Raw genomic sequence first — 112,237 nt, forward strand, 5'->3', positions numbered from 1 at the left:
CGGCTGCTGGGCGATGCCGAGCGCCTGCTGTTGCGATGGCTCGGCGTGTTCCGCGACGGTTTCTCGATCGAGGCCGTGCGCGCGGTGGTCGGCCCGAACGGGCTGGCCGGCGCGGGTCTGCTCGATACGATCGCGGGCCTCGTGTCGAAATCGCTGCTGATCCTCGAGACCGCGCACGGCGCGCCGCGTTACCGATTGCTGACGACCACGCGCGCTTACGCGCAGCAGCAGCTCGACGCGCACGGCGACGGCGCGGCGGCCGCGCGTGCGCACGCCGGCTATTTCCTCGCGTTGTTCCGGCAAGCGGCGCATGGCGGTGGCGCGCGGGGCAGCGAGCACGGCGGCCCCACGCGGCTCGATGCGGTGCGGCGTGAGCTCGGCAACCTGCGTGCCGCGCTCGACTGGGCGTTCTCGGCGAACGGCGATGCGGCGCTCGGCATCGCGCTCGCGGCCGTCGCGGTGCCTTGCCTGTTTGACCTGTCGCTCGTCGACGAATGCCGCGAACGGGCGCGCGTGGCGCTCGATGCGATGCGCGACGCCGACACCACGGCGGAGGCCGCCGATGCGCGTGTGCGCTTGCTCGCCGCGTATGCGGCGGCGCTCGCGCATACGGCCGGATCGACGCAGGCGGTGCATGACGCGTGGTCGGAAGTGCACGCGCTCGGCTTCGATGCGGCCGAGGTGGAGCTGCCGGCGCGCGAGGGCTGACGGCGGATGGGCGGTGTGCCTTCCGCGCTTCAGAACGTTTCAGCGCGGCTCAAGGACACGGGCACGCGGCACGCGTAGATTGCGTGCGTAAGGCGCGGCCATTCCGGCACGCTTGCGTGGCGATCGTGTGCGCGCGCCGAGATATCGCGACGCCATTCGCCACGCGGGCGTCGCGACGCGTGCGGCGCCGCCTGCGCCGCCGCGTACCCGCCCAACCGGACGAACCGCCGCATGAAACTTCCCGAATCCGACCTTTCCCGCCACGCGGCCGACCTCGGCCTGCTGTTCCTGCGCGTCACCGCCAGCGTGCTGCTGCTCGTGGTTCACGGCTTGCCCAAAGTCCTGCACTACACGTCGGAAGCCGCCGCCATCGAGGATCCGTTCCATCTCGGCCGCACGCTGTCGATCCTGTTTGCGATCTTCGCGGAAGTCGTGTGCCCGGTATTCATGATCGTCGGCGTATGGCCGCGCCTCGCCGCGCTGCCGGTGATGATCATCACGCTCGTCGCGCTGGTGTTCGTCCATCCCGACTGGTCGCTGCGCGATGCGCAGTTCGCGTGGATGCTGCTGATCCTGTTCGGCACGATCGCGATCGCGGGCGCCGGCCGCTATGCGTTGCCGAGCGTGGTGCGCCGGCGCCAGTAACGTGGCCGCGGGCGTCGCCCGCGCCCCTCATCCCGTCGCAGCGGTGACGGTCCGACCGTCACGCTGCCGTCGCCATCGTTGCGTTCCGATATGCTGAATCTCTCCGATACCGCGCTGTACGGCACGCCGATTGTGCTGGCCGATCTCGTCGCATGGCGTCTGTTCGGGCGCGGTCGCGGCGCGATGCGGGCCGTCTGGCGCTGCGCGGCGTTCGCCGCACTGACCGCCGTGCTGTTCACGCACGGCGTGAGCCCGCTCGCCGTTCCCGCGTCGGCCACGGGCCTCGACCGCGTCGCGCTCCAGGCCGTCTGCATCGTCTGGTGGCTGCAATGCGCGATCGTCTTCAGCCTGCTGCTCGATCATCTGCTGTTGCCGCCCGCGTGGCGCAGCCAGCGGCTCTTTCACGACATCGCCGCGGGCGTCGTGTTCGGTGCGGCGGCGGTCGCCGCGTTGGGCTACGTGCTCGGGCTGCCGTTGAGCGGCGTCGTCGCGACGTCCGGCGCCGTGGCGGTGATCCTCGGTCTCGCACTGCAGAACACGCTGAACGACGTGTTCTCCGGGCTCGTGCTGAACACCACGCAGCCGTTTCGCCTGAACGACACCGTGTCGATCGGCGAGATCGAAGGGCGGATCGTCGAGAGCAACTGGCGGGCGACGAAGCTGATCGACAGCCTCGGCAACCTGGTCGTCGTGCCGAACAGCGCCGCGGCCCGCGCAACGATCGTGAACCTCAGCGAACCGTCCGGCCTGCACGGCGTGACGCTCGCGCTCGACGTCGATCCCGCGATGCGGCCGGCGGTCGTCGTCGGCGCGCTCGAGCGGGCAGCGGCCAGTTCGCTCGACGTACTCGCGCGCCCCGCGCCCGTTGCCGTCGTGAAGGCATTCGGCACCAACGCGATCCGCTACGAGCTCCTCTGTTACGTCGACGCGCTGCAGAAGACGACGGCCGTGCGCAACGCACTGTACGATCTCGCGCATCGGCATCTGGCCGCGGCAGGCACCGCGTGGCGGCCGCTCTCGAGCACCGCGCCGTCAGCGGCGGCGGACGGGCGCGACCGGCACGACCGGCATGACCGGCATGACGTATCGCGCCGGTTGCTGCTGTTGCGTGCGGTGGACCTGTTCGCGCGCGTCGACGACGACGATCTCGCTGCGCTGGCCGATGCGCTGGTAACGCGTTCGTTCGGCCAGGGCGACGTGATCTATGCGTCGAATTCAGATACGCGCGTGCTGACGATCGTCGAATCCGGCGTCGCGGCCGTATTCGTGCCGGGCCCGTCGGGCGACGTCGAGGTGCGGCGCATGGCGCCCGGCGATGCGATCGGGCAATCGGTCGTGCTGGCCGGCACGCGCCTGCATGCGACCGTGCATGCGGTGACAGCGATGACCGTCCTGCAGCTGCGCAGCGAGGACCTGTCGGCGCTGATCCGCAGGAAGCCGGAGCTCGGCAGGCTGATGTGTGAATCGGTCACCGAACATATCGCGACCGAGGAACGGCTGATGATCCCGCCGGTCGAGAAGGCGCACGCGTCATTCAGCCTGATCGCGTGGCTCGAGAAGGAAATGAAGCGCGTGCACGATTCGATCGTCTGACGCGCGGCGCGCCGCGGTCAGTGACCTTCGCTGGCGCCGAAGCACGCGCGCGGGCAAGCGCAGCGGCCAAGGGCCGGCGCGCTGCAAGCGTTCAGGTGAGTCGGGTCGTTCAGGCGGGAAGGCGAGAAGGCAGACAACACGTTTGCGCGCGGCGCACGGACGGCGCGATCACGCGAGCTGCAAAAGCCGATCGACGAGATCGGGGCGATCGAGTTGCTCGACCCACCACAGGAGTGCGCGGCCGGCCTCGTCGCTGCGCCAGGCGAGATAGCAATGCGTGGTGTCGCGCATGCCGGTCACCCTGCGGGCGACGAGCTTGCCGTCGGCGATCGCGCGCGCGGCGATGCATTCCGGCAGCGTGCCCACCGCGAGCCCTTCGCATTGCGCATCGAGCTTGGCCGCGAGCGTCGGCACCGCGAGCGTCGGCTGGCCCGCGTCGATCGCCACCGACTGCGGCGGCAACTCGCGCGACGTATCGCTGATCACCGCGCCGCGATACTGGACGACCGCCGCCATCGACAGCGGCTCGGGGAGCGCGGCGAGCGGATGGGTCGGCGCAACGGCGAACACGTGTTTCAGCGCGCCGATCGGGCGCGCGATGATGTTCGGCAGTTCGGGCGGCGCTCCGGCGGCGCCGACGACGAGATCCGCGCGGCGCGAGATCAGCGCGTCCCAGGTGCCGCCGAGCACTTCGGTCGACAGCCGCAGCCGCGTATCCATCCCGAGTGCATAGAACCGGTGCACGAATGGCCACATCGCGTCGAACGGCAGGATCTCGTCGATACAGATGCGGACCTCGGTTTCCCAGCCTGCCTGCGCGCGCTGCGCCTTCATCTCCAGCTGTTCGGCCGCATGCAGGAGCCGCCGGCCTTCCTCGACGACGATGCGGCCCGCGTGCGTGAGCTTCGCGCGCCGGCCGCTGCGGTCGAACAGCATGACGCCGAGATCGCTCTCGAGTTTCTGCACCAGGTAGGTCAGGGCGGACGGCACGCGATGCAGCAGTTCCGCGGCTTCGGCGAACGTTCCGGTACGGTCGATCGCATCGAGGGCTTCGAGCGCTTCGAATGACAGCTTCATCGCGAGTTCCGGTAGGGGCGGCTGGCGCATCATACCAGCGCGTGCCGCACGAAGGGCAGCGCGCGTCATGGTGGTTTGCTAGACTGATGCGCGTCGTCATTCACATGCTTGTCTCCACTCATGACTGCACGTCAGGCGGACAACGCTTCTTCCGATTTCATCCCGGCCGACGTCCGGCAGACCGTCGTCGCGCAGGCGCTGCCGAAGGGACAGGTCAGCATCGTCCGGCTGCAGTCGCTGCGCCGCAACAGCGGGCTCACCGCGCCCTATCAACTGGAGAATTCGGATCTCATCGTGTTGCAGTTGCGTCCGTTCGGCGAACAGGATCTGTGGCTCGACGGCCGCCGCGCACCGTTCGTGCCGTACGGCGCGGGCACGGTCACGGTTTACGATCTCGATCGCGACTGGGTAGCCGATCTGAAGGGCGCGTTCGACTGCATGCATTTCCACATGCCGCGCCCGCTGCTCGAGGAAACGGTGGACGACCTCGGCGGCCGGCAGCGGCCGCGGCTTTACCTGCCGCCTCACCTGAGCGCGCACGATCCGATCATCCACTCGCTCGGCCAGTCGCTGCTGCCCGCGCTCGCGCGGCCCGACCAGGCGTCGCAGATGTTCATCGATCACGTCGGCCTCGCGTTTCAGGCGCACGTGGCCCACCGTTACGGCGGCGTCAGCGAGCGGCGGGAAAAGACGTACGGGAAACTCACGCCGTCGCAGGAGCGCCGTGCGAAGGAGCTCCTGCTCGAGCATCTCGACGGCAACCTCGGGCTGGCCGACGTGGCGAGCGCATGCGGGCTGTCTCGCAGCTATTTCGTGAAGGCGTTTCATCAGACGACCGGGCTGCCGCCGCATCGCTGGCTCATCGTGCAGCGCGTCGAACGGGCGAAGGAATGGATGCGCAATCCGAGCCTGCCGTTGAGCATGATCGCCGCCGCATGCGGTTTTGCCGATCAGAGCCACTTCTCGCGGACCTTCACGCGCTTGACCGGCGTCAGCCCTCGCCGCTGGCGCGCCGACCATACCTGATCGTCGTGATGCGGGGCCGGGTAGGCGAGGTTCGCCTCGTCATCCGGTATCGGAACGTGGGCATCCTGCGCGGCTCGATTCGGCCGGGTGCGGGGCGGGCGCAGTAGCGGCGATCGCACGTGCGGCGCGCGGCTTGCGCCACGCCGGCCAGATAAGCGCGCGCCTGTAGCGGTGTGCGCAGGGGGCTTATGCGTAGAAGCCGATCAGCATGTCGAGATTGCGTTGCGCGTGCTGCTCGAGCGGCGCGAATTCCGCCGATCGAAACAACGGGGCCTGCGCGCGCAGACGCTCGAGCGCCTGCTTGCGGCCGGCGCGGAAGCCTGCCGACGGTGCATCGGGATCCTGCGCCCACTCGCGCGCGATTGCGCGGTCGTACTCGCGCAGCCGTTCGGGTGCGGCCGCGAGGATTGCGAGATCGGCGTCGAGGAAAATTTGCGCGGCGCGCTGCAATTCCGGATCGACGGCGAATCCGTCAGGCAGCCGGTGCGACTTCGTCGCCAGCACCAGGTCGCGGGCAACGGACACGTGCGATGCATGCGCGTGCAACCAGGCTGCGTCGCAACGCGAGTGCGTGACCTGCGCGAGCCATTGCGCGCTGAGCGCTTCGTTATCCGCATGATCCGGCAGTGTCGTCGCGTAGACGATGTCGTGTGCCCACACGGCCAGCTCGATGGCCGGCCACAGCGGGTCCGCGCGATAGGGCGCGAGGTGCGCGAACAATTCCGCCAGATGGGAGAGCGTGTGGTAGAAGCGCTGCGGCTCGCCGTACGCGCGTTCGACGAGCGGCCACACGGCCGTCGTGCCGAAGCAGGCGTCGCAGGCGGCGCGCAGCGTGCGCGCGATATCGGGATCGAGGGCGTTCATGGCGGCGATCGGCTCGGGCAGGCGGATGCGCGAAGCATAGCAAACGTGGCCGCGAGCAGGCACGCCGCTTGCGCATGCGCACGGATCGCACCGTATCGGAGGTTGCCATGAAACGCATCTGGCCGCGATGCCCGCTGCTCGCGATCTGCGCGGTCGGGGTGTTCGCGCTGCACGCAGGGCCCGCATCGGCGGCGCCCGACGTATCGATCAGCCGCGCGGATTACGGGACGACCGCGACCGGGCAGGCGGTGAGCCAGTACACGCTCGCGAACCGGCACGGCGTGACGCTGCAAGTCATCACGTATGGCGGCATCGTGACCGCACTGAACGTGCCGGACCGGGCCGGCCACGTTGCCGACATCGCGCTCGGCTTCGATTCGCTGCACGACTACGAAGCGCACAACGGCAACATCCATTTCGGCGCACTGATCGGCCGGTATGCGAACCGCATTGCCGGCGGGCGGTTCCCGCTCGATGGCCGGACGTGGACGCTGCCGGTCAACGACGGGCCGAACACACTGCATGGCGGCCCCGGCAGTTTCGACGCGAAGGTATGGACGGTCACCGGTACGCACGGCGACGCGAACGGTTCGAGCGTCACGCTGCGCTACGTGAGCCCTGACGGCGAGAACGGCTTTCCCGGCACGTTGACGACGGACGTCACCTACACGCTGACGCGCGATAGCCAGATCCGCATCGACTATCGCGCGACGACCGACAAGGATACGGTCGTCAACCTGACCAACCACAGCTATTTCAATCTGGCCGGGCAGGCGGGTGGCAGCGTCGAGCGGCAGCTGATCGAGATCGCCGCCTCGCGCTTCACGCCGACCGACGATACGTCGATTCCGACCGGGCAACTGGCGAGCGTGGCGGGCACGCCGATGGATCTGCGCCAGTTGACACCGATCGGTGCGCATCTGCGCGACGCATATCCGCAGCTCGTCATCGCGCATGGGTACGACCAGAACTGGGTGCTCGACCAGGGCGGCCAGCCGGCGCCGGCGTTTGCCGCGCGCGTTTACGACCCGGCGTCGGGGCGTTTCCTCGAGGTGTACACGACACAGCCGGGGCTGCAGTTCTATACGGCCAACGGGCTGAACGGCAGCGTCGCGGGCAAGGGCGGGACGGTCTATCGGCCAACCGATGCGTTCGCGCTGGAGGCCGAACATTTTCCCGATTCGCCGAATCATCCGGCATTCCCGACGACGCTGCTCAAGCCCGGCGAGACGCTGCACGAAGTGACGGTGTGGCGGGTGGGGGCGCGGTGAACCGGGGCGCGGGCCGGATCGTCTCCGCTACAGGTTGATCACGCCACGCCCGAGTTCGATCACGCGCCCGCCGACGCCGATTTCACCGCTCGCACTGACCGACAACCGCAACCGGCAAGGCCGGCCAATAGCGTCACCCTGTTCGACCTGAAACGCGGCCGGCAGGTCGCGATTCATCGCAAGCAGCCACCCGCCCAGATTCGCACAGGCCGACCCCGTGCCCGGGTCTTCCGAGACGCTGCCTTGCTTCACGAAGAAGTAGCGCGACACCACCGTCCCCGGCCGCTCGGCATCGAACGCGAATACGTAGGCGGTCTTGCGGCCGAGGCTGCTGGTCGGCCAGATATCGAGGCAGGCACTGTCGGGCTGCGCGCGACGCACGGCGGCGGGGTCCTTGAGCGCGACCAGCAACTGGTCGGCGCCGGTGTCGATCCAGATCGGCGGTGCGAGCAGATCGTCTTCCGTGAGCCCCAGCAATGCCGCCATTCGGGCATCGGACAATTCACATGGCGCCGTCTTCGGCATGCCTGCGTGCGGCGCGGTGAACGTCCACACGTCGTCGCGCGCGCTGACCTCGACCACCCCGGCCTTGAACTCGAGCGCGAGCTCGTTGCCCGCACCCTGCAAGTCACGCACGACATGCGCGGTGCCGAGCGTCGGATGGCCCGCAAAAGCCATCTCATGACCCGGCGTAAAGATGCGAACCCGCGCATGGGCGTGCTCCGACGGCAGCACGAAGGTCGTTTCGGACAGGTTGAATTGCACGGCGAGTGCCCGCATGGTCGCGTCGTCCATGCCGCGCGCATCGTCGAATACGCAAAGCGGGTTGCCGCCGAAAGTCGATTCGGCGAATACGTTCAGCAGGCGGAAGGCGTAGGAAGGCATTAGACGCTCGCGTGAGAGGGGGAATGACCGTACCTGGGTGAGGTGCGCGCGGCTCGATGCACCGGCGGCCGCGCGACGTCGCATAGGTCAGCTCGGCTTGTCGAGCGGCGCAAGCATCGCCTGCATGTCGGGGTGCTTCAGGATCTTCTTGTACTCCGCCGGACTCATCGCGTCGATCAACACGCGCCCGCTCACGTCCGCCTTGATGTACTCGACCGCGAGCAGTGCGATGACCGGATTGGTCGTCAAGGTGGCGTGATCGGGGGAATGATCGCCGAATTCCGCCACCACTGCCTCGGTGTTGTCCGCCACCGCGACGGCGAGCCGGCGGCCGGACAGCCGGAGCCTCGCGCTGGCGCCGCATTTGGCCATGTCGTAATGGCGCGGCCCATTGAGCGTGCGCGTGCCGTAAATCGCCACGTGCGTGTCGACGCCCCGCGCCGCGGCCGCCTCGAGCAGCGGCCCGAGATCGTCGATCTCTTCGTCCCAGACGCCTGCGAAGATCTGCGTTTTCGCACCGACGATGACGCGCGCGAAGGCGCTGGCGATCGCTTCCCGCCCGCTCAACGACCAGACGAGCCCCGGCTCCTGCTGGACCGGCAGCCGATCGAGCGCGCCCGCGGCCAGTTCGAGATCCGCATTGAAGCGCGTGCGCAGATCCTCGAGCAACGACCGGTGGGGCACGGCCGCATAGCGGACGGGCTCCGACCGGTTGACGAGCACCGCGCCGCGCGTTTCCAGGCGACCCAGCGTTTCGTAGATCTTCGAGGGCGGCATGCCGGCGCGCCGGCCGACTTCCGCGCCCGTCAGCGCGGCCTGCCCGACGAGGGCCGCGTAGGCCTGCGCCTCGTACTGGGTGAATCCAAGCCGGATCAACGACGTGATCAGCTCCGTGTTCTCGCTCATGTGTATCGGCTCCTGCTCCCACGACGACTTGCGTGAGGTTTCTTGATTAACTACCGGAGTAGTATACAATCGCATTAACTTACTACCCAAGTAGTAGGCGTTGTATCTCAACCTGACTGGAGGGATCTTCAAGATGCGAAAACGGATCAGTACCGGCTCCCCGTGGGAGCCCAAGGTCGGCTACTCGCGCGCCGTGGTCGTCGACGACACCATCTACATTTCGGGAACCGCCGGCAAAGGAGCGGACGTGTACGCGCAGACACGCGATGCGCTGGCGACGATCGACCGGGTGCTGGCGGACAGCGGGTTCTCGTTGTCGGACGTCGTCCAGAGCCGCCTGGTGGTCGCGGACTTCGACAACTGGGAAGCCGCGGCGCGCGCGCATGGAGAAATCTACGGCGATATCCGGCCGGCGTTTTCGCTCGTGCATGCGCTTCCGTTCGTCGATCCGGACATCCTCGTCGAAGTCGAAGCGATCGCGGTCAGGGCCGCGGCATGACCGTCGCCGGCAACCGCGTGCCGCTTTCCCGCACCGCGACGGGCATGCTCGCACTGGCGGCCGGCGTGGCGATCGCGAACGGGTATGCGCTGCAGCCGTCGCTGTCGGCCATCGCGAGCGAGTTCGGCGTGGCGGCGTCGCGCATGGCGGCCCTCGCGTCCGTGACGATGCTCGGTTATCTGGTCGGCCTTGCGTTGCTGGTGCCGCTGGCTGACCGGTTCAGTCCGCGCGCGCTCGTCGCGACGCAGATGGGTGCGCTCGCGTTGTTGCTGGCGTGCGTGTCGGGGTCGCCCGGCCCGCTCGCGCTCGACGCGGGTTTCTTTCTGGTGGGGGCGGCAACGACGGTCGCGGCGCAATGCAGCGCCGTCGCCGGCAAACATGCGGATCCGCAACGGCGCGGCGTCGCGATGGGGGCCGTGTCGGCCGGCATGTCGGCCGGGATCCTGCTGAGCCGTTTCGTGGGCGGCGTGTTGTCGCAATGGTGCGGGTGGCGCGGCGCTTTGCTCGTGCTGGCCGGGTGCGTTGCGCTGGCCGCTATCGGCGCTGCCGCGCGGTTGCCCGGCGGCCGGCCGGAAGGGCTGCCCGGCCGGGCGAACGCGATGGGCGCCATGCCGCGGTTGCTGCGCGACAGTGCTCAGTTGAGGCGCCGTACCGGCGCCGGCATGCTCTGGTTCTTCGCGTTCAACCTGGTCTGGGTAGGGCTCGCGCTTCGCCTGGCCGAGCCGCCGTATAGCCTCGGTGCCGCGGCGATCGGTGCGTACAGTCTCGCGGGCGTGCTGGGTCTCGGCGTGACGCGCGTGGCCGGAAAACTCGCCGACCGGTTCGGCGATCGCGTGGTCATCGGGGGCGGGCTCTTCGTCGCGGCCGTGTCGGCGTTGCTGCTCGGCGTTGCGCTCGGTCATCCCGGATGGCTGGGCGCGGGGCTGGCCCTGTTCGATGCCGGGTGCTTTGCCGCGCAGGTCGCGAACCAGACGCGTGTCGTCGCGATTCAACCGGCCCAGGCCGGGGCATTGAGCGCAGCGTACCTGACGCTCTACTACGCGGCTGGTGCCGTTGGTGCGGTGGCGGCGGGATTGCTCAACGCGCGAGTGGGGTGGGGCGCGATGATGGTCGTGGCGGCTGCGGCAATCGCGGCGGCCGGGTTGATTGGTACCGCATCGGCGAGCGTCGATGCGCGGAGCGAGCCGACCTCCGCCCGTTGAGCGCAGACACGACGTGCGTGCGCGCGACCGATCCGAATTTCATTTTTCGTGCATGATCGGATTGCGCGGTCGATCGACGGCGATCCGGTTCCGGCATTCAACGATCCGCACCGCTCACGGATATTTTTGCGCTGGAACAGGCATTCACGCGCCCTCGCGTGTCATTTGCGATCGCATGCGAACACGGGCTCATCGGATTGGCCATCACGACGCCGTACCCAAGCAACACGTGTCGGGTTCAGTGTCGCTCGGCGCGTGCCGGCTGCTGCACGCAGGAGGAAGACATGGAACCAGACGGAAGCGTCCTGAATACCGGCGTCGGGTTGGCCGGCGCGCATGCGGAAACCGGCACGCCGCAAACTCTCCTGGACGCGATCATCCGTGGCGTGGAAGGCCACGGCATCCCTGCCGGCACCGATTGGCCGACCGCGATGCAAACCCTCGCGGACAACGATAGGCAGTGGAAATTCTCGGCGGTGCTGGTCGCGATCGTCGCGCGGCGCGAGCCGACGATCCTGCTGACCACGCGCGCGTCGGATCTCAGGGAATACTCGTCGCATGTGAGTTTTCCGGGCGGACGCCCGACCAAGTCCGATCGCGATATCGGCGCGACCGCGTTGCGCGAGGCGTTCGAGGAAATCCGCCTCGCGCCCGATGCGGTCCGCTTGGTCGGCAGCTTGCCGATCCACAAAACCAGAAAGCGCAATCACGCGATCTTTCCCGTGATCGGCATCGTGCCGGAAACGGCGATCTGGGAGGCGGCGCCCGCGGAAGTCGCGGAGATCTTCGAGTTTCCGTTCGCCGTGCTGCTGAATCCGGACCTGCTGCGGCAATACACGGACGGCGAACGCGCGGGCGCATGGTACTGGGCGGAGCAGGCGCAGGACATCTGGGGCGTGACGGCGCTCATCCTGAGGTCGCTCGCCGGTCTGGTCCGCGATGCCATGCGTTGACGGCATACGTGACGGTCGCCCGCCGACGCACGTCAATGCGACGACACGAATGCCGCATCCTCGAAGGCTTCCGGAATCGCGAAGCTTTCGCGCATGCGCTGCGCCTCCTTCGCCGGCGTCAGGCCGAACAGGCGCTTGAATTCACGGCTGAACTGCGACGGGCTCGTATAACCCACCGCGTAGCCGGCCGCCTCCGCCGTCAGGTCCTCGCGCACCATCAGCAGGCGCGCCTGATGCAGCCGTGTCGATTTCAGGTACTGCATCGGCGACACCTGCGTGATCGCCTTGAAGTGGCTGTGAAAGCTCGGCACGCTCATGCCGGCTTCGTCGGCCAGTTGCGACACGTCGAGCGGCTGCGCGTAATCGCCATGGATCACGCGCAGTGACCGGCCGATCCGGCCGAACTGCCCGCGCATCGCCAGCGCGCTGCGCATCGCGTTGCCTTGCGCGCCGGTGAGCACGCGGAAATACAGCTCGCGCAGCAGCGCCGGGCCGAGCACCGCGGCGTCGAGCGGCCGGTGCATCGCCTCGACGAAACGCAGCACCGACGCGTGCATCGCTTCGTCCATCGGCGTCGACATCATGCTCTTCGGCGCCTGCACGGTTTCCGCGAGGCCGGCGCGGTCGATCTGCGCGGCGAGTTCGGCGGCCAACGTGAAATCGAGGTGCAGGTACAGCGCGAGCAGCGGGCGTTCGGGCGTGGCGTCGGTTTCCATGCTGAACGGCACGGGCACGGACACCGCCAGGTAGTGATGCTCGTCGTACAGATAGCGCTCGCCGCCGAAGTAGCCGCGCTTGGAGCCCTGGCACACGATCACGATGCCCGGGTCGTACAGCACCGGCGTGCGCGACAACGCGCGGTTCGAGCGCAGGATGCGCACGCTCGGCAGCGCCGTCAGGTTGTAGCCTTCGTCGGGCGCCAGCGCGCGCAGCAGCGTCACCAGGCGTTTCCGGTCGCGCGGCGACAGCGTCGGGGATCGGGCGGGGATGGGATCGGCGCTCATAGTTTTGTGCAAGAAAATCAGCGGAATCGGGCTTATCCGGTGTGGTTCGTCAGACTAGTATGCACGCTCCAATCGACATTCGGGAGAAGCTCAAATGGCATCCGGCAAGCTCATGCTCATTACCGGCGTCAGCAGCGGCTTTGGCCGCGCGCTCGCGCAGGAGTCCCTCGCGGCGGGTTACACGGTGGTCGGCACCGTGCGAAGCGCGCAGGCGGCGCAGGATTTCGACGCGCTGTCCGCGCAGGCCTTCGCGCGGGTGCTCGACGTGACCGACTTCGATCGCATCGACGGCGTCGTGGCGGACATCGAGGCGAACGTGGGGCCCGTCGACGTCCTGGTGAACAACGCCGGCTACGGGCACGAAGGGATCATGGAAGAGGCGCCGCTCGCGGAGATGCGCCGGCAGTTCGACGTGAACGTATTCGGCGCGGTCGCGATGATGAAGGCGGTCATACCGACTATGCGCGAACGGCGGCGTGGCCACATCCTCAACATCACGTCGATGGGCGGCCACATCACGATGCCGGGCATCGCTTACTACTGCGGCAGCAAGTTCGCGCTGGAAGGTATCACCGAAACCGTCGGCAAGGAGCTGGAGCCGTTCGGCATCGCGGTGACGGCCGTGGCGCCGGGTTCGTTCCGCACCGACTGGGCCGGCCGCTCGATGGCGCGCACGCCGCGCTCGATCCCGGATTACGACGCGCTCTTCGATCCGATCCGCCACGCGCGTGAAGAGAAGAGCGGCAAGCAGTTGGGCGATCCCGTGAAGGCTGCGCGGGCGATGCTCGCGGTGATTGCCGCGGAACGTCCGCCCGCGCACCTGCTGCTCGGCAGCGATGCGCTGCGGCTGGTACGTGGAAAATTGGCTGCACTGGACGCGGAAATTCGCGCGTGGGAGGCCGTGACGGTGTCGACGGATGGTTGACGTGCGGCGCGAACGGGCACGCGAACGCCGCGTTGGGCCGCCGCTGTGCGGGTTTCGGCGCGGTTGCTCAGCCGCCGGCGCGCTACGCGTTGCCGCGATCGGCGATGGCCGTGTCTCGCAATATCAGGTAGGTGACCGACGGGTATTTGGGCGTTTCGCCACGCTGCACGACCGTGCCGCCCAGCGATTCCGCGATGCGGCGGCTGGGTTCGTTGGCTTCGGCAACCGGATAGGTGAAGCGTCGAATGCCGAGCGTCGCGCATGCCCATTCGACGACGAGACCGACCGCTTCACGGCCGATGCCTTCGCGATGGCGGTCCTCGCGAATCCAGACACCGAGTTCCGCACCGGCAATCGTGACGTGATGAAGGCCGGCCAGGCCCAGGAACATTCCGCAGTCGCGTTGGCGGACCGTGAAGACGAAGTCGCTCCCGTCCGCGATAGAAGGCAGCCACGCGCGCCAGATGCGATCGAAGCTGGCGCGGTCGGGAGGCGGCTCCCAGGCCATGAAGCGCGTCAGGGTCGGTGTGATGCACGGAAACGCCGCACCGGCGTCGCCGGCAGAAAACGGCTTGATCGAAAGTCGGTCCGATTCGATGTGAATCGGGTCAGCGCGCAGCGCCATCGTTCGCACCTCGAGGGTTCATCCACGTCGACGACATTGTCGACGGTCATTCGCAACTTGGCATCATCGTTTAACAAACCTGTCCGATAATGGCTACCGGCCACAGCGCCGAGCTCATCCACCTTACCGGAGTCCATCGAGATGCCAACCGTCACAACGAAGGATCACGTCGAGATTTTCTACAAGGATTGGGGCCCGAAGGACGCGCAGCCCATCGTCTTCCATCATGGCTGGCCGTTGTCCGCGGACGACTGGGATGCGCAGATGCTCTTCTTCGTCCAGAAGGGCTATCGCGTCGTGGCGCACGATCGGCGCGGCCACGGCCGGTCGGCGCAGGTGTCGGACGGTCATGACATGGATCATTACGCGGCGGACGCTTTCGCGGTCGTCGAAGCGCTCGACCTGCGCAATGCGGTGCACATCGGCCACTCGACCGGTGGCGGCGAAGTCGCGCGTTACGTCGCGAAGCACGGCGAGCCGGCCGGCCGCGTCGCGAAGGCGGTGCTGGTCAGCGCGGTGCCGCCGCTGATGGTGAAAACCGCATCGAACCCGGAAGGCTTGCCGATCGAAGTGTTCGACGGCTTCCGCAAAGCGCTCGCCGACAATCGCGCGCAGTTCTTCCTCGATGTGGCGAGCGGCCCGTTCTACGGGTTCAACCGCGAAGGTGCAACCGTGCATCAGGGCGTGATCCGCAACTGGTGGCGCCAGGGGATGGAAGGCAGCGCCAAGGCGCATTATGAAGGCATCAAGGCGTTTTCGGAAACGGACCAGACCGAAGACCTGAAGTCGATCTCCGTCCCGACGCTCGTGCTGCATGGCGAAGACGACCAGATCGTGCCGATCGCGGATGCCGCGCTGAAGTCGATCAAGCTGCTGAAGAACGGCACGCTGAAGACGTACCCGGGCTACTCGCACGGGATGCTGACGATCAACGCGGACGTCCTCAACGCCGACCTGCTGGCGTTCGTGCAGGCGTAACAGGGTGAGCGCCGGCCCGCTTCGGCGGGCTGCGCTGCCATTGCGGGCCGGCGGCGCGCAGTCGCGCTGTCGGCCACGCGGCCGCTGCGGTTCAGCCCGGGCCGTTGAAGCGGATGCCCGGAAACGTCAGCCGCGGCATCCGGCTCTCCAGGAACGCGAGCAGTTCGCGCACCTGGGCAGCCTTGGCGGAGTCTTCCGGCCAGACGAGGTAGTACGCGTCCCCCGTATTGACGGCCGTCTTGAACGGCAGCACGAGCTGCTTCTCGTCGATGGCGGTCGCACACAGCGCGAGATCGCCGATCGAAATGCCGTGGCCGGCAATCGCCGCCGCGATCCCCTGTTCGAGCATGTCGAACACCTGCCCGCGCGTGATGTCCACCTCGAGATCATGGCCGCTGCCCTTGAGCCAGCGGCGCCAGTCGCGCCGGTCGGGCGACGGGTGGATCAGCTCGCACGCCGCCGGATTCGTGCGTGCGACCGTCGCGGTCGCCCGCGAGCACACCGGAATCAGCCATTCGTCGAACAGCTTCACGCACTGCGTGGCCTCGCCGAACCTGCCTGTGCCGAGCAGGATCGCGCAATCGTAGGATTCGCTGAAGAAATCGACGGTATCGACGTCCATCCACACGCTCGCGATCTGCACCTCGAACGCGGGCCGCGTGTCGCGAAACGCGGCCAGTGCGTCGAGCAGCCAGCGCATCGTGAGCGTGGACGGCGCCTTGAGCCGCAGCACGTCGCGTTGCGACTGGAACAGCACGCACGCTTCCTCGATCTGCCGGAAGCCGCGCCGCAGGCCCGACGCGAAGATGTGCGCTTCCGCCGTCACGGTCATTCTGGGGCCGTGCCGGACGAACAGTTTCCGGCCGAAGTACGCCTCGAGCGTCTTCACGTGCTTGCTCACCGCGCTTTGCGTGAGGCTCAGTTCCTCGGCGGCCAGCGTAAACGAGCCGGTGCGCGCGGCGCTTTCGAACGCGCGCAGCGCGTAGACAGGGGGGAGCGGTTTGGCCTTCACGGGTTTTGAGTGTGAATAAAACTCATGTCATCCGGCAGAATTTTCCGTTTTTCAACAGCACGCCGGGTACGGAATACTTCATAAAACCGCGCAGTCCGGTGCACTGAAGCACGATGATGCCACCGTGGCGGGCACGCGCGTCAATTCACCCAACAACTTTTTGTCATGACACTTCACTACCCGCTGCTGTTTGCCTATTTCGCCGCGATCGTGCTGCTCATCGCGACGCCCGGCCCGGTCGTCATGCTCGTGGTCGGCACCGTCGCGCGGCGCGGCTTCCGTCAGGGGATGCTGACCGCGGTGGGCGCGAATGCCGCGAGCCTCGTGATGATCGCGGGGGCGATGCTGATGGTGTTCGGCGTCGTGCTCGTCAGCGAGCGCCTGTTGACCGGGTTGCACGTGGCGGGTTGCGTGTTCATCGCGGTGCTGGCCATCCGGACGCTGCTCGGTGAATGGCGTGCCGGCCGGACGCGCAACGGCAATGAGGTCGCGCAACGCGAACCGGCATCGCAGGCGCGAGGCTTGCCCGGCGTCGTGCGCGGCTTTCTCGTCGGCATCGCGAATCCGAAGGACCTGCTGTTCTTCGTCGCGTTCTTTCCGCAGTTCGTCGGCATCACGCCGGATTCGCGCGTGAGCCTGGCCATCCTGGCCGCACTGTGGATCGCGGTCGATTTCACGATCCTGACCAGCTACATGGCCGCGATCAACCATCCGCTGATTCAGCGCAAGCAGCGATGGATCACGGCGTCGTCGGCGGGCGCGCTGCTCGTGATTGCGCTCGCCGGGCTCGGCAGCACGATCGCGGGTGCCGCGTAAGCCCGCCGGCGATCCGCGTCACGCTTCGTTTGCTCCCACTCTTTTGACCAGTTCGATCATGTCCAGCACCTCCCCGACTTTCTCCGAACACCTCTTTTCCTATGGCACGCTGCAACTCGAACCCGTACAGCTCGCGACCTTCGGCCGCAAGCTCGACGGTCGCGAGGATGCGATGCCCGGCTACGCGATGACGATGCTGAAGATCGACGATCCGGACGTGGTGGCGACGAGCGGGAAGACGCATCATCCGGTGGTGGCTTATACCGGCCAGTCCGGTGATCGTGTCACGGGCACCGTGTTCGCGATCACGCCGGAAGAACTGCAGCACGCGGACGACTACGAAGTCGACGCGTATCGCCGCGATCGCGTGGTGCTCGAATCGGGCGTGGCCGCGTGGGTATACGTGGACGCGACTTCGCCGCGGCCGGCCTGAATCCGGCGCGCGGACAGGCGCGTCGCTGTCGCGCGTTCGCCTGCTAGTCGTTGCGCAGGAACACGACGTAGCCGCGGAACCACGGATTCGTCGCGAGGTACGGCGGCGCGTCCCATTCGCCGCCCTGGATGATGCCGATGCGAAACGGCAACTGCAGCCGCGCGACGCGCGGCAGGTAGTCCGCATAGTCGGGGATCGTGCGGTGGCCCTGGTAGGTCTGCACGACCACTTCGTCGACGATCCCCCTGAGCTGGTTGACCTGGTCGGTATCGATGCGGCTGCTCCAGTCGAGCAGCCCGGTGATGCTCAGCCGGCAATCGGCGGGCAGCGTTTCGCGCAGCGACCGCAGGAATTCGAGGTAATCCTGCAGGTGACGTGTGCGCGCGTCGAAGTCGATCTGGATGCCGGTGATCGTGCGGCCCGACGCGCGCCAGCGCGTGAGCTGCGCGAGCATGATCTGCGTGACGCGCGGCGTCCAGCGCAGCGTATGCGCGCGATAGACGAGCCACACGCGCGCCTGCGGCGCGGGCGGCAGCGCCACCCCTTGCGCGATCACGCGGACCTGCGACTCGTCCCGCGGCGACGCCTCGATCTGCCCTTGCAGCACGTAGACGGCACGTGCGACGTGCACGACCGCCTGCGGCTTCACGCCTGCCCACAGCCAGAACGCGTCGTACCGCGCGGCGTCGACGGTGCCGGCCAGTGCGACGCGTCCGGCCAGCAGCAGTGCGATGCACGCCAGGCGCGCGATACGCTTCACGCGGCGCTTACCAGTAGTAGCGAAGCTTCTGCGCCCACGGGCTGCCCGCGTAGCTGGCCTTCAGCGTATCGAACCAGCGCTTGCGCACGTTCTTCGGCACGTCCTTGCCGCCGCATTCGTTGGAGCCGCCCGGTGCATAGCACTTGATCGCACGGTAGTACGCGTAGGCGCGGTCGTTCGGGTTCGCTTGCGCATCGGCCATCACCGTCACGTAGCTCGACATCCGCTCGAACGGCTTGCCCGCGAACTGCGACGGCGCGCCGCCGAGCGTCGGCGGGATGCGCGTGGCGGCCGTCGTCGACCCGTTGCGCATCCACGGCGGCACCGGATCGCTTTCGAGGCCGGGCGCGGGCGGGTGCAGGCGCACGAAATCGGCGAGACAGTTCAGCCCTTTCGCATCGGCGGGATTCTGCTGGAGCACCGTGGCGATGTCGCTCGCGGACGGGCACGTATAACCGTCTTCATTTTTGGCGCCGGCTGCGATGAACGGCTTCAGCGGATCGGCCGGCTTGCCGGACACCAGCGCGGCATCGGCGATGAACTCGGCGTAACGCGAGCGGGTGAGCTCCTTGTACAGCAGCGTGTACAGCGCGGTGTCGCGCAGCGCGCCGCCGGTCGCCTGGTTTTGCGCCTGGGCGCGCAGCAGGTCCGCATTGGCCGAGCGTTGCAGCAGCACGGCGCGGATCGCGGCGTTCTGCACGGGCGAATCGTCGGCGAACACGTCGTTGACGAGTCCGGCCTGCTCCAGGTTGATCGCGAGCGCGAGTTCCAGCGCTTCGCGCTGGAAGCGGAATTTCGCGAGCGGGATCAGGTCGCGCCACAGCTGGCGCGCCTTGTCGGACTGGCCGCTATCCTCCAGCGCGAACCCGCGCAGCGCCTGCTGGCTCAGGCCGAAGTAGTCGAGCGGCTCCGCGGGCGTCTGCGGCAGCAACGCGAGCGCGGCGTCCGGCTTGTGGCCGATCTGCACGTACCAGGTCGCGAGCAGGTAGTCGTAGAGCGCGGGCGCGTTCGCGAAGCGCGGCTTCTGCGCCTGCAGGTCGTCCAGCGTCAGCGGCTTGGCGCGGCTCGAGTCGCTGTTTTCCGACGTGCGCATGCGCAGCAGGTCGACGGTCGCGAGCACGGTCGGCGACTGGATCTGGCTCGCGTCGAATTCCGACCCGAACAGCAGCTTGCTGTCGAGTTCGTTCGCGAGCTGGATTAACGGCACGTTCGACGTCGCCGGCGACCAGCGCGCGAGCGCGTGGCCGTACAGGTCGGCCTGCTGCGTGACGTTGCCGCCAAGCCACGCGACACGCCGCAGCAGCCCGTTTGCGGAGGTCGCATAGCGGCCCTGCGGGTACACCTTCAGGTAAGTGCGAAACACCGTATTCGCGGCGTCGAGCGACACCTTCGTCACGCGGCCGCGCGTCGGCGTGGGGCTGTCGTTGTCGAACACGTTGGCCTGCGCGGCGTTCAACTGCGCGCGCCCGGCCATATAGAGCCCGGTTTCCTTCAGCCACGGGTTCGCGCTGTGCGACGCGCTCGCGAAGGCCCGGGTCGCGGTGAGGAAGTCGGCGCGGTAGAACGCGTTCGTACCGTCCAGGTACGCGGCGAACTGCTGGCCGAGCGGCGACTTGACCGGCGGTTTCGTCCAGGCGGCGCTCGCGCCGCCGGCGGCACAGGTCTTCTGCGCGATGTCGGCACGCGCCGCGCGCAGGCGCGCGGCTTCGTCGGCGGGGAGGCCGCCGGCACTGCCCAGTGCGTCGTTGAATGCGTCTGCGCCCGAGGTCATGCTGCGGCAGATGCTGCCTTCGCCGTCGGCGTACTGGTTCGACGGTGTTTCGGTCTCCGCCGCGCCGCCGGTCTTGTCGGGCGTCTTCTGCCCGATATAGATCCATCCGGAAAAGTCCATCGGAAACGGCACGATGATCTGGTTGATCCGGTCCTTCGCCGGGATCGTCTTCGGGTCGGGAAACGCCTGCGCGACCTTGGCGCTGTCGACCATCATCAGCATCGCGTTGATGCGCGTGTCGTTGGCGGGGCTCAGTATCGGCAGGTTGCCGCAGAAGTACGCATTCTGCCGGAGCGTGACCGGCGCTTCGCAGCTATCGTCCGAGCTGGCATGGGCCGCCGGAATCCAGAACAGGCTGGCCGCCAGCGCGGCGAACAGGTTTCGATGCAGCAATGGGCTTTTAGGCATTTTTTCTTGTGCCGGGTGTGGGGCCGCAGCGGCCGGGTCTCTCAGGTGAGGCGTTTCGCCCCGGCGCGTATCGTACCGCACTGGATGCACGAATTTCGCCGGTGCGGGCGGCGGCCGGGCGCATCGGCAACCGGTGTGCGCCGGACGGCTAGTCGTATCGATGGTCGGTCCGATCCGGCTCCCGCATCACGCGTACACGCTGCTGGCGACGCCGTCGTCGGCCACATCGTCGATCGCGGCCCGCAAGTCGTCGATCGCCACCATCAGCTCGCGGACCTGCCGCAACGACGGGTACTGGTGCAGCACGGCATGCCATTGCGGCAGCGTCAGCAGCGCGTGCCAGACGACACCCAGGCCGCCCGGATCGGCATCCGGCCGCTGCGCGAGCGCGCTCGCGTATTCGAGGCTCGCCTGCGCCGACAGCAGCTGCATCCGGCTGGCGGCGCCCAGCAGGCGCGGCGTCGTGTCGGCGGACGCATCGCAGCAATAGAGCACTTCCCGTGGCAGCGTCGCTTCGTCGGTCGTCAGCGCCCGCAGCGATGCGCCGTGCACGCGCACCGTGCCCTGGTGCGTATCGAACGCATAGAGCGTGTCCGGGTCGGCCTGAGCGAGCAGGTTCAGGCCGCGCAGCAGCCGCGGCAGGTCGGTCGTCGCGGCATCCGCGGACGCTTTCGCTTCGACGAGGAAGCGCACGTTCCACGCGGGCGCCGGGTCATCGCCGCGCGTGCGTTCGAGCAGGATCGCGTCCCATTCGGTTTTCGCGCGATCGTGGCGGCCCGGAATCGATGACGGCACGCGCATCGACGTCACCACCCGGTACGTGCGGCGTGCGTCGACGGCGTCGAGCCGGCGCGCCAGCGCGTCGAGCGCCTGCGCGGCCAGCGCTTCGACGGCTGCGCCGCGCTGCTGCGACGCGACGCCCTGCGCGACGGCGACGGTGCTGCCTTCGAGCGGGCCCTGGCGCACCCAGAGCGCCCGGTAGCGACGCACGTGCTCGTCCGCTGCCAGTGCGTCGACGCGCAGCATGCGTTCGAGCGCGGGGCTGTCTTTCAGCTTGATGATGTCCTGCTCGAACGCGGTGTCGGTCGCCATGTCCGGCAGCGCGAGCAGGTGCCGCAGCGTGTCGTGCAGATCGGCCCACGACGCGGCGGTGGCGGCCGCATGCAGCCGCGCGAGCCCGTCGCGTTGCCATGGGCGGGCGCTGCGCTCGAGCTTGGCCGGGTGCGCGATCGCGTTGACGGCCGAGTGCAGCGCGCGACGGTCCTGCTCGGCATGCGCGGACAACGACGCGTATTCGCGCACGCTCGGCGCATCGTGCCGCAGCACCGCGGCCTGAAAGGCGGGATCGCCGGCGTGCGTATCCATCGCATCGCGGATCATCTGCGCGAGGGCGTCGATGAAGCGCTGCCGCAGTGCCGCGTCGGGGGCCTGCCCGTCGCTTCGCATCCGGCGTGCTTCCTCGATCACGCTCGCGAGCGTGGCGGCCGGGTTCGCGGCGTCGGACGGCGACGAAGCGCTGTCGAGCGGCGGCAGCCGGTAGCGGCGCGCGACGGTGCGCAGGGTTTCGTCGAGCAGGGCGGGAAGCGGTGTCAGCGACATGGTCGGTATCGGCTTGAAGGCGATGCGCGTGCCCGGGGTGAGGGCGTGGCGGGCGCGATGATGTGCAACGTTATCACGCCGGGTCGGTCGGCACGACGGCGCAGGCGTATCTGCGCGTGCCGATCGGCGTCGGCATCAGCATGGGTGGGACTCGGATGCGTGGTCGCGGGCGTGGCTGCGATGACGCTGCCTTCGCGGCAGCGCGGGCAGCCACGCACCTGACAACGGTCACGAAACACGCCACGCATCGATCTCCGCTGTCATGCTGCGATCAGCGATCAGCGATCAGCGCAGCCGCTCCCGCGCACCAACCGCATCACGCCGTCAACGTCACCGACAGGCTGCCGAGTTCGCCGAAGCGCACCGTCAGCGCGTCGCCGAGCGGCACGTCGATCGCGCCCGCGTACGAACCGGTCGTCACGATCTGCCCGGCGCGCACGGCGTCGCCGCGCGAGGCGAGGAAATTGACGAGCCACACCAGCGGCTTCAGCGGATCACCGTCCGGATGGCGGCCGTCGATCGTGCGGTTCAGCGCGCCTTCGAACGACAGCGCCAGCGTCTCGAGCGGCACGTTCAGCCCGTCGGGCACGACCGGGCCGACACATAGCCCCTGGTTGAATTGCCCGTCGGCCAGCAGCTCGAACTTCGACGCGCGCGTGGGCTCCGCATAGCGGCAGCCGAGCACTTCGAGCACGATGCGCACTTCGCGGATCGCGTCGCGCACGTCCTGTTCGTCGTACGGCTGTTCGCGTGCAGGCAGGTCGCGATCGAGCACGAACGCGATTTCCGGTTCGATCCGCACGATCGGGCCGCCGACGACGCGGTACGGCGCGTCGGCCTCGCGGATCGTCGACGCGAAGATCGGCGCGAGGATCACGCGGTCGGGCGGCGGCAGCGCGCATTTCCAGCCGCCGACGGGTTCGCCGAGCAGGTCGGCCACGCGCTGCTGGATCGCGAGGGCGGTCTCGACGTTCTCGGGGCGCAGCGCATCGGGCAGCAGCGGGCCGGGCGAGCCGGCATGGCGGGCGGCGACGAGATGCTGGGCGGCGCCGTCCACGCGTTCGGTAGTCGTTGTCATGTCGGTTGAGCGAGTTGAAAGTGGGCCGGCAAATAAGGGCCGGACGAAAGTCGCACATTCGATGATAGCGCTTTCGGCACGATGACCGCTCGATTGCGCTGCTTCGGCTTCTGTGTCAGCCAGGTTTGCGACCTTGCCGCAAGCGAGAGGGACCGGCGTCACGTCGCGGCGCTTTGCCGCACGGACAGTGTCGGGTCGACCTTGATCGCCATCAACATTCAAACCTGCCATCCGCCGATGATGGTGACAAGGCCGCGCGATCTGACGCGTGGCAACTCACCCCAGCGAGGTTCGCATGTACGAGAAGATCATGGTGGCCGTCGACGGCAGCGCTTCGTCGAAGCAGGCGCTTGCCGAGGCAGTGAAGGTCGCGCTGGCAAGCGACGCACACGTCAGCGTCGTGTATGTGGTGGACAAGTCGGTGCTGTTCACTTACGCGGGCCGTTTCGATCCGCACGCACTGGTCGAGGAAATCCGCGACGACGGGCGCAAGGTGCTGCGCGAAGCCGAGCAGATCATCGCGCTGGCGGGCGCGAAGGGCGAGGCCGAACTCGTCGAGACCGAAAGCATCGGCGAGGACATCGCGGAGCGTCTGCAGCGTTACGTGAAGGAAGGCGGGATCGATCTCGCGGTGGTCGGCACGCACGGGCGGCGCGGGATCCGGCGCGTGCTGCTCGGCAGCGTCGCGGAGCGCTTCGTGCGCGGCTCGAAGTGCCCGGTGCTGCTGATTCGCGGCGACGATGACGACGTAGCGGCTGCCGCCGCGGCTGCTTGACGCGGCGCGCGCGATGATCCGCCGCCAGTCCCGCATCGTCGTCGCGGCGATCGCCGTGTTCGTGTCGCTCGCGGGGATGATGGCCGTCGTGTCGGGGCTGCTGTTCGACAACGCGATGGCGCTGCGCGGCGGCGCCATCGCGCTGGTCGTCGGCGTGGCCGGCTTCGTCGTGATGCTCAACCCGGGCGCGAAAGGCGAAGCGTGAGGCGGGCGGGCCCGCACGGCTGCTTGCGTCCGACCGCGGGGGAGACAGCCGGCAACCGCTGTCCGCAAGACCGGCGACAGCCGCTGCCGCGCGGCTTTTCCACTTACTCGCTGGCGGTACCCGGCGCCTTCGTGCCGTCCTGCCCGATCTGTATCGCCAGCCGCTTCAACGTTTCCGCCAGCTCGTCGTTCTTCGGCTGAATCTTCCGCGCCTGCGCGAACACCTCGCGCGCTTCATCCTGGCGGCCCAGTTTCCACAGCACTTCGCCCTTGTGCGTCAGTCCGGTCGCATGGGCTTCGCCTGCGTCATTGTTCGTGTCGCCGTCCTTCGCGAAGATCGCGATCGAGCGGTCGAACCACGTGAGCGCCTCGTCGTTGCGGCCGAGGCGATACAGCGCCCAGCCCTTGCTGTCGAGCGCATACGCATCGTCCGGCGATTCCGCGAGATGCGCGTCGATCATCGCGAGCCCGCGCTCGACTGCGACGCCGGCGTCGGCGAGCCGGTAGCCGATGTCGTTCCGGCGATCGTCGGGAATCCTGTCGAGATCGAGCGCGGCGGCCACGCGGCCCTCGTCGCGTTCGGCGATCGCGAGCGACAGCAGCTTGGCCACGATCTGCTGCCGCAATTCGCTGCTGATCCGGTCGCCGTTGGCGACCAGGCTGCCGAGGTATTGCGTGTAGAGGTCAGGCGCGCCCGGGGCGTCCGCGTTGTTCGCGATGGTCAAGCCCGGGCCCGCGCACCAGTCGGTGTCGGCCGCCCCGGCCAGCGTGCCGGCGTAAAGATTGACGTTGCGCGGCGTGCGCGATTGCGCGTAGTAGGTGTAGCCGTTCGCATCCGAATAGCCGCAGGCCAGGTATTCGTTCTCCACGTCCAGCACGTATGGGAAATGGCCGATCGGTGCCGAGCCGCCCGGCTCGACCAGCCGGAACGATTCGCCGAGATCGCCGTCGCCGACGATTGGGTTGAGCACCCATTGCTTCTCCGGATGCAGCTTCGGCAGCCGGACCCGGACGGTGCGCCCTGCCGCGTCGGTCGTGCCGAAGATCACGCTGTCACGCTGCTCCGGCTTGACGGGCAGCCCCGCGATGACCTGACCGGGCAGGTACAGCCGGTAGCGCGCACTCGGTAGCGGCTGGTGCGTGACGGGGTCGCGCAGCACGAACTGGTGAACGTAAGGCCCTTTTCCGAGCGACGCGGTCGGCGCGACGTAGGTGCGCGCGTAGGCGGCGGGCAGGGCGGTGCAGCTCAGGGCCGCGGCAACGAGCGCGGCGAGAAGGCGGGATGTCATGAAATTGCGGTTCTTGTTGGTAAAGGTTTATTGACCGACGGCCGGAATTGCACTGAGCGAACCGTGTGACCGTCGATATCCCGCTGCGGATACCGTTACGCATGGCCGAATCGTCCAGCGCAATTCAACGCGGATCTCGCCCGGCGCAACGTGATGCGAGGAAGCGGCGGACGGATGACGCGGGAATGCAGTGCGGAGCATAGCAGGCCGTGTCGAGCGTCTCGCTCGTGAAGTGACCGCGTCTCTCGCTCGAAACGCCACGCGCGACGTATCCGGTCGCGCGCGCTTCTGTCAAACTCGCGGTCATGAAACCGCGCCTCGCCTCACCGCCTTCCTCCGATTCCGCGCCTGCGCCCGCAGGCTTTCCCGACGCCGACGAACTGGCCGCGCTGCGTGCGTGGTACGCGGGCATGACCGTGCGCCAGGCTGTCGAGCGCTACCTGCCCGATCGGCTCGGCGAGGGGCGGTCGGCGCGCGGCGTGATCGGCGGCATTCGCCGCCGCCTCGTGCGCGTCGCGCGGCAGGTTGGCCGGCCCGATCTCGCGGAGCGGCTCGGTCATGCCGACGGTGAGCGTATGCAGGAGGCGAAGGCGGCCGCCGAAGCGATCGGCCTGCTGCGCCATGCGCGCGTGCCGGTCCCGCAGATCAGCGACGACGTCGGCCTGTGGCTGCCCGCGCGTGCGGTCGTCGCGCTGCGTGCGCACGGGATCGCGACGCTGGCCGATCTCACGGTGCGGATTCCGCGCCGGCGCCAGTGGTGGCGTGCGATCGCGGGCCTCGGCGTGGCCGGTGCGCGGCACATCGAGGCGTTTTTCGCCGCGCATCCGGCGCTGACCGAACGGGCGCGCGCGCTGATCGCGGCGACGCCGCGCGGCGCCATCGTGCCGTGGGAGCAACTGAAGCTGCCGCACGAGGTCGACGGCTCGGCCGGCACGTTCCGCGCGCCGCGCGCGACCAGCACGCTCGACGCGGACAACGATTACGCGGCCGTGCACGCGTGGCTGTCGCTGCACGAATCGGCCGCGACGCGGCGGGCGTACCGGAAGGAGGCCGAGCGGCTGATCCTGTGGGCGATCGTCGAGCGCGGTCGCGCGCTGTCGTCGCTGACGACCGAGGATGCGGTCGCGTATCGCGCGTTCGTGCGGCGCCCGACACCGCACGAACGCTGGGTCGGGCCCGTGCGGCCGCGCGGTGCGCCGGACTGGCGGCCGTTCTCGGGGGCGCTGTCCGCGCGCTCCGCTGCATACACGCTGTCGGTGCTCGGCGCGCTGTTCCGCTGGCTGATCGAGCAGCGCTACCTGCTCGCGAATCCGTTCGCGGGCGTCAAGGTGCGCGACACGCGCGGCCCGAACGCACTCGACACGTCGCATGCGTTCACCGAAGGCGAGTGGCTGCTCGTGCGCACGATCGCCGACGGGCTCGAGTTCCGCAAGGGTACGCCGGCCGCGCCGCAGTCGGGCTGGACGCCGGCCGCCGCGCAACGGCTGCGCTTCATTCTCGATTTCGGCTATGCGACCGGGCTGCGCGCGAGCGAGCTGGTCGGCGCGACGCTCGGCGACATCGAGACCGATGCGCACGGCGACGCGTGGCTCAAGGTGATCGGCAAGGGCAGCAAGGCCGCGCGCGTCGCGCTGCCGCCGCTCGCGCGCACGGGGCTCGACCGTTTCCTGGTCGCACGCCGGCTGCCCGTCACGCCGTCGCGCTGGCGGCCCGATACGCCGCTGATCCCGAGCCTCGCGGAAGACGGCGCGGCCGCGATCACGAGCGTGCGGCTGTGGAAGGTGATGCAGCGCTTCTTCGCGCAGACGGCCGATCAGGTCGATGCCGACAACCCCGCGCTCGCGCAGAAGCTGCGGCAGGCAAGCCCGCACTGGATGCGTCATACGCATGCGACGCATGCGCTGGCGCGCGGCGCGGAGTTGACGACCGTGCGCGACAACCTGCGGCATGCGTCGATCTCGACGACGTCGATTTACCTGCATGGCGACGACGTGAAGCGGGCGCGGCAGATGTCGAGCGCGTTCGCGGCCGACAAGTAACGGCGTCGTGCCGATCGGGCAGAAGCTGGCCGCGCGTCGTGAGCCGGAAAGACTCGCAGCCCGTGCCTGAATGCGCGTTCCGCCGACGAATGGACGACGCGCCGTCACCTCTCTTCCAATCAGGCGGAACGGTCCGCCGCACACGACGGTCATAAACTTTTTGCAAGGAGCAATGAATGGCATCGAGCCAAGGCACAGTCGATTTCATCGTCGAGCAGATGGCGGCGGCCGGTACGGTATCGGCGCGCAAGATGTTCGGCGAGTACGGCATCTATTGCGACGGCAAGATGGTCGCGCTCGTCTGCGACGATCGGCTGTTCGTCAAGCCGACGGCCGAAGGCCGCGCGTTTCTCGGCACGTGCGAAGAAGGTTCGCCGTATCCGGCCGCGAAGCCGCACCTCGTCATCGCCGGCGAGCGCTGGGACGATCGCGAATGGCTGTCGGCGCTGATCCGGATTACCGCCGCGCAGTTGCCGGTGCCGGTGAAGCGACGCCGATAAGGGTTCGTTCGCGTGCCATGTTGCGCTGCGGTGAGGCGTATTCTGTGACACATGTGCGCGACCATCGCGCATCCGGTGGGAGCACAAGAATGAAGACATCCGGACATCCGCGCGGCACGTGGCTTGCTCGCCGCGCCCGGCACGCGCTCGTCGCGGCCCTGTGCGCGGGCTGGAGCGCGCTGTCGTTCGGCGCGGACGACGCGGCGACACTGCTCGAACGTTACCGCAGCCTCGGCCCGCAACTGAAGGACAACGCGTTTCACCGGCCGCTGGTCCTCGAATCGGCGGAAGCGTCGTCGTCGCTGAAGGGCGACATCTACGCGGTGGTCGACTATCCGTACGCGGTGGTGAGCAGCCAGCTCGACGATCCCGCGCAGGGCCCCGCGAACTGGTGCGCGGTGCTGATCCTGCACCTGAACACGAAGTATTGCCACGCATCGAGCGGCAGCGACGGCCCGGTGCTCGACGTGAACCTCGGCCGCAAGATCCAGCAGAAGCTGCCGGACACCTATCGCGTGCAGTTCCGCTATCGCGTGGCGGCCGCGACGCCCGACTATTTCCAGGTCGACCTGACCGCCGACAGCGGCCCGATGGGCACGAAGGATTACCGGATCGCGCTGGAGGCCGTGCCGGTCGGCGCGTCGCGCACGTTCCTGCACCTCACGTATTCGTATGGCTTTGGCACGGTCGGCCGCATGGCGATGAAGACCTACCTCGCGACCGTCGGCAGCGACAAGGTCGGCTTCACGACCGTCAGCGGCGGATCGGCCGCGCAGCCGCAGTACATCGGCGGCGTGCGCGGGCTGCTGGAGCGCAACACGATGCGCTACTACCTCGCGATCGACACGTATCTCGCGACGCTCGACAAGCCGCTCGACCAGCGCCTCACGCGCTGGTTCGACGCGACCGAGCAGTATCCGCAGCAACTGCACGAGGTCGAGCGCGGCGCCTATATGCAGATGAAAGCGCAGGAGGTGCAGCGGCAGCAGGCGGCGCGGTGACGCCGCCTGCTGCCGACTGCTCGGCGTCGATCAGTTCGACGCGCCGCCGACCGTGCGGATGCTGTGCCACTGCCCCTGTTCGACGCGGAACAGCGTGTACGGCGGCTTGATCAGGTCGCCGCGCTCGTCGAAGGAAATCTTCCCGGTCACGCCGGTGACCGATACGCCGGGCAGGCTCGCGACGATCTTGCCGCGATCGGTCGAATCGGCCTTGCGGACCGCCGCGATCATCGCGAGCGCCGCGTCGTACGCGAACGGCGCATACAGCTCGACGTCCTGGTTGAAGCGCGCCTTGTAGCGCTGCGCGAACGCGACGGCCGACGGCAGCTTGTCGAGCGCCGGCCCCGGTTCGAGATCCTGCGTACCTTCGCCCGAGCTGCCGGCGATCTTCAGGAAGGCGTTGCTTTTCAGTGCGCCGGCGCCGAACAGCTGCGCGCGGATGCCGAGCGAGCGCATCTGCTTGACGAGCATCGCACCCTGTTCGTCGAGTCCGCCGAAGAACAGCAGGTCGATGTTGTTGCTCTTCATCGTGGTCAGGATGCCGCGAAAATCGACGGCCTTGTCGTTCGTGTATTCGCGACCGACGACGCTGCCGTGCGCGTCCTTCACGCCTTTCTCGAACGCGTCCGCGAGCCCTTGCCCGAAGGCGGTGCGATCGTCGATGATGCCGATCCGCTTCGCCTTCAACTGCTCGACCGCGAAGCGGCCGGCCACCACGCCGCCGACGCCGTCGTGCCCCATCGTGCGGAACACGTTCTTGAAACCCTGCATCGTCAACTGCGGATTGGTCGAGCCGGGCGTGATCATCGCGACGTTCGCCTGCTTGTAGACGGCCGACGCCGGAATGCTGCAGCCCGAGTTGTAGTGGCCGACCACGCCGACCACGCCGTCGTCGACGAGCTTCTGCGCGACCTGGATCGCGATGCGCGGATCGGCCTGGTCGTCCTGCACGTCGAGCACGAAGCGCACGGGCTTGCCGCCCACGGTCGGATGTTTCGCGTTTTCTTCGTCGAGCGCGAGTTGCGCGCCGTATTGCAGATCCTTGCCGACGCGCGCGACGGGCCCCGTCAGCGGGCCGGCGAAACCGATCTTGACGGTTTCCGGGTCCGCGGCCTGCGCGGATGCGGCGACCGTGCCGATCGAGCAGAGCGCCAGCCATGCCAGCCAGTTACGACGATTCATGATGCCTCCTTGCAGGGGTGGAAGTCGCGGCGCGCGTCAGAATCGCGCGGCCCGGTACGGCGTGAGGTCCAGCGGCGGCGCGCGCTGGGCGACGAGATCGGCGACGATTTGCCCGGTGATGCCGGCGAGCGTCACGCCGAGATGCTGATGACCGAATGCATGGATCACGCGCGCACTGTGCCGCGCGCGGCCGATCACGGGCACGCCGTCCGGCAGCGTCGGCCGGAAGCCGAGCCAGCTGCGCGTCGGTGTGCCGAGCGACGGCACGGCTTCGCGGGCGGAACGCGTGAGCAGTGCGACGAGCGACGGATTCATCGGCGCGTCGAAGCCGCCGAGTTCGACGGTACCGGCCGCGCGCAGCCCTTCGTCGAGCGGCGTCATGTAGAAGCCGCGCTCGGCCCAGCCGACCGGCCGCGTGACGCTCGGCTCATGCGTGCCGAACTGCACGTGATAGCCGCGCTCGGTATCGAGCGGCACCGCGTCGCCGCACGCGGCCGCGAAGGCGCGCGAGCGGGCGCCGGCGGCAATCACGACGTGATCGAACGCGCGCGCGGTGCCGCCCGCATGCACGTTCACGCTGTCGCCGGCGGGCTCGATCCGCTCGACGCGCGCGCGTTCGAGCGTCGCGCCGCCGGTGGCGAGGTGCGCGAACAGTTCGCCGAGAAAGCCGCACGGATCGGAGAAATGCCAACTGCCGACGAACAGCACGCCGCGCGTGAAGATCGGAGCGAGCGCGGGCTCGAGCTGGCGGATCGCGCCTGCGTCGAGCGTCTCGAACGGCACGCCGAGCCGGCGCCGCAGCGCGAGCGACGGCTGCGCGGCGTCGAACGACGCCTGCCGCGCATACAGGTAAAGGCATTCGCGTTGCCGCACGAACGCCGCGAGCCGCGCGGCGCCGAGCAGCGGCGCATAGGCGTCGGCGGCGCGCGCCAGCAGCGCCGCCAGCGCGGTCGCGCTGCGTGCATGGCGCGCGGGTGTCGACGCGAGCAGGAACCGCGCGAGCCACGGCGCGCCGTGCAGCAGATACGGCCAGCGGATGCGCAGCGGGCTGTCGGCGGCGAACAGGAAATGGGGCAGGTTGCGGAACACCGACGGGCCGTTCACCGGCACGCAGCCGTACGGCGCGAACGTCGCGGCATTGCCGAACGACGCGCCCTGACCGATGCCGGCCGGATCGAACAGTGTCACGCGGTGCCCGTCGCGCTGCAGCCATGCCGCCGCGCCGAGCCCGATGAAGCCTGCACCCACGATGGCGACATTCGCCATGACGCGCCCCCTCCGGTCCACATGAGTCATACAAAGTTGAGATAAAGAATCACACAGTAATTTTTTGTGTGCAATCAAAATGAGATTGTGTGGCGCCGGTGTTTACCCGATCCCAACTGACTGATTCCGCTGACATTTCAGCTGAAGTTTGACGGGGAGGGGATGTCATATACAATCGCTGGGCAGGTCAAAATGGCAGACAAACGCTTTTTGTGTGGTCACGGGCGACAAATGGCATCAGACAAACTTTTCGGCGAGCGAGATGGCAGCCTGCCGGCGCAGGCGAAGCGGCCGACTTATGTCGAGGTATCGAGCTCGATCGAGGCGGAAATCCGCAACGGCACATATCCGCCGGGCAGCCGCCTGCCGCCGCAGCGCCAGCTCGCCACCGAGCTCGGCATCAACGTGTCGACCGTATCCCGCGCGTACAAGGAATTGCAGCTGCGCGGCCTGGTGATCGGCAGCAAACGCCGCGGCTCGCTCGTCACCGGTGGCGCGATGCCGAGCATCGAGCCGGCCCGCGCGTCGCTCGCGGCCGGCAACGGCGTGATCGACCTGACCGTGAACCGCCCGGCGACGGGCGAATTTCTCGCGAGCCTCGCGCAGACGTTCGGCACGTTGCCGAACGATCCGCGCTTCGCCGCGCTGCAGGAGTACCAGCCGCCGCAGGGCCCCGACTGGGCGCGCGCCGCCGGCGCGCAGTGGCTCGCCGCGCCGGGCTTCACGCCGTCGCGCGACCAGGTGGTCGTCACGAGCGGCGCGCAGCACGGGCTGTACGCGGTGCTGAACAGCCTGATCGGCACCGACGGCGTGATCGTGGCCGATCGCCTGACGTATTACGGGCTCAAGGCGCTCGCGCCGGTGTTCCAGTTCGAGATCGTCAGCGCGCCTGCCGACGACGACGGCCTGCTGCCCGACGAGATCGAGCGGATCTGCCAGCGCATGCCGGTCAAGGCGATCTTCGTCGTGCCGAACCTGCAGAACCCGACCGTGACGACGATGAGCCTCGCCCGCCGGATGGCGCTCGTCGACATCGCGCGCCGTCATCACGTGACGATCATCGAGGACGACGTGTACGGCCCGCTCGTGCGCGACCGGCTGCCGGCAATCGCAGGGCTGTGCCCCGAGCTGACGTTCCATATCGGCGCGACGTCGAAGATCCTCGCGCCGGGGCTGCGCCTCGGCTACCTGAGCTGCCCGCGCGACAGCGTCGCCCTGTGCGCGGAGGCGGTGCGCACGACCGCGTGGATGCCGGCCCCCACGTCGATGCTGATCGCGACGGTGTGGATCGAGGACGGCACCGCCGAGCGGATCATGGGCGCGCAACTGGCGGAGATCCGCGCGCGCGTCGATCTTGCAAGGGAACTGCTGCCGGCCGGGCACCTGAAATCCGATCCGGCGTGCATGTTCGTATGGCTGCGCCTGCCGCCGCCGTGGCGCGCCGACGACTTCGCCGCGAATGCGAAGGCGCGTGGCGTGATCGTGATGCCGTCGTCGACGTTCGCGGTCGATCGCGCGGAAATCGAGCACGGCGTGCGCATCAACCTCGCGTGCCCGGCCACGCGCGACGAACTCGTCAACGGGCTGCGGATTCTCGCCGGCACGCTGAAGGACCGGCCGCGCGCGCTGTTCGGTTCGATCTGACGGCGGCCGCTCAGTCGAGCAACCCCGCGACCACATCGACGATCCGCTGCAGCAGCGCTTCGTCGTAAGGCAGCCACGGCACCGCGCGCAGCGGCGACGGCGGCGGTTCGATCGCGGATTCGACGGGTTCGCCGTCGCGCGTCACGCGCCCGGTCGCGCAATGCACCGACCACGCGCCGACGCGCACATGGCGATCGTCGATCGTCATCCGGCCTTGCTCGATCGGTTCGGCGAACACGAGCGCGAGCACCTGCTTGCGATGCCGTGCCATCGCGCCGAGCGGCAGGTCGGACAGCCGGTGCAGGCGCTGCTCGCGCTCGCTCCGCGCGGCGCGCCGGCGCACCGGGTCCGCCAGCGCGTCGGCCGCGCGCGTCGCTTCATCGTCGAGCGCGAAGGCGGCGACGCTGACGAGCAGGTCGACCGCGCGCGCCACCTCCGAGAACACGACGGGATCGATTTCACCGATCGGCGCGGCCACCCAGCGCCGCTCGTGCCTGCGTTCGACGTGCAGCCGGCCCGACGTGCCCTGGCCGTCGGTGCCGGGAAAGAGCCGCGCGGCGACGCTGAAGGTCGCGCGCACGTCGCCGAACTCGCGTGCCAGGCCGTCGTCGTACGCGCGGATCGACCAGCCTTCGCGGCGCGCGACGCCGAGCAGCGGGCGGCTCGCGAGGACATGACCTTCGAACATCGCGGAATGACTGGTCGAGACGTCTTCGTCGGCCGGCACGTAGAACTCGCGGAACGCCTGCCGAACGGGCTGCCGGATCGCACGGCCGACGATCGCGCGCTGCCACGCGAGCCGCTCGTCCGCGTCGACCAGCAGCGGATGCCAGAGCCGGATCTCGCTGTCGGCGTCGAGTTCGCACGCCGCGCCGGCGGCATCGCGCAGCACGATCTTGCCTTTCACGACGTCGGGGAGGAACGAGACCGTCGCGCCGTCGCGCGCGCGTGCCTGCCAGATCATGCGGGTCGAGAACGCGGCGCCGGCCGGCGCATCGACGAGGCGCTCGCGCCATTCGGCATGGCCCAGCGTCATCGCCTGCCAGAAACCCGCTTCCATGCAGGTGGCGAGCATCGTGAGCTGCTTCTTGTCGGGTTTCGCGTCGAGCGTCATGCGCAGCGCGGTGTGCGGCCGCTCGCCGAGCGCGCGTTCGGCGGGCTTCAGGTTGCGCGCGAGCTTCTTCTGTACGCCCGCGTGACGCACGGTGGCCAGCGCATCGCGCAGCGCACGCAGGCTCTCGGGTGTCGGGATCGTCTCGACCGCATGGCCGAGCGCGATCGCGAGCGATTGCGACGGCGCGGTTTTCGCGGCGGTCGGCGCGACGCACACGCCGGTCAGCAGCGGCCCGATCAGCGCAGGTAGCCACGGCGCGTCGCGATAGGCCGCGACGCGCGCCGCGCGCGCGACGACCTGCGCGTCGTCGGTCGTGAACGCGCGATCGGCCTGATAGGGGACTTCGCCCGCGTGAATCGCGGCGACGTGCCGCGCGGCTTCGGTCAGCGTGTCGCGCGCGAAGTCGACGTAAGCGGGCTCTTCCGCGAGCGTGACGGCCGGATCGTCGGCGTTGAACCACAGCCGCTTCGGCGCGAAATACCCGTCGTTCGTCGCGGCCAGCGCGAGCAGCGCGGCCGGCCCGAGTTCGGGCAGCACGTCGAGCTCGCGGACGCGCGCCGGTGAATCGGCATTCGACTGCGCATACTCGTCGCGCAAGGCCCTGATGTCCCGCCGGCCGGCGAACGCGTGGAGGGCATATTTCCCGTACACGGAGAGTCTTTGCAGGCCGTCGTTCTGCGGTTCGTCGAGGATGCGCACGAGTTCGGCCTGCAGGGCGGGCGCGGGCAGCGCGTCGAGACACGACAGTTCCTGTAACGCGCGCTGCCACGCGCCGGCCGGAATGTCGCGGAACAGTTCGAGCGCGGCTTCGGCGTCGACGAGCGGCGCGAGATCGAGTGCGTCGATCTGCGTGCGCAGCCAGCGCGCGAATGTGGCGCGCGGATCGTCGTACGCGTAGTCGTGCTGCGCGACGCGTTCCTCGACACGACGCAGTGCCGGCCACACCGCGCCGAGCGCGTGCGCGTCGAGCGTCGACAGATCGAGCGGCGCGCCGGTGAAGCGCGGGTGGTCGGCGGTGCCGGTCAGTCGAGCGACGAGCTGGTCGACGAGGGCGCGATCAGTCATCCGCGGCCTCCTTGCCGGACGTACCGTTCCGGCGCCATTTCTGTGCGTGCCAGGCGGCGCGGACCACGCCGCCGAGGGCAGATGCCTGTTCGATCGTGTGTTGCATTGTGTGACTCCGGCAGTGAAAACCGTGCGGACGCACAGTATTGCACCCCAATTGATGCAGGCTGGCGAAAGGCCGTGCGGCGGGCGTTCCGGGCCGATTGGGCCGCGCCGCGCAGGGCTCGCGGCCGCCCGGCGATTTCATAAGACGTACAGTTTTCTCGCGATGCGCGATGCGCGCCGAACTGTACTCTTGTTCGCGCGATCGATGTGTGTACTCGTCGCCAACTGTTCTGCTCTTAAGATTCCATCATCAAGTGCACAGTGCCGCAGATCCAGTCGTCCCGGAACCCTGTCGGCGCATCTTCAAGAGAGAGCCAGTGCGATGGAAAAGGCAAAACCGGAGGGAAAGATCAGGAATCACGACGGCCCGGCCGGCGGGCGAAACACGGGCGTGTCGGACGCAAACGGCCGGACAGCACAGCTGCGCGGGCCGGCGGGAGGCACGCGATGAAACTCTATGAAAAACTCGCGGACGACATCGAGCGCTTGATCCGCCAAGGCGTGTACCGGCACGGCGACCGGATTCCGTCGGTGCGGCAGGCGAGCCAGCAGCACCGGATCAGCATCACGACCGTGCTGCATGCGTATCTGCTGCTGGAAAGCCGCGGGCTGCTCGAAAGCCGGCCGCAGTCGGGCTATTTCGTGAACCTGCGGCGCGACGACAGCCATGCGCCGGTGCGCGAATTGCGGCCGTCGAAGCCGATCGCGATCTCGTCGTCGGTCGACGTGAGCCGGCTCGTGCTGTCGACGCTGCGCTCGATCGGCACCGACGACGCGGTGCCGCTCGGCTCGCCCTATCCGGACCCGAGCCTGTTTCCGTTCGAGAAGCTGAACCGCTATGCGTATGCGGCCGGCCGCGACAAGTCGCTGTGGGGCGTGACGGACGGTTTGCCGCCCGGCCATCCGCGGCTGATCCGGCAGATCGCACGCCGCTACCTGGAAAACGGGATGTCGGTGGACCCGAACGAGATCATCGTGACGGTCGGCGCGACGGAGGCGATGAACCTGTGCCTGCAGGCCGTTGCAAAACCGGGCGACACGATTGCAGTGGAATCGCCGACGTTCTACGCGATGCTGCACGCGATCGAGCGGATGGGGATGAAGGCGATCGAGGTGGCGACGCATCCGGAGTACGGAATCGACATCGCGGCGCTGGCCGCGATCGCGAAGTCGCAGCCGATCGCCGCATGCATGGTGATGCCGAACTTCCAGAACCCGCTCGGCTTCCAGATGCCGGACGAGCGCAAGCGCGAGCTGGTCGAGTTCGCGACGAAGACCGGGATGCCGCTGATCGAGAACGGCGTGTACAACGAGCTGTATTTCGGCGATGCGCATCCGAGTTCGCTGAAGTCGTATGACCGCAGCGGGATCGTGCTGCACTGCTCGTCGTTCTCGAAGAGCCTGACGGCCGCGTACCGGATCGGCTGGGCGCTGCCGGGCCGCTATCGTGACCAGGTCGAGAAGCTGAAATTCCTGAACACGCTCGCGACGCCGTCGCTGCCGCAACTCGCGATCGCGGAGTTTCTCGAACGCGACGGCTACGAGCATCACCTGCGGCGTCTGCGCAAGGCGTATGCGCAGCAGGCGAACCTGATGCGCGCGATGGTGTCGCGGTTCTTTCCGGAGGGCACGCGCATCTCGAGCCCGGCGGGCGGATACGTGCTGTGGGTCGAACTGCCTGCGCAGATCGATGCGATGCGGCTGTACCAGCTCGCGCTGGAGCAGGGGATCACGATCGGACCCGGCTACATGTTCTCGATCACGGACAGCTACCGGAACTTCATCCGGCTGAACTACAGCAGTCCGTGGTCGCCGGAGATCGAGCAGGCGGTGATCACGGTCGGGAAGCTGGCGGCGGCGTGCATGCGGTAGACGGGGGCATTCTTGCCTGGCGCCGTCCGGCGTAACCCGGACGGCGCCAGGCGTCAGCGATTGAGCTCCTCGAGCCGCACGCCATTGGTTCTCGGGCCGAACGCGCCGATGACGACGACCACGACGAGCATGAACACGGTGATCCCGGTGAACACGCCGGGCACGCCGAAATCCTTCAGCAGCGCGGCGATGATGAAGCCCGACATCATCGCGCCGGCGCGGCTGGCCGAATATGCGATGCCGCTCGCGCGGGAGCGCACCTCGGTCGGGAACAGCTCGCACTGGTATGCGTGATACGCGACCGAGATCGTCTGCCCGGCGAAGCTGATCAGCACGCCGAGCACGATGAGCGGCACGACGGTCCTGACCTGCGCGAACGCGAGCCCGCAGACGATCACGGCCAGCGCACCGCCGACGATCAGGTGCTTGCGCTGGATCCGGTCTGCATAGCGCATCGCGAGCAGCGGCCCGGCCGGCATCGCGAACGCGATGACGAACGCATACAGCAGGCTCTTCGTGACGGTGATGCCCTGGCCGATCAACAGTGTCGGCACCCAGTTCGCGAATCCGTAATAGCCGATGGCCTGGCAGAAGTTGAACGCGACGAGCATCAGCAGGCGGGCGCGATAGGGTGCGCGCCACAATGCCGCGAACGCCGCGCGGGGTACTGCGGGCGCTTCGCTCGCCGGTGCGGGCGGCGGCAGCGGCATGCCCGACTCGCGCTCGGCGATCGCTTCCATCCGGCTCACGATCCGCTCGCTTCGTTCGGCATCGCCGTGTGCGGCCAGCCATCGCGGGCTTTCGGGCACCGCGCGGCGGATGAACCAGACGATCACGGCGCCGGCCGAGCCGGCCAGCACCACGATGCGCCAGCCGTCGAGCCCGAACACCGTCGCGGGAACGAGCCACCACGACAGGATCGCCGCGACCGGTGCTGCGGCGAACATCACCACCTGGTTGAACGCGATCGCGCGGCCGCGCATCTGCTGCGGGACGAGTTCGGTCACGTAGGTGTCGATCGTGACGATCTCCAGCCCGACGCCGATGCCGGTGATGAAGCGCCACAGCAGCACGCCTTCGGGCGTCGTCTGGAATGCCATGATGGCCGACCCGATCGAGTACCACAGCAGCGAGTACGTGAAGACGGCGCGGCGCCCGTAGCGGTCCGGCATCCAGCCGAAGCCGAACGTGCCGACGAACAGCCCCGCGAAGGTCGCCGCGATGAAGGCGGCGATGCCGGTGAAGCCGAAGAATGCCTGCGTGGTGGTTTGCAACAGGCCGCTTTTGGCCATGCCCGGCGCGATATAGCCGGTAAAGATCAGGTCGTAGACTTCGAAGAAGCCGCCGAGGGAAATCAGCAGCACGAGCATCCACTGGTGCCGGGTGATCGGCAGCCGGTCCATGCGCGCGGAGATGTCCGCGCCGGCGCGGATGCCGGCGCATACCTGCGGCGTATCGAGCGGGGCGCCGCCCGCGGTGACGGTCTGATGCATGGGTTGTCTCCTGATCCTCTGACGGGCGGCATGCTTCTTCGAGCTGCCTGCCTTGAAAACGGTTATAGGCGAGCGCGATGTGGAGGGGGCGCCGAATTCATGGCGGCGCGCGGCCGGGCCTGCTTCGACGCCGGCCGACTGTTACCGGACCGGCATCGGCTGCCGCTTATGCGACCGCGCGGCGTTTCAGCCGTGCCAGCACTTCCTGCGTGTGCTCGCCGACGCGCGCGAGCGCCTGGCGCACGCCGGGCCGTCGTCCGCCCATCGTGATCGGCAGCAGCACGACATCGGTCGTGTGGCCGTCGTCGGTCTGCATCGGCACCAGTCCGCCGCTCGCTTTCAGGTGCGGATCGTCGAGCAGTTGTTCGGGACGGACGATCGGCGCATACGGAATGCCGGCCGCTTCGAGTTTCGGCGACAGCTCGGCGGCGCGATGGTCCTTCAGGATCGCGCCGAGCCGATCGAGCAACCGCGGCCGCACGGCGACCCGCTGCGCGTTGGTGGCGAACTCCGGTTCGGCGGCGAGCCCGGGGCACGCGAGCACGTCGCACAGCGTGACGAACTGCCGGTCGCTGACCGCGCCGATGAACAGCTGTTCGCCGTCCGCGAGCGTGAACACGTCGTAGACGCTCCATGCCGACACGCGCGCCGGCATCGGCGGCGGCGGTTCGTGCGTCATCGCGTACTGCTGCATGTGCTGCGCGCACAGAAACACGCAGTTCTCGAACAGCGCACTCTGCACTTCCTGCCCGCGGCCCGTGCGTTCGCGTTCGCGCAGCGCGGCGAGCACGCCGATCGCACCGAACATGCCGCCCATGATGTCGTTGACCGACGTGCCGGCGCGCAGCGGCCGGCCGACCGGCCCCGTCATGTACGACAACCCGCCCATCATCTGCACGACTTCGTCGAGCGCGAGGCGCCGGTCGTACGGGCCGGGCAGGAAGCCCTTGTGCGTCACGTAGACGAGCGCCGGGTAGCGGGCCGACAGCGTGTCGTAGTCGAGGCCGAGCGTCGCCATCAGGCCGGGTCGGAAATTTTCCAGCATCACGTCGCAGGTGCCGATCAGTTCGACCGCGGCCGCCTTTCCTTCGGGCGTATGGAGGTCGAGCACGACGCTCTTCTTGTTGCGGTTGAACGAACGGAAGAAGCCGATGCCGAGGCCGGGCAGGTTGCGCGTCTTGTCTCCGCCGGGCGGCTCGATCTTGATCACTTCGGCGCCGAGATCGGCGAGGATCATCCCGCACGTCGGCCCCATGACCATGTGCGTGAATTCGATGACGCGAATGCCGTCGAGTGGAAGTCGGGTGTCGTGGTTCATGATGGATTCAGACGGTGGTGGTGGCGGCGGCGTGGGTGGCCGGCAGGCCCGCGCGCCACAGCGCGCCGTGCAGCGTTTCGCCGTCCAGCCAGCGCGCGACCTTCGCGCGCAGCGTCAGCAGCGCGGCAATGTCGATGCCGGTTTCGATCCCCATGTCGGCGAGCATGAACGCGAGGTCTTCGCTCGACGCGTTGCCGCTCGCGCCGGGCGCATGCGGACAGCCGCCGATGCCGGCGAGCGTCGCGTCGAAGCGGGCGACGCCCGTTTCGAGCGCCGCGTACACATTCGCGAGCGCGAGGCCGCGGGTGTCGTGAAAGTGGCCGCACCAGAAGCGCTCGCCCGCGGCGGCGCGCGCCTTGCCGAACAGTTCGCCGACGGCGGCCGGCCCCGCGTAGCCGACCGTATCGGCGAGGCTCACGCGGTCGGCGCCGGCATCGAGCAACGCATGCAGGTAACGCAGCACCGCGGACTGCTCGACGCGGCCCTGGATCGTGCAGCCGAACGCGGTGCCGATGCCGCCTTCGATCAGCGTCTTCGAGCCGGCCGCATCGCGCGCGGCGCGGATGCGCGCCACCTCGGCGACGACTTCGTCGGGTGTCTTGCGCAGGTTCGAGATGCTATGCGCGCGGCTCGCCGAGAGCGGCACCAGCATCAGGTCGGCACCTGCGTCGATCGCGTGTTCCGCGCCCTTGAGGTTCGGCACCAGCACCGACACGCGCAGGCCGGGCAGCGTCTTCGCATACGACACGAGTTCGGCCGTATCGGCCAGTTGCGGGAGCAGGCGCGCCGGCACGAACGATCCGACCTCGATTTCGCGCTGACCGGCCGCGTACGCGTCGCCGATCCACTCGATCTTGTGTTTCGTCGGAAGAATGCGCGGGATGCTTTGCAGCCCGTCGCGCAAGCCGACTTCGCGTATGACTGCATGCTGGGGGAACGACCGCATGTCGCTTGTCTCCGTTGATTTCGCCCGTGTCGATGTACCGGCGTCGTGCTAACTTTAGACATTCCTGATGGACATTAAAGCGGTATTTCGGAACCGTCACGTTTCCGAAATGGAATGTCTGAATGCTTGATTGTCTGGAGACAGCGGATGCGCGACATCGACCTGAAAACGCTGCGGCTGCTGGTGGCCGTGTGCGATCACCGCAACATGGCGCGGGCGGCGGAGGCGGTTCATATCGAGCCGTCGGCGATCAGCAAGCGCATCGCGCAACTCGAAAGCGACCTCGGCGTGCCGCTGCTCACGCGCTCGCGGCGCGGCGTCGAGCCGACGGCCGCGGGCAATGCGTTGCTCGAGCACGCGCGCAGCGTGCTTTTCACGATGGAGCGCATCGCGAGTGATATCGTCGCGTTCGGCGGCGGGCTGAAGGGGCGCGTCAGCATCTGCGCATCGGCGTCGGCGATCGCGGAGGCACTGCTCGACGACATTTCATCGTTCATGCGCGAACCGGCCAACGAGAACATCCGGGTCGACGTGGAAGAGCGGTTGTCGTCCGAACTCGTGCGGCAGTTGCGCGAAGGCGCGGCGAGCGTGGGCGTGTGCTGGGACAACGTCGATCTTCAGGGCCTGCAGCATCGGCCATATCGGCAGGACCGGCTGGCGCTGGCCGTGCATCGCGATCATCCGCTCGCGAACGCGCCGTCGCTGAGCTTCGAGCAGACGCTGGGCTACGAGCACGTCGGCCTGCTGCCGACGACCGCCGTCCACACGCTGCTGCAGCGCGCGGCCGCCGATGCCGGCACGACCGTGTCGTATCGCGTGATCGTGTCGGGTTTCGATGCCGCGTTTCGCGTCGTCGCGGCCGGGCTCGGGATCAGTGTCGTGCCGATGGAAGTGGCCGACACGTATCGGCCGGTGTTCGGCATCAAGGTGATCCCGCTGGTCGATGCGTGGGCGAAGCGCCGGTTCGTCGTCTGCTTCAGGAGCTTCGATGCGCTGCAACCGGCCGCGCAACGGATGGTCGACTATCTGTCGAGCCGGGCCGCGATGTCAGCCGCGAGCGGCTGATACGCAACGCCAACGCGTGCGAACTGCAACCGGCGATCGATGTCATGCCGGATTCCTTCCGGCTCGTCGTGATGTCAGCCGCCCGTCACCGGCGGGAAGAACGCCACCTCGCTATCCTCCCGCACGACGAATCCCCCCGTCACCATCTCGAGATTCACGGCGGCCCGCACGGGCCGGTCCATCCGCAGCGCTTCCGCGCTGCGCGCGTCGCGTGCGGCCAGCGTGTCGCGCAGCGCGTCGACGGTGAGTTCGCGCGCATCGATCTCGACGATTTCCTCGTCGAGATCGAGTTGCTCGCGAATGCTTGCGAAGTATTTGATCGTCAGTTTCATTGCGTTGTCTTTAGAAGGAGCGGCGGAATCGGAAACACGAAGCGAACGCAATCAGCCCCAGCGCCGCATCGCCTGGTCATCCTGCGCCTTCGCCTCGACCCAGCCGGATACGCCGTCGTGGCGGATCTCCTTCTTCCAGAACGGTGCGTGGGTCTTCAGGAAGTCCATCAGGAATTCGCACGCGTCGAACGCGGCCCCGCGATGCGCGGCGGCCACCACGACCAGCACGACCGCCTGGCCGAGCGGAATGCGCCCGACGCGATGCACGATCCTGATCGTTTCGAGCTGCCAGCGCGCGCTGGCTTCCTCGACGATGCTCCATAGCGCCTGTTCGGTCATCGTCGGATAGTGCTCGACCTCGAGCGCGATCACGTCATCGACGTCGCCTTCGTTGCGCACGACGCCGAGGAAATTCACGACCGCGCCGACATTCGGATTGCGAACGATCGGCGCGAGCTCGGCGCCGGCATCGATCGACGCATACTGCACGCGCACTTCGAAGCCCGCGGCAATCGACGGTGGCGGTTCGGGATGCGGGTCGGTCGCGTTGTCGGGAGCGGTGCTGCCCGCGTGCAACGGATCGTCCGGCAGCCCGGCACGGGATTCGGTGAAGCTCGTCATGACGATTCTCCTGTAGGCGGTGCGTCCTGGGTCGCGCGGCGGCCCGTCAGCCGCCGACCAGCGACATGCGCACGGTCGGATAGGTCTTGCCCGGCGCACGGGCAGGCCGTGCGGCCCGGCGCTCGGAATAGCGGTCGTCGCGGTGCGTCCAGCGATCGCGCACGGCGGCGGCGAGGTCGGCGGTCGACGCGGCGTCGTCGAGCCACGGCCGCAGGTCGGTGCCTTGCGTCGCGAACAGGCACGTATAGAGCTGCCCGTCGGCCGACACGCGGGCGCGCGAGCAGGTGCCGCAGAACGGATGCGACACGCTCGCGATGAAGCCGACTTCGCCCGCGCCGTCGATGTGCGCGCAACGGATCGCGGTCGCGTCGTGCCCCGGTTCGCCGATGAGCACGAGCGGATAGTGTTCGTCGATCAGTTCGCGCATCCGCGCGGCCGTCACGACCTTGTCGCCGGACCAGAAGCTCGCGCCGCCGACGTCCATGTATTCGATGAAGCGCACGGCCACGCCGGAATGCCGGAAGTGCCGCACGAGCGGCAGGATCTGGTCGTCGTTCGCGCCGCGCTCGATCACCGCGTTGACCTTGACCGGCGCGAGCCCGGCCGCCTGCGCGGCTTCGATGCCGGCCAGCACGCGCGACACGGGCACGTCGGTGTCGCTCATCCGGCGGAACACCGCGTCGTCGAGCGCATCGAGGCTGACCGTCACACGCGACAGGCCCGCGTCGCGCAGCGTGCGCGCCTTCGCGGCCAGCAGCGAGCCGTTGGTCGTCAGCGCGATCTCGACGGGCTTGCCGTCGACGGTCGTCAGCGCGGCGAGGCGTTCGATCAGTGCTTCGAGGTTGCGGCGGAGCAGCGGCTCGCCGCCCGTGATGCGGATCTTTTCGACGCCGAGCGACGTGAACGCACGGGCGATCTTTTCGAGTTGCGCGAACGACAGCCGCTCGGACGACGGCATGAACGCATAGTCGGTGCCGAAGCTTTCGCGCGGCATGCAGTAGCCGCAGCGGAAATTGCATTGATCGATCACGGACAGGCGCAGGTCGCGCAGCGGGCGCCCGAGCGTGTCGGACGTGCGGGGGAAAGCGCCGGGCGATGCGCCGCCGGACAGTGCGGCAGCGGCCGGCGCGGCGGAAACGATGGCATTCACGATCGGTTCGTCGGCCTGCAAGAAGTAAGCGGTGGGGCGTCGCCGGTCGGCCGTGCGTGTGCGGATGAGCAGGCGCACGGCGCGTGACGAGCCTCATCGTGAGGATAGTCCGCCGGGTTTTCACGGCAGGGACACAATCGTGCCCGAATTGCAGGAATACAGTTCGCCGGGCGGCCGGCGTGGCCGGCGCGGCGGCGAATGCCGTGAATCGGGCGGGTGAGCGGCGTCGCGCTCATGCGAGCCAGTGCGCGAATTCGTAATACGGTACCGCGTCGCCGCATGCGATGCGCTGCCCGGCCGGCAGCCGGGCCAGCCCGCTCGCCTGCACGAGCGATTGCAGCGTGCCGGCGCCTTGCTGGCGCAGCGTGTCGAGCACGGGCGTGCCGTCGAGGCCGACGGTGCAGTGCACGCGCACGAAGCGTTCGCGCTGCGCGTCCGGTTCGAAGTCGGCGTCGATCGGCAGCGACGGCACGATCGGCACGCGTGCGTGGCGCCCCTGCAGGCGGCGGATCAGCGGCGCGACGAACAGCGCGAACGCGGTCATCGCGGCCCCCGGATTGCCGGGCAGCAACACCACCGGCTGCGTGTCGAGACGGGCAAGTGCAACCGGCTTGCCCGGCTTCATGCGCACGCCGGCGACGATGAACGACGCGCCGAGCGCGTCCAGCGCGGGGCGCAGCAGATCCTTGTCGCCGACCGACGCGCCACCGACGCAGATCACCAGGTCGCAACCCGCGTGCAGATCGCGCAGCGCGCGATCGACGGCGGCCGCGGTGTCGGCTGCATGCAGGCACATCGCGGCCTCGGCACCGGTTCCCGAGACCAGCGCGGCGAGCATCGGCGCATTGCTGTTGTAAATCTGTTGCGGCGAACGCGGCTGCCCGCACGCGACGAGCTCGTCGCCGGTCGTCAGGATGCCGACGCGCAGCGCCGGGCGCACGTCGACGTGCGCGAACCCCTGCGCGGCGGCCACGCCGACATGCATCGGGCCCATGCGCACGCCGGCCGGCACGAGCAGGTCGCCGGCGCGCACTTCCTCGCCCTGGCGGCGGATGTGCGAGCCGCTGCGCTGCGGCACGTCGAACGCGACCCAGCCGTCCTGCTCGCGTGCGTGCTCCTGCATCACGACGGTGTCCGCGCCGGGCGGAATCACGCTGCCGGTGAAGATCCGCGCGGCCGTGCGCGGGGCCAGCGGCGCCGGCGTGTCGCCCGCATAGCAGCGCTGCGCGACGTGCAGCGGCTCGCCGTGCGCGAGATCCGCGTGACGCACGGCGTAGCCGTCCATCGCGCTCTGGTCGGCCGGCGGCTGGTCGAGCACGGCGGTGAGCGGCGCGGCCAGCACGTGGCCGGCGGCTTCCGCGACCGGGAGGGACGTGGTGGTGCCGAGCGGCGCGAACGCACTGGCGAAATGCTGCTGCGCGGTATCGAAATCGGTCAGGGGTTTCATCAGGAGAGCGCCGGATGCGCTTGAGCAAGCGCCGGTTGATCGGGGTGAGAGGGCTGAGCGGCGTCGGGCGACACGTACTCGACGAAGCCGTCGTTGCGGCAGAAGCCGACCAGCCTGACGCCGGCTTCGCGGGCGACGTCGATCGCGAGCGAGGTCGGCGCCGAGATCGTCGCGATCATCGGGATACCGACCCGCGCGGCCTTGCGCACCAGTTCGTAGCTTGCGCGGCTCGACAGGAACACGAAGCCGTCGTGCCGGTCGGCGCGGCGCCGCGCGAGCCGGCCGATCAGCTTGTCGAGCGCGTTGTGGCGGCCGACGTCCTCGAACACGTCGAGCACGTCGCCGTCGCGGTTGCACCACGCGGCCGCATGGATGCCGCCCGTCTCGCGCATCAGCGTCTGGTGGGCCGGCAACGCGCGCGCGGCACGTTCGATCGCCGCCGCGCCGATACCGGCGGCCATGCCGGCGGCGGCGATGCGCGGCGGGTGCAGGTCGAGCTGCGCGATGCTTTCGATTCCGCAGACGCCGCAGCCGGTGCGGCCGGCCAGCGCGCGCCGGTGCGCCTTCATTGCCATGAACGCCTGCTGCGACACGGTCAGCCGCACTTCGGCGCTGCCGGCCCGGCATTCGCTTTCGATGTCGAAAACGTCCGATGCGCGCTCAACGATGCCTTCGCTCAGCGCGAAGCCGAGGCCGAACACGTCGAGGTCGATCGGGGTCGCCATCATGACCGTGTGCGCAATGTCGTTGAACACGAGTGCAACCGGCGTTTCCTCGACGACGCGGTCGACGGTGTCGCGCGCGTCGCCGGCACGGTGACGCGTCACATGACACGCGGTGCTGCCGGTCGGATCGTCGCGGCGGATGCAGGACTCCATGCGGTTTGCTCCAGGCGGATCGGCCGGCGGGCCGGCCGGGTCGGGCGCGGGCGCCGGACCAGGGGAATCGGGAGGCTGCCGGGCGGGCGGCCGAGAGGGCGCGCCGTCGCTTCGGGCAGGCGTTCATGGGATGTTAAGGGGGATGACAGGCACACCGGAGGCACAGCGCCGCAACGCGGAAAGCAGTACAGCTGACCATCCCGCAGGCACGAAATGTGTTTTCCGTGCACACATCTTCGGCGGCGTAAGCAGCACAGTTTCAACGCACGTTCGAACGATTGCGAGTATCGTTGCAAACGCGATATCGTCATTCACGCTTCGATGCCATGCGAGTGACCGTTTGTCCTCGCATGTGTTCTCGCCAAGCCGTCGCGCGATTTCCTGCTTCGAGCGTACGTCCTCACAACCACGAGCAAATTACGGTCATGGAAATCTTCGATGCGTTCCATCTCGCCCGATTGCAATTCGCATTCACGGTGTCGTTCCACATCGTGTTTCCCGCGATCAGCATCGGTATGGCGAGCTTCCTGGCAGTGCTGGAATGGCGCTACCTCGTCACCGGCGATGCCGCCTACAAATCCATGTTCCAGTTCTGGTCGAAGATCTTCGCGATCGGCTTCGGGATGGGCGTGGTCTCCGGCGTCGTGATGGCGTACGAGTTCGGCACCAACTGGGCCGGCTTCTCGCGCGTCGCGGGCAACATCACGGGCCCGCTCCTCACGTATGAAGTGCTGACGGCATTCTTCCTCGAAGCCGGCTTCCTCGGCGTGATGCTGTTCGGCTGGCAGCGCGTGAGCCCCCGCGCACACTTCTTCGCGACGCTGATGGTCGCGGTCGGCACGCTGATCTCGACGTTCTGGATCCTCGCGTCGAACAGCTTCATGCAGACGCCGCAGGGCTACAAGATCGAGAACGGCCTCGTCGTGCCGGTCGACTGGTTCAAGGTCGTCTTCAACCCGTCGTTCCCGTACCGGCTCGTGCACATGACGATCGCGGCGTTCATCGTCGCGGGCTTCATCGTCGCCGCGTGCGGCGCGTGGCACCTGCTCAAGGGGCGCCGCGACGAGCCGGTGAAGCGCAGCTTCTCGATGGCGCTGTGGATGCTGCTGATCCTCGCGCCGATCCAGATCGTCGTTGGCGACGCGCACGGGCTGAACACGCGCGAATACCAGCCGGCGAAGATCGCGGCGATCGAGGGGCTGTGGGAAACCGAGAAGGGCGGTACCGCGCTGAACCTCGTCGGGCTGCCCGACATGCAGGCCGAAACCACGCGCTATGCGATCCAGGTGCCGCACCTCGGCAGCCTGATCCTCACGCACAGCTGGGACGGCGAGATTCGCGGGCTGAAGGAATTCCCGCCGCAGGACCGCCCGTATTCACCGATCATCTTCTGGACGTTCCGGATCATGGCCGGCCTCGGGATGCTGATGCTGCTGACCGCCGTGCTCGGGCTGCTGCTGAGAAAGGGCGGGCGCCTGTATGAAACGCGCTGGTTCCAGTGGTTCGTCGTATGCATGGGGCCGTCGGGCATCCTCGCGCTGCTGGCCGGCTGGATCACGACCGAGGTCGGGCGTCAGCCGTGGACCGTGTACGGCGTGCTGCGCACCATCGATTCGGTTGCGCCGCTGAGCGCGCAGCAGGTCGGCGTGTCGCTGCTGGTCTTCGTGGTCGTGTACTTCCTGGTATTCGGAACGGGGATCTACTACATGTTGAAACTGATGAAGCACGGGCCGGCGGCCCAGGCCGGCTACATCGAGCTGCACCGGCATCCGGGGCTGCGCAAGAGCGCGCTGTCCACGCCGCTGAACGTCACCGAGGCGGAGTAACCATGCACATCGATCTTCCTGTCATTTGGGCCGCGATCATCGGCCTCGGCGTATTCATCTACGTGATGCTGGACGGCTTCGATCTCGGTATCGGCCTGCTGTTTCCGTTCTTCGATGCGAAGGCCGAGCGCCAGGTGATGCTCGACACCGTCGCGCCGGTGTGGGACGGCAACGAGACGTTCCTGGTGCTCGGCGGCGCGGGACTCTACGGCGCGTTCCCGGTCGTGTATTCGACGCTGCTGCCGGCGAACTACCTGCCGCTGGTGCTGATGCTGGTCGGGCTGATCTTCCGCGGTGCGGCGTTCGAGCTGCGCGCGAAAGCCACGCGCACGCAACACATGTGGGATCTCGCGTTCATCGGCGGCTCGGCGCTGGCCGCGTTCTGCCAGGGGATCGTGCTCGGTTCGCTGCTGCAGGGCATCAAGATCGAGAACAACCAGTTCGCGGGCGGGCCGTTCGACTGGCTGTCGCCGTTCAGCCTGCTGTGCGGGATCGGCGTGCTCGTCACGTATGCGGCGCTCGGCTGCGGCTGGCTGATCCTGAAGGTCGACGGCGAACTGCAGCGCAAGATGCGGTTGCTGATGAAGCCGCTCGCGGGCGTGCTGCTCGCCGTGATGGGCGTGGTCAGCCTGTGGACCGTGATCGGGCTGCCGGCCGTCGCGCATCGCTGGTTCGGCAGCGGCAACCTCGGCTGGTTCCTGCCGGTGCCGGTGCTCGTCGTCGCGTGCGTGTGGGGCATCTTCCACACGGTGAAACGCGAGCACGAGGCCACGCCGTTCCTGCTGACGCTCGCGCTCGTGTTCCTCGGCTACACGGGGCTCGTGATCAGCATCTGGCCGAACATCGTGCCGCCGTCGCTGTCGATCTGGGACGCTTCGTCGAGCCACTCGAGCCAGCTGTTCGCGCTCGTCGGCACCGTGATCGTGCTGCCGATCATCCTCGTGTACAACGCGATGCAGTACCGCGTGTTCCGAGGCAAGGTGCGCGAGGGCGATATCGGTTATCACTGAACGCCGCATGATGTGACGGGCGTGGCGGGCGCGGGCGTATCATCACGCGCAGCGCGTGGCCCGGCCCGGCCTTCACCCGACAGCGGCCCGCCACGCGCGGGCCGTTGCGCATCGGGCGCCGGCGCGCGTTTGATGCATTCCCTGCAGTCGAGAAAACACCATGATCGTCCGACCACAACAAAACTGGCTCAGGATGCTGTTCGTCTGGAACGGCTCCGTGCTGCAATCGATCATTCCGCAGCTCGTGTTCATGGCGGTCGTCAGCACGCTGGCGGTCTTCACGAACGGGCGCATCTTCGGCGAGAAGATCCCCCTCAACACCGCGCCGTTCACGCTGTTCGGGCTCGCGCTCGCGATCTTTCTCGGGTTTCGCAACAGCGCGAGCTTCGAGCGCTTCAAGGAGGCGCGGCATCTGTGGGGCAACCTGCTGATCGCGGCGCGTACGCTGACGTCGCAGTTCAATCGCTACCTGCCCGACAGCGTGAGCGACGCCGAGCGCCACCGGCTCGCCGACCTGCTGATCGCGCTCACTTATGCGCTCAAGCATCAGCTTCGTCATACCGATCCGACCGCGGACCTGCAGCGCATTCTCGGTGCGGAACGCACGGCCGAGCTGGGCGGCAAATGCTTCAAGCCCGTCGCGATCCTCGACGAGTTGCGCGGCAGCATCGTCCGCGCGCTGGGCCGTGCGCCCGGCAGCGACGCGACCTGCTGGATGTTCGAGGCGCAGCTCGACGAGGTCGGCAAATCGGTCGGTGGTTGCGAACGCATCCTGTCGACGCCGATTCCGTTCTCGTACAGCGTGCTGCTGCATCGCACCGTGTACGCCTATTGCGTGCTGCTGCCGTTCGGCCTCGTCGATTCGACGGAGTTCTTCACGCCGCTGATCTGCGTGTTCATCTCGTACACGCTGATCGCGCTCGAAGCGATCGCGAGCGAGGTGGCCGAGCCGTTCGGCCTCGCGCCGAATGCGCTGGCGCTCGATGCGATGACGCGCACGATCGAGCGGTCGGTGCTCGAACTGGGCGACCGCCCGCTGCCGGAGGAATTCGTGCCGGCGTCGACGTACCAGATCACGTAAGCAAGGGCGCGCAAGCGCGAAAGGGGGGCATCGCGTCGGGCGCTAGAATGGCGCTTGCCTGTTCTTCGGACCTGACGCGATGACCCTCGTCGACACCTATCTCGGCGGCCTGCGCGCCGCGCTTCCCGACACCGACAACGCGGCGCTTGCCGCTGCAACGGGCGCGACGCCCGCGCAGCTCGACGCGTTGCGCGCCGCGTATCCGCAGTGCCCGGCCAGCCTGCTCGAACTGCTCGGCAAGCTCGACGGGACCTACTGGCGCGACTACGGCGGCACGACGGTCCACGTGCGGGTGCTGGGCTCCGACGTCTACGAATACCCGTACTACCTGCTGTCGGCCGGGCAGATGCTCGAGGAAGCGACGAAGTACACCGACAGCATCGCGCAGATCTATGGCGACGATGCGAACGACGACGGCGAACTCGTCGACCCGCGCATCGACATCGCGCTGCCGATGAACCGGCGGCTGTGCTTCTCGCACTGCATGAACAACGGCGGCACGTCCCAGCTCTACATCGATTTCGAGCCGGCGCCGGGCGGCAACGTCGGGCAGGTCGTGCGTTTCCTGCACGATCCCGACAGCTACGCGGTGATCGCCGACGACTTCGACGGCTACCTGCGCAAGCTGATCGACGACGGTTATGCGTTTGTCATCGATTTCGACGAAGAATAGTGGCGGGGCGGTGGCTGCCGCGACAGGAGAGATTGACATGCGAATCTACGTGACGAGTATCTTCGTCGACGACCAGGACGAGGCGTTGACGTTCTATACCGACAAGCTCGGGTTCAAGCTGAAGAACAACGTGCCGGTGGGCGAGTACCGCTGGCTGACGGTGGTGTCGAAAGACCAGCCGGACGGCACCGAGCTGCTGCTCGAGCCGAGCAACCATCGCGCGGTCGGGCCTTACAAGCAGGCGCTGTACGAGGACGGCATTCCGGCGGCATCGTTCCAGGTCGACGATCTCGATGCGGAGTTTGCACGGCTCACGGATCTCGGTGTGCGCTTCACGCTGGAGCCGATGGATGCCGGGCCCGTGCGCGTCGCGATCATTGACGATACGTGCGGGAACCTGATTCAACTGATGCAGATGAAGTGACGCAACGCGCCGGTCGCAGGGCGCTCAACGCACCGCGACCGGCGGCGCATCGAGCATCCAGCTGCACCCGTCGGCGCGGACGACATCGCCCGTGACGGTGCCGGGTGTTCACGTATCGCCCACGGACGGTAGGGGGACTTCCATGAAAAATGCCGTGCTCGGGTAGACTCGTGTGCCCTTCGACGGAGGAGATGCGATGCAATTGCTTGATCACGTTTCAATCAGCGTGCCGGATATCGACCTGGCGCGCCCGTTCTACGATGCCATCATGGCCGCGCTGGGCGCAGCCAAGGTCTATGACCGGCCGACCGCGCTCGGCTATGGCGAACGCTGCAGTGCGAACGACACCGCATCGACGTTTCTGGCGGTCTATCTGGATCCCGCTGAAATCGGCGCGAGCAAGCGGCACTGGTGTTTCAAGGCCGCGAGCCGCGAGCAGGTGGAGGCGTTTTTCGAAGCCGGCCTGGCGACGGGCGGGCAGTCCGACGGCGAGCCCGGCTTGCGGCCGCAGTACCACGGCGATTACTACGGCGCGTTTCTCGTCGACCCGGCCGGCAATCGGGTCGAGGCGGTGTGCCACGTGTCCGTGCCGGTGCATGCATCGTGATGAAGGTGCGGTTCACTCGACGCTCGCTCGCGCGCGTGACGCGGTGAACGCCACGCGCCGGCCCGATACCGGCCGGCGCGCCATGCGCGTTCGCGCGCACGCTGCCTGCGTCGCTCAATCGAAGTAGTTCAGCCCCATCGCGCCCTTCACCTCGGCGAGCGTCGCGCCGGCCACGTCCCGTGCGTGCGTCGTGCCGCGCTTCAGGATCGCCATCACCTCGGCCTTGTCGGCCTCGAATTCGCGACGGCGCGCGCGGATCGGCTCGATCAACGCCTGCAGCCGCTCGTTCAGCACGCGCTTGACGACGCTGTCGCCGAGTCCGCCGCGACGGTAGTGCGCCTTCAACTCGTCGACCTTCTGCACGTCGGGCTCGAACGCATCGAGGAACGTGAACACGACGTTGCCCTCGACCTGGCCGGGATCGCTCACGCGCAGGTGGTTCGGGTCCGTGTACATGTCCTTCACGGCCTGCGTGATCTCGTCCGGTGTCGAGCCGAGCGTGATCGCGTTGCCGAGCGACTTGCTCATCTTCGCCTTGCCGTCGATCCCCGGCAGCCGCGTGACCGCCGACAGCACGGCCTCGCATTCGACCAGCACCGGCTGCTCGACGGTCGCGTTGAAGCGGCGCACGAGTTCGTTGGTCTGCTCGATCATCGGCAGTTGATCGTCGCCGACCGGCACGTGCGTCGCCTTGAACGCGGTGATGTCGGCCGCCTGGCTCACCGGGTAGGTCAGGAAGCCGGCCGGGATGTCACGCTCGAAACCGCGCAGGCGAATCTCTTCCTTGATGGTCGGATTGCGTTCGAGGCGCGCGACCGTGACGAGGTTCAGCAGGTATTGCGACAGTTCGGCGAGCTCGGGCACCTGCGACTGCACGACGATCGTCGAGATCGCCGGATCGATGCCGACCGCGAGATAGTCGAGCGCGACTTCGATCACGTTCTCGGTGACGCGCTGGCGGCGGCCCATGTTGTCGGTCAGCGCCTGCGTGTCGGCGAGCAGCAGGAACTGCTTCGCTTCGTGCTGCATCTGCACGCGGGCGCGCAGCGAGCCGATGTAGTGGCCGAGGTGCAGCGGGCCGGTCGTGCGGTCGCCGGTGAGGATGGTCGGTCGGGTCTGGGTCATGTTGGTCGTTGCTCCGGGTTATCGAAGCCGCCAGCCATGGTGTCTGCGCAGAAACGCAAATGCCGCCATCGCTGGCGGCATCACGTTTGGGACATGCAAAAGGAAACGGGCCGCCTGGGTCAGGCGCGCCACCAGCAATGCACGTTCGGCGAGGCAGGTCGGGTTTCCATTGCGTGAGTATAGCGTAGTGCGGGGAGGGGGTGCCGCGTCAGCGGATGACCGACTCCATCGCGAGGTACGCGGTTTCGGCCGACGGCCACAGCAGGTACAGCAGGCCGGCCATCAGCAGCAGTGCGCCGGCGCGCGCCAGCGACGTGCGGTCTTTCTCGCGCGGAGGGCGGGTGGACGGATTCGACTTCTTCATGCTTGCTGGCGCACGAGGCGCCACTCCAACGGTTGCTGCAACGGGTCGCGCGGGGCGACGCCGGGGTGTTGCGGGTTTCACGGGGGCTGGGGTGCGGTTCAGTGCACCGATGCGCGAGGACGGGGTGAGCCGGCCGCGCGGCATCAAAAAAAGGGACGGTTGAATGTCCGGCTGCCGTCGATACCGAGGCGACGTGCATCCTACCAAATCATCGGCACGGGCACAGTCAAGAATTATCGGGGACGGGTGTGGCGTGATCCCGACAATGTCATTCACGCACGGCGCCCGATTTCACGGACCCGTCTCCCGGTTCGTCCCTACAGCGGTCCTGCCGAACTTTCCGGCGAGGCCGTCGCACGTCCATTCCCGGGAGAACACCATGCAATATCCATTGCCGCCTGCCGGCCGGCGCGCCTCGGCGCCGCGTCCGTCCGCCCCCCGACCGCACGCACCGGCGCCGCGGGCGGACATCGAGGAGAGGTAAGCCATGAGCCACGACGCACTCGACCCGCTGCTGCGGCAGTTCGCGGAGAAGCGATTGGGGCGGCCCCTCGCGCCGGCCGAAGAACAGGTGCTGCTGGAGCAACTGCCGAGCAGGAACGGGAACCCGTCAGCGCCGGGTACCGGCACGGCCGCGCCGGCGCCTGCCGCGAACCGGCCGTTGCCGCAGTTGAAAACCCGGCAGGAGGCGCGCGAACAGGTCAAGCATTTCCTGCAGCTCAACCAGCAGAAGGCGTACGAGAAGATGCGCGGCATCCTGCAGACGATCGACGCACAGAACGAGACGACCCTCGGCATGCTGGCGTCGGAACAGCGGAAAGTGTCGGGCGTACTCGACGCGCACGAGCCGCCGGGCGACGCGCAGGCATCCGGCGCGGCCGAGATCCAGGACAGCACCCGCGAGGCGCTGGCGATGATCGGCGAACAGTTGACGGGCCTGATCCGGCAGGAAATCGACGCATGCTTTCGGCAATACGTCGATGCGCTCGCCGAACGGCTCATCGCCCGGCTCGACGCGATGGAGGCGCGGTCGCGAAATGCCGACGCCGCGCCGGTCGAATCGTCCGAACCGACGACTGTCGTCGCCACCGCCGTTCACGATCCCTCCGGCCACGCGTCCATGGAGTAGCACGCGGGGGATTCGGCAGAAAGCAAAACCGGCCGGCCCCCGATGTGCGATCTCTCAACTACGTGAACCAAGGAGCAACAAATGACTGATACGTGCCAAGTGTGCCAGGTCAATCCCGCGATTACCGATGCGGTCACACAGGTCAACGTCAAGGTGGTCGCGGAAGCGCCGGCAATGGCGATGGGCTCGCTGTACCAGGCCCAGAGCCATTCGCTCAGCATCCTGTTCGAGAACGCGGTGCAGCAGCAGTCGCAGGCCGCGATCCAGTCGCAGACGTCGACGAACGTGGGGACGATGCAGCTCTATACGATCGGGCCGGAAAGCGCGGGCGCGGCCGCCACGGAAATCGGCGCGAACGGGATCATCTCCATTCTGGCCGACGTGATCGCGATCGGGAAGGCAGTCAAGGGCTGACGCGCCATCGCAACGCCGTGGTCGAGCAGCGGCGCAAGCGGCGCGAGCCGCCGATGCCGCCGCCGCGCCACGGAGCCGCAGCATGGCCGCCGGCGCCTGGACAGCGGTGCCGCGCGGTGTTCCGGAGTAACCGACAGAACGGGCAGAGCCGATTCGATGCGGTGCCTGTTCGAGAACCTGGAGAAATATGATGGCAACTGACACAACCGACCCGACGGACCCGAAGGACCCGAAAGATCCCTGCAACTGCAAGACGTGCGCGGTGAACGCCGCGATCACCGACGCGGTCACGCAGACCAACGTCAAGGTGGTCGGCGAAGCGCCGGCGATGGCGACGGGCTCGTTGTACCAGGCCCAGAGCCATTCGCTCAGCGTGCTGTTCGAGAACGCGGTGCAGCAGCAGTCGCAGTCGGCAGTACAGCTGCCGACCTCGACGAACGTGGGCACGATGCAGCTGTACACGCTCGGGCCGGCGAGCGCGGGCGCCGCCGCGACGGAAATCGGCTCGAACGGCGTGCTGTCCGTGCTGGCCGACGTCCTCGCGATCGGCAAGGCGCTCGCCTGACGCGCAGCCTGGCGTCGACGCCGGGCGGCGGCCCCGATCGGTGGCTGCCGCCCGGCGCCCGATGCCGTGCCGGCGTTCGCGACGTATCGACGGCCCCATGCGGCGCGCGTCGCCGGCCGACCCTTTCATGCTTTCGCCGTGACTGCACCGCAGCGGCGAGCCAACCAGGAGCAACGACATGCCGGAACAGGTTTCCGCCGCGGTGACCGATGCGGTCACGCAAGCCAACGTCAAGGTGGTGGGCGAGGCGCCCGCCGTGGCCTTGGGCACGCTCATGCAATCGAACAGCCATGCATCCGCGATCCTGCTGCACAACGCGGTGCAGATGCAGGCGAACCAGGCGATGTCCAATCTCGCCGCGACGACCGTCGGCGTCATGCAGCTCTATGCCGGCTCGCCGGCCGCCGCCGCTGGCGCCGCGCGGTCTGCGAACGACAGCTTTGCATCGCAACTGGCCGCCGTCGCGCAGTTGATGAACGCGATCGGCCACTGGCGCGGCTGATTCTCTCCGCGCGCCGCCCGACGCGGCGCCCGCGATTCCCTCGCGCCGCGGCACCGCACGATGCGCGTGCGTGCCCGGCCGTCAATTGGCGTCGACGATGGTCCGGAGCTGCTCCGGCTTCTTGATCGTCACGCCGTGTTCGTGAAGCCGGATCAGCCCGTCGCGCTGCATCTTCTGCAGGCTGCTGTTCAGTCGCGGCCGGCTGACGTTGAGCATCGCTGCGAGGACGCTCTGGTTCTCCGGCAGCGGCACCTCGAGATCATTCCCTTGCATGCGGTTCAGCAGATGGCGCGCGAGCCTGGCATCGAGCCGGTACAGGCATGCCGACTCGACGAAGTCGCTCAGCTGGTGGATATGCCGGCACAGCTGCTCGTGGATGCGCCCCATGAATTCCGGGTTGGCCAGCAGCGGTGCGAAGTACTGGCGATGCAGCAGCGAAATGCGGCAGTCGGCGCTCAACTGGGCGGTGAAGGGGCGCCGGTGCGCGCGAATCAGCGTGTTCTCGCCGATGAGTTCGCCCGGCATCGAGTGGCCGAGAATGATCTCGCGCCCCCCGGGTTCGTGCAGCGTCTTGTAGACGTGTCCGCGGTGCACGAAGGCGACGAAGTCTCCCGGATCACCCTTGAAGAACAACAGGCGATTGCCGTGTTCGGGCCACGGCGTGACATGCCGCTCGATATGCGCGATCAGGCTTTCCGGAAGGTCGGTGAGTATCGGTATATTGCGCAGCGTTTGAGCATTAGCAAGGGCAGGCATGTTTTCCGCGCGAGGTTGTTTGACGATACGGCCACCTAGCGAAAAACGCTGCCTTCGGCATGACGTGAAAAATGAATGATGAAAGGTTCGAGATAATCGGCAAGCAATCCGGACAGGGCGGCATTTTGGCGGCAACGGCGCCTGGTCGATCGACATGGGGAGCTGCGTGCGGGCGCATGAACCCTTCGCGGCGGCCGTCGTTCTGTTTCATCGCAATGCCGTTATTCAGGCCCGGCGACGCACCTGAAACAACGGATCGGGCCATGCCGGAGAATTGAAATTTCCGTTCATAATAATCAAGAAAATTTACCGAACCCGATTATCGTTATAACGGTGTTACACGGGTAACAGCGCCCTTCGCGGTGTCGAATCGATTCTGTGTTTTCCATAAAAACGGGAAGGCACGGGATGACAACCTCGAACCAGCACGCTGCGCCGACGCCCGAGTCTCCGGCGCAGCAACTCGATCGCACGTGGCGGGAAATGCAGGGGAAATTGCGGCGCCGCGCTCGCCTGTTGTGCAAGGGCGATATTCACCGCGCCGACGAACTGCTTTCCGATACCGCACTCAAGGTCCACATTTACCTGCAGCGCTCGCCCGAGCGCGTTCAGAACCTGGCCGGCTTTCTCTTTCTGGTGCTGAACCACGCATTCCTCGATGGCGCACGGCGCCGGCTGCGCGAAAGCGGCATGCTCGAATTCGACCCGGGCTGGGACGACGATCACACCGTCGAGCTGGCCGGCCACGCGCCGTCGGTGGAGCAGCAAATGCTGTTTCGACAGCAGTTGCTGCGCCTCCAGCAGGCGCTGTCCACGCTGCCCCCTCAGCAGCAGATGCTGTTCACGCTCAAGTTCGAGGAGGACCGGCCCTATCTGCACATCGCGGCGACACTCGGGATCAACGAGCCGCTCGCCCGGAAGCGGGTCGAGTTGCTGCGCAAGAAGTTGCGCGAGGAACTCGCGTGAACGCGTTCACGAACGCGGGCGCGCAGCGTTCCTAACGGCATGTGCGGCGTCGCTGGCCTGCCGGCCCGTCCGTTCCTTCAATCGCATGCCGGAGCCGGGTTCCGAGGAGGCCTCGTGGCAGACAAAGTCAATGAGCAGATTACCGATGCGGTGACGCAGACCAACGTCAACGTCGTCGCGGGATCCCCGGCCCAGGCGCTGGGCACGCTTTACCAGATGTTCAGCCAGGCCGTCGGCATCTCGGCGCAGAACATGACGCAGCAGCAGGCGGCGTTGAACCAGATTTCGAACGCCGTCGTGTCGAAGGCGGTGGCCATGATCCTGTCCGTCGAAGCGTCGCCGAAGGGCGGATCGGGCGGTGGGGCCGGCGGCATGCCGCAGGTTCCGGCGGCCGGGCCGCAGACGGGCTCCACGCATTAGGACGCGATGACTCTCGGGATACCTGAATCATGAACATGAAAGGTCTTTTGGGCGGACGCGGTGACGGCACGGCGCAGACGCCGGACGATGTCGCGGACACCGCAGCCGAAGCCGAAGCCACGACGCCGGCCGATGTCGCGCCGCACGCCGCGACACCGAAAGCCGGCGCGCGCGCGTGGCCGGTGAACCGGCTGCGCCGCTTGACCGATGCACTGAAGGCACCGGACCAGGTCGCGAATCCGGCCGGGTCCGGCGGCTCGGCGCTGCAGACCGTGCAGGCGATCAACGCGGAGGCGGCGTCCTATGCGACGACGCAGATTGCCGTCGGCCCGAACATGATGATCACGCAGGCGGGCGGCATGGTCGCGCAGGCGGCGGCGAACTACTTCGAGGCGACGACGTCGCTGGCGATCGCGGGCAAGAGCGTGCTGATGAAGGACCTGGCGCAGAAGACCGTCGACGAGAACGTGCGCGGCATGGCGATGGATGCGGTGGGCCTGCTGTTGACCGATCTGTTCGTGGCGACCGCGGCGATCGTCGCGGGTGCCGCGGAAGCGATCGAAGGGGAGGCCGCCAGTGTCGCACTCGACAGGATCGACGAAAGCCTGCAGAAATACCAGGCGCTGCTGGACAAGAAGGGCGCGTAGGGTGCGCCGACGATGCAGCCGCGGGCTGCGCTTGCAGCGTCGACGACGACCCCCGCCGGCTCGCAACGGCAGGCATTGAATCGATGCAGGCGTGATCGTCCGCGTGGCGTGGAAGATCGCGCCGAGGCGGAACGTCGTGAGCCATTGCTTTGCGCACGCCCACCGACGCAGCATCAATCGACACGACCCGCCGGGCCGTCAGGCTCGATGCGGGATGTGAGCGGCGGGACCGACACACGTTCGCTTTCCCGGACACGTCGCGGCCCGCTACCGGCAGTCCTGTCAGTCAAGTGAGGAACCCATGTCCTACATCATTCACAACGTACACGGTCCCGCACCGCTCGCGGTTGGCGAGCGCACCTGGGGCGATGCGACGGAAATCGATTTCGGCGCGATGACGAGTTGCATCGCGCTCGTCGAGCAGGCACCTGCTCAGCCCACGCAGGTGCGCGGCATCCACTTGGCGATCGTCAGCGCCGACGGCACGCGGGTCTACGATCCGGCGGCGGACGTGGCCGGCCAGGTCGAGACGATCATGCAGCAGAGCGGCGATCTGCGTGCATGCCTCGGCCGCATCGACCTCTGGCAAGCCAGCGAGACGCAAGAGTTGCAGGATTTCTTCGTCGGGCTGATGCAGAGCCTCGACATGCTCAATTGGGTGCAAGTGCCGGACGGCAACCTGCGGGTGCGGATCCACGGTGGCGTGATGCAGTATCAGCATGGCAACGGGGCATGGACCAACGTGTAGCCGGCACGATTCGTTGAAGCCGGTGCCCGCTGTGCGGGCGGGCGCCGGGTCGAACGGCTGGGATGCCACCCGCTCGGGATCTCGTCGTTCAGATGTCGCGATGCAGTCTTCCTTGCCCTCCGCGAGTTTTCACCGGTTCCCGCGACGTGAACCGCATTCACCGGAGACGTGAGTTTGCGGCACCGTCACGCAGCTCGACTCACGACGCTCTCCCGGCCGGGAACGATTACACCAGCCAAGCACCTGCCGACGATCGTAAGGTAACCGTCGGCCGATTGCATTAATAAACTCCGTTGCGCACACGTGATTATATGGCGCCGGTTTTTACGATCTCGTCGCAAATGCTCGAGATTATTCATGAAAATAAAACGAGCCAATGGCTGCTTCCGCATTCGAATTTTTTTAATAATTCAGGCTGCCTTTTCCTTGCTAAAAACAGTGGCATCTGCTTTATTTACTCATACCAAATCAGGATAAAACGCTACGGGGTATCTCGGCCACTTCGCCAGGCATGCGTGCCTGGCGAATCGGCATCGATTCACCACGGCATCCCTACGATCTGAAGGCGCAGCCCCTTGTCAGGGGCCGTGCTGTGCCTGTTGCGCGTGTCCACGCCACCCATGGAGGCGATCCGGTGACCACGCGGGCCCGCCTATGGTCCGCCGGTTAATGCTTTCAAAATACCAAACGCTATTTAAATAAAACGAATTCAATTGAACGCGAGTTTGAGTGATTTATGAATTACCTGCTTACGTTCAAAACCTGGCGGTCAAACCGTAACGCTATCCACGAAGGGGACTGGGCACATCATGAATAACGCACCTGGGGTCAGAGTTCGTCCGTCGATCGAATCGTTGCAAGATGAATATCGGAAAGGCAACAAAAAGCCGCTGGAAGACGTGATGCGCGCGTGGAAAGGCATCAAGGCGTTGCCGCCCGACGATCCGAACTCGTTCTTCATGATCGGCGGCTTCCACGGCGAGCCGTTCCGCGGCGCCGGCTGGGGTTCGGCGTCTTACTGGGGCGGCTACTGCAACCACGGCAACGTGCTGTTCCCCACCTGGCACCGCGCTTACCTGCTGCGGCTGGAACAGGCGCTGCAGAGCATCCCCGGTTGCGAGGAGGTGATGCTGCCGTTCTGGGACGAAACCAGCGAAGAGTCGCTGACGAAAGGCATTCCGTGGGCGCTGACCGACCCGCATTTCGAGCTCGACGGCGAAAAGATTCCGAACCCGCTGGCGTCCTTCGCGTTCAACCGGGCGATCACCGACAACATCAACGGCGACAATCCGAACTACAGCAAGCCGCTGCCCTACGTCACGGTTCGCTACCCGTTGTCGGGGCTCGTGGGGACCGACAAGGACCGGGCCGCCACCGAGAAGCACAACGCCAAGTTCCCCCACGCCAAGGAGAACGTCGTCATACTGAACCGCAACATCGTGGACTGGCTCACGTCGTACATCGTCGTGAAGGGCGACGTGGTGCCGACCAACGTGAAGAGCAAGTTCGAGCAGTGCCTGGATGCGCCGAACTACACGGTGTTTTCCAACACGTCGTCCGCGGCCCAGTGGAACGAGAATCTTCCGGACGGCGCGATTCCCGTGGTCCCGCTCGAGTCGCCGCACAACGATATTCACCTTGCCGTCGGCGGGTTCGACGTGCCGCACGGCCCGAACAAGGGCGATTTCTCGCCGATTCCCGGCGCCAACGGCGACATGGGCGAAAACGACACGGCGGGCCTCGACCCGATCTTCTATTTCCACCACTGCTTCATCGATCGCGTGTTCTGGCTGTGGCAGAAGCGGCATGGCTTCACGCAACACCTCGACGTCATCGCCGAGTATCCGGGCACCAACTCCGTCGATGCGCAGGGGCCGACGCCGGGCATCGTCCCCAACTCGTGGCTCACGCTCGACACGCCGCTCGATCCGTTCAAGAAGAGCGAGAACGGCAAGGAGCGCGCCTACACGTCGCTCGACTGCATCAACATCGAGGAACAGCTCGGCTACACGTACGGCCCCGGTTCGCTGGAAGACCTGCCGAAACGCTCGCTCGCGGCGTCGACCGTGCCGGCCGGCAACAGCAGCAAGGTCGTGCGCGTCTCCGGGCTGAATCGTGCGCCGATTGCCGGGTCGTTCCTCGTGTCCGCGTACATCAACGTGGACGGCGAACGGCAACTGCTCGGTTCGGAGGCCGTGCTGAGCCGCTGGAGCGTGCAGTCCTGTGCGAACTGCCAGACGCACCTCGAAGTGAAGGCGTTCTTCCCGCTGAATCACTTCGCCGAAAGCGCGGTGCAGGATGCGCAGTACGACGTCGAAATCCATACGCGCGAGGGCGTACGCCTCCAGACGCAACCCGCGTCACCGCCCGCTTCGCAAGCCGTCGCCGGCGCGGCGCCGCAACCCGTACGGAAACTGTTCCGGCTCGAGGTCCGGTAGCGGCGGAGCGTGACGAACCGGCGCCGTTGCCCGGCGCCGGTTCACCTCGGGACTTCGACAACGCGGACATGACGGGGAGACGCGGGCATGAGCTACACACCCGAAACCGGCAGCCTGGTGGGGCTGTGGACCTATCGCAGTTTCCTGAACGATCCCGACCCGGCCACCGCATTCAACGACCTTGAATTCGGCCTCGGCACGATCGAGATCGCGCACGCGCCGGCGGGCATTTTCAAGGGGCGCATTTTCGGACCGGGGTGGGAGCTGCAGCTCAACGGCTGGATTACCTACGGGAATCCGGGCACGGTGCGATTCCAGGGGCGCGGCGTGGTCAGCGGCGAGGAATGGGTCTACGACTATGTCGGGTACGTGAGCGCGCCCTGGCCCAACGGCATCGATCAGCGCCCGGCGCTGACCGGTTCGATCGTCCGAACGGTGCCGCATGCGAGCGGCAACGGCGGCGTCGCCCCGGCCGGGGTGGTGTGCTCGTGGTATGCGGTCATGAGAGATCCCGCCTGAACCGTCATGACTACGCCGACTGCACCGCCGGCTGACCCGGCCAGGCGTCCGGCGACGGTGACGGACGCGATTCGCGCCTGCGTCGGGATCGGGCCTGCGCGAACGGCTGTTATTTCGCTATCCGAACGGGTGGGCGGCGCGATGGCATTCGCACTCCTCGGCTACCTGGCTTGCGACTTGCCGACCCGGCTGCACGGTGCCCCTTCCAGCTGGATATGGAACGGCGTCGGCGCAATGGTTTGCGGCATCGCCGGCTATTCGATGAAAGGCGGAGCGTCCGGCGGGTGCGCGCGCAGGGCGATGCTCCAGTGCATGGCGGCCATCTGCGCGGGATTGACGCTCGATGCGATACGGTCGCCCGTCGAAGCCATTCTCGACATCTGCGGTGGAACGCTCGATGCCGGCGCGATGTGGAACACGCTCGTGCTGCATCTCCAATGGTTCCCGATGTCGATGCTGGCCATGCTGGCGCTGTTAATCCGGCGCGAGGCCGATCGCAAGGACCGGCGCCGAAGCGGCACGGTACGCGCGCTGGTTCGGGCTCCGGCTCGGGTCGCGCTTGAATTTGCGGCGATGTTGCTCGTCATGGCGCTCGGCATGACCGCGATCAGGGCATCGGCGTTCGCTGCCGGGCTGCGTTGGGATACGAGCGGCGTGGCAGTGTCGATGATCGCCAGCATGCTGGCGTTCTACGCATTGAGCGATCGGGCGGCACGCGCAGGGCGGGCGTTGAATGGTCGATTACGAAATAAAAACAGCCATATTACTTAGGATGACAAAAATAGAAGGAGATCGTATTCGACGAAACATGATCGTGGCGTGAGTCGATTGCAATAACGAAGACCACGCGTTCGGCGGCAAGCGAATGGCGCGCAACGGTATCGGCCGGCATGCGCGGGGCGACTGCTTGCCCGCGAATCGCCGCGTTGGACGTCGGGTCGTGCGCGCAGTGGCGTTCGCGCCGGCGCCGGGCAACGTGCATGCGCCGGCAGCGAGTACACGGCTACTTTCGATGTGACGGCGTGGAAGGTCGCAGGGATGCAGTTGATCAGGCGATCATGCAACTGCGCAATAGCAAAAAAGGCGCGGCCATCTCTTGTCAGACGAGGCCGCGTTCAAGCTGATCCGGAAAAGTGTACTGGCGCGGTTTCCGCTCATTTACCGGAGCGCTTTGGCATCCGAATCCGGGTTTTAACCCGCGTCACACGGAAGTTGCGCGTACTCCAGGCGGCGGTCGTCACTATTCACGATGCTCGCCCTCGTGCTCATGCTCGCGCCACGGATCACGATCGCGCGGATGACGATGCCTCCACTCGTCGCGTTCCCAGTAGCGATGGCCGTCCCAGTAGCGGTCTCCGTGCACGCCGATCTCGACCGATACACCGGCCCCCGGGGCGGGCGCTCGCTCTTCGACCCTCGGTGGCGGTGCACCGTAGCCTTGCGCGAAGGCTGTGCTGGTCGCGGCGAGTGCGCCGCCTGCCACGAGGGTCGCCAGAATTCGACGCGTTGCAATTGTCAGGGGTTTCATCGGGCCGTCCTCCATTGAATGCCGACCACGACTCGTGCGCATGATTCGTTCCCGTATGACGCGGCAGATGCCTCGCTCGCCATTTCGACCCTGCCGCCGCGTCACCTCGCAGCCGGTGCCGACCCGGTGTCGGACCGCATGATGTCTCCGTCTGGAGGCATCAATGATCCCCCAGCTTTTTTCTCGTCAACAACGACAAAAAACATCATTTCGCCTACGCCGGGCTGTCAGCAGAATGTCTCCATTCCCACTCGCGCGACGACACGGGCATACGAGCCTCGCAGCGAGCCGCACCTCAAGGAGACAGCCGTGGCAGTCGAAACAACTTCAATCGATACGCTCATCGTCGGCGCCGGCCAGGCCGGCGTGGCCATGAGCGAGCACCTGGGCAAGCTGGGTGTACCGCATCTCGTGCTGGAGCGCAGCCGTATCGCCGAGCGCTGGCGCACGGGGCGCTGGGATTCGCTGGTCGCGAACGGCCCTGCATGGCATGACCGCTTTCCGGGCCTCGAATTCGACGGCCTCGATCCCGATGCGTTCGCAACGAAAGACCAGGTCGCCGACTACTTCGAAGCGTATGCGCGCAAGTTCAACGCGCCGATCCGTACCGGCGTCGAGGTGAAGCAGGTCGTACGCAATGCCGGCAAGCCAGGTTTCATCGTCGAGACGTCCGACGGCACGATCGAGGCGAACCGCGTGGTCGTCGCGACCGGGCCGTTCCAGCGCCCGGTGATTCCGCCGATCGCGCCGGACGACGCGCGCCTCGTGCAGATTCATTCCGCCGACTATCGCAACCCGGAGCAGCTTGCGGAAGGTGCGGTGCTGGTGGTCGGCGCGGGGTCGTCGGGCGTGCAGATCGCCGACGAACTGCAACGCGCGGGCCGGCAGGTGTACCTGTCGGTCGGCCCGCACGATCGGCCGCCGCGTGCGTATCGCGGCCGGGATTTCTGCTGGTGGCTCGGCGTACTCGGCGAATGGGACAAGGAAGTCGCGACACCCGGCCGCGAACACGTGACGATCGCGGTGAGCGGCGCGCGCGGCGGCCATACGGTGGATTTCCGCAAGCTCGCGAACCAGGGCGTGACGCTCGTCGGGCTGACGAAGTCGTTCGACGGCGGCGTGGCCGTGTTCGAACGCGACCTGGCGATCAATCTCGCACGCGGCGACGAAAACTACCTGTCGCTGCTCGACGCGGCCGACGCCTATGCGGCGCGCAACGGCCTCGACCTGCCGGAAGAGCCGGAAGCCCGCCGCATCCTGCCGAACCCCGACTGCGTCGCGCATCCGATCCTCACGCTCGACCTTGCCGGCGCGGGCGTCACGTCGATCATCTGGGCGACCGGCTACGCGGTCGACTACGGCTGGCTGAAGGTCGACGCGTTCGCCGACAACGGCAAGCCGCAGCACCAGCGCGGCGTGTCGAAGGAGCCGGGCATCTATTTCCTCGGGCTGCCGTGGCTGTCGCGGCGCGGCTCCAGCTTCATCTGGGGTGTGTGGCACGACGCGCGGCACATCGCCGATCACATCGCGATCCAGCGCACCTACCTCGACTACCACGACGCAGCGCAGCGCCGCTCGACTTCGCACGCGGAACAGGATGGCGCCGCGCTGCACGCCGTGCCGCACGACGATACGCAGCCGCTCGCCGACGCGGTGAACTGACCGAACCCATGCCGCTTGCCGCACCGCGTCTGCGGCCGGTGCGGCGGCGTGCCCCCTGACGACTGAAGGATTCCGATGAGCCAACCCACCCATACCCGTATCCGCATGTTCAACACGAAGGATACCTACCCGAACCAGACGCTCGACAACGACCTGTGCCAGGCCGTGCGGGCCGGCAACACCGTCTACGTGCGCGGCCAGGTCGGCACCGATTTCGACGGCAGGCTGATCGGCCTCGGCGATCCGCGCGCGCAGGCCGAGCAGGCGATGAAGAACGTCAAGCAGCTGCTGGAGGAAGCCGGCAGCGACCTCACGCACATCGTGAAGACGACGACCTACCTGATCGACCCGCGCTATCGCGAACCCGTGTACCAGGAAGTCGGCAAGTGGCTGAAGGGCGTGTATCCGATCTCGACGGGGCTCGTCGTGTCCGCGCTCGGCCAGCCGCAGTGGCTGATGGAGATCGACGTGATCGCCGTGATCCCGGACAACTGGCAGCCGAACCGCGCGTAGGAGGCGACATGACTTTCTCCATCGTCGGGCGTTGCCCGGAGACGGGTCAGCTCGGCATCGCGATCAGCTCGTCGAGCATCGCGGTGGGCGCGCGCTGCCCGTGGGTGCGCGCGGGCGTCGGCGCCGTCGCGACGCAGAACATCACGCTGCCGGCGCTTGGGCCCCAGATCCTCGACCTGATCGAGCACGAGCAGCTCGCGCCCGCCGCGGCGCTCGACCGCGCGCTCAGCGCGAACGGCTGGAGCCAGTACCGGCAGGTCACGGTGATCGACGGGCAGGGGCAGACGGCGTGCTTCACCGGCAAGGAAGCGCTCGGCACGCATCACGCGGTGCAGGGCGACCAATGCGTGGCGGCCGGCAACCTGCTGGCCGCGCCGGCCGTGATCGACGCGATGGCGCGCGCCTTCGAACAGGCGCCCGGCCTGCTCGCCGATCGGCTGCTGGCCGCGATGCACGCGGCAATGGCCGCCGGTGGCGAAGCAGGGCCGGTGCATTCGGCTGCGCTGAAGGTGGCCGGCGACGTGACCTGGCCGATCGTCGACCTGCGTGTCGACTGGGCCGATGCCGATCCGATCGGGCAGCTCGATGCGCTGTGGCACGCGTATCGGCCGCAGATGCAGGATTACCAGACGCGCGCGCTGAACCCCACCGCCGCGCCGAGCTACGGGGTGCCGGGCGATGAATGACACGTCGAGCCGCGCACTACTGGAACGGCTGGTCGGTTTCGCGACCGTCAGCCGCGAGTCGAACCTCGAGATGATCGGTTTCATCCGCGACTATCTCGCGGGCTTCGGCGTCGAGAGCGAACTGTTCTACAACGCGGAGCGCACGAAGGCGAGCCTGTACGCGACGATCGGGCCGCGCGATCGCGGCGGCATCGCGCTGTCGGGCCATACCGACGTGGTGCCGGTCGACGGGCAGGCGTGGACGGTCGAGCCGTTCCGGCTGACCGAGCGCGACGGCCGCTTGTACGGCCGAGGCACGGCCGACATGAAGGGCTTCATCGCGTCGGTGCTCGCGGCCGTGCCGGCGTTCGTGGCCCGGCCGCTGAGCATGCCCGTGCATCTCGCGTTCTCGTACGACGAGGAAGTCGGCTGCCTCGGCGTGCGGCCGATGCTCGACGCACTGGCCGCGCGCGAGCACCGGCCGCGCCTGTGCCTGATCGGCGAGCCGACCGAGCTGAAGCCGGTGCTCGGTCACAAGGGCAAGCTCGCGATGCGCTGCCACGTGAAAGGTGCCGCATGCCACTCGGCGTACGCGCCGTCGGGCGTCAACGCGATCGACTATGCGGCGAAGCTGATCGGTCGGCTCGGCGAGATCGGCGCGGCGCTCGCTCGGCCCGAACGGCACGACGAACGATTCGATCCGCCGTTCTCGACCGTGCAGACGGGGCTGATCAAGGGCGGCCGCGCGCTGAACATCGTGCCGGCCGAATGCGAGTTCGATTTCGAGGTGCGGGCGCTGCCGGATTTCGATGCGCACGACGTGCCGAGGACGCTGCAGGACTATGCGGAATCCGAACTGTTGCCGAGGATGCGCGCGGTGCAGGCCGATACCGACATTCAACTGCAGCCGCTGGGCGCCTATCCGGGGCTCGCGACCGCGCCCGACAGCGAGGCTGCACGCCTGCTCGCGATGCTGAGCGGCTCCGATGCTTTCGGCACGGTGGCGTTCGGCACCGAGGGCGGGCTGTTCGGGCAGGCCGGCATTCCGACCGTGGTGTGCGGGCCCGGCAGCATGGACCAGGGGCACAAGCCCGACGAGTTCGTCACGCTCGACCAGCTCCACGGCTGCGACGCGATGCTGGGGCGGCTGGCCGCCCATCTCGCCGCGGCCGCCTGACGCGGCGCGCCTTACCGACACTATCGATCCGCACGCACCGCATCCCGCGGCGCGTGCGTTCTCGTGTTCCTTCCGGTTCCTTATCGCGCCGCTTCCGCGACGATCTGCGCGAGCCGCTCGCGGCAGAAATCGACGAACGACTGCGCCTGCTTCGTAAGTTGCCCGCGCTTCAGCCGTGCGCTCACGAGCCCCGACGGGCTCACCGTTTCGCTGAGGCCGATCGTCACGACGCGCTGGCCGTCGTACGTATATTCGGAATGCGGGCGCGTGACGAGCAGCGAGAAGCCGAACCCCTGGCCGACCATCCCGCGCACCATCTCGATCGACGGCGACCCGAACACGATGTTCGGCGTGAGCCCGAGTTCGTGGAAGAGGCTGACGAAATACGTGCGGCTCGGCTGCACGTCGAGCAGGATCATCGGCTCGACGCAGAGGTCGCGCAGCGATACGTGCGTCTGGCCCGCGAACCGGTGGTTCTCCGGCAGCAACACGTACGGCTGCTGCGGCGGCATCAGCGGCTCGGTCTCGATCGTGCCGTCGAGATCATGGTCGTACATGAGCGCGAGATCGAACGTGCCGGACGTCAGCCCCTGCACGAGTTCCTGCTGGTCGCCGTCGCGCAGCCGGATGTTCACGCCCGGGTAGCGCTCGCGAAAGCCCGCGATCAGTTGCGGCAGATAGAGCGGTGCGACCGTCTCGAAGCAGCCGATGTCGATCTGCCCGGTGATCACGTCGTTGTCGGCGAGTGCGTTCTGTTCGAATTCGTGCGCGATGCGCAGCAGCTCCTGCGCTTTCCGGTAGAAGCGCGTGCCGCTCGGCGTCAGCGACACGCCCTGCGCGTGATGGCGGATGAACAGCTTCACGCCGAAGCTTTCCTCCAGGCCCTTGATCGCGCTGGAGATCGACGGCTGCGCGATGAAGAGCTGGCGCGACGCCTCGGCGACACTGCCGGATTCCACCGTCGTCACGAAGTATTTCAGTTGCCGCAAAGTGTAGTGAGCCACAAGCACCTCTGATGCACGGCCCCGGCGTGCCGCCGCGGGCGCAATCTGTCCATGGTTTGCGTAGCACCTTACCTGAAAGCCTCCCCGTGCCGAAATGTCCGCTGCAGAGCTTTTTCGTATGTCCCGGAAATATTTTTAGTATTTTCCGGTCGCGCGGGTCGTGGCGCACCATCGTCTCCAACCTGGATCAAGAAGCAAACGAAGCGGCCGCGCACGCACCGGCGGGACCTGTCATCCGTCCCCGCACGCGCATCGTCCGCCTCGTTCGACCCCGCCGCGCGTGCACGCGGCGCGTCGTCGCTCGCGTATCCGGACCCGATTGCAGGCGCGACCCCCAACGCGCGCCGGCTGACACGGCAAGCGCGCATCGCCGCGCAGGACAGGAGACATCACCATGACGAACGTGGACCGCAACGCGTCCCCGATGATAGAGAAACACACGATCGGCTACGTGCCGCCCGCGGAGCGCCACGGCAAGGTGCGCGACCTGTTCACGCTCTGGTTCGGCGGCAACATCGCGCCGTTGCCGATCGTGACCGGCGCGCTCGGCGTGCAGCTCTTCCACCTGAACCTGATGTGGGGCATCGTGGCGATCGTCGTCGGCCAGGCGGTCGGCGGCGTGCTGATGGCGCTGCATTCGGCGCAGGGGCCGCAGATGGGCATCCCGCAGATGATCCAGAGCCGCGCGCAGTTCGGTTCGTGGGGCGCGCTGCTCGTGACCGTGATCGCGGCCGTGATGTACGTCGGCTTCTTCGCGTCGAACATCGTGCTGGCCGGCAAGTCGGTGCACGGCATCGCGTCGTCGGTGCCGGTGCCCGTCGGCATCGTGATCGGCGCGGTGGGCTCGGGGCTGATCGGGATCGTCGGCTACCGGTTCATCCACATCCTGAACCGGATCGGCACGTGGGTGCTCGGCATCGGCATCCTGGTGGGCTTCTGGATGATCCTCACGCACGTGACGACCGACGATTTCCTGACGCGCGGCGGCTTCAACTTCGCCGGATGGCTCGCGACGGTGTCGCTGTCGGCGTTGTGGCAGATCGCGTTCGCGCCGTACGTGTCGGACTATTCGCGCTATCTGCCGGAAAACGTCGGCGTGGCGTCGACGTTCTGGGCGACCTATCTCGGCTGCACGATCGGCTCGACGCTGGCGTTCATCTTCGGCGCGGTCGCGGTGCTCGCGGTGCCGGCCGGCGCGGACGCGATGGATGCGGTCAAGCAGGCGACGGGCCCGCTCGGCCCGCTGATGCTCGTGCTGTTCCTGCTGAGCGTGATCAGCCACAACGCGCTGAACCTGTACGGCGCGGTGCTCGCGGTGATCACGTCGGTGCAGACGTTCGCGTACCAGTGGATTCCGACCGCGAAGGCGCGCGCGGTGGTGTCGGTCGTGATCTTCGTCGCCTGCTGCTACGCGGCGATCGGCGCGTCGACGAACTTCGTCGGCAACCTCGTGGATCTCGTGCTCGCGCTGCTCGTCGTGCTGGTGCCGTGGACGGCGATCAACCTGATCGACTTCTACGTGATCCACAAGGGCAAGTACGACATCAAGTCGATCTTCATGGTCGACGGCGGGATCTACGGCCGCTTCAACCCGCAGGCGCTGCTCGCGTATGCGATCGGCATCCTCGTGCAGATTCCGTTCATGAACACGCCGATGTATGCGGGCCCGATTCCCGCGCATCTCGGCGGCGCGGACCTGTCGTGGCTCGTGGGGCTCGTGCTGACGTCGCCGCTGTACTACTGGCTCGCGAGGCGCGACAGCGCGTATCGGCGCCGGCAGACGGGCGCGACGATGCCGCCGACGGCGGCGCGGTAACAACGGGGAAGGAAGGGGGCCATCGCATCCGTCGAGACGCGGTGGCCCGTAGAGGAGGTCGGGCCGGCTCGCGGCAGCCGGTGCGCCGCGAGCCGGCCCGTTAGTCGGTCAGACCACCGCCGAGCGCGCGACGCGCACCGGCACCGACTTGTACGACGGCGTGCCGCTTTCCTTGTCGATGTAGTCGAGCGGCACGAGCACGTTCGCTTCCGGGTAGTACGCGCCGACCGACCCCGGCGCGATGTCGTACTCGATCGCGGTGATCTTCTCGAGACGCAGCGCGCGACCGGACGCGGTGACCGTCTCGATGTCGACGAGGTCGCCGTGTTCGAGCCCGTACTTCGCGAGGTCGGCAGGGTTCATGAACAACACGTCGCGCCGGCCGAACACGCCGCGATAGCGGTCGTCAAGGCCGTAGATCGTCGTGTTGTACTGGTCGTGGCTGCGCAGCGTGATCAGCCGCAGCACCTGCTCGGCGCCGAGCACGTCCGCGTCCTCCTTCACGCCCTTGTAGACCGAGAACATCGCCTTGCCGGTCGGCGTCGGCCACACGCGCTCGGTGGGCGGCAGCGGCAGGCGGAAGCCGCCCGGCGTGCGGATGCGCTCGTTGAACGCCTCGAAGCCGGACACCGTCTTGTCGATCAGGTCGCGGATGCGGTCGTAGTCGGCGATCAGGTCGAGCCACGCGACCTTGCTGGCCGGCAGCGTCGCATGCGCGATGCCCGCGACGATCGCCGGCTCCGAGCGCAACTGGTCGGACGCCGGCTTGAGCTTGCCGGCCGACGCGTGAACCATCGACATCGAATCCTCGACGGTGATCGACTGCCGGCCGGTGGCCTGCATGTCGAGCTCGGTGCGGCCGAGCACCGGCAGGACGAAGGTTTCCTTCGCGACCAGCAGGTGCGAGCGGTTCAGCTTGGTACCGAGATGCACGCTCAGGTCGAGCTTCGCCATCGCCGGGAACGACTGTTCCGGATCGGGCAGCGCGACCGCGAAGTTGCCGCCGAGGCACAGCAGCGCCTTCGCGGTGCCGTCGATCATCGCCTGCATCGCCTGCACGGCGTCATGCCCGTGATGCGCGGGCGGCGTGAAGCCGCACACGTCCTCGATCTTCTTCAGGAACTCGGCCGACGGCTTCTCGGTGATGCCGACCGTGCGGTTGCCCTGCACGTTCGAGTGGCCGCGCAGCGGGCACACGCCGGCGCCGGGCTTGCCGATGTTGCCGCGCATCAGCAGCAGGTCGGCGATCAGGCGCACGGTTGCGGTGCCCTTGTTGTGCTGCGTGACGCCCATCCCGTACGTGACGATCGTCGCGTTCGACTTCGCATACGCGAGCGCGACCTGTTCGAGCTGCGCCTGGCTGAGCCCGCTCGCGCGCTCGATGTCGTCCCACGACGTGGCTTCGAGGTCGGCCGAGAACGCGTCGAAGCCGTTGGTGTGCTGTGCGATGAAGTCGCGGTCGAGCACGTCGCCGCGCTCGGCTTCGAGCTGCAGCAGCGCCTTCATGATGCCCTTCAGCGCGGCCGCGTCGCCGCCGGCGTCGACCTGGTAGTACGTCGATGCGATCCGCGTCGAGCCGAACGACGCCATCTCGATCATGTCCTGCGGATCCGCGAAGCGTTCGAGCGCGCGTTCGCGCAGCGGGTTGAACACGATGATCGGCACGTTGCGGCGCGAGCACTCGTGCAGCGTGCCCATCATCCGCGGGTGGTTCGTGCCGGGGTTGTGGCCGATCGAGATGATCAGCTCGCAGTGGTCGAAATCCTCCAGCGATACGGTGCCCTTGCCGATGCCGATCGACTGCGGCAGGCCGACGCTGGTCGGCTCGTGGCACATGTTCGAGCAGTCGGGGAAGTTGTTGGTGCCGAGTTCGCGCGCGAACAGCTGGTACAGGAACGCGGCTTCGTTCGACGCGCGGCCGGACGTATAGAACTCGACCTGGTCGGGCGGCAGCGCGCGCAGCACTTCGCCGATGCGCGCGAACGCGTCGTCCCATTCGATCGCGCGGAACGTGTCGGTCGCGCGATCGTAGACGAGCGGATGCGTGAGCCGGCCCATGTTCTCCAGCTCGTAGTCCGACATGCGCAGCAGCGACGACACGGTGTTCGCCGCGAAGAACTCGGGCGTCACGCGCTTGGTCGTCGCTTCCCACGTGACGGCCTTCGCGCCGTTCTCGCAGAACTGGAACGTCGATTTGTGTTCCTTGTCGGGCCACGCACAGCCGGGGCAGTCGAAGCCGTCGGGCTGGTTGGTCCGCATCAGCACGATCGGCGCCTCGATGGTTTCCATTTGCGTGCGCACCGCATCGGCTGTCGCGCGAAGCGCGCCCCAACCACCGGCGGGCCCGTCGTACTTCCTGATGCCTGGCACTTCGCGTCGATTTGTCATGTGAATCTCCATCTGCCGTTCCCGGTGCGGGCGGCTCGGTTTGCGCCGTGTCGCGGCGTGGGGCGACTCCGTCCGGTGGACGGAGCCGGTCATGCATGCCCCGTGCGTGCAGGGCAGGCGGGTTTTCAGTGCGCGTCCTTCTTCGCGCCGGACGACTTCTTGCCGGACGCCTTCGCGGCGGGCGCGGGCGGCGGTGCATCGGCGGGCGTGTCGCCCGTCTTCGCATCGTCGGGGGCCTTGGCCGCCTTGCCGTTCGGTTTCGCCTTGCCGTCGGCATCCTTCTTTGCGTCCTTGGTCTCCTTCGCTTCAGGCGCCGCGAGCTTGGTGAACTTCACTTCGTCGCTGGCCTTGTCGTAGTCGACTTCACACCGGTCGCCCGACTTCAGCCGGTCGGCGAGGATCTCCTTCGCGAGCCGGGTCTCGATGGTCTGGCGGATCTGGCGCTTCAGCTCGCGTGCGCCGAACTCCGGCTGGTAGCCGGCTTCGGTCAGGTGCTCGACGAGCGAATCGCCCATCACGAGCGTGATGTCCTGCGCGGCGGCCGTGCGCACCACGCGGTCGAGCTGGATCTGCACGATCGCGCGGATGTTCTCCTTCGACAGCGTGTGGAAGACGATCACCTCGTCGATCCGGTTCAGGAACTCGGGCCGGAAATGCCCCTTCAGCACCTGCATCAGTTCCTCGCGGATCGCCTTGTCGGTCTTGCGCGCGGCTTCCGGTTGCGTGAGGTTGTCCATGATGATCGCGGCGCCGAGGTTGCTCGTCGCGATGATGATCGTGTTGCTGAAGTCGACCACGCGGCCCTTGCCGTCGGTCAGGCGGCCGTCGTCGAACACCTGCAGCAGCACGTTGTAGACGTCCGGATGCGCCTTCTCGATCTCGTCGAGCAGGATCACGCTGTACGGGCGGCGCCGCACGCGCTCGGTGAGTTGGCCGCCTTCGTCGTAGCCGACGTAGCCGGGCGGCGCGCCGATCAGCCGCGCAACGGCATGCCGCTCCATGTACTCGGACATGTCGATGCGGATGATCGCCTGCTCGTCGCCGAACACGGTCTCGGCCAGTGCCTTCGCGAGCTCGGTCTTGCCGACGCCCGTCGGCCCGAGGAACAGGAACGTCGCGATCGGCCGGTGTGTCTGGCCGAGCCCCGCGCGCGACAGCCGCACGGCATCGCTGACGGCCACCACCGCGTCGCTCTGGCCGACCACGCGCTCGCGCAGCTGCTCTTCCATCTTCAACAGCTTCTGGCGTTCTTCCTGCGTGAGTTCGGACACGGGGATGCCGGTGAGCCGCGACACGACCTCGGCCACCGATTCGACGGTGACCTCGAGCGTCTCGGAGCCGGTCTTGCGCTGCCACGCCTCCATCATCTCGTCGACGGATTTCTGCTTCGCGTTGATCTGCTCCTCGAACTGCTTCGCTTCGTCGAAGCGCTTGCGCGACGTGGCGTAGTCCTGCTCGCGCTTCAGTTGCGCGATCTGCGCTTCGCCTTCCTGGATGTCGACCGGGCGCGACGTCGCGCCGATCCGCACGCGTGCGGCGGCCTGGTCGATCAGGTCGATCGCCTTGTCGGGCAGGAAGCGCGACGTGATGTAGCGATCGGCGAACTCCGCGGCCGCGACGAACGCGTCGTCGGCGAACGTCACCTGGTGGTGCGCCTCGAGGCTGTCGCGCAGCCCGCGCAGGATCACGATCGTCTGCTCGACGCTCGGCTCCGGCACGAACACCGGCTGGAAGCGCCGTTCGAGCGCGGCGTCCTTCTCGATGTACTTCTGGTATTCGTTGAGCGTCGTCGCGCCGATCAGGCTCAGCTCGCCGCGCGCGAGCGCGGGCTTCAGCACGTTCGCGATGTCGAGGCCGCCTTCGCCGCCGCCCTGGCCGGCACCGACTATCGTGTGCAGCTCGTCGATGAACAGGATCAGTTCGTCCTGCTTCGCAGTGACTTCGTCGATCAGCTGCTTCGCGCGCTCCTCGAACTCGCCGCGATACTTCGCGCCGGCCACCATCGAGTTGATGTTGACTTCGACGAGCCGCTTGTCGCGCAGCACCTCGGGCACGTCGCCGTTGACGATCCGCTGTGCGAGCCCTTCGACGATCGCCGTCTTGCCGACGCCCGGCTCGCCGATCAGCACCGGGTTGTTCTTCTTGCGGCGCGCGAGCACCTCGATCGTGCTCTCGATTTCCTGCGCGCGGCCGAGCACCGGGTCGAGCTTGCCCTGGCGCGCGATCGCGGTGAGGTCGCGGCCGAACTTGTCGAGGTTCGGCGTGCCGGTCGGCGCATCGACGCGGCCGTCCTCGGCGCCTTTGCCGACCACCTTCACGACCTTCTGGCGCAACGCTTCGGGCGTCACGCCGTATTTCTTCAGCAGCGTGCCGGCGACGCTGTCCGGCACCGACGCGAGCCCGATCAGCAGGTGCTCGGGGCCGATGTACGAGTGGCCGAGATCGCGCGACGCCTGGAACGCGTACTGCACGGCCTTCTTCACGCGCGGCGAGATCGACAGCTTGTCGAGCGGCGCATCGGGAGCGGCCGTGCCGGTGTGCGCATGCGCGTCGATGTACGACTTGATGTCGTCCGGCGACAGCTTCAGTTCCTTCAGCAGCGCGGCGCACACGTCGGTGTCCGCGAGCGCGTACAACAGGTGTTCGGAATCGAGCTCGCTGCGGCGCAGCTCGTGCGCCTTCTCGGCCGCGCGCTGCAGCAGTTCCAGCGTCTGCTCGCTGAACGCGTCGGTCGGGTCGACCGATTCGCGCGGAATCTCGGCGGCGAGCGGCGCGTCGTCGTCGAGCCCGCCGAACAGCGACGACGAGCCGCCGCCCAGCAGCGAATCGAACGGGTTCAGCATGCTCTGATGCCGCATCAGCTGACGGAAGTGGTAATCGCAGATCGAGATCGTCTTGCGCTCGCCGTCCTGCATCACGGTTGCGCGCGCGACGGCCGGCCGGGCGTGGCAGATATCGCAAAGTGCGGGCATGGTGGTCTGGCTCCTGTCGGTGAAAGTGGGTCGAAGGGTGAAGTCCCGATGCGGTGCGGCGCTTGGCGCCTCCGACCGCGAACGCACGACACGCGGCACGGCGGCGCGCGGGCGGCACCGGTGCTGTCACGCGGCGCGCGTCGGCGTCGTGCACGGTCGCGGTCAGGGCGGCAAGCGTGCGTGCCGGGAGGAGCCCACGGCATCGCTTCGACTGCGTTCAAAATAGCGAATCGGCGGAGGCTATCCAAGGCACAGTTCTGCACCGGCCCGGCCGTGAATTGCACCCTCGCATGCGCTCGCGCACGGGTGGCAAGGAGTACAGACGGGCGGGCGCACGGCGCCACGGGCGTGCGCGGCGTGCGCAGCGTGGGATGACAGGAAGCGGAAGCGGGCGGAACGCGAACGGATCGCGGTGCGACATCGGCGCGCAGGGCGCCGGTTATCGGGGGACGAAAGGCAGCGCGGATGGAGAGGCGCGACGCAAGCGCCGCAGGGGGCGCGTGCCGCGAGCGGTCAAGCGTCGCCACACACGCACCGGAGACGATGCGTGTGCGGCGGCCGCAGGCGAGGGCGGGTTGCACGGTCCGGGCCGGACACGGCGCAACCGTGGCGTGCCGCGGTCAGTCCGGGAGGGTCATCGCCAGCCGCTGTCGGGCGATCCGCTTCACGTCCGTTGACAGTGCCGCATCCGCCAGGCCATTGGCCCAGACGGAGAACGAATCCTCGATCAGGTTGCGCGTGTCGGGCGGCAACTCCGCCAGGACCAGCGACAAGACGGTGAACAGCACGGCGGTGTCGCCGGCCTGGCTGCTCGCGTTGGCCTCGACCGCCTGCTTCAGGTGGTCGACCGACGCCTGCAGCGCTTGCAATGCTTCATTCGACTCGCTCATCACACACTCCATGCAAGATGGGTTTGATCGGCGACGAACATGCGGCCGGCGGTGCGGCCGCTCGCGCGCGACACCCGGCGGGCATCGCGCGCAGGCAACCGCGGTCAGACCGCCGTGGTGCCCTGCGGCGCCACGGCCACCGATGCTTCGCTCGTGAGCATCAGGAACGTGAACGTTTCGCGCAGGTACAGGCGGACGACCTTGTCGGTATGACTCGTGTAGCCGATCGATACGTCTTCCCCGAGGTGCAGCTCGTAATCGCCGCCGCGCGTGGACAGCACGCAGCCGCCGCTGATCGCCGGCGCCCAGATGATCTCGCCGCTGACGATCCGCTTGATATGGCCGAGGACCGGATAGCCCTGGTCGCGCGCTTCGCTGAGCGCCGTGTACGCATCCGAGCCGAGCACGACCGAGTACGGGCCGTCGACGCCGGCAAGCCGCAATGCCTCGAGCGCGTCGCTGATCGCGTCGGGGTAGGCGGCGACGTCCGCCGGCAGTGTGAGCTTGCGGTTCGACGTGCCTTCGCGGATGCCGAGAATGCCGGCGGCCGGGTAGCCGTCGAAAATCGCGCCGTCTTCGGCGAACGCGAGCCGCTGCGCGGCGTCCTTCGCCGGTTGCCAGTCGGCATCGCGCGCGCCGCGCTCGACGCTGTCGATCGCATCGCGGCTCAACTCGAACGGCACCGTCAGCTCGACGATCGTGCGGACTTCGCGCAGCCGCGCATTCACCAGCTCGCGCGGGGCGGCGACGTCGACGAGGTGCCCGGTGCCGACGGCCGACAACTCGGGGCCTTCGGGGCCTTCGACGTCGACAACGCGGCGGCCGGCCACCGATCGTTTGAACGTGCGTGCCACTTCCTCCTCGATTTGCTCCCAGGCGGAGGACGAGATCGGGGCGAGTTCGCGGTGCAGGTTGTTCATGGGTTCTGGTTGCCTCACGTCAGCGAAAACACTTCATGGTTGGCCGATCGGCTGACGGACTGCGCCTGAGCCCGGCAAGCCGATCGCGGACGAAAATGCATATTAGCAGGCTCTATTGACACCGCTGCAGCACAAATCGAAGCGACACCCTGCTGCGGCGCAACTGTTCTGCAATTCACGTGAGGGGAGAGGGTGTGCGCGGGTGCGGAACGCCGCGACCGTCGCTCGGGCCGCGCTCGATGGTGCGCCGAACCATTTCCGGTCGCGGGCCCATCGCGTGTCGTGCATTCTTACTAACATTCATCCGGCAGGGTTTCCGGACGCCGGGGCTCGGCGGCGTTCCGTTGCCCGGACCGAGCCCGGATGAATCATAGGCGCAGTCTATTGAAGCTTCACAACGAGTGGAGGTCGTTCATGGCACGCCAACCCGTCTCGCCCGGCGCGGGGTGGGCGCGCCGGACTTTGGCGATTGGCGTTACGACGGCACGCCTTTCAGCGAGCCGATTTTCAGCGAACCGTCGCGATGCGGCGCGGACGATGCGGGCGCCGGCTCCGCGGCATCGACCGCCGGCGCCGCGCGATCGGCGAGCGCCTCGAGCAGGTCGGCGGACGGCACGAAGAACAACGAGCCGGTGACCGCGCGGCTGTAGTCGAGCAGGCGGTCGTAATTGCCGGGCGGGCGGCCGACGAACATGTTCTCGAGCATCTGCTCGATCGGCGCCGGCGAGCGCGCATAGCCGATGAAGTAGGTGCCGAATTCGCCCGCGCCCGGGCGCCCGAACGGCATGTTGTCGCGCAGGATCTTCACTTCCTTGCCGTCCTCGTCGAGCGTGGTCAGCGAGCTGTGCGAGCACGACGGCTTCACATCCGGCGCGAGTTCGATGTCGGACAGCTTGGTGCGGCCGATGATGCGCTCCTGCGTCTCGACCGCGAGCGCGTTCCAGCCGGCCATGTCGTGCAGGTACTTCTGCACGATCACGTAGCTGCCGCCCGCGAATTCCGCGTCTTCGTCGCCGATCACCGTGAAGTCGACCGCATCGCGGCCTTCCGGATTCTCGGTGCCGTCGACGAAGCCGATCATCGCGCGCTGGTCGAAATTGCGGAAGCCGTGCACCTCGTCGACCACCGTGACGGCATCGCCGAGCGCGCCGAGCAGCTGCGTCGCGAGTTCGAAGCACAGGTCCATCGCTTCCGCGCGAATGTGCAGCAGGATGTCGCCCGGCGTCGCGACCGCGACGCGCTGGCCCGCGCCGAATTCACGGAACGGATGCAGCGCGGCGGGACGCGGGTTGCCGAACAGCGCATCCCATGCGTCGGCGCCGAAGCCGCACACGCAGGTGAGGTTGCCGCCCGGCACGCGCTTGCCGACCGAGCGCACGAGCGCGGCGATGTCGCCGCACCATGAACGGATCGTATCGGCGTGGTCGGCGCCGGGATTGATCGTCGCCACGAGGAAGATCGCGCTGCGCGTGATCGTGCTGTGTACGTTTTGGGGGAGCGGGGGAGGTGTCTGCATCGTGGCTTGCCGGTCAGTCATGTCGGGACGGTAGTGCCGCGCGCGAAGGCGAACGGTTGAACTGTGTCATGCGACTGTTCTCTTTGTGTCATGCGGATGAAGGACGTTGCGCGGGCCTCGCGCAACGGGCCGCAGCGGTGGCGGCCGCGCGGGGCGCGTGACCTGCCCGCGCCGCGTCACGTCGTCGAGCAAGCAATCTAGCAGCTTCGGCCGGTCTTTGGAACACGAATTGCCAAACTGTCATGCGAATGCGTCAAACAGGGCCGGATTTTGGCCCGCGCCCGCGCAGCTGTACTCCTGGCGCATGCGGCGCTGTGCTCTTGAGCGTGCGTGCCGCGTGCAGTAGATTAGGTCCCGCTGCGCCGCCACGAGGAGCGTCATCATGAACCTGCTGGAAGCGATGCGTGCGTATGTCGCGGTGGTCGAGCATGGCGGCCTGTCCGGTGCGGCGTCCGAGTTGCAACTCGACGAAGCGCAGGTGAGCGAACGGATCGACGGCCTCGAACGGTATCTCGGTTGCCGCCTGCTGCTGTGCCGCGACCACGACGACGTCGCCTGCACCGACGCGGGTGACGCGTTCCACGTGTGCTGCCGCCGGACGCTGTCCGCGGTCGAGCAGGCGACCGGCGCGGCCGGCCCGCACGCGCCCGATATGCCGGACAGGCCCGATGCGCACGATGCCGTGCATGCCGCCGCGCGCGACGCGACTTTCCCGCCGCCGCCCGGCGCCGTTCAAGCCTCATCACAGCGACTGTCACCTTGAATACGACCACCGTTCCCTGCTCGCCCGCCGAGCGCATCCGCCGCCGCTTCGGCCATTTCCTTCACGCGGCCGAACTGGCCGGGCTGATCGTGATCGGGCTCGCGACCGCGTTCGCGATGGCGCAGGAGGCGTGGAAGGTCGTGCTCGCGGGCGAGGTGTCGCTGACCGACCTGCTGCTGATGTTCCTGTATCTGGAAGTGCTCGCGATGGACGTGCGTTACCTGCGGCTCGGCCGGTTGCCGGTGCGGTTTCCGTTGTTCATTGCGATGACGTCGCTCGCGCGTGACCTGATCCTGCGCGGCGCGACCGACAGCCCCGAACGGATGCTGATGACGACGTTCGGGATCGTGCTGCTCGCCGTCGGCGTGCTGATCCTGAGTTTCGGCCAGCACCGCTTCCCGGCCGACGTCGCCGATGTCGAGGACGATGCGCATGCGCGCAGGTAACGCGCGGGCGGCCGGCCGCATGCATGTTCGCTGTCCCTGCAAGGAGGGAGCCGGATGAGCACCCATTCCGTGGAATCGAAACGGGCGATCGAGCTGCAGCGCGCGGCGTCGGACGCCTACCGGCTGGCGCGCGACACGCGCGATGCCGATCCGGCGCTCGCACGCGCGCCGTCCGTCGCCGGGTTGCAGCGAGAGGCTGCGTACGCGTATGCCGACGCGGCGCGTGCACGCGAGGCGGCCATCGGCATCTGAGTCGCACCCCGGCGTGCCGCATCGGATGCGGCCGCTGCCCCTGACCATCCAACCGAGCGAGGTATCGCATGACCAAGCAACTGATCGTCGCCGTGTTCGGCAGCGTCGACACGGCCCGCCAGGCCGCGAACGATTTCGAGGCGCTGTCGGAGAAGGACGAAGGATTCCACATCGAGAACGGCGTCGTCGTCGAGAAGGACGCGACCGGCAAGCTCGCGGTCCTCCACGCCGAATCGCGGCCGTTCAAGGGTGGCGTGATCGGCGCGATCGCAGGCGGCTTGCTCGGCCTGCTCGCCGGGCCGCTCGGCGTGGTCACCGGCATGGCGGCCGGCGCGGGCGCCGGCATTCTCGCGGAAGCGGCCGGTAATGCGCTGCTCGACGGCACGTTCGTCGAGACGGTCGCGGCGCGGCTCGTGCCCGGCAGCGCCGCGATCATCCTGGAAGCGAAGGAAGAGACGCCGTTCTCGGTCGACAACGTCGTGACGGGATTCGGCGGCAAGGTGTTTCGCCAGTCGCTCGACTGAGCGTGTCGTCGTCGAACCGTAACGGGAGAACCGCATGCGCATCGAACAATCGTACCGTCGCTTCGACATCGCGGCGACGCTGTCGCCGCTGCCTGGCCACGGCAACCGCGCGATCGCGAGCGTCGATGTGACGACCGACGATCCGGCCCGCCTCGCCGATCTCGGCACCGGGCAATTCCTGCAGATCCGCAAGTGGGTCGAGTCGAACGACATTGCCTTGCTGACGGTGGTGTTCGACGAGTGCAAGGTCGCGATCGATCACTACGCGGACAACGTCGACGACGCTTGAGCGCACGCGGGGCCCGCGTGTGACCGGGCTTCGCATGACTTGCTGCGCGATGGCCGTCGGCGAACCCGGCGACGCGCGCCGGCACCGCGCCCGGCGAATGCCTGCCACGCGATCGCGCGGGGCCGTTTGACGTCGCGTTCCAATCTGTTCACCACGCCGGCCGGATTTCACGTTTCCTCGCCAAACTGTCACTTACATTCGTCGAAATGACGCAGTAGGATGCCGAACCTTGTCTTGATGAGATTCGCATTGCTATCCGCCTTCAATTTCGATAACGGACGAGGTTCGCACCGGGACGCCCGCGCCCGGGCACGGCTATCAGGCTTCGTGCACCGGCGCGGCCCTGCCGCCCGTGCATCGCACGCCGGTTCACCGCTGGCGGGGCGAGGCGGATGAAGCTCTACGAGAAATTTGCAAACGACATAGAGAGACTCATCCGGCAGGGCGTATATCGACACGGCGATCGTGTCCCTTCGGTGCGGCAGGCGAGCCAGCAGCACCGGATCAGCATCACGACCGTGCTGCACGCGTATCTGCTGCTGGAAAGCCGCGGGCTGCTCGAAAGCCGCCCTCAGTCGGGCTATTTCGTGAACCTGCGGCGCGACGACAGCCATGCGCCGGTGCGCGAGCTGCGGCCGTCGAAGCCGATCGCGATTTCGTCGTCGGTCGACGTGAGCCGGCTCGTGCTGTCGACACTGCGCTCGATCGGCACGGACGACGCGGTGCCGCTCGGCTCGCCCTATCCGGACCCGAGCCTGTTTCCGTTCGAGAAGCTGAACCGCTATGCGTATGCGGCCGGCCGCGACAAGTCGCTGTGGGGCGTGACGGACGGGCTGCCGCCGGGCCATCCGCGGCTGATCCGGCAGATCGCACGCCGCTACCTGGAAAACGGGATGTCGGTGGACCCGAACGAGATCATCGTGACGGTCGGCGCGACGGAGGCGATCAACCTGTGCCTGCAGGCGGTCGCGAAGCCGGGCGACACGATTGCGGTGGAATCACCGACGTTCTACGCGATGCTGCACGCGATCGAACGGATGGGGATGAAGGCGATCGAGGTCGCGACGCATCCGGAATACGGGATCGACATCGCGGCGCTGGCCGCGATAGCGAAGTCGCAGCCAATCGCCGCGTGCATGGTGATGCCGAACTTTCAGAACCCGCTCGGCTTCCAGATGCCCGACGAGCGCAAGCGCGAGCTGGTCGAGTTCGCCGCGAAAGCCGACCTGCCGATTATCGAGAACGGCGTGTACAACGAACTGTACTTCGGCAACATGCATCCGAGCACGCTGAAGTCGTTCGACCGGCACGACATCGTGCTGCACTGCTCGTCGTTTTCGAAGAGCCTGACGGCCGCGTACCGGATCGGCTGGGCGCTGCCGGGCCGCTATCGCGAGCAGGTCGAGAAGCTGAAATTCCTGAACACGCTTGCGACGCCGTCGTTGCCGCAACTCGCGATCGCGGAGTTTCTCGAACGCGACGGCTACGAGCACCACCTGCGGCGGATTCGCAAGGCCTATGCGCAGCAGGCGAACCTGATGCGCACGATGGTGTCGCGGTTCTTTCCGGAAGGCACGCGCATCTCGAGCCCGGCGGGCGGGTACGTGCTGTGGATCGAGCTGCCTGCGCAGATCGACGCGATGCGGCTGTACCAGCTCGCGCTGGAGCAGGGGATCACGATCGGGCCCGGCTACATGTTCTCGATCACGGACAGCTACCGGAATTTCATCCGGCTGAACTACAGCAGCCCGTGGTCGCCGGAGATCGAGCAGGCGGTGATCGCGGTCGGCAAGCTCGCCGCCTACTGCCTCGACTGAGTGATCCGCCGCGAGCCGCGCGTCGCGCGTCGCGCGTCGTGCGGCGCGTGCGCAGCGTCAGGTCAGCCGGTACGACTGCGCACCCGTTCCAGCGAGCGTGCCGCCGTCGACGATCAGGTATTCGTTGCGGATCGGCTTGCCGTCGAACCAGCATTGCAGGATCTCCAGCGTGCCGGCCGCGTAGCGTGCCTGCGCGGACAGCGACGTGCCGGAGATATGCGGTGTCATCCCGTTGAACGGCATCGTGCGCCACGGGTGATCGGCCGGCGCCGGCTGCGGAAACCACACGTCGCCGCCGTAGCCCGCGAGATGCCCGGACGTGACGGCATTCACGACCGCGTCGCGGTCGACCAGCCTGGCGCGCGCGGTGTTGATCAGGTACGCGCCGCGCTTCATGCGCGCGATCATCGCCGCGTCGAACAGGTGCTCGGTCGACGGGTACAACGGAATCTGCAGGTTGACGATGTCGACGGCGCTCGCGAGCGACGCGGCATCGGCGTGATACGTGAGCCCGAGTGCCTGCTCGACCGACGCATCGAGCCGGTGGCGCTGCGTGTAGTGCAGATGCAGCCCGAACGGCTGCAGCCGGCGCAGCACGGCGAGCCCGATGCGCCCCGCGCCGACCGTGCCGAAATGCATGCCTTCGACGTCGTAGCTGCGCGACACGCAGTCGGCGATGTTCCAGCCGCCTTGCTGCGCGATCGCATGCGACGGCAAGTAGTTGCGCACCAGCGCGAGCGTCGTCATCACCACGTGCTCGGCCACGCTGATGCTGTTCGAGCCGGTGACTTCGGCGACGGTGATGTGGGCGCGCGCGGCGGCGTCGAGATCGACGTGATCGGAGCCGATGCCGGCCGTCAACGCGAGCTTCAGCTTCGGCGCGCGGGCGATCCGTTCGGCCGTCAGGTACGCGGGCCAGAACGGCTGCGAGATCACCACGTCCGCTTCGGGCAGCCGGCGCTCGAATTCGGAGTCGGGGCCGTCCTTGTCGCTCGTGACGATCAGCGTGTGGCCGTGCGCTTCCATATAGGCGCGCAAGCCGAGTGCGCCGGACACCGAGCCGACGAGTTCGCCGGGACGAAAGCCGGGCGGCCCGGCCGGCGTCGGCGCGGTTTGTCCGTCCGCGTAGTGCGTGATGACCGGAATCGCATCGCGCACGTAGTGCGGCGGATAGCCGTCCACGGGATCGGGGTAGAGCACGCACAGGACGGTGGCCATCGGGTAGTACTCCTGGTGACGGGGAAGGCGGCACGCGGCTTGCGCAGGATGCGCGGCGTGCGCCGCAGGCCGCTGCCGTGTTGCGCCGCAACGTTGATGACGTTCTACGCCCGTCATGGATCTCGTACAAGCTACAGTGCGTGTTTGCGTGCGCTGCGGGGATGTCTGTACCTGTTCTTTTCAGGAGGGATGTCGATAATGGGATCGTTACCTGACTTTTCGGGAGCCACGTCATGACTGAACACGACGATTCGTCGTCACGCCCCGATCTCACGCAAGGCATCGCGCTCGACGAGCTCGCCGACGGCGCCATGATCGAGGGCCATGTCGGCGACGCAGCGGTGCTGCTCGTGCGCCGCGCCGATGAACTGTTTGCCGTGGGCGCGCAGTGCCCGCACTACGGCGCGCCGTTGGCCGACGGCCTGCTGGAGGGCGACACGATCCACTGCCCGTGGCATCACGCGGCGTTCTGCCTGCGCACCGGCGAGCTGCTGCGCGCACCGGCGCTCGACGGGCTGCCGTGCTGGCGTGTCGAACGCCGCGACGGCCGCGCCGTCGTGCTCGATGAACGCCCGGCCGCCGCGCCGCCGGTGCTCAATGCGGCCGGACTGCCCGCGTCGGTGGTGATCGTCGGCGGCGGCGCGGCGGCCATCGCGGCGGCGGTGACGCTGCGTCAGGAAGGTTATCCGCATCCCGTCACGCTGCTCACGGCCGATGCCGATCCGCCATACGACCGGCCGAACCTGTCGAAAGACTATCTCGCCGGCACGGCCGATGCCGACTGGCTGCCGCTGCGCGCGCCGTCGTTCTATGCGGACCATCAAATCGACGTGCGGTGCGGCACGCGTGTCGTACGAATCGATCCCGCGCAGCAGGCGGTCGAACTGGCCGACGGCAGCCGCGTCGGATACGGCGCGCTGCTCCTTGCAACGGGGGCCGAGCCGAACCGGCTGACCGTGCCTGGCGCGGATCTGCCGCACGTGTGCGTGCTGCGCTCGCGCGCCGATTGCGACGCACTGATCGGCAAGCTGAAAACGACGCGTCGCTGCGTCGTGGTCGGCGCGAGCTTCATCGGGCTAGAAACGGCCGCCGCGCTGCGCACGCGCGGGCTCGACGTGCAGGTCGTCGCGCCCGATGCGCACCCGATGGCGCGCGTGCTCGGCGAAGCGCTCGGCAGCACGATCCAGGCACTGCACGAGTCGCACGGCGTCGTGTTCCATCTCGGTGCGACACCCGCGCGGATCACGCCGGACAGCGTGACGCTGTCGACCGGCGACGTGCTGCCGGCCGATCTCGTGGTGGTCGGCATCGGCGTGCATCCGAACGTGGCGCTCGCGCAGGACGCGGGGCTGGCCGTCGATCGCGGCGTGACGGTCGACCGCTTCCTTCAGACGAGTGCGCCCGGTATCTACGCGGCAGGCGACATCGCGCGCTGGCCCGATCCGCTGACGGGCGAGCGGATTCGCGTCGAGCACTGGGTCGTCGCCGAGCGGCAGGGCATCGCCGCTGCGCGCAACCTGCTCGGACAGCAGCGGCCGTTCGACGCGGTGCCGTTCTTCTGGACCCAGCATTACGACCTGACGGTCAATTACGTCGGGCATGCGGAGCAATTCGATCGTGTCGAGATCGATGGCGACCTCGGCGCGCACGATTGCTCGGTCGCGTACTGGCGCGGCAACACACGGCTCGCGGTCGCGACGGTTGGCCGCGATCTCGACAGCCTGAAGGCGGAAGTGGCATTCGAGCGGCAGATTGCAGCCGCGTGACGGCGATGTGACGACATGATTCAAACCCGGAGGCGAGATGAATCCCGATGTGCGTGCACGTTTCGAAACCGAGTTTGCGCCGCGCATCGCGGCGCGCGTGCTCGGCCTGTATCAGCCTGGTGAAGTGAGGGTGGACGTCGTGCCGCATGACGGGCAGGGCAGCCCGACCTGTGTCGACGTGATCGGCCTCACGTCGACAGTCGGATTGCCGAACCGGCTGAACGCGCGGCTCGCGTGGCGTGACGACGCGATCGATGCGTTGCTGGCCGAGCCCGACCGCAGTCGCTTCGACCGCTATCTCGCGGCGCTGCCGGTCACGATCGAACGCTGGCAGATGGAGCTGCCGGTCGATTTCAGCACGCGCACCCAGCGCGATCGCGAGATCCTGATCGGCGATCTGGATTTCGATGCGTGAAACGCGCCGTGCGACGCGTGCGGATGAGCCGGTTGCCGCTACCGGTCGCGTGTCTTGATGATCACGCGGCCCTGGTCGATGCCGCCGCGCAGTGCTTCGTCGCACGTGAGCCATTCGGGTGTGACGAGCTCGGGCGCGGGCAGGTCGACCGGCACGCCGTCGCGGAAGATCCGCACCTGCGCGACCCACGCGCCGTTCGCGTTGCGCGTCGCGTCGACGCGAATCTCGTGACCCATGAAGGTGTCGGTGGCTTGCATCGGTCGGGGCCCTCCGTCGTACGTGAACGCGGTGCGTCGATCGTAGCAGCATGGCGTGCGCCGTGCATCCGAAACGAACCGGAACCTGCGCGCGATTCGACACACGTGTCGACGCGCGAGACGGGAGCGAACCTGTGGCCTTCGACCTGACCTTTTCGATCAAGGTGTTCGCGGCGCTGTTCGCGATCATGAACCCGATCGCGAACATCCCCGTGTTCCTGTCGCTCACCGAGGGCGCGGCGGATGGCGAGCGCCGCAAGGTCGCGCTGACGGCCGCGATCGGCGTGACGGTCGGCTGCATCGTGTCGGCGGTCGCGGGTGGCGCGATCCTGCATGTGTTCGGCCTGACGATCGACGACTTCCGCCTCGCGGGCGGGCTGCTGGTGCTGCTGATCGCGCTGTCGATGCTGCACGGCGCGCCGAGCCGCCAGCATTCGCCGGGCGACGACGAAGGCGCCGATCCGGCCGCGGCCGAGGGCGTCGCGATCTATCCGCTGACGATCCCGCTGCTCGTCGGCCCCGGCACGATCGCGACGATGATCGTGCTCGGGCATAGCGCGTTCTCGACCGGGCAGGAAATCGCGTTCGCGCTCGGGCTCGCCGCGTTTCTCGTGTTGCTGGCCGTCTCGCTGCTGTCGGCACCGCTGATCGGCCATTACCTGTCGCCGCGCGTGACGGCGGTGACGCAACGGCTAATGGGGATGATTCTCGCGGCGATCGCGATGCAGATGATCGTCGCGAGCCTGAAGGCCGCGTTCGGGCTGCCGCATTGAGTGCGGCGCATCCGGAGGCGGCCGCCTGAATTCACGGAGTGGCTGATGAATACGTTGATCGTGTTGTCCTATCCCGACCTCGCGGCCGCCCATCGCGCGCTCGCCGAACTCGATACGTTGCGCGACCGGCACGTCGTCGCGCTGTCGGGGGTGGCGATCGTTGAATGCACGACCGATGGACACTTGCACGCGCATGCGGTCGACCCCGATCGCACGCCGCCCGCGTCGCTGCTCGACAGCGTGGTCGAGCACATCGAATCGTCGCTCGATGCGTGGCGCGAGAAGCCGGTGGACGACGCACTGATCGACCGCGTCGCGCACAAGGCGCGCCCCGGCACCGTGTCGCTCGGGCTGGCCGCAACGCAACTCGATATCTACGCGCTGAGCACGGCGCTCGCACCGTTCGGCGGAGACGTGATCGACACGACGCTGTCGATCGACGATGAACTGAAGCTCGTCGAAGCGATTTCGAAAGCGCGCGACGGCGGCAGTCAGGCCGCGACCGACTGACGAATCGACGAATCGGATAGAACGCTCGATGCGCGGCAAGTGATGCAGTAGGGTCTGAATCGAACGCGAGCCATCGAGCGGCCACTATCGTCATCCGACGATTTCGACATGCGAAAAATCGGACCGGAAACTTTGACCGCATGGCGCGTCAAAATGCGCAAAAGACGTGATCGGGCGACTTCATGCCGCATGACCCCCTTTAAACGATGGCGTTCTTACCGATTGCGGTGCATTGAATCCGGCAATGCAGGTGGCGTGCGCGGATAGATTTATTCGATGATCGGCGAATGCGCGACATGCCTCTCCTATACTGACAGGGACAGCTTTTCACGGGAGGACAGCCAATCGGCACGAGTGCATCGATCATGCCGTATCGTCGTGCGACCGGTGGCCAGACCTCGCTGCAACCTGCCGCGGTCCCGGCAGCTACGCGCGCCGGGCCGCTTCACAAGGAGCCACGATGCCCTACGTCCTGATCGTCGAAGACGATGCCGATACGCGGACGATGCTCGCAACGCTCGCCCGCACGCAGCAGCTTGCCTGCGATACGGCTGCGACGCTCGAGGAAGCGCGCACGCTCGTGTCGACGAATACCCCCGATCTCGTGCTGTGCGATCTCGTGCTGCCGGACGGCAACGGGATGGATCTGTTCGATGCGTTGCCGAAGCATTCGCACTGCGAAATGGTGCTGACCACCGGCCACGCGAGCCTCGAAACCGCGATCGACGCACTGCGGCGCGGCGCGACCGACTACCTGGTGAAGCCGCTCAACATGCAGCGGTTGAACAGCATCTTCGCGCGCGTGCCGCGCACCACCGCGCTGCATGAAGAGATTGCCGAACTGCGCTCGGAACTGCAGCGCCTCGGGCGCTTCGGCCGCATGCTCGGCAGCTCGCCCGCGATGCAGACCGTCTACGACGCGATCGGCCGGGTCGCACGCACTGAAGCATCGGTGCTGCTGACGGGCGAATCGGGCACCGGCAAGGAGCTGGCCGCGCAGACGGTGCACGACCTGAGCCTGCGCCGCCGCGGCCCGTTCCTCGCGGTGAACTGCGGCGCGATCGCCGCGAACCTCGTCGAGAGCGAGATGTTCGGCCACGATCGCGGCAGCTTCACGGGCGCGGAACGCCAGCACAAGGGCTTCTTCGAGCGCGCGGACGGCGGCACGCTGTTTCTCGACGAGATCACCGAGATGCCGCTCGAATCGCAGGTCAAGCTGCTGCGCGTGCTCGAGACGGGGCGCCTCACGCGGCTCGGCTCGACGCGCGAGATCGACGTCGACGTGCGCATCGTCGCGGCGACCAACCGCGATCCGGAAGCCGCGATGGCCGACGGCAAGCTGCGGCCGGACCTGTTCCACCGGATCAACGTGTTCCCGATCCCGCTGCCGTCGCTGCGCGAGCGCGGCGACGACATCCCGATGCTGGCCGATGCATTCCTGCAGCAGTTCAACGCCGAAAGCGGCCGGAACCTGCGCTTCGCGCCGGCCGCGCGCGACGCGCTGAAGACCTATGCGTGGCCCGGCAACGTACGCGAGCTGCGCAACTTCGTGCAGCGCGCGAGCATCTTCTGCGACGCGGACGTGATCGATACGCTGCCGCCGCCGATCATGGACGAACTGTCGAACCTGGCCGATTCGCACGAGGATCGTGTGACCGTGCCGTTCGGCACGTCGCTCGAGGAAGCCGACCGCAAGCTGATCCTCGGCACCATCGCGCAATGCGGGGGTGTGAAGGCGCAGGCGGCCGAGGTGCTCGACGTCAGCCTGAAGACAATCTACAACCGGCTCGCGCAGCTCGAAGACGAGGCGGACAAGCCGGAATCCTGATGCCGTCGCGACCGACCCGCCAGCAGGAGCGTGATCGATGATCGATATTTCGCGGACCCGCGCCGGCAACTACGTCACGGCCGTGATGCTGGTTGCGATCGCCACCGTGCTGCAGGCGCTCGCGATCCGCTTCGGCGGCGTGAACCTGCCGCTCGTCTTCTACTACCCGCTGCTCGCGGGCGCCGCGTGGGCGACGTCGTTCCTGTTCGGGATGGCTGCGACCGTCGTCAGCGGCCTGCTCGTGTGGACGCTGTTCCTCTCGGATCCCGTGGCCTATACGCAGCCGCTGCCCGATCGGCTCATGCAGCTCGGCACCTTCGTGCTGATCTGCGCGCTCGTCTGCGCGATCGTGTCGATGCTGCGCCACGCGCGCTTCACGAACGATGCGGCGGTGCGGCGCGAAGCGGCCGCGCGCCGGCGGCTCGAAGCCGTGCTGCAGGCGCTGCCGCATGGCGTGATCGCCACCGATACGAACGGGCGGCTCACCTACATCAACGCTGCCGCGGCCGCGCTCGTCGGCGCCCGGCCGGACGATGCGCTGGGCCGCGCCGCGCGCGACGTGGTTCGGATCGTCGATCGCGACGGCCGGCGCATTCAATCGACACCGCTCGATCTCGCGCTCGGCGGCGAGGGTGTCGTGTCGGATCGCCACTGGCTGCAGGGGGAGAGGAGCGAGCCGGTGCCGATCGCCGAAGTGGCCTCGCCACTCGCCGATGTGGACGGCAACGTCGATGGCGCCGTGCTGCTGCTGCGCGCCGCCGACGCGGACCGTTCGCGGGTCGATGCGTCGCGGTTGCAGCGCGCCGTCGTCGATGCGTCGCCCGACGCGATCGTCGGCATCGATATCGACGGACGCATCGTCAGCTGGAACCCGGCCGCGCAACGCATGTTCGGCTACGACGAAAGCGCTGCGCATGGGCGCACGTTCGAATCGCTGGTGGCGATGCGCTGGCTGAAACGCAAGCCGCTCGTCCAGTCGTTCGACGACATGCACGCAGCGGTCGGGCCGATCGACCTGCTGTGTGTGCGGCGCGATGGCCGGCGCTTTCGTGCGACCGTGTCGGCGGGCCCGGTACGCGGCGACGCGCGTGCCGCCGTCGCGCTGTCGCTGACGCTGCGCGAGGCCGGCGCGCAGCGCCGTCATGACCTGCGCGCGCAGCGGTCGCTGCAGGGCGCACGCGATGCGCGCGACCAGGCCGATACGTCGAACCGCCTGAAGGACGAACTGCTCGCGACGGTGTCGCACGAGCTGCGCACGCCGCTGAACGTGATCTACGGCTGGGTCGAGGTGCTGCGCAATTCGGGCGACAGCGCGCTGCAGCAGCAGGCGATCGACGCGATCGACCGCAGCGCGCGCTCGCTCACGCGGATGGTCGGCGACATCCTCGACGCGTCGTCGCTCGCCACCGGCAAGCTGCAGCTCGACGCGATGCCGGTGGACGTCGTGCGGCTGTTCTCCGATTCGGTCGGTGCGTTCCAGACGGCCGCGGCGTCGGCCGGCATCGTGCTCGAATTCGACTGTGCGGCGCCGACCTGCGTGGTGTCGGGCGATGCCGAGCGCTTGCGGCAGATGCTGTCGAACCTCGTGTCGAACGCGCTCAAGTTCACGCCGTCTGGCGGCAGCGTGACGGTCGGGCTCGCGCGCAACGACGCGCGGGTGGTGCTGACCGTGCGCGACACGGGGCAGGGCATCGTGCCGGCGTTCCTGCCGTACGTGTTCGACATGTTCCGCCGCGCGGATGATTCGCCGGCGTCGTCGCGGCGCGGGCTCGGCCTCGGCCTGTCGATCGTGCGGCATATCGCCGAGCTGCACGGCGGCGGCGTCACGGTCGAGAGTGCGGGCCGCAATCGCGGTGCGACGTTTACGGTGACGCTGCCGGCCGGCTGGCCGCCGGTCGGCGCGATGGCGTGGGGGAGTGCGCACATGGACGGCCTGCGCGCGCCGCTGACGCTCGATACGCAACGCATCCTGATCGTCGACGACGATCCGACGACACGCGAGAGCCTCACCGCCGCGCTGACGACGTTCGGCGCGGCCGTCGCGATCGCGTCGACGGGCCGTGAAGCGCTCGCGGTGGCCGCCGACCTGCGGCCGACCGTCGTGCTGTCCGATCTCGCGATGCCCGATGGCGACGGCTTCTGGCTGCTCGACGCGTTGCGGCGCGCCGGCATGAACGGCGGCGGCGGGCCGCCCGGCATGCGGGTGCTCGCCGTGACCGCGCATGCGGGCCTGGCCGACGAACGCCGCGCGCTCGAGGCCGGGTTCGACGGCTATCTGTGCAAGCCGGTCGACGTACGCGAACTGGCGGACAAGATCTCGCGCGTGACGAAGCAGGACGGCTGACGCGGCGGCCGTCCGTCGTTGCCCTGTTGCGACGGCCCGTTTCGGTGGTGCGGGGCCGACCTCGACCGGAGGCCGGCAGGCTGCATCGCGCGCGGCATTCGATGCGCGATCACGTCCGCTTCGGCTGCGACACGCCTTCGAGCGTGTTCGCCACGTCGTCGCGCGCCGGGCCGACCGAGCGCGTCGCGATGTCCGCGAGCGACAACATGCCGACCAGCCGCTTGTCGTGATCGACGACCGGCAGGCGCCGCAACTGCGCATCGGCCATGTAATGCTGGACCTCGTCCAGCGAATCGTCCTCGAAACACCATTCGATCGGGCCCGACGCGACTTCCTGAATCCGCGTCTCCGGCGGCTTGCCGACCGAGATCGCGCGCACCGCGAGGTCGCGGTCCGTCACCATCCCCACCAGCCGGTCGTTGTCGCACACGGGGAGCGCGCCGACGTCGTAGCGCTCCATCAGTTGCGCGGCATGGCGGATCGAATCGGTCGGCGCGATGCGCACGACGTCCTGCGACATGATTTCGTTGACGCGATGCATGACGACCTCCTGGCGGGTTGGATGGGGTGATTCCTCTGCGGATTCGGCAAACCGCATGCCGTCAGGCACGCGCGGTCCGTCATTCGCCATTGCGTTCGCGCGGGTTCTGCCGAGGGCTTTCGTCTTTCGTCATGCGTATCGGGTAACACCGCCCGCCGCGGGCGGGTCGCTCGCGGGAACATGTCCTCGAGCTGCGGGTCGATAGGGCATTCCGAATGACGAATGACGCGTGCGCGTGTGGTCCCGATGCTTCCGCGACCGCGCCCGACCGGTTCGTCGTTCGTGCACCGGCGCGTCATGGCCGGGCCGGGCCGAATCCTTCATGGCAACGCGCCCGCGGACGACGAAGTCGCGAACATTTCCGCAACGACCATGCCCGGGATTGGCAAGCGGCACGGGACTTGCCGTATCGACGGGGATGACGACGAAGATGACGACGACCACGCGCGCCGCGACCAGTGCCGGCCGTGCGCACATCACACGGAGGCACGATGACGATTCCAAAACGGCGAGAGGGCGTGCGTTACGAGCTCAACGTTTGCGGCGGCGGGTTCGATTCGGTGAAGAGCCACTTCAAGGAATGGAAGAGCGAACCGCTGATCTACCGGCCCGAGCGCCGGATGTTCGAGGGCAAGGCTGATGTACGGCCGCTCGGAGAAGAGACGTTCGGCTCGACCGAGCCGGCGAGATTCGCGCTGCAGCGTGCGTGCGAGCCCGCCGACACGTATGCGCTCGCGGCACGCGTGCGCGACGACGGCCGCGAGCTATGGCTCGTGATGGCCGCGTACGACGCATAGCGGCGCGCGGGCAGGCATCGCAGCGAACGACGGTGGTTCGAACGCCCGGCGCACCGCGGGACGATGTGCTCGACGCGTGAGCGGATGGCACGTGGATTGCGGATCTGCCGGCACCTGCCCAACCGATTCCGCGGCTGCCGCTGACTTCAGGAGGTGTTCAATGAAACGGATCCGCACGATACGCCCAGGCGCATGCCTGATGACCGTGGCGTGCGCGCTGGCCGCATGCACGCAACCTGCTCCCTACGGCGCGCGAGGCGCGCCGCCCGCGCCGCCCGGCGTCCACGCGCCGTCGCCGGGTACGACGATGCCCGATGCCAATACGCGTTACGAGACGCGGCCGTCGCCGGGCAACACGATGCCGCCGGGCGCGAATGCCGGCGACCCGGTCGACGTGCCGCCACCGGGCCCGAACGGCACGCCGGGTGACCCGCCGCTGCCGGGCACGCCGCCACCGACGCAGTACTGAAACATTCCAGGGCCGGCGCGTGGCGGGACGGTGCGCGAAATGCGTGCCCAAACTTGCCGACAGCTTGTAAAAAAGCGGCCCCGACGGTCTGCAGGACGGGGTGCGAACCCGCGTGACCCGCGACGCGATGCGAGCGGCCCGCCTGGCATGGAAGCTGCATTAATCCTGACCGAATACGAAACGAAACCCGCGAAACGTCAGGAGGACCATCGATGTCCGTCTCGCTTGCGCTGCAGATGCGACAGCATCTGGCACTTACGCCGAGGCTTCAGCAGTCGCTGCGGTTGCTGCAGTTGTCCTCGCTCGAATTTCAACAGGAATTGCGACAGGCGCTCGATCAGAATCCGTTCCTCGAGGATGGCCAGGGAGACGAGGAGGCTGCCACTGACGCAACCGGGCAGCCGGCCGAAGCCGCCGCGCCCGAAGCGGCACCCGAGCCCGACGACGCTCTCCGGCAGGACGGCGAAGTCCCCGAAGTGCCCGAGGTGTCCGAAGTGTCGTTGACGGCCGCGCCCACGCCGCGCGGCACGAGCCGCCAGGGCGACGATGCGGGCGGCCAGTCGCCCGGCGAATGGCTGGCCGCGGAGCCGTCGCTGAATCAGCAGTTGCATGATGCATTGCGGCTCTATCCGTTGAACCGGCGCGACCGCGAAGCCGCGCGCATCGTGATCGACGCGCTCGACGAAGACGGCTACCTGCGCCAGGAACTGGCCGAACTGCTGGTCGCGGCCGACCCCGCGCTGCTGCTGTCGGAGCAGGATCTCGCGGTCGGGCTGCGGCTCGTGCAGATGCTCGACCGCCCGGGGCTGGCCGCGCGCTCGCTGTCCGAGTGTCTCGTGCTGCAACTCGACGCGATTCCGGCCGGCACGCCGGCGCTCGCGGAAGCGAAGGCAATCGCGCGCGAGCATCTCGAGCGTCTGGCACGCCGCGAGACGGCCGAGATCCAGCGGCGGATCGGCTGCGACGCGCCGACGCTGCAGGCGGCCTGCGCGCTGGTGCGCGGGCTCGACCCGCGCCCCGGCAATCATTACGGCAGCACGCGCGGCGACTACGTGGTGCCCGACGTGATCGTGCGCCAGGTGCGCGACGAGTGGATCGTGACGATCAACCCGGCCGTGCTGCCGCGCGCGCGGCTGCATGAACGCTATGCGACGCTGTTCGCGCAGTCGAGCGGCGAACGCGATTCGCCGCTCGGCCAGCAGCTGCAGGAAGCGCGCTGGCTGATCCGCAACGTGCAGAAGCGCTTCGAGACGATCCAGCGCGTCGGTGAATGCATCGTCGCGCGGCAGCGCGATTTCTTCCGCTACGGCGAGATCGCGATGAAGCCGCTCGTGCTGCGCGACATCGCCGAGGAACTCGACCTGCACGAATCGACCGTGTCGCGCGCGACGGGCAACAAGTACATGGCCACGCCGCACGGCACGTTCGAGTTCAAGCATTTCTTCCCGCGCAAGCTCGAGGCGGCCGGCAAGGGCGTGTGCTCGGCGGCGGCCGCGAAGGTGCTGATCCGCGACATGATCGCGTCCGAACGGCACACCGATCCGCTGTCCGACGTCACGCTCGCGCAGAACCTCGCGGGCCGCGGCATCCTGCTTGCGCGTCGCACGGTGACGAAGTATCGCCAGGCGATGAAGATTCCGCCGGCCGACCTGCGGCGCCGCGACGCCGCATGACGGTGGCCCGGGCGAGCCTGTCGCGGGCACGTGCCGACCGTCGCGTCGACGCGTGCGCCCACGACGGGCGCGCAACCCTGCCGGCAACGTCCCAGGCCCGGCAGCGTGCGGCGAGCGCCGCGCTGTCGGCCAGACACGGCAACACGAAAATGCAGGACCTCATGCCGCCGGCAAAGCCGATGGCCAGGTCGATGAGCGAAAAGGAACGTGAAAAAATGGCGTCCACGCCGAGACGCGGCAAACCGGAGCACAAGCACGATGCGTGACCGGCGACGACGTGTATTGACCACTGCTGCCATCCAGGAGGTATCCATGCTGCGATACGCCGTCATCTTCTTCATCATCGCGATCGTCGCGGCCGTGTTCGGCTTCGGCGGTATCGCGGCCGGCGCGGCCGAGATCGCGAAGATCCTGTTCTACATCTTCGTCGTGATCTTCCTCGTCACGCTGCTGCTGGGCGTCGTGCGACGATGAGCGGCGCACTCCGCCGGTCGCAGCGCATCGAGGAACTCGAGCATGCGCTCGCGAACGGTTTCCCGTCGGAATCGACCGTCGTCGTGCATGCGGACGACGCGTCCGGGCGGCTGACGATCCAGGTGTCATGGGTGCGCGTGCCGTCCGACGAGGACGCGCGCGAATGGCGTTGCACGGTCGACCTGCGGTTCGATCCGGACGTGATCACGCGCTATGCATCGCTCGGCGCGGCCGACCGGCTGCGCGTGCGCACGGTTCTGTGCGACCGCGCGCGGCGCGCGGTGGACGAGCGCAAGCCGCGCGTCGAGGAGGAGGCGATCGAATGCAACGTCGCGCTCGACGTGACGCGCGCCGAACTCGACGCGGCGCTGCGCGCGCCCTGACGCCGCTGCCGCTCGCGGGGTGGCAGCGCGGCGATCCGCGTGGCCGCTGCATCCCGAACGCAGCGAGCGCATGTCGATGTCGATGCTTCCCTCACCCCCCCCCGGCGCCGACGCCTACGTGGCGACCCAATCGCGTGGCCGCGTGCATCGTCATGCACGCGTCAGCGCCGATGCTGCAGCCGGTGATACCAGTTCATCAGCGGCGTCGCGGTGATCCCATGCGCGATCACGGATGCCGACACGACGGCCAGCACAGGGGCCACGAGCGGGCGCACCGTGCCGGAGGGCCCGTGTTCGAGCGCGAACAGCAGGTAGTAGAACGAGCCGATGCCCCGGATGCCGAACCACGCCATCAGCCGTCGCTGCGCAAGCGTCGCGCGCGAACCGGTGAGCGTGGCCAGCACCGCAAGCGGGCGCACGGCGACGAACAGCACGACGACCAGCGAGGCCACGCCCCACGTCAGCAGCGGGCCCGGCAGCTTCATGAGCACGCTGCCGATCATCGTCATCACGAGGGCTTCGGCGATCCGTTCGAGTTCGATCGTGAAGCCGAGCACCGATTCGGCCATGAACGCGTGCGCTTTTTCCGGATGCTTCTCGGTGGCGACGACGTCGGACGAATCGATCTTGCCGATCACGTCGCGTGGCGCGCGGTCGCCGCTCGCGCGGTGCTCGACCCGGCGCATCGCGACCCCGGCCGCGAACGTCGCGATGAACCCGAATGCATGCGCGTACTGCGCGGCGCCGAATGACAGCACGATCAGCGCGAGCGCGAAGAAGCCTTCGAGGCCGAGCGCCTGGGCGTGGCGCGTGCGCAGCCAGCCGATCGTCTTCGTCGTGATCCAGCCGAGGCCGCCGCCGATCGCAGCCCCACCGGCGATGCCCCACAGCGCGGTGAGCGCGAACGCGCCCGACAGCGGCGGCAGCCCGTGCGTCGTGCCGGGCGCGCCGCACAGCGCGAGCCCGGCCAGCGCGAACGGCAGTGCGATGCCGTCGTTCAGGCCGCCTTCGCCCGACAGCGCGAAGCGCACGAGATCGCGATCGCCCGGGTCGTGCACCTGCACGTCGTGCGCGAGCACCGGGTCGGTCGGCGCGAGGATCGCCGCGAGCAGCAGCGCGGGGCCCATGTCGAGCCCGAGTACGAGCATCGCGCACGCGGCCAGCAGCGGCACGGTGAGGCCCATCGCGACCAGGCCGAGGCGGCACGGCACGCGCCACAGCGGGTCGTTGAGCGGCACGCGCAGCCGCAGCCCGATCGCGAACAGCGAGACGAGCAGCGCGATCTCGACGATTTCACGCAGCAGCCGTGCGTCGCGTTCGAGATCGAGATCCAGCAGGCCTGCGCCGGCCGGGCCGAGCAAGACGCCGAGCACGAGATAGATCATCGCGCTGCTGACGGGCAGGTGGCGCAGCGCGGACGTCGCGACGCCCATGCCCATCAGCACCGCGCCGACGATCAGGTACCAGAGCGTCTCGTGCATGTGTGCCGTCGCGGCAGGCCGGTCACGTGGTCGCGCGCCGTCAGGGCTTGCGGCCGAACGCCTCGCGCAGCTTCCGCTTCGCGCGTTCGAGCGTCGTGCGGCGCGTTTTCGGCAGGTTGCGGCCCGCGCGGTTCACGTAGAAGTTCAGCATCGACATCGCCGACTGGAACGGCGACGCATGGCGGCGGCGGCTGTGTTCGGCCGAACGCTTCAGCGACGCGGCGATCGCGGCCGGGTCGTCGGACTTGAAGATGTCGGGTTCGATGTCGAGCGCATCGCTTTTTTGCGTGACCTCGGCGGACCAGCGCTTGCGGTGGCGCGGGTCGGTGCCGCGGGTGCGGCCGGGGCGCCGCGTCAGGCGCTTGCCATGCGCATGGATAGCGGTAGCGGAAGGCATTAAGTGGGCTCCATTGGGGTGACAGGGACGTGGTGACGCGGTTGGCGGCGCAAACCGCGTGCCGCGCGGCGCGCCTCATCCGTACGACGAACCCGTGCCGGGCGCGGCACAGGTGTTGCTCCAAAGGACAGGCTGGACATGCCATCCCGCCACCCCGCCATCACGCCATCACGCAGGAGGACATCATGCAATCGCATTCCCGGATCTGGCTGGAAAACGACGAGTTCGACAACGATGCCGATGGCGACATGATCGACGCCGACGATCTCGATACGACGGTCCATGTCGACGTCGCAACGGGCAGGATGGTGTTTCAGGCGGCGTGGGCGGAAGCGGCCGATCCGCCGCCGGAGACCGCGCGGCATTCGGTCGTGCTCGTGCTCGATTGCGACACGATGGAGCGCTATGCGGATCTCGACGAAAGCACGCGGATGCGCGTGCACGCGCTCCTGCACGCCACGGTGGAGGACCTGCTCGACCGCCTGCCCGACGAACACGTGACGCTGACGGTCGAGCTGACCGACGCGATGCTCGACGCCGCGCGCAGTCTGCAGTAGCTGCGCCGATCGGCTTTCCGATACTCGATTGGCGCGCGCGAACGGGGCGGCAGGCACGCCGCTTGCTGCGCGACTGGCATGGCGCGTCACGCGCCACCACGCGGACGGAGGGTCTCATGAGCGGCAGATTGGAGCATTGCAGGCTAGCCATTCTCGCGATCGGGGACACGCCGGTCGATCGCCTCTCGGCGCGGGGCGCCTGAGATCATGGCCACCGATTCCGCACGCCGTGTGACGCTGGTCGACGAGCCGCCCGTGTTCGACGGGGCGGAGCTGCAGTTGTGTTTCGTCGTCGATGTCGATGGCGAGCCGCAAACCTGGGCCATCACGGTCGAAGCGCTGGAAGATCATTTCGGCGCACGCTCCGCGCTGGAGGCCGACTTGCGCGATGCGTTCGAACAGGGCCGCGCGCGCATCGAAGCCGCATGCGCCGACGTGCTGGGCGACAGCAACGGTAACGGTAACGGCGGCATGGTGTTGCACAGCGGGTATTTCCGCGCGCCGGCCGGTCGTGCGCGAGCGGGCCTGTCCCGGTCTCCGCGATCCTGACCCCGGCGGGCTTTCCCGGTGCGTGCGTGCCGGTTGCCTCCCGCATTACACACCGTTGAAAACTTTGCACCGCGCACGGGCCGCCGTGTGGTGCCACATCGCGCCGCGCGCACGCGGCACGGATGACGGAGGCGCCACGCAAACCGGCATGGTCCCTGCATGCATTGCTGCGCGCCGGCGCGCATCTCGCGCAGCCGCCAACGGGGAACGAGCATGCTGACCGCACATGAATTTGCCACGCTGCTCCTGGTGCATCGCGCACCGGAGCAGATCCAGATCGACCGCGAGGATGTCCTTGCGCTGGTCGAACAGCACCTGATCGTGATGCAGCACGACGACGCGTCCGGCGAGCGCCGGCCTGCGTTGACGGCCGACGGACTGTCGGTCGTGCAGTGCGTGCAGCGCAACGACGCGAGCGAGCCCGACGTCACCGACGCGTGACGGGCGGATGCGCGGCGACGAGCACCGCGACGGGCAACGCGGCCAGGCAGCGGTCGAGCGGCAGCATGTGTCCCGGCACGTCGATCGTATCCCGCGCATTCAGCCCGTCCGTCCATGGCCCGTCGATATCGCGCGGCAGCACGACCGCCGTATCGCCCCATTGCGCGGGTTCGACGCGCGGCAATTCCGGCGCTTCGCCGAGCAATCGGCCCGCGAGCCGCGTCGCGACCACCACCACGGTGGCCTCGTCGCTGCGCCGTGCGAACGCCACCGCATGACGACCGAGCGGGCCGCGTACGCGCAGCGGCACGTATGCGCCATCCGCGAACGTCACCGGCCATCGCGCGCGCAGCGCCAGCATGCGCTCGACCAGTGCCCGCTTCACGCGCGCATCGGGCCACGCCGCCAGATACGACGCGACCGGCCCGTCGACCCGCTCGGCCGCGAGCGCCGCGAACGGCACGTCACGGCGGTTGTCCGGATCGACGAGCGAGTGATCCCATGATTCAGATCCTTGATACAGGTCGGGCACGCCGGGCGATGCCATCCGCAGCACGGCCTGCGTCAGGCTGTTGACGACGCCGGCCGGCGCGATCCGCGCAACGAACGCATGCAGCCGGTGCGCGAAGTCGCCGGCGCCGCACGGTCTCAGGATCGCGTGCACGAACGCTTCGCAATCGTGCTCGTAGCGCATATCGGGCGCGAGCCAGTCGGTGTGACGCTTCGCCTCGCGCAGCGCTTTCGTCTGCCACTGCACGACGCGTTCGGTGAGCGCCGCGAGCCCCGCCGCGTCGTCGGGCGCGAGTCCAGGCGGCCAGCAGCCGACGAGCGTCTGGTACAGCATCGCCTCGGCGGCCGGCCCCGGCGCCCATGCGAGGTCGCGATGCGCGCTGCCGCGATGCGGTCGGTTGAGCGCGGACCAGTCGAGCGATACCGCGCGCCACGCGTCGGGCACTTCGCTGAGCACGGCCAGCCGCGCCCGGGCATCCTCGCCGCGCTTGTGGTCGTGCGTGGCGGTGGCGACGAGCCCGTGCGGCACGGTGCGCGCGCGGCGCCGGTTGCGCGCATGGAACGCGCCGCGCGACAGGCTGAAGTCGCCCGCGTCGGCGCCGACTTCGTTGCGCGACAAGAGCCGGCTGTAACGATAGTGAGCCGTATCCTCGACGCCCTTCGCGGCCAGCGGCGCGGTGAGCTGCGCGAACGCGACGCGCGCCGCGTGCAGCGCGGCGGCGTCCGCGCTCGGCACGCGTGCGACTGGCAACCCGAGCCAGGTGGCGACGTGATCGAGTGCGAACCGGTCGGCAGGATCGACGGCCGCGACCGCCCGTTCGTACGCCTGCGCGAGCACGCGACGATCGGCGTCGGCCGGTTCTTCGTCCTGCACCGGATACATCCGGTACACGGGCAACTGCACAGCGAGTTCCCCCAGTACGCGCCGAATCGCGATCCGGCTCACGTCGCGTGTCGCGGGTGCCGCACGCGCAACGCCGTGCAACGCCCGCGCGGCGCGCGCGTGCTCGACGGCGAGCTGGCGCATCAACACGCGCCGCTTGCCGTCGAGTGCCTCTTGCGCGAAGGTGCGCGACGAACCCGACACGTGCGCCCAGTGCGCGGCGAGCGGCGCGGCGCCGGCCGGATCGTGCAGCAGCGCGCCGACATCGTTCATGAAGTCGTAGCCGGTCGTGCCGTCGACGGCCCAGTCGGCGCGCAGCGTTTCGCCGGGCGCGAGGATCTTCTCGACGACGATGTACGGCCGCGCGTCGCGTTGCGCGGCAAGCCGCTGATGCAGCCGCCGGCAATACGCGCGCGGATCGGCGAGGCCGTCGACGTGATCGACGCGCAGGCCGTCGATGTAGCCGGCCGCATGCAGCCGTAGCGGCAGCGCATGGACGGCATCGAATACCGCATCGTCGTCGACGCGGACGGCCGCGAGCGTCGCGATGTCGAAGAAGCGCCGCCAGTTCAGCTCGTCGGCGGCCGTGCGCCACCACGCGAGCCGGTAGTGCTGGCGTTCGAGCAGCCAGTGCAGGCAGGCGCGCGAGCGCGCGCGGCGCGGATCGGCGCCGCGCAGCACCGCGTCGAGCGCATGCGGGCCGTGCGTGGCCGCGTGATCGCGCAGCGCCGCATGCGCGGCGGCGAGGCGCGTGCTGTCGCGCAGCGGCGCGGCGTCGAAGCGTTCGGCGAGCGCGTTCAGGTCCGCGCGGTTCGCGATGCGCAGGAGGTCCGCGTAGGTGGCGGCGGCCACCGGCAGCCGTCGCCCGGGGCACGACACGAAGAAGCGTCCGGTGGCCGGATCGGCGTCGAGCGTGATGTCGCCAGCCGCGAGCGCTTCACCGTACGGCGAGCCGAGGCAGGGCAGCAGCACCTTGCCGTCGAGCGCCGCGTCCGGCGGATGCCAGTCGATGTCGAAGTGGTGCGCGTACGGGCTCGCGGGGCCCCATTCGAGCACGTCGTTCCACCAGCCGTTCGACGAACCGCCGACGCCCATGTGGTTCGGCACGATGTCGACGATCACGCCCAGCCCGTGCGCGCGCAGCGCTTCGACGAGCCGGACGAAACCGGCTTCGCCGCCGAGCTCGGGGTTGAGCGTGCCGTAATCGACGGTGTCGTAGCCGTGCCGCGAACCGGGTTCGGCCGTCGCGATCGGCGACAGGTACAGGTGGCTCACGCCGAGCCGCGCGAAATAGCCCGCGTGCGCGGCCGCGTCGTCGAACGTGAAGCCCGCATGCAGCTGCAGTCGCAGCGTCGCGCGTGGCGTCATGGGCCGGGCTCCCGCGAACCGCGTGCGCGCACCACGGCCGCAATGCGGTCGCGCACGTCGGCGTCGAACAGCGTGTCGATCGCGCGTGGCAGGCGCTGCCGCCAGTTCGGATGTCCGCAGGGCGGCCCTGGCAGGTTCGGCTGCATGTCCAGCGCAAGCAGGTCCTCGAGCGGCAGGATCGCGAGCGGCGACGGGCTGCGCGCGACGTACGCGAGTATCGCGGCGATCGGCGGCGCATCAGCCGGCGGGGCGGCGTCACCGGCCGGCGCGCAGCCTGCGTGCTGTAGCGCGCGCCACAGCGCCGCGCGTTCGGTGGCGCGCGCGGCATGCGCGGCGACGACGTCGGGATCGACGGCGGGCGGTGGGGCGGCGGGGCCGGCTTCCGGGGGCGGCGGGGTGTCCGCGGCGTCGGGCGGGGCGGCTGCGCGGGGCACGATCGTGTGCCGATCATCCGCGCTGGCTTCATCCGGCGGTGCGGGCGGCGCTGCGTTGCGCGCTTCCGCGTCGTCGGACTGCTGCGCCGCCTCGGCCGCGATCCGCCGCCAGGCCAGATCGACCCCGCGCCACCAGCCGGCCACGGTCGGAAGATCGTGCGTCGACGTCATCGCGATCGCGTCGCGATCCCATGCCGACGGCGGCCGGAAGGTGCCGCCGGCGTCGCGCTCGAACCACAGCACGCGCATCCCGGCGATGCCCTGCGCGCCGAGCCGTTCGCGGAAGCCGGCCGGCACCGTGCCGAGATCCTCGCCGATCGCGAGCGCGCGATAACGGGCCGCCTCGAGTGCGACGAGCCGCACGAGATCGTCGACCGGATAGCGCAGGTATGCGCCGTCGCGCGGCGAGCCGCCGTCCGGCACGATCCACATCCGCGCGAAGCCGAGCACGTGATCGATGCGGATGCCGCCCGCATGCGCGAACGCCGAGCGCAACAGTTCGACGAACGGCACGAAGCCTTCCGCACGCAGCGCGGCGGGCGTCCAGGTCGTCACGCCCCACGCCTGGCCGGCCGCATTGAACAGGTCGGGCGGCGCCCCGAGCGACACGCCGCGCAGCAGCGTCGCGCCGTGCACCCACGCGTCGCTGCCCGCGCGATCGGAGCCGACCGCAAGATCGGCGATCAGCCCGATGGCCATGCCCGCGCCGCGTGCCGCGTGCTGCGCGTCGCCGAGCGCGCGCGACGCGCACCATTGCAGGTACGTGTGGAATGCGACCGTGTCGGCATGGGCGTGCGCGAACGCGTCGACTTCAGCCGATCCCGGCTCGCGCCACGGCGCCGGCCATTTCCGCCAGTCAACGCCCGCCCCATGCTCGAGGCAGAACGCCTGCAATGCGTCGAAGCGCGCATGCGCATCGAGCGCCGCACCGCCCGTCGCGCGAAACCGCTGGAATGCGTCACGTGACGGGTCGTCGCTGGCGCGCCACGCGTCGAAGCACGCACGCAGTCGCCGCAGTTTCAGCGGCAGCACGTGCGGCCAGTCGATCAACGGTGCGTCGGCCGCGGCACCGGTGGCGTGAGGCACCGCAGCGGCACCCGGCACCGCGTCGCAGTCGAGATACGCGACGTTGTGCCAGCGCCGCGACGACGGCGAATACGGGCTGTCGTGCGCGGGCAGCGCCGGAAAGCCGGCGTGCGTCGGGCTGATCGCCACCGCTTGCGCGCCGTGCCGTGCCGCATGTGCGGCCAGCCGCGCCAGCGCGGTGTAGTCGCCCGCGCCGTCGTCGCCGGTGCGGCGCAGGCTGTAGAGCTGCGCCGCGATGCCCCAGCGGCCGCCCGCATTCGCCGCGCGCGGGTCGACCGGTTGCGGGCGCGGCGGCGCGATCGTGAGGCCGATGCGCTGGTCGCCGACGTCGAGCGCGTGATAGCCGGGGATCGCGAGCGGCGGCAGCGTGCCGTGTTCGCCTTCGCCGCCCACGCGCCCGTCCACATGCCCGCCCGCTTCGAGCGTGATCCGGAAGCGCGCGCCCGGCGCGGCGATCGCGGCCGGCAGGGTCAGCGGCAGGCCCGCGTCGCCGGTGACGATGCGCGGTGGCGCCGCGTTCGCGTCGGCGAGTGCGGCGGCGCTTTCCACCCGCTGGGGCGCCGTGCCGCACGGCCAGCCGAGCGCGTCGACCAGCGCGACGAGGGCTTCATCGTCCACCCGCCGCGCGATGCCGCCCGCATCGGTCCAGTCGGGTTCCAGGCCGGCCGCGCGCGCGAGTTCGGTGATCGACACGTCGGTCGTCATGATCGGCCCTGCCCATTCATGCGGTGCTGCCGCGCATCCTGGTTGACCTCGCCGTCGCGCCACGCGATGCACGCGCGGGGCGGCAGCCGCAGGTCGCGCAAGCGGTCGCGCGCACGTGGCGGCGTCTCGAACACGATCTTGCCGACCGGCAGCGCGGGCAGCACCGCGTCGTACGAGCCGAGATTCAATGCGATCGTCAGCGTGCTGCCGTCGCCGAGGCGCCAGCGCGCGGCGAGCGCCTGCGGGTCGCCGTCTCCCGCGAGCAGGTCGACGCCGAGCGCGCTGGCGCCGGGCAGGTTCGGCGTCACGAGCGCCGCGCGCACGGTTAGCGCGCTGCGGTAGAAGCGCCGCCATGCGTCGGTGTCGGGCGTGGTTTCGTCGCTGCTGCCGTGCAGCGTCGAACGCACGAACGTCGCGATGTCGTTCGGATCGGGAATCGCGTTGCGATGCGCGGCGTCGGCGAACGCCGGAAAGGCCGCGAATTCGCGGCGCCGGCCTTCGCGCACCGCGTCGGCGAGCAGGCCGCGATAGTCGGTGAAGAACTGGAACGGCTGCGTGCTGCCGTCTTCCTCGCCCATGAACAGCAGCGGGATCGACGGTGCGAGCAGCAGCAGCGCGGTCGCCGCGCGCACCGCGTCTTCGTTCGCGAGCGTGCGCAGCCGTTCGCCGAATGCGCGGTTGCCGACCTGGTCGTGGTTCTGCAGGAATGCGACGAACGCGGTCGGCGGCAGGTGCGCGCTCGGTTCGCCGCGCGGGGCGCCGTCGTGCAGCGGCGACGGTTCGCCCTGGTACGCGAAGCCTTCGCCGAGCGTGCGCGCGAGATGGCGCAACGGCGCGTCGGCATACGCGCGGTAGTAGCCGTCGCGCTCGCCGGTCAGCAGCACGTGCGCGCTGTTGTGGAAGTCGTCGTTCCATTGCGCGTCGAAACCGCCGGGCCCGAGCAGGCTCGCCGCGTTGCGCTCGTTCTCGAGCACGAGGTGCACGTGGCGCGTGTCGCCGGCGTACGCGCGCACGCGGCGCGCGAGTTCGCGCAACCATATGTCGTCGTCGATCGCGTGCGCGGCATCGATGCGCAGCCCGTCGAAACGGAATTCGTGGAGCCAGTACAGCGCGTTCTCGATGAAGAACGCGCTCGTCTGCTCCCGAGAAAAGTCGATGGCCGGCCCCCACGCGGTCTGCCGGTCCGCGCGGAAGAACGCGGGCGCGTAGCGCGGCAGCAGGTTGCCTTCCGGGCCGAAGTGGTTGTAGACGACGTCGAGAAACATCTGCAACCCGAGCCCGTGCGCGGTATCGATCAGCGCCTTCAGTTCCTCGGGCCGTCCGTACGACGCATCGGGCGCGAACGGCAGCACGCCGTCGTAACCCCAGTTGCGCGCGCCGGGAAACGCATTGACGGGCATCAGCTCGACAGCGGTCACGCCGAGCGCGGCGATTTCCGGCAGCCGCCGCTCGACGCTCGCGTGGCCGCCGCATGCGCCGATGTGCAGCTCATACAGGACGGTCTCGTGCCACGGGCGGCCGCGCCACGCGTCGTGGCGCCAGCGGTACGCAGCCGGATCGACGACCTGGCTCGGGCCTGCCACGCCGCCGGGCTGGAAGCGCGACGCGGGATCGGGCACCGCGAGATCGCCGTCGAGCCGGTAGCGATACAGCGTACCGGGGCCGCACGGCACGACGGCCTCGAACCAGCCGTCGCCCACCGCGGTCATCGGGACGGTGGGCAGGTTTTCGCCTTCGATTTCGACGGCGGCCGTGCGGCTCGCGGGCGCCCACAGCCGGAAGCGCGTGCGGTCGACGTCGACGCAGGTCGCGCCGAACGACGTGTCGAACGCATGCGAATCCGATGGACGGGCGGGGCGTGATCTCATGTCGGGTCTCCCGGAGACAGGTCGGGCGGCACGGCGGCCACCGCGATCGCGGCCGCGTGCGCGGCGACGTCGAGGCCGCTGGCCGGCCACGGGCGCGGGCCGGCGTCCGGCGTGGCCGTGTCGACCAGCACGCGATAGTCGAGCACTGGCGCGGGCGGCGCGAACACGACCGTCTCGGACGACGCGTTCAGCATCACGAGCAGCGCCTCGGTGCGCCCGGTGCGGCCCGTGCCGACGCGCCGCATCGTCAGCGCGCGGCGCTCGTGGTCCTGCCACGCGGGCACGGTCATCGCATCGCCGTGCTCGTCGAACCAGCCGAGCTCGGCCATGCCCGGCGCGGCCTCGCGGTCGCCCGACGGGTAGCGCGGCGCGGACATCACCGGATACATGCGCCGCAGCGCGGCGAGCCGCGACACGAAACGCATCAGCGTCACCGCTTCGTCGCTGCGCGCCAGATCCCAGTCGAGCCACGACAGCTCGTTGTCCTGGCAGTACGCGTTGTTGTTGCCGTGCTGCGTGCGGCCGAACTCGTCGCCGGCCACCAGCATCGGCGTGCCGAGCGCGGTGAACAGCGTCGCGAGCATCGAGCGCGCGACGCGCGCGCGCACGGCACGGATCGCCGCATCGTCGGTCGGCCCTTCGACACCCCAGTTCGCGGTGCAGTTGTCGTCGCGACCGTCGCGGTTGTCCTCGCCGTTCGCGTCGTTGTGTTTCTTCGAATACGACACCAGATCGGCGAGCGTGAAGCCGTCGTGCGCGGTGATGAAGTTGACCGACGCCCACGTATGGCGCCGCTGGTGGTTGAACAGGTCGGCCGACCCGGCGAGGCGCGCGGCGAGCTCCGGCCGCTGGCCCGGGTCGCCGCGCCAGAAGCGCCGCACGGTGTCGCGAAAGCGGTCGTTCCATTCGGCGAAACCGGGCGGATGGCGGCCGAGCTGGTAGCCGCCGGGACCGAGATCCCACGGCTCGGTGATCAGCTTGCGCTGCGAGAGCACCGGGTCCTGCCGCAGCGCGTCGAAAAAACCCGCGCCCGGATCGAAGCCGTGTTCCTCGCGACCGAGCGTCACGCCGAGGTCGAAACGGAAGCCGTCGATGTTGAACGCGGTGGCCCAGTAGCGCAGCGAATCCATCACCATCTGCACGACGCGCGGATGCGACAGGTTCAGCGTGTTGCCGCAGCCGGTCTCGTCGACATGAAAGCGGCGGTCCGGCATCAGCCGGTAGTAGCTCGCGTTGTCGAGGCCGCGCCACGACAGCGTCGGGCCGAGCTCGTTGCCCTCGCACGTATGGTTGTAGACGACGTCGAGCACGACCTCGATGCCGGCCGCATGCAGCTGGCGGATCGCGATGCGCATCTCGTCGAGCCGCCGCGTCGCGAGATACGCGGGCTCCGGCGCGAAGAACGCGGCCGTGTCGTAGCCCCAGTAGTTGCGCAAGCCGCGCTGCACCAGCGCGCGCTGCTGCAGGAACGCGTGGACAGGCAGCAGCTCGACCGTCGTCACGCCGATCGACAGCAGGTGATCGATGAACGCCGGATGCGCGAACGCCGCGAACGTGCCGCGCTCGGGCGGGCGCAACCCGGCACGCCGCATCGACGCGCCGCGCACGTGGGTCTCGTAGATCACCGTGTTGCGCCACGACACGCGCGGGCGCCGGTCGGTGCTCCAGTCGAACGCTTCGTCGACCACCACGCACTTCGGCATCGCGGGCGCCGAGTCGCGCCGGTCCATCGACAGGTCCGCGCGGTTCGAATGCAGGCGATAGCCGAACAGCGCGTCCGACCAGCGGAACTGGCCGACCAGCTTGCGCGCGTACGGGTCGAGCAGCAGCTTGGTCGGGTTGAACCGATGGCCGTGCTGCGGCTGGTACGGGCCGTCCGCGCGAAACCCGTACACGGTGCCGGGATGCGCGTTGGGCAGGTAGCCGTGCCAGATCTCGTCGGTGCATTCGGGCAGGTCGAGGCGCGCAAGCTCCTTGCGGCCGGTTGGATCGAAGACGCACAGCTGGATGCGGTGCGCGTGCGCGGAAAACACCGCGAAGTTGGTCCCGAGGCCGTCCCAGGTCGCGCCGAGCGGATAGCTGCGACCGGATTCGAGACGGGTGGGCAGGGCGGTCGGCATGGGGCGGATCTCCGTGTCCAGGGTGCGGGAAATCAGGTAGGGCGCAGCCATAGCGTCGCGAGCGGCGGCAGGCGCAGGGTGGCCGACCACGCTTCACCGTGCGCGGGAACGGCTTCGGCCCACACGGCGCCGTCGTTGCCGGCGTTGGTGCCGCCGTACGGCGCGGCATCGGTGTTCATCAGTTCGCGCCAGTGTCCGGGCGCGGGCAGGCCGACGCGATAGCTCGTGCGCGGCACCGGCGTGAAGTTGCAGACGGCGACCACCAGGTGGCCGGCGTCGTCGCGGCGCGCGAACGCGAACACGCTGTTGTCGCGGTCGTCGCCGATCAGCCAGGAGAAGCCGGCCGCGTGGCAGTCGAGCGCATGCAGCGCGGGCTCGGCCGCATACGTGCGGTTCAGGTCGCGCACGAGCCGCTGCACGCCGCGATGCGCGGGTGCGTCGAGCAGGTCCCAGTGCGGCGTCGCGTCGTGCGCGAACTCGGCCCATTGCGCGAATTCGCTGCCCATGAACAGCAGCTTCTTGCCGGGGTGCGCCCACATGAAGCCGAAGTACGCACGCAGCGTCGCGAGCCGCTGCCACGCGTCGCCCGGCATCTTCGCGACGAGCGAGCCCTTGCCGTGCACGACCTCGTCGTGCGACAGCGGCAGCACGAAGCGCTCGGAGAACGCGTACACGAGCCCGAACGTCATCCGGTCGTGGTGATAGCGGCGATGCACCGGGTCTTCGCGCAGATACGCGAGCGTGTCGTGCATCCAGCCCATGTTCCACTTGAAGTCGAAGCCGAGCCCGCCGTCGCCGGTCGGCGCGGTGACGCCCGGCCACGCGGTCGATTCCTCCGCGACGGTGACGACGCCCGCCGGCGCGGCCGCACCGTGCAGCGTGTCGTTCATCATGCGCAGGAACGCGACCGATTCGAGGTTCTCGCGGCCGCCGTGCACGTTCGGCACCCATTCGCCTTCGGCGCGCGAATAGTCGCGGTACAGCATCGACGCGACCGCGTCGACGCGGATGCCGTCGACGTGATACCGGCGCGCCCACGCGAGCGCCGACGCGGCGAGGAACGCGCCGACTTCCGTGCGCCCGACGTTGAACACGCAGGTGTGCCAGTCGGGATGCAGCCCTTCGCGCGGGTCGGCGTGCTCGTACAGCGCGGTGCCGTCGAATTGCGCGAGGCCATGCGGATCGTCGGGGAAGTGCGCGGGCACCCAGTCGACGAGCACGCCGATGCCGGCCGCGTGCGCACGGTCGACGAAGCGCGCGAAACCTTCGACCGGCCCGAAGCGCGCGGACGGCGCGAACTGCGCGAGCGGCTGGTAGCCCCACGAGCCGCCGAACGGGTATTCGGCGATCGGCATGAATTCGACGTGCGTGAAGCCCATGCCCTTCACGTACGGAATCAGCCGCTCGGCGAGTTCGTCCCAGGTCGCGCTGCGGTTCATCTCCTCGGGCACGCGTTGCCACGATTCCGCATGCACCTCGTAGATCGACCACGGCACACGGTAGCGGTCGGTGTGCGGCCGCGCGTGCATCCAGCCGTCGTCGTGCCACGCGAACGCGTCGAGCGCCGCGACGTCGGCGACGACCGACGCCGTGCGCGGCGGCGCCTCGGTCGCGCGCGCACAGGGATCGGCCTTGTGCGGCAGCACGCGCCCGTCGGCCGCGCGCACCTCGTACTTGTAGCATTCGCCCGCGCCGATGCCCGGCACGAACAGCTCCCACACGCCCGACGGCCGCCGCAGCCGCATCGGATGCCGGCGGCCGTCCCAGCCGTTGAAATCGCCGACCACCGATACGCGCTGCGCGTTCGGCGCCCAGACCGCGAAGCGCACGCCGTCGGTGTCGTCGATGCGCGCGGGCGCGGCGCCGAGGCAATCGAGCACGGCGGCCGGGTCGCCGGCCGACAAGCGGGCGAGCACGGCGTCGTCGAGCAGCGTGCCGAACGCATACGCATCGTCGATCACCTGCCGCGCGTCGGGCCAGTCGATCGCGAGCAGGTAGTGGGGCGCGCCGCCGTTGCGCGGGATCGTCCCCGCGAAGCAGCCGGCGCGATCGACGCACGCGAGCGTGGCGAGTTCGGCGCCTTCCGGCGACAGCGCGTGCACGCTTTTCGCGCCGGGCAGCAGCGCGCGCACGACGACCTGGTCGGCCTGCCCGTGCGGGCCGAGGCACGCGAACGGATCGGGATGACGGCCGGCGAGCAGCGCATCGATATCGGATCGTTCGAACAGCGTTCCGGTCATTGCGACCCTCCTTCGGCGGACGCACCGCCGTCACCGAGCAGCCGTTCGACCAGTGCGGCGAGCCCGCCGACCGGCACGCTCAGCCAGTCGGGCCGGTTCGCGGCTTCGTAGCACAGCTCGTACGACGCCTTGTCGATCAGGAACAGCGCGAGCAGGCGATCGGCGTAGCGCGGGTCGACGAAACGCGCGGGGGCCTGCTCGGTGGCCGTGCGATAGCAGTCGACGAAGCGGTCGGCGGCGGCCTGCCCGAAGCGGTCGAACAGTGCACGCTTGCGGCCGGCCGCCTGCGGCGGCGCCTTCTCGATCGCGAACTGCGCGGTCGCGCTCACGTACGACAGCGAACGCAGCAGGCCGGCCACGTCGCGTAGCGGATGCGATTTCGCGCGGCGGTGTTCGAGCGGGCGCGCCGGCTCGCCTTCGAAGTCGATCAGCAGCGCGTCGCCCTGCACG

General features: G+C 68.2%; 107 protein-coding genes (2 of these 107 running past the window's edge). 63 read left to right on the plus strand and 44 right to left on the minus strand.

What is annotated here, in order from left to right:
* The 3 genes from CFB50_RS37285 to CFB50_RS37300 form a co-directional block, all read left to right on the plus strand.
* On the plus strand, window positions 1-708 hold the 3' end of the coding sequence (locus tag CFB50_RS37285; protein WP_089449371.1) for a winged helix-turn-helix domain-containing protein. The gene continues 1,101 nt to the left of window position 1, outside the view; only the last 708 of its 1,809 coding nucleotides appear in the window; its start codon lies beyond the left edge, outside the window; its stop codon occupies window positions 706-708.
* A 231-nt stretch (window positions 709-939) separates the two neighbouring features.
* Window positions 940-1,353, plus strand: coding sequence for a DoxX family protein (locus CFB50_RS37295; RefSeq protein ID WP_089449373.1), 414 nt, complete (start codon window positions 940-942; stop codon window positions 1,351-1,353).
* Window positions 1,354-1,443: 90 nt separating this feature from the next.
* Window positions 1,444-2,946 (plus strand): mechanosensitive ion channel family protein, encoded by a 1,503-nt coding sequence (locus CFB50_RS37300; protein ID WP_089449374.1) that lies wholly within the window; start codon window positions 1,444-1,446, stop codon window positions 2,944-2,946.
* A 168-nt stretch (window positions 2,947-3,114) separates the two neighbouring features.
* Here CFB50_RS37300 and CFB50_RS37305 read toward each other — a convergent pair whose 3' ends face one another.
* Window positions 3,115-4,023, minus strand: coding sequence for a LysR family transcriptional regulator (locus CFB50_RS37305; protein WP_089449375.1), 909 nt, complete (start codon window positions 4,021-4,023; stop codon window positions 3,115-3,117).
* A 120-nt stretch (window positions 4,024-4,143) separates the two neighbouring features.
* Here CFB50_RS37305 and CFB50_RS37310 point away from each other — a divergent pair, with 120 nt between their 5' ends.
* Window positions 4,144-5,049 (plus strand): helix-turn-helix domain-containing protein, encoded by a 906-nt coding sequence (locus CFB50_RS37310; RefSeq protein WP_089449376.1) that lies wholly within the window; start codon window positions 4,144-4,146, stop codon window positions 5,047-5,049.
* Between the two features lie 186 nt (window positions 5,050-5,235).
* Here CFB50_RS37310 and CFB50_RS37315 read toward each other — a convergent pair whose 3' ends face one another.
* On the minus strand, window positions 5,236-5,913 hold the full coding sequence (locus tag CFB50_RS37315; RefSeq protein WP_089449377.1) for a hypothetical protein: 678 nt from the start codon (window positions 5,911-5,913) through the stop codon (window positions 5,236-5,238).
* A 107-nt stretch (window positions 5,914-6,020) separates the two neighbouring features.
* Here CFB50_RS37315 and CFB50_RS37320 point away from each other — a divergent pair, with 107 nt between their 5' ends.
* Window positions 6,021-7,184, plus strand: a complete 1,164-nt coding sequence (locus CFB50_RS37320; protein WP_089449566.1) for an aldose epimerase family protein — start codon at window positions 6,021-6,023, stop codon at window positions 7,182-7,184.
* Window positions 7,185-7,211: 27 nt separating this feature from the next.
* Here CFB50_RS37320 and CFB50_RS37325 read toward each other — a convergent pair whose 3' ends face one another.
* Together CFB50_RS37325 and CFB50_RS37330 are read right to left on the minus strand one after the other, a co-directional pair.
* Window positions 7,212-8,069 carry a PhzF family phenazine biosynthesis protein gene (locus CFB50_RS37325; RefSeq protein ID WP_089449378.1) on the minus strand — a complete coding sequence of 286 codons (858 nt, stop codon included), beginning with the start codon at window positions 8,067-8,069 and terminating at the stop codon, window positions 7,212-7,214.
* Between the two features lie 87 nt (window positions 8,070-8,156).
* Window positions 8,157-8,975 (minus strand): TrmB family transcriptional regulator, encoded by an 819-nt coding sequence (locus CFB50_RS37330; RefSeq protein ID WP_089449379.1) that lies wholly within the window; start codon window positions 8,973-8,975, stop codon window positions 8,157-8,159.
* 133 nt (window positions 8,976-9,108) lie between these two features.
* On the opposite strand from CFB50_RS37330, the gene CFB50_RS37335 reads away from it, so the two are divergent.
* From CFB50_RS37335 to CFB50_RS37345, 3 genes are all read left to right on the plus strand, one after another.
* Entirely contained in the window at window positions 9,109-9,474 is a 366-nt protein-coding gene (locus CFB50_RS37335; protein WP_089449380.1) for a RidA family protein, read from the plus strand.
* The gene (locus tag CFB50_RS37340) at window positions 9,471-10,676 is read left to right on the plus strand and encodes an MFS transporter (protein ID WP_089449381.1); all 1,206 of its coding nucleotides are present in this window, start codon (window positions 9,471-9,473) and stop codon (window positions 10,674-10,676) included. Before CFB50_RS37335 ends, CFB50_RS37340 begins: the two co-directional genes overlap by 4 nt.
* 284 nt (window positions 10,677-10,960) lie before the next feature.
* Entirely contained in the window at window positions 10,961-11,629 is a 669-nt protein-coding gene (locus CFB50_RS37345) for an NUDIX hydrolase (RefSeq protein ID WP_089449382.1), read from the plus strand.
* A 32-nt stretch (window positions 11,630-11,661) separates the two neighbouring features.
* Here the strand turns inward: CFB50_RS37345 and CFB50_RS37350 are convergent, their stop codons facing one another.
* Window positions 11,662-12,633, minus strand: a complete 972-nt coding sequence (locus CFB50_RS37350; RefSeq protein WP_089449383.1) for an AraC family transcriptional regulator — start codon at window positions 12,631-12,633, stop codon at window positions 11,662-11,664.
* 94 nt (window positions 12,634-12,727) lie between these two features.
* On the opposite strand from CFB50_RS37350, the gene CFB50_RS37355 reads away from it, so the two are divergent.
* A complete protein-coding gene (locus CFB50_RS37355) occupies window positions 12,728-13,558 on the plus strand; it encodes an oxidoreductase (protein ID WP_089449384.1) in 831 nt (276 codons plus the stop codon).
* 82 nt (window positions 13,559-13,640) lie between these two features.
* On the opposite strand, the gene CFB50_RS37360 is transcribed toward CFB50_RS37355, so the two are convergent.
* On the minus strand, window positions 13,641-14,183 hold the full coding sequence (locus CFB50_RS37360; protein ID WP_089449385.1) for a GNAT family N-acetyltransferase: 543 nt from the start codon (window positions 14,181-14,183) through the stop codon (window positions 13,641-13,643).
* Window positions 14,184-14,324: 141 nt separating this feature from the next.
* Here CFB50_RS37360 and CFB50_RS37365 point away from each other — a divergent pair, with 141 nt between their 5' ends.
* Entirely contained in the window at window positions 14,325-15,161 is an 837-nt protein-coding gene (locus tag CFB50_RS37365) for an alpha/beta fold hydrolase (protein WP_069249413.1), read from the plus strand.
* A 91-nt stretch (window positions 15,162-15,252) separates the two neighbouring features.
* Here the strand turns inward: CFB50_RS37365 and CFB50_RS37370 are convergent, their stop codons facing one another.
* The gene (locus CFB50_RS37370; RefSeq protein ID WP_089449386.1) at window positions 15,253-16,173 is read right to left on the minus strand and encodes a LysR substrate-binding domain-containing protein; all 921 of its coding nucleotides are present in this window, start codon (window positions 16,171-16,173) and stop codon (window positions 15,253-15,255) included.
* 165 nt (window positions 16,174-16,338) lie between these two features.
* On the opposite strand from CFB50_RS37370, the gene CFB50_RS37375 reads away from it, so the two are divergent.
* Entirely contained in the window at window positions 16,339-16,989 is a 651-nt protein-coding gene (locus CFB50_RS37375) for a LysE family translocator (RefSeq protein ID WP_089449387.1), read from the plus strand.
* 58 nt (window positions 16,990-17,047) lie between these two features.
* Window positions 17,048-17,422, plus strand: coding sequence for a gamma-glutamylcyclotransferase family protein (locus CFB50_RS37380; protein ID WP_089449388.1), 375 nt, complete (start codon window positions 17,048-17,050; stop codon window positions 17,420-17,422).
* A gap of 43 nt (window positions 17,423-17,465) precedes the next feature.
* On the opposite strand, the gene CFB50_RS37385 is transcribed toward CFB50_RS37380, so the two are convergent.
* From CFB50_RS37385 to CFB50_RS37400, 4 genes are all read right to left on the minus strand, one after another.
* Complete coding sequence (locus CFB50_RS37385; RefSeq protein ID WP_089449567.1) at window positions 17,466-18,173, minus strand: DUF3142 domain-containing protein; 708 nt, start codon at window positions 18,171-18,173, stop codon at window positions 17,466-17,468.
* 16 nt (window positions 18,174-18,189) lie between these two features.
* On the minus strand, window positions 18,190-20,361 hold the full coding sequence (locus CFB50_RS37390; protein ID WP_089449389.1) for a hypothetical protein: 2,172 nt from the start codon (window positions 20,359-20,361) through the stop codon (window positions 18,190-18,192).
* A gap of 186 nt (window positions 20,362-20,547) precedes the next feature.
* Window positions 20,548-21,960 (minus strand): 3-deoxy-D-arabino-heptulosonate 7-phosphate synthase, encoded by a 1,413-nt coding sequence (locus tag CFB50_RS37395; protein WP_089449390.1) that lies wholly within the window; start codon window positions 21,958-21,960, stop codon window positions 20,548-20,550.
* 316 nt (window positions 21,961-22,276) lie between these two features.
* On the minus strand, window positions 22,277-23,038 hold the full coding sequence (locus CFB50_RS37400) for a 2-keto-4-pentenoate hydratase (RefSeq protein WP_085043621.1): 762 nt from the start codon (window positions 23,036-23,038) through the stop codon (window positions 22,277-22,279).
* A 295-nt stretch (window positions 23,039-23,333) separates the two neighbouring features.
* Here CFB50_RS37400 and CFB50_RS37405 point away from each other — a divergent pair, with 295 nt between their 5' ends.
* Window positions 23,334-23,813, plus strand: coding sequence for a universal stress protein (locus CFB50_RS37405; RefSeq protein ID WP_089449391.1), 480 nt, complete (start codon window positions 23,334-23,336; stop codon window positions 23,811-23,813).
* 13 nt (window positions 23,814-23,826) lie between these two features.
* Window positions 23,827-24,018, plus strand: coding sequence for a DUF2964 family protein (locus CFB50_RS37410; protein ID WP_069249426.1), 192 nt, complete (start codon window positions 23,827-23,829; stop codon window positions 24,016-24,018).
* A gap of 103 nt (window positions 24,019-24,121) precedes the next feature.
* Here the strand turns inward: CFB50_RS37410 and CFB50_RS37415 are convergent, their stop codons facing one another.
* A complete protein-coding gene (locus CFB50_RS37415) occupies window positions 24,122-25,306 on the minus strand; it encodes a tetratricopeptide repeat protein (RefSeq protein WP_089449392.1) in 1,185 nt (394 codons plus the stop codon).
* A gap of 305 nt (window positions 25,307-25,611) precedes the next feature.
* Here CFB50_RS37415 and CFB50_RS37420 point away from each other — a divergent pair, with 305 nt between their 5' ends.
* The 3 genes from CFB50_RS37420 (at window position 25,612) to CFB50_RS37430 (ending at window position 28,846) form a co-directional block, all read left to right on the plus strand.
* A complete protein-coding gene (locus tag CFB50_RS37420) occupies window positions 25,612-27,345 on the plus strand; it encodes a site-specific integrase (RefSeq protein WP_089449393.1) in 1,734 nt (577 codons plus the stop codon).
* Between the two features lie 176 nt (window positions 27,346-27,521).
* Window positions 27,522-27,845, plus strand: coding sequence for a TfoX/Sxy family protein (locus tag CFB50_RS37425; protein ID WP_089429560.1), 324 nt, complete (start codon window positions 27,522-27,524; stop codon window positions 27,843-27,845).
* A gap of 89 nt (window positions 27,846-27,934) precedes the next feature.
* Window positions 27,935-28,846, plus strand: a complete 912-nt coding sequence (locus tag CFB50_RS37430; RefSeq protein ID WP_089449394.1) for a hypothetical protein — start codon at window positions 27,935-27,937, stop codon at window positions 28,844-28,846.
* 30 nt (window positions 28,847-28,876) lie between these two features.
* Here the strand turns inward: CFB50_RS37430 and CFB50_RS37435 are convergent, their stop codons facing one another.
* Together CFB50_RS37435 and CFB50_RS37440 are read right to left on the minus strand one after the other, a co-directional pair.
* On the minus strand, window positions 28,877-30,028 hold the full coding sequence (locus CFB50_RS37435) for a branched-chain amino acid ABC transporter substrate-binding protein (RefSeq protein ID WP_089449395.1): 1,152 nt from the start codon (window positions 30,026-30,028) through the stop codon (window positions 28,877-28,879).
* Between the two features lie 36 nt (window positions 30,029-30,064).
* Entirely contained in the window at window positions 30,065-31,294 is a 1,230-nt protein-coding gene (locus tag CFB50_RS37440) for an NAD(P)/FAD-dependent oxidoreductase (protein ID WP_089449396.1), read from the minus strand.
* A gap of 231 nt (window positions 31,295-31,525) precedes the next feature.
* Between CFB50_RS37440 and CFB50_RS37445 the strand changes: the two genes are divergently transcribed.
* Window positions 31,526-32,938: an aminotransferase-like domain-containing protein gene (locus CFB50_RS37445; RefSeq protein WP_089449397.1), complete on the plus strand. Its 1,413-nt coding sequence runs from the start codon at window positions 31,526-31,528 to the stop codon at window positions 32,936-32,938.
* A 10-nt stretch (window positions 32,939-32,948) separates the two neighbouring features.
* Here the strand turns inward: CFB50_RS37445 and CFB50_RS37450 are convergent, their stop codons facing one another.
* On the minus strand, window positions 32,949-35,117 hold the full coding sequence (locus tag CFB50_RS37450; RefSeq protein ID WP_089449398.1) for a DUF4132 domain-containing protein: 2,169 nt from the start codon (window positions 35,115-35,117) through the stop codon (window positions 32,949-32,951).
* Between the two features lie 552 nt (window positions 35,118-35,669).
* On the opposite strand from CFB50_RS37450, the gene CFB50_RS37455 reads away from it, so the two are divergent.
* Window positions 35,670-37,094 carry an aminotransferase-like domain-containing protein gene (locus CFB50_RS37455; RefSeq protein ID WP_069249436.1) on the plus strand — a complete coding sequence of 475 codons (1,425 nt, stop codon included), beginning with the start codon at window positions 35,670-35,672 and terminating at the stop codon, window positions 37,092-37,094.
* A gap of 53 nt (window positions 37,095-37,147) precedes the next feature.
* On the opposite strand, the gene CFB50_RS37460 is transcribed toward CFB50_RS37455, so the two are convergent.
* The 3 genes from CFB50_RS37460 to CFB50_RS37470 form a co-directional block, all read right to left on the minus strand.
* Window positions 37,148-38,587 (minus strand): MFS transporter, encoded by a 1,440-nt coding sequence (locus tag CFB50_RS37460; RefSeq protein ID WP_089449399.1) that lies wholly within the window; start codon window positions 38,585-38,587, stop codon window positions 37,148-37,150.
* A 166-nt stretch (window positions 38,588-38,753) separates the two neighbouring features.
* Window positions 38,754-39,905, minus strand: coding sequence for a CaiB/BaiF CoA transferase family protein (locus tag CFB50_RS37465; RefSeq protein ID WP_089449400.1), 1,152 nt, complete (start codon window positions 39,903-39,905; stop codon window positions 38,754-38,756).
* A gap of 7 nt (window positions 39,906-39,912) precedes the next feature.
* Window positions 39,913-40,851, minus strand: a complete 939-nt coding sequence (locus CFB50_RS37470) for a hydroxymethylglutaryl-CoA lyase (RefSeq protein ID WP_089449401.1) — start codon at window positions 40,849-40,851, stop codon at window positions 39,913-39,915.
* Window positions 40,852-40,998: 147 nt separating this feature from the next.
* Between CFB50_RS37470 and CFB50_RS37475 the strand changes: the two genes are divergently transcribed.
* Window positions 40,999-41,916 (plus strand): LysR family transcriptional regulator, encoded by a 918-nt coding sequence (locus CFB50_RS37475; protein WP_089449402.1) that lies wholly within the window; start codon window positions 40,999-41,001, stop codon window positions 41,914-41,916.
* Between the two features lie 74 nt (window positions 41,917-41,990).
* Here CFB50_RS37475 and moaD read toward each other — a convergent pair whose 3' ends face one another.
* From moaD to fdhD, 5 genes are all read right to left on the minus strand, one after another.
* Window positions 41,991-42,248, minus strand: coding sequence for a molybdopterin converting factor subunit 1 (gene moaD, locus CFB50_RS37480; RefSeq protein WP_069249441.1), 258 nt, complete (start codon window positions 42,246-42,248; stop codon window positions 41,991-41,993).
* A 51-nt stretch (window positions 42,249-42,299) separates the two neighbouring features.
* Window positions 42,300-42,869, minus strand: coding sequence for a molybdenum cofactor biosynthesis protein MoaE (locus CFB50_RS37485; RefSeq protein ID WP_089449403.1), 570 nt, complete (start codon window positions 42,867-42,869; stop codon window positions 42,300-42,302).
* A 46-nt stretch (window positions 42,870-42,915) separates the two neighbouring features.
* A complete protein-coding gene (gene moaA / locus CFB50_RS37490) occupies window positions 42,916-44,040 on the minus strand; it encodes a GTP 3',8-cyclase MoaA (protein ID WP_089449404.1) in 1,125 nt (374 codons plus the stop codon).
* 211 nt (window positions 44,041-44,251) lie between these two features.
* Window positions 44,252-45,466: a molybdopterin molybdotransferase MoeA gene (locus CFB50_RS37500; protein WP_089449405.1), complete on the minus strand. Its 1,215-nt coding sequence runs from the start codon at window positions 45,464-45,466 to the stop codon at window positions 44,252-44,254.
* Complete coding sequence (fdhD, locus tag CFB50_RS37505) at window positions 45,466-46,344, minus strand: formate dehydrogenase accessory sulfurtransferase FdhD (RefSeq protein ID WP_089449406.1); 879 nt, start codon at window positions 46,342-46,344, stop codon at window positions 45,466-45,468. Before fdhD ends, CFB50_RS37500 begins: the two co-directional genes overlap by 1 nt.
* A 425-nt stretch (window positions 46,345-46,769) precedes the next feature.
* On the opposite strand from fdhD, the gene CFB50_RS37510 reads away from it, so the two are divergent.
* The 6 genes from CFB50_RS37510 to CFB50_RS37535 all read left to right on the plus strand — a co-directional run bounded on the left by CFB50_RS37510 (window position 46,770) and on the right by CFB50_RS37535 (window position 51,965).
* Entirely contained in the window at window positions 46,770-48,170 is a 1,401-nt protein-coding gene (locus CFB50_RS37510) for a cytochrome ubiquinol oxidase subunit I (RefSeq protein ID WP_089449407.1), read from the plus strand.
* 2 nt (window positions 48,171-48,172) lie between these two features.
* Window positions 48,173-49,180: a cytochrome d ubiquinol oxidase subunit II gene (gene cydB, locus CFB50_RS37515; protein WP_089449408.1), complete on the plus strand. Its 1,008-nt coding sequence runs from the start codon at window positions 48,173-48,175 to the stop codon at window positions 49,178-49,180.
* A 160-nt stretch (window positions 49,181-49,340) separates the two neighbouring features.
* A complete protein-coding gene (locus CFB50_RS37520) occupies window positions 49,341-50,261 on the plus strand; it encodes a bestrophin family protein (RefSeq protein WP_089449409.1) in 921 nt (306 codons plus the stop codon).
* A gap of 79 nt (window positions 50,262-50,340) precedes the next feature.
* Entirely contained in the window at window positions 50,341-50,934 is a 594-nt protein-coding gene (locus CFB50_RS37525) for an SMI1/KNR4 family protein (RefSeq protein WP_089449410.1), read from the plus strand.
* 37 nt (window positions 50,935-50,971) lie between these two features.
* Complete coding sequence (locus tag CFB50_RS37530; protein ID WP_089449411.1) at window positions 50,972-51,358, plus strand: VOC family protein; 387 nt, start codon at window positions 50,972-50,974, stop codon at window positions 51,356-51,358.
* 196 nt (window positions 51,359-51,554) lie between these two features.
* The gene (locus CFB50_RS37535) at window positions 51,555-51,965 is read left to right on the plus strand and encodes a VOC family protein (RefSeq protein WP_089449412.1); all 411 of its coding nucleotides are present in this window, start codon (window positions 51,555-51,557) and stop codon (window positions 51,963-51,965) included.
* A gap of 114 nt (window positions 51,966-52,079) precedes the next feature.
* Here the strand turns inward: CFB50_RS37535 and trpS are convergent, their stop codons facing one another.
* Together trpS and CFB50_RS39785 are read right to left on the minus strand one after the other, a co-directional pair.
* Window positions 52,080-53,090 carry a tryptophan--tRNA ligase gene (trpS, locus tag CFB50_RS37540; RefSeq protein WP_089449413.1) on the minus strand — a complete coding sequence of 337 codons (1,011 nt, stop codon included), beginning with the start codon at window positions 53,088-53,090 and terminating at the stop codon, window positions 52,080-52,082.
* A 208-nt stretch (window positions 53,091-53,298) separates the two neighbouring features.
* Entirely contained in the window at window positions 53,299-53,454 is a 156-nt protein-coding gene (locus CFB50_RS39785; protein ID WP_166890929.1) for a hypothetical protein, read from the minus strand.
* A gap of 487 nt (window positions 53,455-53,941) precedes the next feature.
* On the opposite strand from CFB50_RS39785, the gene CFB50_RS37545 reads away from it, so the two are divergent.
* From CFB50_RS37545 to CFB50_RS37560, 4 genes are all read left to right on the plus strand, one after another.
* Window positions 53,942-54,583 carry a hypothetical protein gene (locus tag CFB50_RS37545; protein ID WP_089449414.1) on the plus strand — a complete coding sequence of 214 codons (642 nt, stop codon included), beginning with the start codon at window positions 53,942-53,944 and terminating at the stop codon, window positions 54,581-54,583.
* A gap of 81 nt (window positions 54,584-54,664) precedes the next feature.
* Window positions 54,665-54,997, plus strand: a complete 333-nt coding sequence (locus tag CFB50_RS37550) for a RebB family R body protein (protein ID WP_069249453.1) — start codon at window positions 54,665-54,667, stop codon at window positions 54,995-54,997.
* A 190-nt stretch (window positions 54,998-55,187) separates the two neighbouring features.
* Window positions 55,188-55,562 (plus strand): RebB family R body protein, encoded by a 375-nt coding sequence (locus tag CFB50_RS37555; RefSeq protein ID WP_231937801.1) that lies wholly within the window; start codon window positions 55,188-55,190, stop codon window positions 55,560-55,562.
* 202 nt (window positions 55,563-55,764) lie between these two features.
* Window positions 55,765-56,064 (plus strand): RebB family R body protein, encoded by a 300-nt coding sequence (locus tag CFB50_RS37560; protein WP_231937802.1) that lies wholly within the window; start codon window positions 55,765-55,767, stop codon window positions 56,062-56,064.
* A gap of 81 nt (window positions 56,065-56,145) precedes the next feature.
* Here the strand turns inward: CFB50_RS37560 and CFB50_RS37565 are convergent, their stop codons facing one another.
* Window positions 56,146-56,976: a Crp/Fnr family transcriptional regulator gene (locus tag CFB50_RS37565; RefSeq protein WP_256979420.1), complete on the minus strand. Its 831-nt coding sequence runs from the start codon at window positions 56,974-56,976 to the stop codon at window positions 56,146-56,148.
* A gap of 252 nt (window positions 56,977-57,228) precedes the next feature.
* Between CFB50_RS37565 and CFB50_RS37570 the strand changes: the two genes are divergently transcribed.
* The 7 genes from CFB50_RS37570 to CFB50_RS37600 all read left to right on the plus strand — a co-directional run bounded on the left by CFB50_RS37570 (window position 57,229) and on the right by CFB50_RS37600 (window position 63,329).
* Window positions 57,229-57,786, plus strand: coding sequence for an RNA polymerase sigma factor (locus CFB50_RS37570; RefSeq protein WP_069249456.1), 558 nt, complete (start codon window positions 57,229-57,231; stop codon window positions 57,784-57,786).
* Window positions 57,787-57,900: 114 nt separating this feature from the next.
* Complete coding sequence (locus tag CFB50_RS37575) at window positions 57,901-58,206, plus strand: RebB family R body protein (protein WP_089449416.1); 306 nt, start codon at window positions 57,901-57,903, stop codon at window positions 58,204-58,206.
* 35 nt (window positions 58,207-58,241) lie between these two features.
* Window positions 58,242-58,853 carry a hypothetical protein gene (locus CFB50_RS37580; RefSeq protein ID WP_240158988.1) on the plus strand — a complete coding sequence of 204 codons (612 nt, stop codon included), beginning with the start codon at window positions 58,242-58,244 and terminating at the stop codon, window positions 58,851-58,853.
* Between the two features lie 301 nt (window positions 58,854-59,154).
* Window positions 59,155-59,601, plus strand: a complete 447-nt coding sequence (locus CFB50_RS37585; protein ID WP_089449418.1) for a hypothetical protein — start codon at window positions 59,155-59,157, stop codon at window positions 59,599-59,601.
* An 809-nt stretch (window positions 59,602-60,410) separates the two neighbouring features.
* On the plus strand, window positions 60,411-62,039 hold the full coding sequence (locus CFB50_RS37590) for a tyrosinase family protein (protein ID WP_089449419.1): 1,629 nt from the start codon (window positions 60,411-60,413) through the stop codon (window positions 62,037-62,039).
* Between the two features lie 87 nt (window positions 62,040-62,126).
* Window positions 62,127-62,558: a hypothetical protein gene (locus tag CFB50_RS37595; protein WP_089449420.1), complete on the plus strand. Its 432-nt coding sequence runs from the start codon at window positions 62,127-62,129 to the stop codon at window positions 62,556-62,558.
* 6 nt (window positions 62,559-62,564) lie between these two features.
* Window positions 62,565-63,329: a hypothetical protein gene (locus tag CFB50_RS37600; RefSeq protein WP_144020762.1), complete on the plus strand. Its 765-nt coding sequence runs from the start codon at window positions 62,565-62,567 to the stop codon at window positions 63,327-63,329.
* A 469-nt stretch (window positions 63,330-63,798) separates the two neighbouring features.
* Here the strand turns inward: CFB50_RS37600 and CFB50_RS37605 are convergent, their stop codons facing one another.
* Window positions 63,799-64,086, minus strand: coding sequence for a hypothetical protein (locus CFB50_RS37605; protein ID WP_089449569.1), 288 nt, complete (start codon window positions 64,084-64,086; stop codon window positions 63,799-63,801).
* Window positions 64,087-64,395: 309 nt separating this feature from the next.
* On the opposite strand from CFB50_RS37605, the gene CFB50_RS37610 reads away from it, so the two are divergent.
* The 4 genes from CFB50_RS37610 to argE all read left to right on the plus strand — a co-directional run bounded on the left by CFB50_RS37610 (window position 64,396) and on the right by argE (window position 68,103).
* Complete coding sequence (locus CFB50_RS37610) at window positions 64,396-65,748, plus strand: flavin-containing monooxygenase (protein ID WP_089449422.1); 1,353 nt, start codon at window positions 64,396-64,398, stop codon at window positions 65,746-65,748.
* 75 nt (window positions 65,749-65,823) lie between these two features.
* Window positions 65,824-66,261 (plus strand): RidA family protein, encoded by a 438-nt coding sequence (locus CFB50_RS37615; RefSeq protein ID WP_069249465.1) that lies wholly within the window; start codon window positions 65,824-65,826, stop codon window positions 66,259-66,261.
* An 8-nt stretch (window positions 66,262-66,269) separates the two neighbouring features.
* Window positions 66,270-66,947: a DUF1028 domain-containing protein gene (locus CFB50_RS37620; RefSeq protein WP_069249466.1), complete on the plus strand. Its 678-nt coding sequence runs from the start codon at window positions 66,270-66,272 to the stop codon at window positions 66,945-66,947.
* Window positions 66,940-68,103, plus strand: a complete 1,164-nt coding sequence (gene argE / locus CFB50_RS37625; RefSeq protein WP_089449423.1) for an acetylornithine deacetylase — start codon at window positions 66,940-66,942, stop codon at window positions 68,101-68,103. Before CFB50_RS37620 ends, argE begins: the two co-directional genes overlap by 8 nt.
* Before the next feature lie 80 nt (window positions 68,104-68,183).
* Here the strand turns inward: argE and CFB50_RS37630 are convergent, their stop codons facing one another.
* Window positions 68,184-69,107 carry a LysR substrate-binding domain-containing protein gene (locus tag CFB50_RS37630; protein WP_069249468.1) on the minus strand — a complete coding sequence of 308 codons (924 nt, stop codon included), beginning with the start codon at window positions 69,105-69,107 and terminating at the stop codon, window positions 68,184-68,186.
* Window positions 69,108-69,501: 394 nt separating this feature from the next.
* On the opposite strand from CFB50_RS37630, the gene CFB50_RS37635 reads away from it, so the two are divergent.
* Window positions 69,502-70,923, plus strand: coding sequence for a purine-cytosine permease family protein (locus CFB50_RS37635; protein ID WP_089449424.1), 1,422 nt, complete (start codon window positions 69,502-69,504; stop codon window positions 70,921-70,923).
* Window positions 70,924-71,031: 108 nt separating this feature from the next.
* Here the strand turns inward: CFB50_RS37635 and CFB50_RS37640 are convergent, their stop codons facing one another.
* The 5 genes from CFB50_RS37640 to CFB50_RS37660 all read right to left on the minus strand — a co-directional run bounded on the left by CFB50_RS37640 (window position 71,032) and on the right by CFB50_RS37660 (window position 79,630).
* Entirely contained in the window at window positions 71,032-73,311 is a 2,280-nt protein-coding gene (locus CFB50_RS37640) for an FdhF/YdeP family oxidoreductase (protein WP_089449425.1), read from the minus strand.
* A 125-nt stretch (window positions 73,312-73,436) separates the two neighbouring features.
* Complete coding sequence (locus tag CFB50_RS37645; RefSeq protein WP_089449426.1) at window positions 73,437-76,283, minus strand: ATP-dependent Clp protease ATP-binding subunit; 2,847 nt, start codon at window positions 76,281-76,283, stop codon at window positions 73,437-73,439.
* A 620-nt stretch (window positions 76,284-76,903) separates the two neighbouring features.
* Window positions 76,904-77,173, minus strand: coding sequence for a hypothetical protein (locus CFB50_RS37650; protein ID WP_089449427.1), 270 nt, complete (start codon window positions 77,171-77,173; stop codon window positions 76,904-76,906).
* A 104-nt stretch (window positions 77,174-77,277) separates the two neighbouring features.
* Window positions 77,278-78,093, minus strand: coding sequence for a family 1 encapsulin nanocompartment shell protein (locus CFB50_RS37655; RefSeq protein WP_089449428.1), 816 nt, complete (start codon window positions 78,091-78,093; stop codon window positions 77,278-77,280).
* 475 nt (window positions 78,094-78,568) lie between these two features.
* Window positions 78,569-79,630, minus strand: a complete 1,062-nt coding sequence (locus CFB50_RS37660) for a Dyp-type peroxidase (protein ID WP_089449429.1) — start codon at window positions 79,628-79,630, stop codon at window positions 78,569-78,571.
* Window positions 79,631-79,991: 361 nt separating this feature from the next.
* Here CFB50_RS37660 and CFB50_RS37665 point away from each other — a divergent pair, with 361 nt between their 5' ends.
* From CFB50_RS37665 to CFB50_RS37690, 6 genes are all read left to right on the plus strand, one after another.
* Window positions 79,992-80,372, plus strand: coding sequence for a LysR family transcriptional regulator (locus CFB50_RS37665; protein WP_089449430.1), 381 nt, complete (start codon window positions 79,992-79,994; stop codon window positions 80,370-80,372).
* Window positions 80,369-80,818, plus strand: coding sequence for a phosphate-starvation-inducible protein PsiE (locus CFB50_RS37670; RefSeq protein ID WP_089449431.1), 450 nt, complete (start codon window positions 80,369-80,371; stop codon window positions 80,816-80,818). Before CFB50_RS37665 ends, CFB50_RS37670 begins: the two co-directional genes overlap by 4 nt.
* Before the next feature lie 54 nt (window positions 80,819-80,872).
* On the plus strand, window positions 80,873-81,070 hold the full coding sequence (locus tag CFB50_RS37675; RefSeq protein WP_089449432.1) for a hypothetical protein: 198 nt from the start codon (window positions 80,873-80,875) through the stop codon (window positions 81,068-81,070).
* A 68-nt stretch (window positions 81,071-81,138) separates the two neighbouring features.
* The gene (locus CFB50_RS37680) at window positions 81,139-81,594 is read left to right on the plus strand and encodes a DUF1269 domain-containing protein (RefSeq protein WP_089449433.1); all 456 of its coding nucleotides are present in this window, start codon (window positions 81,139-81,141) and stop codon (window positions 81,592-81,594) included.
* A gap of 34 nt (window positions 81,595-81,628) precedes the next feature.
* Entirely contained in the window at window positions 81,629-81,883 is a 255-nt protein-coding gene (locus CFB50_RS37685) for a hypothetical protein (protein WP_089449434.1), read from the plus strand.
* A gap of 392 nt (window positions 81,884-82,275) precedes the next feature.
* Entirely contained in the window at window positions 82,276-83,700 is a 1,425-nt protein-coding gene (locus tag CFB50_RS37690) for an aminotransferase-like domain-containing protein (RefSeq protein ID WP_069249479.1), read from the plus strand.
* A gap of 57 nt (window positions 83,701-83,757) precedes the next feature.
* On the opposite strand, the gene CFB50_RS37695 is transcribed toward CFB50_RS37690, so the two are convergent.
* Window positions 83,758-84,918: an NAD-dependent formate dehydrogenase gene (locus CFB50_RS37695; protein ID WP_089449435.1), complete on the minus strand. Its 1,161-nt coding sequence runs from the start codon at window positions 84,916-84,918 to the stop codon at window positions 83,758-83,760.
* A 233-nt stretch (window positions 84,919-85,151) separates the two neighbouring features.
* On the opposite strand from CFB50_RS37695, the gene CFB50_RS37700 reads away from it, so the two are divergent.
* Both CFB50_RS37700 and CFB50_RS37705 read left to right on the plus strand, forming a co-directional pair.
* Entirely contained in the window at window positions 85,152-86,684 is a 1,533-nt protein-coding gene (locus tag CFB50_RS37700) for an FAD-dependent oxidoreductase (protein ID WP_089449436.1), read from the plus strand.
* Window positions 86,685-86,721: 37 nt separating this feature from the next.
* Window positions 86,722-87,099 (plus strand): DUF5594 family protein, encoded by a 378-nt coding sequence (locus CFB50_RS37705; RefSeq protein WP_089449437.1) that lies wholly within the window; start codon window positions 86,722-86,724, stop codon window positions 87,097-87,099.
* Between the two features lie 38 nt (window positions 87,100-87,137).
* Here CFB50_RS37705 and CFB50_RS37710 read toward each other — a convergent pair whose 3' ends face one another.
* Entirely contained in the window at window positions 87,138-87,356 is a 219-nt protein-coding gene (locus tag CFB50_RS37710) for a DUF6566 family protein (RefSeq protein WP_089449438.1), read from the minus strand.
* A 134-nt stretch (window positions 87,357-87,490) separates the two neighbouring features.
* Here CFB50_RS37710 and CFB50_RS37715 point away from each other — a divergent pair, with 134 nt between their 5' ends.
* The 4 genes from CFB50_RS37715 (at window position 87,491) to CFB50_RS37730 (ending at window position 92,811) form a co-directional block, all read left to right on the plus strand.
* Complete coding sequence (locus CFB50_RS37715) at window positions 87,491-88,129, plus strand: MarC family protein (RefSeq protein WP_089449439.1); 639 nt, start codon at window positions 87,491-87,493, stop codon at window positions 88,127-88,129.
* A 45-nt stretch (window positions 88,130-88,174) separates the two neighbouring features.
* Window positions 88,175-88,639 carry a DUF1269 domain-containing protein gene (locus CFB50_RS37720; protein WP_089449440.1) on the plus strand — a complete coding sequence of 155 codons (465 nt, stop codon included), beginning with the start codon at window positions 88,175-88,177 and terminating at the stop codon, window positions 88,637-88,639.
* 460 nt (window positions 88,640-89,099) lie between these two features.
* Window positions 89,100-90,467 carry a sigma-54-dependent transcriptional regulator gene (locus tag CFB50_RS37725; protein WP_089449441.1) on the plus strand — a complete coding sequence of 456 codons (1,368 nt, stop codon included), beginning with the start codon at window positions 89,100-89,102 and terminating at the stop codon, window positions 90,465-90,467.
* A gap of 37 nt (window positions 90,468-90,504) precedes the next feature.
* Entirely contained in the window at window positions 90,505-92,811 is a 2,307-nt protein-coding gene (locus CFB50_RS37730) for an ATP-binding protein (protein WP_089449442.1), read from the plus strand.
* Between the two features lie 109 nt (window positions 92,812-92,920).
* Here CFB50_RS37730 and CFB50_RS37735 read toward each other — a convergent pair whose 3' ends face one another.
* Window positions 92,921-93,352, minus strand: coding sequence for a CBS domain-containing protein (locus tag CFB50_RS37735; RefSeq protein WP_089449443.1), 432 nt, complete (start codon window positions 93,350-93,352; stop codon window positions 92,921-92,923).
* Between the two features lie 491 nt (window positions 93,353-93,843).
* Here CFB50_RS37735 and CFB50_RS37745 point away from each other — a divergent pair, with 491 nt between their 5' ends.
* The 6 genes from CFB50_RS37745 to CFB50_RS37770 all read left to right on the plus strand — a co-directional run bounded on the left by CFB50_RS37745 (window position 93,844) and on the right by CFB50_RS37770 (window position 97,148).
* Window positions 93,844-94,149: a hypothetical protein gene (locus CFB50_RS37745; protein WP_089449445.1), complete on the plus strand. Its 306-nt coding sequence runs from the start codon at window positions 93,844-93,846 to the stop codon at window positions 94,147-94,149.
* 160 nt (window positions 94,150-94,309) lie between these two features.
* On the plus strand, window positions 94,310-94,618 hold the full coding sequence (locus CFB50_RS37750; RefSeq protein ID WP_069249489.1) for a hypothetical protein: 309 nt from the start codon (window positions 94,310-94,312) through the stop codon (window positions 94,616-94,618).
* A gap of 212 nt (window positions 94,619-94,830) precedes the next feature.
* Complete coding sequence (locus tag CFB50_RS37755; protein WP_089449446.1) at window positions 94,831-96,291, plus strand: RNA polymerase factor sigma-54; 1,461 nt, start codon at window positions 94,831-94,833, stop codon at window positions 96,289-96,291.
* 77 nt (window positions 96,292-96,368) lie between these two features.
* The gene (locus CFB50_RS37760; RefSeq protein WP_089449570.1) at window positions 96,369-96,557 is read left to right on the plus strand and encodes a DUF3008 family protein; all 189 of its coding nucleotides are present in this window, start codon (window positions 96,369-96,371) and stop codon (window positions 96,555-96,557) included.
* Window positions 96,558-96,603: 46 nt separating this feature from the next.
* Window positions 96,604-96,765, plus strand: a complete 162-nt coding sequence (locus CFB50_RS37765) for a DUF1328 domain-containing protein (protein ID WP_011349711.1) — start codon at window positions 96,604-96,606, stop codon at window positions 96,763-96,765.
* Window positions 96,762-97,148 (plus strand): DUF3022 domain-containing protein, encoded by a 387-nt coding sequence (locus tag CFB50_RS37770; RefSeq protein WP_089449447.1) that lies wholly within the window; start codon window positions 96,762-96,764, stop codon window positions 97,146-97,148. The genes CFB50_RS37765 and CFB50_RS37770 overlap by 4 nt, the downstream gene beginning before the upstream one ends.
* A 161-nt stretch (window positions 97,149-97,309) precedes the next feature.
* On the opposite strand, the gene CFB50_RS37775 is transcribed toward CFB50_RS37770, so the two are convergent.
* Window positions 97,310-98,629 (minus strand): cation:proton antiporter, encoded by a 1,320-nt coding sequence (locus CFB50_RS37775; protein WP_089449448.1) that lies wholly within the window; start codon window positions 98,627-98,629, stop codon window positions 97,310-97,312.
* Between the two features lie 40 nt (window positions 98,630-98,669).
* On the minus strand, window positions 98,670-99,026 hold the full coding sequence (locus CFB50_RS37780) for a DUF3175 domain-containing protein (protein ID WP_089449449.1): 357 nt from the start codon (window positions 99,024-99,026) through the stop codon (window positions 98,670-98,672).
* 185 nt (window positions 99,027-99,211) lie between these two features.
* On the opposite strand from CFB50_RS37780, the gene CFB50_RS37785 reads away from it, so the two are divergent.
* From CFB50_RS37785 to CFB50_RS37795, 3 genes are all read left to right on the plus strand, one after another.
* On the plus strand, window positions 99,212-99,583 hold the full coding sequence (locus CFB50_RS37785) for a DUF3022 domain-containing protein (RefSeq protein ID WP_089449450.1): 372 nt from the start codon (window positions 99,212-99,214) through the stop codon (window positions 99,581-99,583).
* A gap of 207 nt (window positions 99,584-99,790) precedes the next feature.
* Window positions 99,791-100,132 (plus strand): DUF1488 domain-containing protein, encoded by a 342-nt coding sequence (locus tag CFB50_RS37790; protein ID WP_089449451.1) that lies wholly within the window; start codon window positions 99,791-99,793, stop codon window positions 100,130-100,132.
* Between the two features lie 213 nt (window positions 100,133-100,345).
* Window positions 100,346-100,573 (plus strand): hypothetical protein, encoded by a 228-nt coding sequence (locus CFB50_RS37795; RefSeq protein ID WP_089449452.1) that lies wholly within the window; start codon window positions 100,346-100,348, stop codon window positions 100,571-100,573.
* On the opposite strand, the gene treY is transcribed toward CFB50_RS37795, so the two are convergent.
* The 6 genes in view from treY to treS are tightly spaced (at most 32 nt apart) and all read right to left on the minus strand, a layout consistent with a single transcriptional unit that may run on beyond the window.
* Window positions 100,560-103,334 carry a malto-oligosyltrehalose synthase gene (treY, locus tag CFB50_RS37800; RefSeq protein WP_089449453.1) on the minus strand — a complete coding sequence of 925 codons (2,775 nt, stop codon included), beginning with the start codon at window positions 103,332-103,334 and terminating at the stop codon, window positions 100,560-100,562. The genes CFB50_RS37795 and treY overlap by 14 nt on opposite strands.
* The gene (gene malQ, locus CFB50_RS37805) at window positions 103,331-105,559 is read right to left on the minus strand and encodes a 4-alpha-glucanotransferase (protein WP_089449454.1); all 2,229 of its coding nucleotides are present in this window, start codon (window positions 105,557-105,559) and stop codon (window positions 103,331-103,333) included. Before malQ ends, treY begins: the two co-directional genes overlap by 4 nt.
* Complete coding sequence (gene treZ, locus CFB50_RS37810; protein WP_069249498.1) at window positions 105,556-107,427, minus strand: malto-oligosyltrehalose trehalohydrolase; 1,872 nt, start codon at window positions 107,425-107,427, stop codon at window positions 105,556-105,558. The genes malQ and treZ overlap by 4 nt, the downstream gene beginning before the upstream one ends.
* Complete coding sequence (gene glgX / locus CFB50_RS37815; protein ID WP_069249499.1) at window positions 107,424-109,547, minus strand: glycogen debranching protein GlgX; 2,124 nt, start codon at window positions 109,545-109,547, stop codon at window positions 107,424-107,426. Before glgX ends, treZ begins: the two co-directional genes overlap by 4 nt.
* 32 nt (window positions 109,548-109,579) lie before the next feature.
* Entirely contained in the window at window positions 109,580-111,787 is a 2,208-nt protein-coding gene (gene glgB, locus CFB50_RS37820; protein WP_089449455.1) for a 1,4-alpha-glucan branching protein GlgB, read from the minus strand.
* Window positions 111,784-112,237, minus strand: partial view of a maltose alpha-D-glucosyltransferase gene (gene treS, locus CFB50_RS37825; protein ID WP_069250255.1) — the 3' end only. It continues 2,960 nt past the right edge of the window; only the last 454 of its 3,414 coding nucleotides appear in the window; its start codon lies off the right edge, out of view — the gene reads right to left on this strand; the stop codon is at window positions 111,784-111,786. Before treS ends, glgB begins: the two co-directional genes overlap by 4 nt.

It is taken from the genome of Burkholderia sp. AU33423, from assembly GCF_002223135.1.
Classification (GTDB): domain Bacteria; phylum Pseudomonadota; class Gammaproteobacteria; order Burkholderiales; family Burkholderiaceae; genus Burkholderia; species Burkholderia lata_D.

Bases quoted from the DNA above. Each gene is read 5' to 3' on its own strand.
- CFB50_RS37295 (WP_089449373.1), top strand. From the start codon at position 940: ATGAAACTTCCCGAATCCGACCTTTCCCGCCACGCGGCCGACCTCGGC.
- CFB50_RS37300 (WP_089449374.1), top strand. From the start codon at position 1,444: ATGCTGAATCTCTCCGATACCGCGCTGTACGGCACGCCGATTGTGCTG.
- CFB50_RS37305 (WP_089449375.1), bottom strand. From the start codon at position 4,023: ATGAAGCTGTCATTCGAAGCGCTCGAAGCCCTCGATGCGATCGACCGT.
- CFB50_RS37310 (WP_089449376.1), top strand. From the start codon at position 4,144: ATGACTGCACGTCAGGCGGACAACGCTTCTTCCGATTTCATCCCGGCC.
- CFB50_RS37315 (WP_089449377.1), bottom strand. From the start codon at position 5,913: ATGAACGCCCTCGATCCCGATATCGCGCGCACGCTGCGCGCCGCCTGC.
- CFB50_RS37320 (WP_089449566.1), top strand. From the start codon at position 6,021: ATGAAACGCATCTGGCCGCGATGCCCGCTGCTCGCGATCTGCGCGGTC.
- CFB50_RS37325 (WP_089449378.1), bottom strand. From the start codon at position 8,069: ATGCCTTCCTACGCCTTCCGCCTGCTGAACGTATTCGCCGAATCGACT.
- CFB50_RS37330 (WP_089449379.1), bottom strand. From the start codon at position 8,975: ATGAGCGAGAACACGGAGCTGATCACGTCGTTGATCCGGCTTGGATTC.
- CFB50_RS37335 (WP_089449380.1), top strand. From the start codon at position 9,109: ATGCGAAAACGGATCAGTACCGGCTCCCCGTGGGAGCCCAAGGTCGGC.
- CFB50_RS37340 (WP_089449381.1), top strand. From the start codon at position 9,471: ATGACCGTCGCCGGCAACCGCGTGCCGCTTTCCCGCACCGCGACGGGC.
- CFB50_RS37345 (WP_089449382.1), top strand. From the start codon at position 10,961: ATGGAACCAGACGGAAGCGTCCTGAATACCGGCGTCGGGTTGGCCGGC.
- CFB50_RS37350 (WP_089449383.1), bottom strand. From the start codon at position 12,633: ATGAGCGCCGATCCCATCCCCGCCCGATCCCCGACGCTGTCGCCGCGC.
- CFB50_RS37355 (WP_089449384.1), top strand. From the start codon at position 12,728: ATGGCATCCGGCAAGCTCATGCTCATTACCGGCGTCAGCAGCGGCTTT.
- CFB50_RS37360 (WP_089449385.1), bottom strand. From the start codon at position 14,183: ATGGCGCTGCGCGCTGACCCGATTCACATCGAATCGGACCGACTTTCG.
- CFB50_RS37365 (WP_069249413.1), top strand. From the start codon at position 14,325: ATGCCAACCGTCACAACGAAGGATCACGTCGAGATTTTCTACAAGGAT.
- CFB50_RS37375 (WP_089449387.1), top strand. From the start codon at position 16,339: ATGACACTTCACTACCCGCTGCTGTTTGCCTATTTCGCCGCGATCGTG.
- CFB50_RS37380 (WP_089449388.1), top strand. From the start codon at position 17,048: ATGTCCAGCACCTCCCCGACTTTCTCCGAACACCTCTTTTCCTATGGC.
- CFB50_RS37390 (WP_089449389.1), bottom strand. From the start codon at position 20,361: ATGCCTAAAAGCCCATTGCTGCATCGAAACCTGTTCGCCGCGCTGGCG.
- CFB50_RS37395 (WP_089449390.1), bottom strand. From the start codon at position 21,960: ATGTCGCTGACACCGCTTCCCGCCCTGCTCGACGAAACCCTGCGCACC.
- CFB50_RS37400 (WP_085043621.1), bottom strand. From the start codon at position 23,038: ATGACAACGACTACCGAACGCGTGGACGGCGCCGCCCAGCATCTCGTC.
- CFB50_RS37405 (WP_089449391.1), top strand. From the start codon at position 23,334: ATGTACGAGAAGATCATGGTGGCCGTCGACGGCAGCGCTTCGTCGAAG.
- CFB50_RS37410 (WP_069249426.1), top strand. From the start codon at position 23,827: ATGATCCGCCGCCAGTCCCGCATCGTCGTCGCGGCGATCGCCGTGTTC.
- CFB50_RS37415 (WP_089449392.1), bottom strand. From the start codon at position 25,306: ATGACATCCCGCCTTCTCGCCGCGCTCGTTGCCGCGGCCCTGAGCTGC.
- CFB50_RS37420 (WP_089449393.1), top strand. From the start codon at position 25,612: ATGAAACCGCGCCTCGCCTCACCGCCTTCCTCCGATTCCGCGCCTGCG.
- CFB50_RS37425 (WP_089429560.1), top strand. From the start codon at position 27,522: ATGGCATCGAGCCAAGGCACAGTCGATTTCATCGTCGAGCAGATGGCG.
- CFB50_RS37430 (WP_089449394.1), top strand. From the start codon at position 27,935: ATGAAGACATCCGGACATCCGCGCGGCACGTGGCTTGCTCGCCGCGCC.
- CFB50_RS37435 (WP_089449395.1), bottom strand. From the start codon at position 30,028: ATGAATCGTCGTAACTGGCTGGCATGGCTGGCGCTCTGCTCGATCGGC.
- CFB50_RS37440 (WP_089449396.1), bottom strand. From the start codon at position 31,294: ATGGCGAATGTCGCCATCGTGGGTGCAGGCTTCATCGGGCTCGGCGCG.
- CFB50_RS37445 (WP_089449397.1), top strand. From the start codon at position 31,526: ATGGCATCAGACAAACTTTTCGGCGAGCGAGATGGCAGCCTGCCGGCG.
- CFB50_RS37450 (WP_089449398.1), bottom strand. From the start codon at position 35,117: ATGACTGATCGCGCCCTCGTCGACCAGCTCGTCGCTCGACTGACCGGC.
- CFB50_RS37455 (WP_069249436.1), top strand. From the start codon at position 35,670: ATGAAACTCTATGAAAAACTCGCGGACGACATCGAGCGCTTGATCCGC.
- CFB50_RS37460 (WP_089449399.1), bottom strand. From the start codon at position 38,587: ATGCATCAGACCGTCACCGCGGGCGGCGCCCCGCTCGATACGCCGCAG.
- CFB50_RS37465 (WP_089449400.1), bottom strand. From the start codon at position 39,905: ATGAACCACGACACCCGACTTCCACTCGACGGCATTCGCGTCATCGAA.
- CFB50_RS37470 (WP_089449401.1), bottom strand. From the start codon at position 40,851: ATGCGGTCGTTCCCCCAGCATGCAGTCATACGCGAAGTCGGCTTGCGC.
- CFB50_RS37475 (WP_089449402.1), top strand. From the start codon at position 40,999: ATGCGCGACATCGACCTGAAAACGCTGCGGCTGCTGGTGGCCGTGTGC.
- moaD (WP_069249441.1), bottom strand. From the start codon at position 42,248: ATGAAACTGACGATCAAATACTTCGCAAGCATTCGCGAGCAACTCGAT.
- CFB50_RS37485 (WP_089449403.1), bottom strand. From the start codon at position 42,869: ATGACGAGCTTCACCGAATCCCGTGCCGGGCTGCCGGACGATCCGTTG.
- CFB50_RS37500 (WP_089449405.1), bottom strand. From the start codon at position 45,466: ATGAAACCCCTGACCGATTTCGATACCGCGCAGCAGCATTTCGCCAGT.
- fdhD (WP_089449406.1), bottom strand. From the start codon at position 46,344: ATGGAGTCCTGCATCCGCCGCGACGATCCGACCGGCAGCACCGCGTGT.
- CFB50_RS37510 (WP_089449407.1), top strand. From the start codon at position 46,770: ATGGAAATCTTCGATGCGTTCCATCTCGCCCGATTGCAATTCGCATTC.
- cydB (WP_089449408.1), top strand. From the start codon at position 48,173: ATGCACATCGATCTTCCTGTCATTTGGGCCGCGATCATCGGCCTCGGC.
- CFB50_RS37520 (WP_089449409.1), top strand. From the start codon at position 49,341: ATGATCGTCCGACCACAACAAAACTGGCTCAGGATGCTGTTCGTCTGG.
- CFB50_RS37525 (WP_089449410.1), top strand. From the start codon at position 50,341: ATGACCCTCGTCGACACCTATCTCGGCGGCCTGCGCGCCGCGCTTCCC.
- CFB50_RS37530 (WP_089449411.1), top strand. From the start codon at position 50,972: ATGCGAATCTACGTGACGAGTATCTTCGTCGACGACCAGGACGAGGCG.
- CFB50_RS37535 (WP_089449412.1), top strand. From the start codon at position 51,555: ATGCAATTGCTTGATCACGTTTCAATCAGCGTGCCGGATATCGACCTG.
- trpS (WP_089449413.1), bottom strand. From the start codon at position 53,090: ATGACCCAGACCCGACCGACCATCCTCACCGGCGACCGCACGACCGGC.
- CFB50_RS39785 (WP_166890929.1), bottom strand. From the start codon at position 53,454: ATGAAGAAGTCGAATCCGTCCACCCGCCCTCCGCGCGAGAAAGACCGC.
- CFB50_RS37545 (WP_089449414.1), top strand. From the start codon at position 53,942: ATGAGCCACGACGCACTCGACCCGCTGCTGCGGCAGTTCGCGGAGAAG.
- CFB50_RS37550 (WP_069249453.1), top strand. From the start codon at position 54,665: ATGACTGATACGTGCCAAGTGTGCCAGGTCAATCCCGCGATTACCGAT.
- CFB50_RS37555 (WP_231937801.1), top strand. From the start codon at position 55,188: ATGGCAACTGACACAACCGACCCGACGGACCCGAAGGACCCGAAAGAT.
- CFB50_RS37565 (WP_256979420.1), bottom strand. From the start codon at position 56,976: ATGTCGATCGACCAGGCGCCGTTGCCGCCAAAATGCCGCCCTGTCCGG.
- CFB50_RS37570 (WP_069249456.1), top strand. From the start codon at position 57,229: ATGACAACCTCGAACCAGCACGCTGCGCCGACGCCCGAGTCTCCGGCG.
- CFB50_RS37580 (WP_240158988.1), top strand. From the start codon at position 58,242: ATGAAAGGTCTTTTGGGCGGACGCGGTGACGGCACGGCGCAGACGCCG.
- CFB50_RS37585 (WP_089449418.1), top strand. From the start codon at position 59,155: ATGTCCTACATCATTCACAACGTACACGGTCCCGCACCGCTCGCGGTT.
- CFB50_RS37590 (WP_089449419.1), top strand. From the start codon at position 60,411: ATGAATAACGCACCTGGGGTCAGAGTTCGTCCGTCGATCGAATCGTTG.
- CFB50_RS37595 (WP_089449420.1), top strand. From the start codon at position 62,127: ATGAGCTACACACCCGAAACCGGCAGCCTGGTGGGGCTGTGGACCTAT.
- CFB50_RS37600 (WP_144020762.1), top strand. From the start codon at position 62,565: ATGACTACGCCGACTGCACCGCCGGCTGACCCGGCCAGGCGTCCGGCG.
- CFB50_RS37605 (WP_089449569.1), bottom strand. From the start codon at position 64,086: ATGAAACCCCTGACAATTGCAACGCGTCGAATTCTGGCGACCCTCGTG.
- CFB50_RS37615 (WP_069249465.1), top strand. From the start codon at position 65,824: ATGAGCCAACCCACCCATACCCGTATCCGCATGTTCAACACGAAGGAT.
- CFB50_RS37620 (WP_069249466.1), top strand. From the start codon at position 66,270: ATGACTTTCTCCATCGTCGGGCGTTGCCCGGAGACGGGTCAGCTCGGC.
- argE (WP_089449423.1), top strand. From the start codon at position 66,940: ATGAATGACACGTCGAGCCGCGCACTACTGGAACGGCTGGTCGGTTTC.
- CFB50_RS37635 (WP_089449424.1), top strand. From the start codon at position 69,502: ATGACGAACGTGGACCGCAACGCGTCCCCGATGATAGAGAAACACACG.
- CFB50_RS37640 (WP_089449425.1), bottom strand. From the start codon at position 73,311: ATGACAAATCGACGCGAAGTGCCAGGCATCAGGAAGTACGACGGGCCC.
- CFB50_RS37645 (WP_089449426.1), bottom strand. From the start codon at position 76,283: ATGCCCGCACTTTGCGATATCTGCCACGCCCGGCCGGCCGTCGCGCGC.
- CFB50_RS37650 (WP_089449427.1), bottom strand. From the start codon at position 77,173: ATGAGCGAGTCGAATGAAGCATTGCAAGCGCTGCAGGCGTCGGTCGAC.
- CFB50_RS37655 (WP_089449428.1), bottom strand. From the start codon at position 78,093: ATGAACAACCTGCACCGCGAACTCGCCCCGATCTCGTCCTCCGCCTGG.
- CFB50_RS37660 (WP_089449429.1), bottom strand. From the start codon at position 79,630: ATGACTGACCGGCAAGCCACGATGCAGACACCTCCCCCGCTCCCCCAA.
- CFB50_RS37665 (WP_089449430.1), top strand. From the start codon at position 79,992: ATGAACCTGCTGGAAGCGATGCGTGCGTATGTCGCGGTGGTCGAGCAT.
- CFB50_RS37675 (WP_089449432.1), top strand. From the start codon at position 80,873: ATGAGCACCCATTCCGTGGAATCGAAACGGGCGATCGAGCTGCAGCGC.
- CFB50_RS37680 (WP_089449433.1), top strand. From the start codon at position 81,139: ATGACCAAGCAACTGATCGTCGCCGTGTTCGGCAGCGTCGACACGGCC.
- CFB50_RS37685 (WP_089449434.1), top strand. From the start codon at position 81,629: ATGCGCATCGAACAATCGTACCGTCGCTTCGACATCGCGGCGACGCTG.
- CFB50_RS37690 (WP_069249479.1), top strand. From the start codon at position 82,276: ATGAAGCTCTACGAGAAATTTGCAAACGACATAGAGAGACTCATCCGG.
- CFB50_RS37695 (WP_089449435.1), bottom strand. From the start codon at position 84,918: ATGGCCACCGTCCTGTGCGTGCTCTACCCCGATCCCGTGGACGGCTAT.
- CFB50_RS37700 (WP_089449436.1), top strand. From the start codon at position 85,152: ATGACTGAACACGACGATTCGTCGTCACGCCCCGATCTCACGCAAGGC.
- CFB50_RS37705 (WP_089449437.1), top strand. From the start codon at position 86,722: ATGAATCCCGATGTGCGTGCACGTTTCGAAACCGAGTTTGCGCCGCGC.
- CFB50_RS37710 (WP_089449438.1), bottom strand. From the start codon at position 87,356: ATGCAAGCCACCGACACCTTCATGGGTCACGAGATTCGCGTCGACGCG.
- CFB50_RS37720 (WP_089449440.1), top strand. From the start codon at position 88,175: ATGAATACGTTGATCGTGTTGTCCTATCCCGACCTCGCGGCCGCCCAT.
- CFB50_RS37725 (WP_089449441.1), top strand. From the start codon at position 89,100: ATGCCCTACGTCCTGATCGTCGAAGACGATGCCGATACGCGGACGATG.
- CFB50_RS37730 (WP_089449442.1), top strand. From the start codon at position 90,505: ATGATCGATATTTCGCGGACCCGCGCCGGCAACTACGTCACGGCCGTG.
- CFB50_RS37735 (WP_089449443.1), bottom strand. From the start codon at position 93,352: ATGCATCGCGTCAACGAAATCATGTCGCAGGACGTCGTGCGCATCGCG.
- CFB50_RS37745 (WP_089449445.1), top strand. From the start codon at position 93,844: ATGACGATTCCAAAACGGCGAGAGGGCGTGCGTTACGAGCTCAACGTT.
- CFB50_RS37750 (WP_069249489.1), top strand. From the start codon at position 94,310: ATGAAACGGATCCGCACGATACGCCCAGGCGCATGCCTGATGACCGTG.
- CFB50_RS37755 (WP_089449446.1), top strand. From the start codon at position 94,831: ATGTCCGTCTCGCTTGCGCTGCAGATGCGACAGCATCTGGCACTTACG.
- CFB50_RS37765 (WP_011349711.1), top strand. From the start codon at position 96,604: ATGCTGCGATACGCCGTCATCTTCTTCATCATCGCGATCGTCGCGGCC.
- CFB50_RS37770 (WP_089449447.1), top strand. From the start codon at position 96,762: ATGAGCGGCGCACTCCGCCGGTCGCAGCGCATCGAGGAACTCGAGCAT.
- CFB50_RS37775 (WP_089449448.1), bottom strand. From the start codon at position 98,629: ATGCACGAGACGCTCTGGTACCTGATCGTCGGCGCGGTGCTGATGGGC.
- CFB50_RS37780 (WP_089449449.1), bottom strand. From the start codon at position 99,026: ATGCCTTCCGCTACCGCTATCCATGCGCATGGCAAGCGCCTGACGCGG.
- CFB50_RS37785 (WP_089449450.1), top strand. From the start codon at position 99,212: ATGCAATCGCATTCCCGGATCTGGCTGGAAAACGACGAGTTCGACAAC.
- CFB50_RS37790 (WP_089449451.1), top strand. From the start codon at position 99,791: ATGGCCACCGATTCCGCACGCCGTGTGACGCTGGTCGACGAGCCGCCC.
- CFB50_RS37795 (WP_089449452.1), top strand. From the start codon at position 100,346: ATGCTGACCGCACATGAATTTGCCACGCTGCTCCTGGTGCATCGCGCA.
- treY (WP_089449453.1), bottom strand. From the start codon at position 103,334: ATGACGCCACGCGCGACGCTGCGACTGCAGCTGCATGCGGGCTTCACG.
- malQ (WP_089449454.1), bottom strand. From the start codon at position 105,559: ATGACGACCGACGTGTCGATCACCGAACTCGCGCGCGCGGCCGGCCTG.
- treZ (WP_069249498.1), bottom strand. From the start codon at position 107,427: ATGAGATCACGCCCCGCCCGTCCATCGGATTCGCATGCGTTCGACACG.
- glgX (WP_069249499.1), bottom strand. From the start codon at position 109,547: ATGCCGACCGCCCTGCCCACCCGTCTCGAATCCGGTCGCAGCTATCCG.
- glgB (WP_089449455.1), bottom strand. From the start codon at position 111,787: ATGACCGGAACGCTGTTCGAACGATCCGATATCGATGCGCTGCTCGCC.